Source organism: Pseudomonas sp. UBA6562 (assembly GCF_002434265.1).
Classification (GTDB): domain Bacteria; phylum Pseudomonadota; class Gammaproteobacteria; order Pseudomonadales; family Pseudomonadaceae; genus Aquipseudomonas.
This window is the reverse complement of sequence record NZ_DJJS01000010.1, coordinates 167,943-252,027: the sequence shown is the minus strand read 5'-3', so window position 1 is coordinate 252,027 and position 84,085 is coordinate 167,943. Positions and strand designations below refer to the sequence as shown.

At 66.7% G+C, this 84,085-nt stretch carries 66 protein-coding genes (1 of these 66 running past the window's edge); 46 read left to right on the top strand and 20 right to left on the bottom strand.

Annotation, left to right across the window (positions count from 1 at the left end; genetic code table 11):
- Positions 1 to 176: 176 nt before the first annotated feature.
- Positions 177 to 1,670: a CoA-acylating methylmalonate-semialdehyde dehydrogenase gene (locus B4M43_RS21015; protein ID WP_296269385.1), complete on the bottom strand. Its 1,494-nt coding sequence runs from the start codon at positions 1,668 to 1,670 to the stop codon at positions 177 to 179.
- Positions 1,671 to 1,739: 69 nt separating this feature from the next.
- Complete coding sequence (locus tag B4M43_RS21010; RefSeq protein ID WP_296269384.1) at positions 1,740 to 3,086, bottom strand: aspartate aminotransferase family protein; 1,347 nt, start codon at positions 3,084 to 3,086, stop codon at positions 1,740 to 1,742.
- 118 nt (positions 3,087 to 3,204) lie between these two features.
- On the opposite strand from B4M43_RS21010, the gene B4M43_RS21005 reads away from it, so the two are divergent.
- The 6 genes from B4M43_RS21005 (at position 3,205) to B4M43_RS20980 (ending at position 9,065) form a co-directional block, all read left to right on the top strand.
- Entirely contained in the window at positions 3,205 to 4,122 is a 918-nt protein-coding gene (locus tag B4M43_RS21005) for a LysR family transcriptional regulator (RefSeq protein WP_296269383.1), read from the top strand.
- Positions 4,123 to 4,193: 71 nt separating this feature from the next.
- On the top strand, positions 4,194 to 4,856 hold the full coding sequence (locus tag B4M43_RS21000) for a TetR/AcrR family transcriptional regulator (protein ID WP_296269382.1): 663 nt from the start codon (positions 4,194 to 4,196) through the stop codon (positions 4,854 to 4,856).
- Positions 4,857 to 4,865: 9 nt separating this feature from the next.
- A complete protein-coding gene (locus B4M43_RS20995) occupies positions 4,866 to 5,450 on the top strand; it encodes an IMPACT family protein (RefSeq protein ID WP_296269381.1) in 585 nt (194 codons plus the stop codon).
- A 392-nt stretch (positions 5,451 to 5,842) separates the two neighbouring features.
- The gene (locus B4M43_RS20990) at positions 5,843 to 6,529 is read left to right on the top strand and encodes an SDR family oxidoreductase (protein WP_296269380.1); all 687 of its coding nucleotides are present in this window, start codon (positions 5,843 to 5,845) and stop codon (positions 6,527 to 6,529) included.
- 119 nt (positions 6,530 to 6,648) lie between these two features.
- On the top strand, positions 6,649 to 8,001 hold the full coding sequence (locus tag B4M43_RS20985; RefSeq protein WP_296269379.1) for an 8-oxoguanine deaminase: 1,353 nt from the start codon (positions 6,649 to 6,651) through the stop codon (positions 7,999 to 8,001).
- Positions 8,002 to 8,117: 116 nt separating this feature from the next.
- Positions 8,118 to 9,065: an adenosine deaminase gene (locus B4M43_RS20980; RefSeq protein ID WP_296269378.1), complete on the top strand. Its 948-nt coding sequence runs from the start codon at positions 8,118 to 8,120 to the stop codon at positions 9,063 to 9,065.
- 8 nt (positions 9,066 to 9,073) lie between these two features.
- Here B4M43_RS20980 and B4M43_RS20975 read toward each other — a convergent pair whose 3' ends face one another.
- The 3 genes from B4M43_RS20975 to B4M43_RS20965 all read right to left on the bottom strand — a co-directional run bounded on the left by B4M43_RS20975 (position 9,074) and on the right by B4M43_RS20965 (position 12,026).
- A complete protein-coding gene (locus B4M43_RS20975) occupies positions 9,074 to 9,784 on the bottom strand; it encodes an ArsR/SmtB family transcription factor (RefSeq protein ID WP_296269377.1) in 711 nt (236 codons plus the stop codon).
- Between the two features lie 469 nt (positions 9,785 to 10,253).
- Positions 10,254 to 11,429: a multidrug effflux MFS transporter gene (locus B4M43_RS20970; RefSeq protein WP_296269376.1), complete on the bottom strand. Its 1,176-nt coding sequence runs from the start codon at positions 11,427 to 11,429 to the stop codon at positions 10,254 to 10,256.
- A 399-nt stretch (positions 11,430 to 11,828) separates the two neighbouring features.
- The gene (locus B4M43_RS20965; protein WP_296269375.1) at positions 11,829 to 12,026 is read right to left on the bottom strand and encodes a heavy-metal-associated domain-containing protein; all 198 of its coding nucleotides are present in this window, start codon (positions 12,024 to 12,026) and stop codon (positions 11,829 to 11,831) included.
- Positions 12,027 to 12,174: 148 nt separating this feature from the next.
- Between B4M43_RS20965 and B4M43_RS20960 the strand changes: the two genes are divergently transcribed.
- The 5 genes from B4M43_RS20960 (at position 12,175) to B4M43_RS20940 (ending at position 19,587) form a co-directional block, all read left to right on the top strand.
- The gene (locus B4M43_RS20960; protein ID WP_296269374.1) at positions 12,175 to 12,561 is read left to right on the top strand and encodes a hypothetical protein; all 387 of its coding nucleotides are present in this window, start codon (positions 12,175 to 12,177) and stop codon (positions 12,559 to 12,561) included.
- Between the two features lie 54 nt (positions 12,562 to 12,615).
- Positions 12,616 to 15,015 carry a heavy metal translocating P-type ATPase gene (locus B4M43_RS20955; protein WP_296269373.1) on the top strand — a complete coding sequence of 800 codons (2,400 nt, stop codon included), beginning with the start codon at positions 12,616 to 12,618 and terminating at the stop codon, positions 15,013 to 15,015.
- Positions 15,012 to 15,404 carry a Cu(I)-responsive transcriptional regulator gene (cueR, locus tag B4M43_RS20950; protein WP_296269372.1) on the top strand — a complete coding sequence of 131 codons (393 nt, stop codon included), beginning with the start codon at positions 15,012 to 15,014 and terminating at the stop codon, positions 15,402 to 15,404. The genes B4M43_RS20955 and cueR overlap by 4 nt, the downstream gene beginning before the upstream one ends.
- Before the next feature lie 174 nt (positions 15,405 to 15,578).
- Positions 15,579 to 17,522, top strand: coding sequence for a methyl-accepting chemotaxis protein (locus tag B4M43_RS20945; protein WP_296269371.1), 1,944 nt, complete (start codon positions 15,579 to 15,581; stop codon positions 17,520 to 17,522).
- Positions 17,523 to 17,643: 121 nt separating this feature from the next.
- Positions 17,644 to 19,587: a methyl-accepting chemotaxis protein gene (locus tag B4M43_RS20940; RefSeq protein ID WP_296269370.1), complete on the top strand. Its 1,944-nt coding sequence runs from the start codon at positions 17,644 to 17,646 to the stop codon at positions 19,585 to 19,587.
- Between the two features lie 36 nt (positions 19,588 to 19,623).
- On the opposite strand, the gene B4M43_RS20935 is transcribed toward B4M43_RS20940, so the two are convergent.
- The gene (locus B4M43_RS20935) at positions 19,624 to 20,901 is read right to left on the bottom strand and encodes an acetyl-CoA C-acetyltransferase (RefSeq protein ID WP_296269369.1); all 1,278 of its coding nucleotides are present in this window, start codon (positions 20,899 to 20,901) and stop codon (positions 19,624 to 19,626) included.
- Between the two features lie 255 nt (positions 20,902 to 21,156).
- Here B4M43_RS20935 and B4M43_RS20930 point away from each other — a divergent pair, with 255 nt between their 5' ends.
- The 8 genes from B4M43_RS20930 (at position 21,157) to B4M43_RS20895 (ending at position 27,655) form a co-directional block, all read left to right on the top strand.
- Positions 21,157 to 22,509 carry a 3-oxoacyl-ACP reductase gene (locus B4M43_RS20930; protein ID WP_296269368.1) on the top strand — a complete coding sequence of 451 codons (1,353 nt, stop codon included), beginning with the start codon at positions 21,157 to 21,159 and terminating at the stop codon, positions 22,507 to 22,509.
- A 1-nt stretch (position 22,510) separates the two neighbouring features.
- Positions 22,511 to 23,533, top strand: coding sequence for a MaoC family dehydratase (locus B4M43_RS20925; protein WP_296269367.1), 1,023 nt, complete (start codon positions 22,511 to 22,513; stop codon positions 23,531 to 23,533).
- Positions 23,534 to 23,613: 80 nt separating this feature from the next.
- Positions 23,614 to 23,919 (top strand): nucleotide pyrophosphohydrolase, encoded by a 306-nt coding sequence (locus B4M43_RS20920; RefSeq protein WP_296269366.1) that lies wholly within the window; start codon positions 23,614 to 23,616, stop codon positions 23,917 to 23,919.
- Positions 23,916 to 24,665, top strand: a complete 750-nt coding sequence (locus B4M43_RS20915) for a methyltransferase (RefSeq protein WP_296269365.1) — start codon at positions 23,916 to 23,918, stop codon at positions 24,663 to 24,665. The genes B4M43_RS20920 and B4M43_RS20915 overlap by 4 nt, the downstream gene beginning before the upstream one ends.
- 23 nt (positions 24,666 to 24,688) lie before the next feature.
- Positions 24,689 to 25,321 carry a DUF4136 domain-containing protein gene (locus B4M43_RS20910; RefSeq protein ID WP_296269364.1) on the top strand — a complete coding sequence of 211 codons (633 nt, stop codon included), beginning with the start codon at positions 24,689 to 24,691 and terminating at the stop codon, positions 25,319 to 25,321.
- Between the two features lie 17 nt (positions 25,322 to 25,338).
- On the top strand, positions 25,339 to 25,899 hold the full coding sequence (locus tag B4M43_RS20905; protein ID WP_296269363.1) for a DUF4136 domain-containing protein: 561 nt from the start codon (positions 25,339 to 25,341) through the stop codon (positions 25,897 to 25,899).
- Between the two features lie 397 nt (positions 25,900 to 26,296).
- Positions 26,297 to 26,767, top strand: coding sequence for an A24 family peptidase (locus tag B4M43_RS20900; RefSeq protein WP_296269362.1), 471 nt, complete (start codon positions 26,297 to 26,299; stop codon positions 26,765 to 26,767).
- Positions 26,768 to 26,878: 111 nt separating this feature from the next.
- Positions 26,879 to 27,655 carry a response regulator transcription factor gene (locus tag B4M43_RS20895; protein ID WP_296269361.1) on the top strand — a complete coding sequence of 259 codons (777 nt, stop codon included), beginning with the start codon at positions 26,879 to 26,881 and terminating at the stop codon, positions 27,653 to 27,655.
- Between the two features lie 101 nt (positions 27,656 to 27,756).
- On the opposite strand, the gene pbpC is transcribed toward B4M43_RS20895, so the two are convergent.
- Positions 27,757 to 30,111: a peptidoglycan glycosyltransferase PbpC gene (pbpC, locus tag B4M43_RS20890; protein WP_296269360.1), complete on the bottom strand. Its 2,355-nt coding sequence runs from the start codon at positions 30,109 to 30,111 to the stop codon at positions 27,757 to 27,759.
- 65 nt (positions 30,112 to 30,176) lie between these two features.
- On the opposite strand from pbpC, the gene B4M43_RS20885 reads away from it, so the two are divergent.
- Positions 30,177 to 30,470 (top strand): hypothetical protein, encoded by a 294-nt coding sequence (locus B4M43_RS20885; protein ID WP_296269359.1) that lies wholly within the window; start codon positions 30,177 to 30,179, stop codon positions 30,468 to 30,470.
- A gap of 112 nt (positions 30,471 to 30,582) precedes the next feature.
- Here the strand turns inward: B4M43_RS20885 and B4M43_RS20880 are convergent, their stop codons facing one another.
- The gene (locus tag B4M43_RS20880; RefSeq protein ID WP_296269358.1) at positions 30,583 to 35,490 is read right to left on the bottom strand and encodes an alpha-2-macroglobulin family protein; all 4,908 of its coding nucleotides are present in this window, start codon (positions 35,488 to 35,490) and stop codon (positions 30,583 to 30,585) included.
- Between the two features lie 259 nt (positions 35,491 to 35,749).
- On the opposite strand from B4M43_RS20880, the gene B4M43_RS20875 reads away from it, so the two are divergent.
- Positions 35,750 to 37,084, top strand: a complete 1,335-nt coding sequence (locus B4M43_RS20875) for an MATE family efflux transporter (protein WP_296269357.1) — start codon at positions 35,750 to 35,752, stop codon at positions 37,082 to 37,084.
- 44 nt (positions 37,085 to 37,128) lie between these two features.
- On the opposite strand, the gene speA is transcribed toward B4M43_RS20875, so the two are convergent.
- From speA to B4M43_RS20855, 4 genes are all read right to left on the bottom strand, one after another.
- Complete coding sequence (gene speA / locus B4M43_RS20870) at positions 37,129 to 39,042, bottom strand: arginine decarboxylase (protein ID WP_296269356.1); 1,914 nt, start codon at positions 39,040 to 39,042, stop codon at positions 37,129 to 37,131.
- A 232-nt stretch (positions 39,043 to 39,274) separates the two neighbouring features.
- Positions 39,275 to 39,643, bottom strand: coding sequence for a translation initiation factor Sui1 (locus tag B4M43_RS20865; protein ID WP_296269355.1), 369 nt, complete (start codon positions 39,641 to 39,643; stop codon positions 39,275 to 39,277).
- A 209-nt stretch (positions 39,644 to 39,852) separates the two neighbouring features.
- On the bottom strand, positions 39,853 to 40,392 hold the full coding sequence (locus B4M43_RS20860; protein ID WP_296269354.1) for an NUDIX hydrolase: 540 nt from the start codon (positions 40,390 to 40,392) through the stop codon (positions 39,853 to 39,855).
- Position 40,393: 1 nt separating this feature from the next.
- Positions 40,394 to 41,458, bottom strand: coding sequence for a DUF2333 family protein (locus B4M43_RS20855; protein WP_296269353.1), 1,065 nt, complete (start codon positions 41,456 to 41,458; stop codon positions 40,394 to 40,396).
- Between the two features lie 292 nt (positions 41,459 to 41,750).
- Between B4M43_RS20855 and B4M43_RS20850 the strand changes: the two genes are divergently transcribed.
- The 6 genes from B4M43_RS20850 to accC all read left to right on the top strand — a co-directional run bounded on the left by B4M43_RS20850 (position 41,751) and on the right by accC (position 50,135).
- Entirely contained in the window at positions 41,751 to 43,373 is a 1,623-nt protein-coding gene (locus B4M43_RS20850) for a diguanylate cyclase (RefSeq protein WP_414707892.1), read from the top strand.
- Positions 43,374 to 43,526: 153 nt separating this feature from the next.
- Positions 43,527 to 45,596, top strand: coding sequence for a methyl-accepting chemotaxis protein (locus B4M43_RS20845; RefSeq protein ID WP_414707895.1), 2,070 nt, complete (start codon positions 43,527 to 43,529; stop codon positions 45,594 to 45,596).
- A gap of 209 nt (positions 45,597 to 45,805) precedes the next feature.
- Complete coding sequence (locus B4M43_RS20840; RefSeq protein WP_296269350.1) at positions 45,806 to 47,587, top strand: protein-disulfide reductase DsbD; 1,782 nt, start codon at positions 45,806 to 45,808, stop codon at positions 47,585 to 47,587.
- A gap of 163 nt (positions 47,588 to 47,750) precedes the next feature.
- A complete protein-coding gene (aroQ, locus tag B4M43_RS20835; protein WP_296269349.1) occupies positions 47,751 to 48,203 on the top strand; it encodes a type II 3-dehydroquinate dehydratase in 453 nt (150 codons plus the stop codon).
- 94 nt (positions 48,204 to 48,297) lie between these two features.
- The gene (accB, locus tag B4M43_RS20830; RefSeq protein WP_296269348.1) at positions 48,298 to 48,762 is read left to right on the top strand and encodes an acetyl-CoA carboxylase biotin carboxyl carrier protein; all 465 of its coding nucleotides are present in this window, start codon (positions 48,298 to 48,300) and stop codon (positions 48,760 to 48,762) included.
- A gap of 17 nt (positions 48,763 to 48,779) precedes the next feature.
- Complete coding sequence (gene accC, locus B4M43_RS20825) at positions 48,780 to 50,135, top strand: acetyl-CoA carboxylase biotin carboxylase subunit (protein ID WP_296269347.1); 1,356 nt, start codon at positions 48,780 to 48,782, stop codon at positions 50,133 to 50,135.
- 57 nt (positions 50,136 to 50,192) lie between these two features.
- Here accC and B4M43_RS20820 read toward each other — a convergent pair whose 3' ends face one another.
- Positions 50,193 to 54,101, bottom strand: coding sequence for a type III effector 1 (locus B4M43_RS20820; protein WP_296269346.1), 3,909 nt, complete (start codon positions 54,099 to 54,101; stop codon positions 50,193 to 50,195).
- A gap of 174 nt (positions 54,102 to 54,275) precedes the next feature.
- On the opposite strand from B4M43_RS20820, the gene prmA reads away from it, so the two are divergent.
- The 7 genes from prmA to B4M43_RS20785 all read left to right on the top strand — a co-directional run bounded on the left by prmA (position 54,276) and on the right by B4M43_RS20785 (position 64,271).
- Positions 54,276 to 55,160, top strand: coding sequence for a 50S ribosomal protein L11 methyltransferase (gene prmA / locus B4M43_RS20815; RefSeq protein WP_296269345.1), 885 nt, complete (start codon positions 54,276 to 54,278; stop codon positions 55,158 to 55,160).
- Between the two features lie 169 nt (positions 55,161 to 55,329).
- Positions 55,330 to 56,664: a DUF3426 domain-containing protein gene (locus B4M43_RS20810; protein WP_296269344.1), complete on the top strand. Its 1,335-nt coding sequence runs from the start codon at positions 55,330 to 55,332 to the stop codon at positions 56,662 to 56,664.
- Positions 56,665 to 56,879: 215 nt separating this feature from the next.
- Positions 56,880 to 57,893: a tRNA dihydrouridine synthase DusB gene (dusB, locus tag B4M43_RS20805; protein ID WP_296269343.1), complete on the top strand. Its 1,014-nt coding sequence runs from the start codon at positions 56,880 to 56,882 to the stop codon at positions 57,891 to 57,893.
- A complete protein-coding gene (gene fis, locus B4M43_RS20800; RefSeq protein WP_008093076.1) occupies positions 57,890 to 58,210 on the top strand; it encodes a DNA-binding transcriptional regulator Fis in 321 nt (106 codons plus the stop codon). Before dusB ends, fis begins: the two co-directional genes overlap by 4 nt.
- Positions 58,211 to 58,288: 78 nt before the next feature.
- Entirely contained in the window at positions 58,289 to 59,896 is a 1,608-nt protein-coding gene (gene purH, locus B4M43_RS20795; RefSeq protein ID WP_296269342.1) for a bifunctional phosphoribosylaminoimidazolecarboxamide formyltransferase/IMP cyclohydrolase, read from the top strand.
- Between the two features lie 183 nt (positions 59,897 to 60,079).
- The gene (gene purD, locus B4M43_RS20790; RefSeq protein WP_296269341.1) at positions 60,080 to 61,375 is read left to right on the top strand and encodes a phosphoribosylamine--glycine ligase; all 1,296 of its coding nucleotides are present in this window, start codon (positions 60,080 to 60,082) and stop codon (positions 61,373 to 61,375) included.
- A gap of 136 nt (positions 61,376 to 61,511) precedes the next feature.
- On the top strand, positions 61,512 to 64,271 hold the full coding sequence (locus tag B4M43_RS20785) for a hybrid sensor histidine kinase/response regulator (RefSeq protein WP_296269340.1): 2,760 nt from the start codon (positions 61,512 to 61,514) through the stop codon (positions 64,269 to 64,271).
- 43 nt (positions 64,272 to 64,314) lie between these two features.
- On the opposite strand, the gene B4M43_RS20780 is transcribed toward B4M43_RS20785, so the two are convergent.
- The 6 genes from B4M43_RS20780 to cobG form a co-directional block, all read right to left on the bottom strand.
- Positions 64,315 to 64,950 (bottom strand): hypothetical protein, encoded by a 636-nt coding sequence (locus B4M43_RS20780; protein WP_296269339.1) that lies wholly within the window; start codon positions 64,948 to 64,950, stop codon positions 64,315 to 64,317.
- 105 nt (positions 64,951 to 65,055) lie between these two features.
- A complete protein-coding gene (locus B4M43_RS20775; protein WP_296269338.1) occupies positions 65,056 to 65,748 on the bottom strand; it encodes a hypothetical protein in 693 nt (230 codons plus the stop codon).
- 94 nt (positions 65,749 to 65,842) lie between these two features.
- Positions 65,843 to 67,546: a precorrin-3B C(17)-methyltransferase gene (gene cobJ, locus B4M43_RS20770; protein WP_296269337.1), complete on the bottom strand. Its 1,704-nt coding sequence runs from the start codon at positions 67,544 to 67,546 to the stop codon at positions 65,843 to 65,845.
- Positions 67,534 to 68,265, bottom strand: a complete 732-nt coding sequence (locus tag B4M43_RS20765) for a precorrin-2 C(20)-methyltransferase (RefSeq protein ID WP_296269392.1) — start codon at positions 68,263 to 68,265, stop codon at positions 67,534 to 67,536. Before B4M43_RS20765 ends, cobJ begins: the two co-directional genes overlap by 13 nt.
- Entirely contained in the window at positions 68,265 to 68,891 is a 627-nt protein-coding gene (locus B4M43_RS20760; RefSeq protein ID WP_296269336.1) for a precorrin-8X methylmutase, read from the bottom strand. The genes B4M43_RS20765 and B4M43_RS20760 overlap by 1 nt, the downstream gene beginning before the upstream one ends.
- Complete coding sequence (gene cobG, locus B4M43_RS20755) at positions 68,884 to 70,215, bottom strand: precorrin-3B synthase (RefSeq protein ID WP_296269335.1); 1,332 nt, start codon at positions 70,213 to 70,215, stop codon at positions 68,884 to 68,886. Before cobG ends, B4M43_RS20760 begins: the two co-directional genes overlap by 8 nt.
- Positions 70,216 to 70,347: 132 nt before the next feature.
- On the opposite strand from cobG, the gene cbiE reads away from it, so the two are divergent.
- From cbiE to cycA, 11 genes are all read left to right on the top strand, one after another.
- Entirely contained in the window at positions 70,348 to 71,559 is a 1,212-nt protein-coding gene (gene cbiE / locus B4M43_RS20750) for a precorrin-6y C5,15-methyltransferase (decarboxylating) subunit CbiE (RefSeq protein ID WP_296269334.1), read from the top strand.
- Positions 71,552 to 72,646, top strand: coding sequence for a cobalt-precorrin-5B (C(1))-methyltransferase (locus B4M43_RS20745; protein ID WP_296269333.1), 1,095 nt, complete (start codon positions 71,552 to 71,554; stop codon positions 72,644 to 72,646). The genes cbiE and B4M43_RS20745 overlap by 8 nt, the downstream gene beginning before the upstream one ends.
- On the top strand, positions 72,643 to 73,362 hold the full coding sequence (locus tag B4M43_RS20740; RefSeq protein WP_296269332.1) for a cobalt-precorrin-6A reductase: 720 nt from the start codon (positions 72,643 to 72,645) through the stop codon (positions 73,360 to 73,362). Before B4M43_RS20745 ends, B4M43_RS20740 begins: the two co-directional genes overlap by 4 nt.
- 146 nt (positions 73,363 to 73,508) lie before the next feature.
- Complete coding sequence (locus tag B4M43_RS20735; protein ID WP_296269331.1) at positions 73,509 to 73,946, top strand: NfeD family protein; 438 nt, start codon at positions 73,509 to 73,511, stop codon at positions 73,944 to 73,946.
- Between the two features lie 24 nt (positions 73,947 to 73,970).
- A complete protein-coding gene (locus B4M43_RS20730; protein WP_296269330.1) occupies positions 73,971 to 74,822 on the top strand; it encodes an SPFH domain-containing protein in 852 nt (283 codons plus the stop codon).
- Positions 74,823 to 74,950: 128 nt separating this feature from the next.
- A complete protein-coding gene (locus tag B4M43_RS20725) occupies positions 74,951 to 75,337 on the top strand; it encodes a DUF2946 domain-containing protein (protein ID WP_296269329.1) in 387 nt (128 codons plus the stop codon).
- Positions 75,338 to 75,384: 47 nt separating this feature from the next.
- Positions 75,385 to 75,867, top strand: a complete 483-nt coding sequence (locus B4M43_RS20720) for a copper chaperone PCu(A)C (protein WP_296269328.1) — start codon at positions 75,385 to 75,387, stop codon at positions 75,865 to 75,867.
- Between the two features lie 19 nt (positions 75,868 to 75,886).
- A complete protein-coding gene (locus tag B4M43_RS20715) occupies positions 75,887 to 76,345 on the top strand; it encodes a DUF2946 domain-containing protein (RefSeq protein ID WP_296269327.1) in 459 nt (152 codons plus the stop codon).
- A 61-nt stretch (positions 76,346 to 76,406) separates the two neighbouring features.
- Positions 76,407 to 78,464, top strand: a complete 2,058-nt coding sequence (locus B4M43_RS20710; RefSeq protein ID WP_296269326.1) for a TonB-dependent copper receptor — start codon at positions 76,407 to 76,409, stop codon at positions 78,462 to 78,464.
- Positions 78,465 to 78,622: 158 nt separating this feature from the next.
- On the top strand, positions 78,623 to 79,984 hold the full coding sequence (locus tag B4M43_RS20705; RefSeq protein ID WP_296269325.1) for a PepSY-associated TM helix domain-containing protein: 1,362 nt from the start codon (positions 78,623 to 78,625) through the stop codon (positions 79,982 to 79,984).
- A 348-nt stretch (positions 79,985 to 80,332) separates the two neighbouring features.
- The gene (cycA, locus tag B4M43_RS20700; RefSeq protein WP_296269324.1) at positions 80,333 to 81,724 is read left to right on the top strand and encodes a D-serine/D-alanine/glycine transporter; all 1,392 of its coding nucleotides are present in this window, start codon (positions 80,333 to 80,335) and stop codon (positions 81,722 to 81,724) included.
- Between the two features lie 51 nt (positions 81,725 to 81,775).
- On the opposite strand, the gene B4M43_RS20695 is transcribed toward cycA, so the two are convergent.
- Complete coding sequence (locus B4M43_RS20695) at positions 81,776 to 82,078, bottom strand: hypothetical protein (protein WP_296269323.1); 303 nt, start codon at positions 82,076 to 82,078, stop codon at positions 81,776 to 81,778.
- A gap of 503 nt (positions 82,079 to 82,581) precedes the next feature.
- Between B4M43_RS20695 and B4M43_RS20690 the strand changes: the two genes are divergently transcribed.
- Positions 82,582 to 84,085 carry the 5' portion of a neuraminidase-like domain-containing protein gene (locus tag B4M43_RS20690; RefSeq protein ID WP_296269322.1) on the top strand. 5,465 nt of this gene lie beyond the right edge of the window, so the window shows 1,504 of its 6,969 coding nt (coding positions 1-1,504); its start codon is at positions 82,582 to 82,584; the stop codon falls past the right edge of the window.

Genomic DNA, 84,085 nt, shown 5'->3' with positions numbered 1-84,085 from the left:
TCGAAGCGCTTCCAGTCTTGGTAAAACGTTCAACTCGTTGAATCTCAAGGAGTTTTCCGTTCCGTTTGCCCCGGAAGTGGTGCGCAGTATAAAGAGATCTGAGGAAGCGTCAAGGGCTTATTCGGAAATAGTTCAAAAAGAACAAGGGAGGCCCAAAATTGGCCTCCCCTTCCATATCAAAGGCTTGGGAACGCGAACTGCGACGCCTCATGGCTCTTGCGCTGTGGCCAACGCTGGGTGATGGCCTTGCGACGAGTATAGAAGCGCACACCGTCCGGCCCGTAGGCATGCAGATCGCCGAACAGCGAGCGCTTCCAGCCACCGAAGCTGTGGTAGGCCACCGGCACCGGCAAGGGCACGTTGACGCCTACCATGCCTACTTCGATCTCGTCGCAGAACAGCCGCGCCGCTTCGCCGTCACGGGTGAAGATGCAAGTGCCATTGCCGTATTCGTGGTCGTTGATCAGTTGCATGGCCTGCTCCAGGCTCTGCACACGCACCACGCACAGTACCGGTCCGAAGATCTCTTCTTTATAGATGCGCATGTCCGCAGTCACCCTGTCGAACAAGGTGCCACCCAGGAAGTAGCCATCCTCATGGCCTGGAACGCGCAGGCCACGGCCATCGACCACCAGCTGCGCTCCGGCGCTCACGCCTTCTTCTATATAGCCGACGACCTTGTCGCGTGCGGCGGCGGTCACCAGCGGCCCCATGTCCAACCCACAGGAAGTGCCGGCACCGATCTTCAACGCCTTGATCTGTGGCTCCAGTTTGGCGATCAAGGCATCCGCCACCTGATCGCCGACACAGACGGCCACCGAAATCGCCATGCAGCGCTCACCGCACGAACCATAGGCCGCGCCCATCAAGGCACTGACTGCGTTGTCGAGGTCGGCGTCAGGCATCAGCACCGCATGGTTCTTCGCCCCGCCCAAGGCTTGCACGCGCTTGCCACGCTTGGTGCCCTCGGCATAGATGTATTCGGCGATCGGCGTGGAGCCGACGAAGCTCAACGCCTTGACCTGCGGCGCCTCGATCAGCGCATCGACCGCTTCCTTGTCACCCTGCACGACATTGAGGATGCCCTTGGGCAAGCCGGCCTCGAGCAGCAACTGGGCGATATACAGCGTCGAGCTCGGATCGCGCTCGGACGGCTTGAGGATGAAGGCATTGCCACAGACGATGGCCAGCGGGTACATCCACAGCGGCACCATGGCCGGGAAGTTGAACGGTGTGATGCCGGCGACCACGCCCAATGGCTGGAAGTCGGACCAGGCATCGATGTTCGGCCCCACGTTGCGGCTGTACTCGCCCTTGAGGATTTCCGGCGCGGCGCAGGCGAACTCGACGTTCTCGATGCCGCGCTTGAGCTCACCAGCGGCGTCCTCGAGGGTCTTGCCGTGTTCCTGACTGATCAATTGGGCGATATGCGACTCGTGCTGCTCCAGCAACTGCTTGAAGCGGAACATGACCTGCGCGCGCTTGGCCGGCGGGGTATTGCGCCAGGCGGGATAGGCGGCAGCGGCGGAGTCGATGGCCTGTTGCACAGTGGCTTGGCTGGCCAGTTCGACTTTGCCAGTAGCCTGCCCAGTGGCTGGATTGAAGACATCGGCGGTGCGTCCGCCATTGGACACCAACTGGCCGTCGATCAGATGCTGAACGATGCTCATGCAAAACTCCGTAAACAATGGGGAAGGGACCGGTGCGGGATGCCGCACCGGTCGTCTAAACGATAGCGATCAGTCGATGCGGTTCAGGTGCTCGCCCACCGCATCGAACAGGCGATCCAGTTCATGGGGCTGGGTATTGAAGGTCGGGCCGAACTGCAGGGTGTCGCCGCCGAAGCGCACATAGAAACCGGCCTGCCACAGCTTCATGGCCACTTCATAGGGCCGCACGATGGCATCGCCGTCGCGCGCAGCGATCTGAATGGCGCCGGCCAGACCGTAGTTGCGAATGTCGACCACGTTCTTCGCGCCCTTCAAACCGTGCAGCAGGGTTTCGAAATGTGGCGCCAGTTCGGCGGAGGCCTGCACCAGGTTCTCCTTTTGCAACAGGTCCAATGCTGCGATGCCCGCCGCACAGGCGACCGGATGCGCCGAATAGGTGTAGCCGTGGGGGAATTCCACCGCGTACTCGGGCGTCGGCTGGTTCATGAAGGTCTGGTAGATCTCGCTACTGGCCACTACCGCACCCATGGGGATGGCGCCGTTGGTGACCTGCTTGGCGATGCACATCAGATCCGGGGTGACGCCAAACGCTTCGGCGCCGGTCATGGCGCCCATACGACCGAAGCCGGTGATCACTTCGTCGAAGATCAGCAGGATGTTGTGCTGGGTGCAGATCTCGCGCAGACGCTTGAGGTAGCCCACCGGTGGCGGCAGCACACCCGCCGAGCCGGCCAGTGGCTCGACGATCACGGCGGCGATGTTGGAAGCGTCGTGCAGCTCGATCAGCTTGAGCATTTCCTCGGCCAGCACAACGCCACCCTGCTCAGGCAAGCCCTTGCTGAACACGTTGCCCGGCAGCACGGTATGCGGCAGGTGGTCGACGTCGAGCAGTTGGCCGAACATCTTGCGGTTACCGTTGACGCCGCCCAGGCTGGTGCCGGCGATGTTCACCCCGTGGTAGCCACGCGCGCGACCAACGATCTTGGTCTTGCTGGCCTGCCCCTTCAGGCGCCAGTAGGCACGGACCATCTTCAGCGCAGTGTCGGCGCACTCGGAGCCGGAGTTGGTGAAGAACACATGGTTGAGGTCGCCCGGCGTGAGCTGGGTGATCTTTTCCGCCAACTGGAACGCCAATGGATGACCGAACTGGAAGGCTGGCGCGTAATCGAGAGTCGCCAACTGGCAGCTGACCGCGTCGGCGATTTCCTTGCGGGTATGGCCGGCGCCGCAGGTCCAGAGCCCGGACAGAGCGTCGAAAATTCTTCGGCCTTTGTCGTCCACCAGATGGTTGCCGTCGGCCGCCACGATCAACCGCGGGTCGCGGTGGAAGTTGCGGTTGGCCGTGTAGGGCATCCAGTGGGCGTCCAGCTTGAGTTGGCTGGCGATACCCACGGGCGCGTTTTCAGGCATGTTCATCGGCGGTTCCTCGAAAGACGGTCAGACAACGATGGTTACGTTTGCCGATAAACTGGCACGGCGATAAAGTCTGGAAAACTCAACATTTCTAATCTTCAGTCAGTGGCGCACTAAACTAATGAGTCGACGTCCCGAGGCACTCTCCCAGGTCAGTGATTTCGATATTCGCCTGTTGAAGATTTTCCGCAGCGTGGTGGAGTGTGGAGGGTTCTCGGCCGCCGAGACCATCCTGGGGATCGGCCGTTCGGCCATCAGCCAGCAGATGAAGGACCTGGAACAACGGCTGGGCCTGCGCCTGTGCCAGCGCGGGCGCGCCGGGTTCTCGCTGACCGAGGAAGGCCGCGAGGTGTACCAGTCGGCCTTGCAGTTGCTCGGCGCCCTGGAGTCGTTCCGCACCGAGGTCAATGGCCTGCACCAGCACCTGCGCGGTGAGTTGAACATCGGCCTGACCGACAACCTGGTGACCCTGCCGCACATGCGCATCACCCACGCCTTGGCGGAGCTGAAGGATCGGGGGCCGGAAGTACGCATCCAGATCCGCATGATCGCCCCGAGCCAGGTCGAGCAAGGCGTGCTGGACGGCAGCTTGCACGTTGGCGTGGTGCCGCAGACCAGCCCGTTGTCGGGGCTCGAGTACCAACCGTTGTACAGCGAGCGCTCGCTGCTCTATTGCGCGGTGGGCCATCCGCTGTTCTTCGCCGACGATGCGCACATCGACGATGAGCGCCTCAACATGCAGGACGCCATCGCGCCCACCTTCCGTCTGCCGGCCCAGGTGCAGGCCTGTTACCAGGCGCTGCACTGCACGGCCAGCGCGTCGGACCGCGAAGGCATGGCATTCCTGATTCTGACCGGGCGCTACATCGGCTACCTACCCGACCACTACGCCAGTTTCTGGGTGCAGCAGGGCCGCTTGCGCGCGCTGAAGCCGACGCAGCGCTTCCACGATTTGAGCTTGAGCTGGGTGACGCGCAAGGACCGGCGCCCGAATCTGGTGCTACAGCGCTTTTTGGATAGCCTGGCGGCGACACGCTAAGGTTTGTCTGATGCGCTCAGGCAGGTAATCTGTCCGACAATCCGCACCACCCAGAACTGACGGAATCGTCCATGACCCTCGAAGTCCCCGCGCACCGCCACTCCACCTCGGGCAAGCCCGCCGGCCGCATTCGCCAGAAGAACGAGCGCGCCATCATCCAGGCTGCCGAGGATGAGTTCGCCCGCCACGGGTTCAAGGGCACCAGTATGAACACCATCGCCTTGAAGGCCGACCTGCCCAAGGCCAACCTGCACTACTATTTCACCAACAAATTGGGTCTGTACATCGCGGTGTTGAGCAACATCATCGAACTATGGGACAGCACCTTCAACGCCCTGAGCGTGGAAGACGATCCGGGCGAAGCGTTGAGCCGCTACATCCGCACCAAGATGGAGTTCTCCCGGCGCAATCCGCAGGCCTCGCGCATCTTCGCCATGGAAGTGATCAGCGGCGGGCAGTGCCTGAGCGAATACTTCTCGGCCGACTACCGCGTCTGGTTCCGTGGCCGCGCGGCGGTCTTCGAGGCGTGGATCGCCGCAGGCAAGATGGACCCGGTCGATCCGGTGCACCTGATCTTCCTGCTCTGGGGCAGCACCCAGCACTATGCCGACTTCGCCACGCAGATCTGCCAGGTCACCGGCCGTAGCCGATTGACCAAGCAAGACATCGAAGAGGCCAGCAACAATCTCATCCACATCATTCTCAAAGGCTGCGGCGTGAAATCGCCCGTTTGATCCGGACTTATGCCCTCTACCCTGCTCGAGCCTTGCGAATTTCGTGAAGAAATTCGCAAGAGCCGCTTCATCACCCTGGCCGCGCCCATCGCCACACCTGGCGAAGCCGCGCAGTTCATCGCCCAGCACAGCGACCTGGCCGCTACGCACAATTGCTGGGCCTGGAAGATCGGTGGCCAGTACCGCAGCAGCGACGACGGCGAGCCGGGCGGCACGGCGGGCCGGCCGATCCTGGCGGCCATCGAGGCGCAGGATTGCGATCGGGTCGTGGTGCTGGTGATCCGCTGGTATGGCGGCATTCAGCTGGGTACCGGTGGGCTGGCCCGGGCCTACGGCGGCGGCGCGAACAAATGCCTGCAACAGGCGGCCAAGCGTTTGCTGGTACAGCGCAGCCACTTCACGTGCAGTTGCAGTTTCAGTGAGCTGGCGCTGGTGAAGCTGCGTGTGGCTGACATCGATGGGCTGATGGTGGATGAGCAGTTCACCGCCGAGGGCGTCGATCTGGAGCTGGCGTTTGCCGAGGTCCATCTCGACGCTTTGCAGACCCAACTGGCCGATTTGAGCCGCGGGCGAATTCGCTTGCGACGAATATGATTGAGTTGCGCACAACTACTGTGTGCCTGCCTGTGAATAACCTTGGGGCATAGGGCTACGCGCCAGTCATATCAAGGGCTCCAGCCAATTGATCAATAATTGATCAGGGATGGGGTTCGCGCAGTTGGCACACCGCTTCCGCACAGGTTATGCACAGGCTGTACACTCAGGGGACACTTATCCCGTGATGACGAAATCGCTTCCACGCTTGCACACAATTGCAGTGGAGGAGCTTGTGGACAACCCGTGTGCGACAGGCGCTAAGCCAGGCCAGACGTGGCCTACAAGAAATTGTTCAAAATTTGTACAGCACCCCATGGGGCCGCGTTAACGTTCAAACGCCAAGTGTTGCGGTATGCTCCGGCATTCTTCAACTGTTCGAGGAACGTCGCATGTCCACTACACCCTCCGCTCTGATCATCGGTGCCTCCCGCGGCCTGGGGCTCGGCTTGACCGAGCGTCTGCGCGAAGCAGGCTGGAACGTCACGGCCACCGTGCGCGATCCGAGCAAGGCCGAGGCGTTGCAGGCGGTGCCTGGCGTGCAGGTGGAAACGCTGGAGATGAACGACGATGCCCAACTCAATGCCCTGGTGCAGCGCCTGCAAGGCCAGGTGTTCGACCTGGTGTTCGTCAATGCCGGCGTGATGGGCCCGCAGCCACAGTCGCCGCAGAGCGTGACCTTGGACGATGTCGGCCAACTGTTCATGACCAATGCCGTCGCCCCGATCCGGGTAGCCAGCCGTCTGGTCGAACAGATCGGTCGGGACCGTGGCGTACTGGCCTTCATGAGTTCGGGCCTGGGCAGCGTCACCAGCCCGGACGGCGGCGAAATCTGCTTGTACAAGGCCAGCAAAGCCGCGCTCAATTCGATGATCAACAGCTTCGTGGTGCAACTGCAGCGCCCCGATCTGACCGTGCTGGCCATGCACCCGGGCTGGGTGCAGACCGCCATGGGCGGCGACCACGCGCCGCTCGACGTGCAGACCAGCACCCGTGGGCTGGTCGAACAGATCACTGCCCAGCGCGGCCAACCGGGCCTGCGCTTCATCGACTTCCAGGGCGAAACCCTCACCTGGTGAATTGAACGCTGCGGCGCGAGGCTCTATAGTCGGTGCCTCGCCCCACGGCGGACCTGGATCAGCAGACAGGGCAACACTGAGCTGGCTTACCTGAACCCACTTTCAGAGGAGCCGGCGCCATGCCTGCGACCCGTACCTGGTTGAAAACCCCGCTTGCCATCTTCACCGCCAATGACCACGACGCCCGTGGCGGCCTGGTGATCGAGGGCGGCCGGATCAGCGAACTCGTCCCCTTGGGCCAACGGCCCGCACAACCCTGCGAACAGGTCTTCGATGCCCGCGAGCATGTGGTCCTGCCCGGCCTGATCAACACCCACCACCACTTCTACCAGACCCTCACCCGCGCCTGGGCGCCGGTGGTCAACCAGCCGCTGTTCCCCTGGCTCAAGACCCTGTACCCGGTCTGGGCACGCCTGACCCCGAAATCCCTGGCCCTGGCCAGTGAAGTGGCTTTGGCCGAACTGCTGCTGTCGGGCTGCACCACGGCGGCCGACCACCACTACCTGTTTCCCCAGGGCCTGGAAGAAGCCATCGATGTGCAGATCGAAGCCGTACACACGCTGGGCATGCGCGCCATGCTCACCCGCGGCTCGATGAGCCTGGGCGAAGCCGAAGGCGGTCTGCCGCCGCAGCAGACCGTGCAGCAGGGCGAGGTGATCCTGGAAGACAGCCGGCGCTTGATCCGCAGCTACCACCAGCGAGGCGCCGGCGCGACGATTCAGATCGCCCTGGCACCCTGCTCGCCGTTTTCGGTGACGCCTGAAATCATGCGCGCCAGCGCTGAGATGGCCGGCGAACTGGATGTGCGCCTGCACACGCACCTGGCCGAAACCCTCGACGAAGAAGCCTTCTGCCTGCAACGCTTCGGCCTGCGCACCGTCGACTACCTCGACAGCGTCGGCTGGCTCGGGCCGCGTACCTGGCTTGCCCACGGCATCCATTTCGAGGCCGACGAGATTGCCCGCCTGGGTGCGGCCGGCACCGGGATCTGCCACTGTCCAAGCTCGAACATGCGCCTGGCCTCGGGCATCTGCCCGACGATGGCGCTGGAAGAGGCCGGCGCCCCCATCGGCCTGGGCGTGGACGGTTCGGCCTCCAACGATGCCTCCAACCTGATCCTGGAGGCGCGTCAGGCCCTGTACCTGCAACGCCTGCGCTACGGCGCCGAAGCGATTACCCCGCAGCGGGTGCTGGGCTGGGCGACCCGTGGCTCGGCAAGCCTGCTCGGACGCGACGACATCGGCAGCCTGGCGGTGGGCAAGCAGGCCGACCTGGCCTTGTTCCGTCTCGACGAACTGCGCTTCTCGGGCAGCCACGATCCGCTGTCGGCCCTGCTGCTGTGCGGCGCCGACCGCGCCGACCGGGTCATGGTCGGTGGCCACTGGCGTGTGGTCGACGGCCAGGTGCAGGGGCTGGACCTGCAAGGTCTGATCGCCGACCACCGCCAGGCGGCGCAGCGTCTGGTCGGTTGATCGCCCCGCCCGGCTCGCGCGCTTGATCGACGCCCTGCGCCGAAAGGACGCGGGCCGGGCCATGGGAAAAAATTCCAGTAGAATGTCCACAACCGTTCCTGATCGAGACCCACCCCATGTATGACTGGCTCAATGCCTTGCCCAAGGCCGAATTGCACATGCACCTCGAAGGCTCCCTGGAGCCCGAGTTGCTGTTCGCCCTGGCGGAACGCAACAAGATCGCCCTGCCCTGGAACGATGTCGAAGCGCTGCGCAGCGCTTATGCCTTCAACAACCTGCAGGAATTTCTCGACCTCTATTACCAAGGCGCTGGGGTCTTGCAGACCGAGCAGGACTTCTATGACCTGACCTGGGCCTACCTGCTGCGCTGCAAGGCGCAGAACGTGATCCACACCGAACCGTTCTTCGACCCGCAAACCCACACCGACCGCGGCATCCCGTTCGAAGTGGTGCTCAACGGCATCCGCCACGCCCTGCGTGACGGCCAGCAGCAACTGGGCGTGAGCAGCGGCCTGATCCTGAGCTTCCTGCGCCATCTGAGCGAAGAAGAAGCGCAGAAAACCCTCGACCAGGCCCTGCCCTTCCGCGACGCATTCGTCGCCGTCGGTCTGGACAGTTCCGAGCGAGGCCACCCGCCGAGCAAATTCCAACGCGTATTCGAGCGCGCCCGTGGCGAAGGCCTGGTGGCGGTGGCGCACGCCGGCGAAGAAGGCCCGCCCGAGTACATCTGGGAAGCCCTCGATCTGTTGCAGATCAAGCGCATCGACCACGGCGTGCGCGCCATCGAAGACGAACGCCTGATGCAACGCATCATCGACGAGCAGATTCCGCTGACCGTCTGCCCACTGTCCAACACCAAGCTGTGCGTGTTCGACCACATGAGCCAGCACAACATCCTCGACATGCTCGAGCGCGGCGTGAAGGTGACGGTCAACTCCGACGACCCGGCCTACTTCGGTGGCTATGTGACGGAAAACTTCCATGCCTTGCATCAACACCTCGGCATGACCGAAGACCAGGCCAAGCGCCTGGCACAGAACAGCCTGGACGCGCGCCTGACCTGAGCCCAGGATCAGCCCACTTGCAGATTGTCGACCCGGGCGATGCGGCTGATCTGCTGAATGCCCAAGGGCGTGGTCTGCAAAGCCCGCCCGCCCTCCTGTTCGCGCACCCACCCCGACTGCACGAACAACTTGAACAAGGCCCGCCCCAGCACACCGCCCAGGTGCGGGCCCTGGTCACTCCATTCGCTGCAATGGCACACCACCCCTCCCCGACTGTGCTGGGGCGCCAGGGCATCGATGAAGACGCCGATGCTTTCCAGCTCGACCCTGCCCAAGGGCGTCACCAACAGCTGTTCGCCATGGCGCTCCAGCCAGCCCGCATCCACCAGGCGCTGGTATAGCTCGGCCGCTATTTCACCGCCCAAGTGGTCGGTGCACAGCCGCGCCCGGCGCATGGCCAACGGAATCTGCAAAGGAAAGGTGCCGCGGCGCGACTGCTCGGGGTCGACCACCAGGTTCGCCAATGCTTCGACCGCGGCACCGACCTCGGGCGTGGCCAAGCGGAAGTAGCGTTTGCGCCCGCGCGATTCCGGCCGCAGCAGACCGGCGGTGGACAACAGCGAAAGGTGCGCGCAGGCCGACGAGCAGGTCAGCCCGGTCATCATCGCCAGCTCGGCGGTGGGCCGCGGCGTGCCGTCGATCAAGGCCCAGAGCATGGCGCTGCGCTTGGGATCGGCCATCAGGCTGGCAATACGGCTGATGCTGCTCACTGCTTTCATATCTACGCTGCTCCCTTACGAGATAGTGATTCGCCGACCAGGGCCTGCACGACGCCTGATACACGCTGGCTGAGGGGAATTGAGAGGGCTGTCGAACGTCCCTGGCCACCTGCCGCACTTCGGCACCTGGGAAGGGCCAGGGCGACCGCCTGGGTAGCCTGTCAGAGGCGAGTATAAGCCGGCAGCCGGCAGCGTCTGCGGCCGGGTAAGCACAGCGCAGCGGCTGAAATGCAGAGGGTGACATCACCCATAGAGGAAACGCCTCCACGGCCAGAAGTCGGCGATGAGCCCTAGACCCAAGTGGCAGACGGCATTTCGCAAGCAGGCCATGCGGCCTGGCAATGGACATTGCCGACAGCCCGCTTCCACAGGTATTGCAGGAAAAACAGACACATCTACAGCTGGCAGCGCAGCTGCACTGATAGCCCTGCGTACGCCCGGGGTCGACGCACGCAGAGCCGCCCGATCCTCAGGCCTGGGTCTGCCAGCGCCGGGTCAGGTACGCCGCGGTCACCACCAGGGCGCCGCACAGGCTGATCACCAGCGTCATGGGCACCGCACTGCCGTCGGCCAGCACGCCGACCAATGCGGCGGCGGCCGAGGCCACGCTGAACTGCAGGCAGCCCATCAAGGCCGAAGCGCTGCCGGCGCGCGCGCCTTTACCAACCATGGCGCACGCCGAAGCGTTGGGCACGATGCAGCCCAGGCTGGCGATGCAGACGAACAGCGGTACCAGCAGCGGCCACAACTGCACCGGGTGCAGAACCGCCATCGCCAGCAGCACCAGGCCACTGCCGAGGTAGACCCACACCGCACGCGCCAGCAGCGTCGCCGGCCCCAGCCGCGAGAGCAGGCGCGCGTTGACCTGCGCGGTGAGGATGAAACCTGCCGCGTTGATGCCGAACAACCAGCCGTAATGCTCGGCCGGCACGCCATACAGGGTGATGAACACGAACGGCGAGCCGGCGATGTAGGCGAACATGCCGGCGATGGCGATGCCGCCGGTCAGCGCGTGGCCGACGAAGACACGCTCGCGCAGCAGTCGCAGGTAGGCGCTGCCCGCGCCGGACAGCGGTGCGCGCTTGATGTGCGCCGGCATGCTTTCCGGCAGGCCCAGCGCCACCGCTGCCAGGCAGGCGCCGCTGAACAACGCCAGGATCAGGAAGATCGCCTGCCAGCCGGCATTGTTGACCAGCACACCGCCGAGCATGGGCGCGAGAATCGGCGCCAGGCCCATGACCAGCATCAGTTGCGAAAAGACCTTGGCCGATTGCACGGCATCGCACGTGTCGCTGACGATGGCCCGCGACAGCACCATGCCGGCGCAACCGCCCAGAGCCTGGACGAAACGCGCGGCGATCAGCGTCTCCAGGTTGGGGGCGAAGGCGCACGCCAGCGAGGCCACCACGAACAGGCCGACGCCGAACAGCAACGGCACGCGCCGGCCATAGCGGTCAGCTACCGGGCCGTAGGCCAGTTGGCCCAGGGACAGGCCGAGGAAATACACGGCCAGGGTGGTCTGGATGTGTTCGGCGTCCGTGGCGAAAGCCAGGGCCATGGCCGGGAAGGCCGGCAGGTAGAAGTCGATCGCCAAAGGCCCGAACGCACTGAGGGCGCCCAGGATGAGTACTGTTCGAAGGTTCATCGGGAATCCGTAGCAGGCTAAGCAAACGGCTCAGTCTACTCCTCCTGGCGGGGCCGAGGGGGGAAACCTATCCCTGGGTGGGGTGGGGGAAGCGGGGGGAAAGAGGCGTTGTAGCTGTTGGGCCGGCGATGCCGGCCATCGCGGCTAATCGGAGCGCCGAACCGGCCGCTCCTACAGGAATGCCGGTTGGAGCGGCCATCGCGGCTGATCGGAGCGCAGAATCGGACGCTCCGGCACAGTCGTGATCGTCAGGAGGATTTGGCTGCAACCATAGGATCTCCCAAAGAGTTCGGAATCCCTAGAGCGGCGGGCATGCTGGCCCACCTGTCATGAACCGCTCCGCTAGACCGTCCTGGAGGGTGGCCAGCTCATCGTTCAGGCCGTGCGCGAAATCCAGCCTCAAGCAAGCTCCGCCGCATACCCTTCTTCCCGGATCAGCTCCAGAATCCGCTCATCCGCCAGTTGGCTGTCCACACGCACTTGCTTGCCGGCCAGGTCTACCTCGACCTTGGCTCCCGCATCCTGGGCCTGCACCGCCTGGGTCACGGCCTTCACGCAGTGGCCGCAGGTCATGCCTTGCACGTTGAATACTTGCATCGCTCGTCACCTTGTTGGAATGGGTTGAGGGGCAGTCTCGACCTTGCCACGGCGGCAAGGTCAAGGGGCAACGTTTCACCGGGCTGGCAATCCGCGCGCGGCTCGGCCAAGCTGGGCGCTCGACGAGCGCATCGGCAGGAGACCTTTCATGATCAGGGCAGCATTGGGTGTTTTCGGACTGCTGGGCCTGCTGGCCAGCGCCCTCCCGGCCAGCGCCGAGGACAACGCGCAGTACAGCGTGCTGATCATTTCCCGCAGTCGCCTGGAAGTGGCGACCAACTGCGAGATCGGCATCTACCTGAACGACCAGTTGTCCGGGCGTCTGTTTCAGGAGCAATCGACCGCCTTCAACCTGCCGCCGGGGCCGGTGGACGTGCGTCTGCGCCTGCTGCCAGGGCAAGTCTCGGGGTGCAGCGCGGGGCTGGAGAACCAGCGCAACCAGCGTTTGAACCTCAAAGCCGGACAGATCGACAAGTACCGTATCGCCATCAGCCAGGACGGTCTGCACCTGACCCGCGCCGGCCTGGGCTATTGACCTTACCCGCATGGCAAGGTTGAAGCTGACGGCCTGATACCGGGAGTGAGCGCCATGTCTGCATCCACCACCTTCCAACTGCCCATCGTCGGCATGACCTGCGCCAGTTGCGCCGGCCGCGTCGAGCGCGCCCTGGCCAAGGTCGGCGGCGCCGAGGGCGTGAGCGTCAACCTCGCCACCGAGCAGGCCCGCGTGCAAGCGCCCGCAGGCAGCCTGCCGGCCCTGATCGATGCCGTGCAGACCGCAGGCTACCAAGTGCCGGTCCGCACCTTGGAATTGCAGATCGGCGGCATGACCTGCGCCTCGTGCGCCGGCCGTGTGGAGCGCGCACTGAACAAGGTCCAGGGCGTGCGCCAGGTGAGTGTCAACCTGGCCAACGCGCGTGCGCACATCGAGCTGATCGCCAGTCTGGACGATGCACAGCTGGTCGATGCGGTAAGCAAGGCCGGTTACAGCGCCAGCCTGCCTCATGCCGATAACGACGACGCTGCGCACGCCCAGCGCCGTTTGCGCCACGAGCGTCTCGCGGTGCTCACCGCCGTGCTGCTCGCCTTGCCTCTGGTGTTACCGATGCTGCTGCAGCCGTTCGGCGTGCACTGGATGCTACCGGCCTGGGCGCAATTCGCGCTGGCCACGCCCGTGCAGTTCGTACTGGGCGCATGCTTCTATGTGGCGGCCTGGAAAGCCGTGCGCGCCGGGGCCGGCAACATGGACCTGCTGGTCGCCCTGGGCACCAGCGCCGGCTATGGCCTGAGCCTGCACCAGTGGGCCACGGCCGATGCCGGCATGCAGCCGCACCTGTACTTCGAAGCCAGCGCCGTGGTGATCGCCCTGGTGCTGCTCGGCAAATACCTGGAAAGCCGCGCCAAACGCCAGACCGCCAGCGCCATCCGCGCCTTGGAAGCGCTGCGCCCGGAACGCGCGGTGCGCCTGGTCGAGGGCCGCGAGGAAACGGTCGCCATCGGCCAACTGCGCCTGGACGACCAGGTGCTGGTCAAACCGGGCGAACGTTTCCCGGTCGACGGTGAAGTGCTCGAAGGCCACAGCCACGCCGACGAAGCGCTGATCAGCGGCGAAAGCCTGCCGGTGCCCAAGCAGCCCGGCGACCGCGTGACGGGCGGCGCCATCAACGGCGAAGGCCGGCTGATCGTGCGTACCCAGGCGCTCGGTGCCGAATCCGTGCTGGCGCGGATCATCCGTCTGGTCGAGGACGCCCAAGCCGCCAAGGCGCCGATCCAGAAGCTGGTCGACCGGGTCAGCCAGGTGTTCGTCCCGGCCGTGCTGGTGTTGGCGCTGCTGACCCTGCTCGGCTGGTGGCTGAGCGGCGCAGCCTTGGACGTGGCGCTGATCAACGCCGTGGCCGTGTTGGTGATCGCCTGCCCCTGCGCCTTGGGCCTGGCGACGCCCGCCGCGATCATGGCCGGCACCGGCGTGGCCGCCCGGCACGGCATTCTGATCAAGGATGCCGACGCCCTGGAGCGCGCCCATGCGGTCGACCGGGTGGTGTTCGACAAGACCGGCACCCTCACCTCCGGCAGCCCGCGCATCGTCCACAGCCGAGCTGCCCAGGGCGACCTCGACGACGCCCTGCGCCTGGCCGGTGCCCTGCAACGCGGCAGCGAGCACCCGCTGGCCAAGGCCGTGCTGGAACAGTGCCGCGAGCAAGGACTGGACGTACCGCCCGTGGCCGACAGCCAGTCGCTGACCGGGCGCGGTATCGCCGGGCGCGTAGAAGGCCGCGAGCTGGCCTTGGGCAACCACCGCCTGCTCGACGAAACCGGCTTGAGCGCCGACCCCCTGGCCGGCGACGCCCACACCTGGGAGGCCGAAGGCCGCACCTTGTCCTGGCTGATCGAACGCGGTCCCGCGCCGCGCCTGCTGGCACTGTTCGCCTTCGGCGACAGCCTCAAGCCCGGCGCACGCCAGGCCATCCAGGCGCTGCACGCACGAAGCATCGGCAGCCACCTGCTGACCGGCGACAACCGCGGCAGTGCCCAGGCTGTCGCGCAGGCCCTGGGCATCGACAACGTGCACGCCGAGGTGCTGCCGGCCGACAAGGCCGCCCACGTGGCCCGGCTCAAGGCCGACGGTGTAGTGGCGATGGTCGGCGACGGCATCAACGATGCCCCGGCCCTGGCCGCAGCCGACATCGGCATCGCCATGGGCGGCGGCACCGACGTGGCCATGCAGGCCGCCGGCATCACCCTGATGCGCGGCGACCCACGCCTGGTGCCGGCCGCCTTGGAGATCAGCCGCAAGACCTACGCCAAGATCCGCCAGAACCTGTTCTGGGCGTTCATCTACAACCTGGTGGGCATTCCACTGGCGGCCCTCGGCTACCTCAACCCCGTATTGGCCGGCGCGGCAATGGCGCTGTCGAGCGTCAGCGTGGTGGGCAACGCCCTGTGGCTGAACACCTGGCACCCTGCCGAACTTCCCTCGGAGCACCTATGAACATCGGTCAAGCCGCCCGCCGCAGCGGGCTCAGCGCCAAAATGATCCGCCATTACGAAGCCATCGGCCTGCTCGCTCCGGCTGCCCGCAGCGACAGCGGCTACCGTCTGTACCAGGCCGAAGACCTGCACCGCCTGGCCTTCATCAAGCGCTCCCGCGACCTGGGCTTCTCCCTCGACGAAGTGGCGCGCCTGTTGACCCTCTGGCAGGACGGCCAACGTGCCAGCGCCGACGTCAAGGCCCTGGCCCAGAGCCACATCGAGACCTTGGACCGGCGCATCGCCGAGCTGCACAGCCTGCGCGACACCCTGGGCGAACTGGTCGCCGGCTGCCAGGGCGACGATCGGCCGGATTGCCCCATTCTCAAGGACCTGGCCCAAGGGCACTGACGCTGCACGGGCGTTCGAACCCGAGGCCGGCCCGCCTCTGCTCTGAATACGACACATCCGATTCCAGGAGCGACCGAAGTCAATGAACGGGCGAATTCGCCTTTACAAAAAAGGTCGCCTGCCGATGCCCTGACACGGGCGACGTTCGCTCCGTACTCGATGTCTGGAGCGTGAATGAATATCAAACAAAAACTCACCTTGGCCTTCGCTGTGATCGCAGGCCTACCCGTCGTTTTGGTCGCCGTTTTGGTGATCGTCAACCTGCGCGATGACGCCCGCGACGCTTTCGTCGACGGTAGCACTCGGGAAATCCGTCAGGTCAGCAACGCCATGCAACTGTTCTTCAAGGGCATCGACCAGAACGTCGAGTTCCTGGCCCAGCAGCCGCTGCTGGCGGCCTCGGGCAGCAACCTCAACAAATACCTGACCGCCGACGCCTCCAACGTGCTCGGCGAGCAGGACCAGCGCGTGCTGGCGCTGCTCCAGCAACTGGGCGCCAGCCACCCGCAATACGCTTACATGGCCTACGCCGTGTCCGACGGCGGCTACGTGGGCTACCCGGCCGGCCAGAAGCTGAGCAACTACGACCCGCGTCCAAGGCCCTGGTACCAGTTGGCCATGGCCAACCCCGGCAAGACCTTGCGCACCGACGCCTATTACTGGGCCGCCGACGACGCCGTACTGATCAGCACCGTGCGCACGGTAGCCAACCCGCTGGGCAGTAGCGGCGGCGTGGTCAACATCGACGTGTCGCTCAATGGCCTGACGGACTTGGTGAAGAACATCAAGATCGGCGAAAGCGGCTACCTGATGCTGGTCGAGCGCAACGGCAACGTGCTGGTCGATCCGCACGACGCCGCGCACAACTTCAAGCAGCTCGACAGTCTGGGCGGCGACTACGCGACCCTGGCCAAGGCCGGCAAGGGCCGGCATGAAGTCGAACTCAACGGCGAGCGCTACATGGCCAACGTCTACACCGACGACACCCTGGGCTGGACCTTCATCGGCCTGATCCAGGAAAGCGAAGTGATGCAGGGCAGCACCCGTCTGAGCTGGCTGATCGGCATCATCACCCTAGTGCTGGCCGGCCTCTTCGCCCTGGCGGGCACGGCCTTCGCCAACGTCATCGTGCGCCCGATCAACGGCGTGAGCCGCGGCCTGGAAGACATCGCCCAGGGCGAAGGCGACCTGACCCGCAGCCTGAGCGTGCAGGGCCGCGACGAAACTGCGCGGCTGGCCAGTTGGTTCAACCAGTTCCTCGGGGTGATCCGCAGCCTGATCCAGCACATCGGCGGCTCGGCGAACAAGATCCTCGAAGCTTCCGCCACTGCCACCCGGGTCTCCAACGACATGGCCGACGCCGCCGGGCGCCAGCGCGAAGCGGTGGACATGGTCTCCACCGCCTTCCACGAAATGGTCGCCACCGCCAACGAAGTGGCGCGCTCGTGCAGCCAGGCCGCGCAGTCGGCCGACAGCGGCCAGCAGCAGGCCCGCGAGGGCCAGGCGCAGATCGATGCGGCGGTGTCGAGCGTCGACCGCTTGAGCCAGGAGATCGAGCAGTCGGCGCAGTCGATCCAGCAACTGGAACGCGACAGCAACGCCATCCAGTCGATCCTGGGCACCATCCGCTCGATCGCCGAACAGACCAACCTGCTGGCGCTCAACGCCGCCATCGAAGCGGCGCGGGCCGGCGAGCAGGGCCGCGGATTTGCGGTGGTGGCCGACGAAGTGCGCGCCCTGGCCAAGCGCACCGCCGACTCCACCGCCGAGATCGACGGCCTGCTGGGCAACCTGGCCAGCCGCACCGCGCAAGTCGCCGGGCAGATGCATGCCAGCCTGGAGGTGTCGGTGCAGTCGGTGACGCGCATCGGCATGGCCCGCGACAGCTTTGGCCAGATCCGCGAATCGGTGGACGTGATCCGCGACATGAACACGCAAATCGCCACCGCCGCCGAAGAGCAGCACCAGGTGGCCGAGGACATCAACCGGCACATCGCGCAGATCCACGGCGATGCGCAACGGGTCGCGGAACTGGCCCATTCGGCACGTGAGGATTCGGCGAACCTGGCGGGGTTCTCCAACGAACTGGATACGCTGGTCAAGCGTTTCCGCACCTGAAACCACCCCGGCGCGCGCCCTGACCGGCGTGCGTCAACTGTGCTGCATACGCTCTACACGACAATCGTTGCTTCGCCCACACCACTGCCTTGCCAGACAACAACAAGCCGGAGCGTAGTAGATGAACATCAAGCACAAACTCACCTGGGCCTTCGCGGTCATCGCCGGCTTGCCGATCGCCGTGGTCGCGGCCATCGTCGTGCTCAACCTGCGCGACGAAGCACGCGACGATTTCGTGGAAAACAGCAGCCGGGAAATCCGCCAAGTCGGCAATGCCATGAGCATCTTCTTCAAGGGCATCGACGAAAACGTCCAGTACCTGGCCGCGCAACCGATGCTCGCAGCGGCAGGCGCCGACCTGAACAAGTACATGGCGGCCAAGCCGTCCTACGAGCTGACTCCACCCTCGCAGGAGATGCTGGCGGCGTTCGACCGCATGGCCAAGACCCACCCGGCCTACGCCTACGTTTCTTACGCAGTGTCGGACGGCGGTTACGTCGGCTGGCCGAAGAGCGACAAGCTCGACGGCTACGACCCGCGCGTGCGCCCCTTCTACAAGTCGGCGATGAGCGCACCGGGCAAACCGGTGCGTTCGGCCGCCTACTACTGGGCCCCCGACGACATGACGCTGATCGCCACCGGCATGACCGTGGCCAACACCTTCGGTGCCAATGGTGGGGTGATCAACGTCGATGTCTCGCTCAACGGCCTGACCGACATGGTGAAGAAGATCAAGCTCGGCGAGAGCGGCTTCCTCATGCTGGTGGAGAACAACGGCAACATCCTCGTCGACGCCCACGACGCCAGCCACAACTTCAAGCAGCTCGACAGCCTGGGCGGCGACTACGCGACCCTGGCCAAAGCCGGCAAGGGCATGCAGGAAGTGGAAATCGAAGGCGTGCGCTACATGGCCAACGTCTACCCCGACGAGCAACTGGGCTGGACCTTCATCGGCCTGATCGAACAAGGCGAGGTGATGCAGAGCGCCACCCGCCTGAGCTGGGTCATCGGCACCATCGCCCTGGTGCTGGCGGTGCTGTTCGCCATCGTCGGCGCGACCTTCGCCAAGCTCATCGTGCGGCCGATCAACAGCGTCAGCAGCGGTCTGGAAGACATCGCCCAGGGCGAAGGCGACCTGACCCGCAGCCTGGAGGTGCGCGGGCGCGACGAAACCGCGCAGTTGGCCGGCTGGTTCAACCAGTTCCTCGGTGCCATCCGCAGCCTGATCCAGAACATCGGCGTGTCCGCGAGCAAGATCCTCAGTTCCTCGGCCAACGCCACCCGGGTGTCCGGCGACATGGCCGATGCGGCCGGGCGCCAGCGCGAGGCGGTAGACATGGTTTCCACTGCCTTCCACGAGATGGTCGCCACTGCCAACGAAGTGGCGCGTTCGTGCAGCCAGGCGGCGCAGTCGGCCGACAGCGGCCAGTTGCAGGCCCGCGAGGGCCAGGCGCAGATCGATGCGGCGGTGTCGAGCGTCGACCGTCTGAGCCAGGAGATCGAGCAGTCGGCGCAGTCGATCCAGCAACTGGAGCGCGACAGCAATGCCATCCAGTCGATCCTCGGCACCATCCGCTCGATCGCCGAGCAGACCAACCTGCTGGCGCTCAACGCCGCCATCGAAGCGGCGCGGGCCGGCGAGCAAGGCCGCGGCTTTGCCGTGGTGGCCGACGAAGTGCGCGCCCTGGCCAAGCGCACCGCCGACTCCACCGCCGAGATCGACGGCCTGCTGGGCAACCTGGCCAGCCGCACCGCCGAAGTGGCCGGGCAGATGCATGCCAGCCTGGAGGTGTCGGTGCAGTCGGTGACGCGCATCGGCATGGCGCGTGACAGCTTCGGGCAGATCCGCGATTCGGTGGACGTGATCCGCGACATGAACACGCAGATCGCCACTGCTGCCGAAGAGCAGCATCAGGTGGCCGAGGACATCAACCGGCACATCGCGCAGATCCATGGCGATGCGCAGTTGGTGGCCGAACTGGCGCAGGCGGCGCGACAGGATTCGCAGAGCCTGGCAGGGCTGTCCAACGAGCTGGATGCGTTGGTGCGGCGGTTCCGCACCTGAGGGACGGGCCGGCGGTGCCGGCCCTCCCCGCTCACATCAACGTTCGACGATCACCGTCACGCCTTGCCCACCGGCCGCGCAGATCGAGATCAGCCCGCGGCCTTTGCCGGCCTTGGACAGCAGCTTGGCCAGGTGCGCCAGGATGCGTCCGCCCGTCGCGGCAAACGGATGCCCGGCCGCCAGCGAACTGCCCTTGACGTTCAGCTTGCTGCGGTCGATGGCGCCCAGGGCGCCGTCCAGGCCCAGGCGGGTGCGGCAGAATTCCTCGTCTTCCCAAGCCTTGAGGGTGCACAGCACTTGGGCGGCGAAGGCTTCGTGGATTTCGTAGTAGTCGAAATCCTGCAGGCTCAGGCCGTTGCGCGCCAGCAGGCGCGGCACGGCATACACAGGCGCCATGAGCAGCCCTTCCTTGCCGTCGACGAAATCCACTGCGGCGGTTTCCCCATCCACCAGGTAGGCCTGCACCGGCAGGCCGCGCTCGGCCGCCCAGTCTTCGCTGGCCAACAGCACCAACGAGGCGCCGTCGGTGAGCGGCGTGGAGTTGCCGGCGGTCAGCGTGCCTTTTTCGCTGCGTTCGAAAGCCGGTTTGAGCCGGCCGAGCTGTTGCAGGCTGAGCTCGGAGCGCAGGTTGTTGTCGCGCACCAGCCCCAGGTAGGGCGTGAGCAGGTCGTCGTGCCAGCCTTCGGCGTATGACGCAGCCAGTTGCTGGTGGCTGCGCAGGGCCAATTCGTCCTGGGCGCTGCGCTCGATGTGCCAGGTCTGCGCCATGCGCTCGCAATGCTCCCCCATCGACAGCCCCGTACGCGGTTCGCCGTTGCGCGGCAGCTCGGGCTTGAGCTGGGCCGGACGCAGGCCGAGCAAGGGGCTGAGGCGCTGGCCCAGGCTTTTGCCGCGGCTGGCGGCGAGCAGGATGCGGCGCAGCTTTTCGTTGACCGCGATGGGCGCGTCGGAGGTGGTGTCGACGCCGCCGGCGACGGCGCAGTCGATCTGCCCCAGGGCGATCTTGTTGGCCACCAGCAGGGCCGCTTCCAGGCCGGTGCCGCAGGCCTGCTGCACGTCGTAGGCCGGGGTCTGCGGCGACAGGCGCGAGCCGAGCACGCACTCGCGGGTCAGGTTCATGTCGCGCGAATGCTTGAGTACCGCTCCGGCCACGACTTCGCCCAGGCGCAAGCCGTGCAGCCGATACCGCTCGACCAGCCCTTCGAGCGCGGCGGTGAGCATCGCCTGGTTGCTCGCGGTGGCATAGGCGCCATTGGAGCGGGCGAAGGGAATGCGATTGCCGCCCAGAATGGCGACCCGACGAGTGCTGCGCATGGCTGCGTTCCTCCTGAAACTCAATGGTCGGCCCGGTCATGGGGCCGCTCTGTAAACCGCTACGATAGACGGTGGCGCCGCCGGCGCGCAGGGTCGGTGTCGACGTCCGCGCGCGCCAGGCTGCGCTGCCAGGCCCGGCGCAACACTCTCCGTGCCGTACGCTTGCCGTGGCGATGCGGATTTTTCACCGGTTCGAACGACCCATCGCCCAACTGGGTCCACACTGCATGTTTGCCCTTCCAGGAGACCTTCCCCATGAGCGATCGCTACATCGGCTTTGCCAACTCCGCCCTCGGTCGACGCGTGGTCGACGCCCTCGGCCTGCCCCAACCCGCGTCGCTGGAACGCTGGCAGGCGGGCCGCATGCGCCCGGTCGAGGGCGCCTTGATACTGGGCGGCGGGCCGCTGGCGCAGCAGGTGCTAAGCCTGGGCAAAAGCCTCGGCGACGAGCTCTACGGCTATGAAAGCGCCGACCTGCAGGCGCCGGCCTGGGTCGCCGGTCTGGGCAAGAAAGCCAAAGCCGTGGTGTTCGACGCCAGCCACCTGTCCGACAGCGATCAACTGCGGCAGTTGCGCGAATTCTTCCAGCCGCTGATGCGCAGCCTGGCGCCCAGTGCCCACATAGTGATTCTCGGGCGCCCGCCCGAGGACGTGAGCGAGCTGTCGGCCAGCATCGCGCAACGCGCTCTGGAAGGCTTCAGCCGTTCGCTGGCCAAGGAACTGCGCAATGGCGCCACCGCGCAATTGCTCTACGTCAGCCCAGGCGCCGAGGCGCAGCTCGAAGGCGCCCTGCGCTTCTTCCTCTCGCCCAAGAGCGCGTTCGTCTCCGGTCAGGTCTTGCGCCTGAAGGCCTGCGACGCGCAGGTCGGCGATTGGAGCCGCCCATTGGCCGGGCGCCGTGCCCTGGTGACGGGTGCGGCCCGTGGCATTGGTGCCTCGATTGCCGAAACCCTGGCCCGCGATGGTGCGGAGCTGGTGCTGCTCGATGTGCCCGCTGCGCAGAAAGACCTCGACGCCCTGGCCGCGCGCCTCGGCGCCCGCACTCTGGCCCTGGACATCTGCGCGGACGATGCGGCCGCGCAACTGATCGATGCCCTGCCCGAGGGCGTCGACATCCTGGTGCACAACGCCGGCATCACCCGCGACAAGACCCTGGCCAACATGACCCCCGACTATTGGGATTCGGTGCTGGCGGTCAACCTCAAAGCGCCGCAACGGCTGACCCAGGCCCTGCTCGACGCCGGCCGTCTGGGCAATGCCGCGCGGGTCGTGCTGCTCGCCTCGGTCAGCGGCATCGCCGGCAACCGTGGGCAGACCAACTACGCGGCCAGCAAAGCCGGGCTGATCGGCCTGGCCCAGGCCATGGCGCCCCAGCTCGCGGCAAGTGGCGCAACCATCAACGCCGTGGCCCCTGGCTTCATCGAAACCCACATGACTGCCGCCATGCCCATGGGCCTACGCGAAGCGGGCCGGCGCCTCAGTTCGCTGGGCCAGGGCGGGCGTCCGCAGGATGTCGCCGAGGCGGTGGCCTGGCTTGGCCAGTCCGGCAGCGGCGCGATCACCGGCCAGGCCCTGCGGGTCTGCGGCCAAGCATTGATGGGGGCCTGAGATGACTCGACCCTGGCTCGACCTGCATGCGCCCGATGCGCGTGCCAGCCTTTACCTGCGCGCCGTGGGCAAGCGCAAGATCAGCGGTGCCACCCTGCCTGCCCAAGGCTTGCGCTGTTACTTGCGGGTGCAGCCGCAGAACCTCGCGGCCTATCGCAACCTGTGCCATTTCCCGGACGACGGCCGCTTGCCGGCCACCTATCCCCACGTGATGGCCTTCGACCTGCAACTGCAACTGCTGACCCGTGCCGACTTCCCCTTCCCCTTGCTGGGGCTGGTGCATTTGTACAACGGCATCGAAGTCTACCGGCCGCTGGGCGGTGTGGATGGCCTGCACGTGCAGGTCTGGGCCGAGAACCTGCAGCCCCACGCCAAGGGCGGCACCTTCGATCTGATCAGCGAAGCCCGCGACGGCCTTGGCCTGCTCTGGCGCGAGACCAGCCGCATGCTGGTGCGCGGCCTCAAACTCGATGCCCCGGCCCGGGAGGCGTCTGAACCCGACTCCATGAAATCCACAGAGACGACAGGCCTCGACGCCACGGCCATGCCGCCGGTGACCGAGCCGGCACGGGCCACGCCCACAACCGAACTGGACGCCACCGCCGTTCCGCCGCTCGAAGAGCCGGCCGACATCGCGGCCATGGCAGCGCCCGAGCCAGCCGACACCGACGGTCCGACACGCTTGGTCGAAGCCACGCGTTGGTATGCCGACGGCGACATCGGCCGGCGTTACGCCAAGGTCGCCGGCGACTACAACCCCATCCACCTGAGCGCCTTGAGCGCCCGCCTGTTCGGCTTCCCCAGCGCCATCGCCCATGGCATGTGGAACCAGGCCATGGCCCTGGCGGCGCTGCGCACGCACCTGCCCAAAGCGGGCTACTGCTTCGAGGTCGACTTCCACAAACCCGTACGTCTGCCTGCTGAAGTGGTGCTCAGCGCAAGCCCCGCAGGGCCATCCGGGACGCTGCGCCTGGAAGGCAAGGAGCAGCGCCTGCACATGTCCGGCCGCTGGACCGCGTTGTGAGGTGACCAGGCCTGCCTTGGCATCGGCGCGCTTGCTTTGCGGCGGAGCGCGCCGGAAGCTATGCGGCCAAGGAGACCTTCATGAACCTGCAAGAACTGACCGAACGCATGCACCGCATCCGTGATGCCAACGACTGGCAACGCTTCCACAGCCCGAAGAACCTGGCCATGGCCGCCAGCGTGGAAATGGCCGAGCTGGTGGAAATCTTCCAGTGGCTGGGCGAAGACGAATCGCGTCGCCTACCGCCAGAGCAACTGGCCCACGCCGGCCAGGAAATCGGCGACGTGGTGCTCTATCTGCTGCTGATGTGCAGCGAACTGGGCCTGGACATGGATCAGGTGGTGCGCGCCAAGCTGGCCGACAGCGAACGGCGGTTCGGCAAATGAACGACCGCCATTTCGACGAGCTGGCCACCCGTTTCGCGGAGAAGATCTACGGCGGCGCCAAGGGTGCCATCCGCTTGGCGGTGTTGCAGGCCGACCTGAGCGAAGCGCTGCCGCCGTGCCCCCTGCGGGTGTTGGACATCGGCGCGGGCCTGGGGCACATGGCCTTGTGGCTGGCCCAGAACGGCCATGAGGTGACCCTCGCCGAACCCGCCGCGCCGATGCTCGAGGGCGCCCGCCAGCGATTCGCCGACGCCGGCCAGACGGCCACGTTCGTCCAGGCGCCCTGGCAGACGCTGAGCGAGCACGTGCAGGCGCCCTACGACCTGGTGCTGTGCCATGCCGTGCTGGAGTGGCTCGCCGAGCCGCAGGCCATCTTGCCGACCCTGCACCGCCTGTGCGCCGCCGACGGCCACCTGTCGCTGGCCTTCTACAACCGCGACGCGCTGGTCTACCGCAACCTGGTCAAGGGCCATTTCCGCAAGCTGCGCACCAATCGACTGGCCGGCGAAAAGCAGAGCCTGACCCCGCAACGCCCGCTCGACCCACGTGAACTGCGCACGCAACTTGCCCCCCTGTGGCAGGTCACACAGGAAAGCGGCGTCAGAGTCTTTCACGACTACATGCCCAGGGAATTCCAGGATAAGGCCGCCCTGGCCGACCTGCTGGACATGGAGCTGACCCACCGGCGCCATCCCGCCTTCGCCGGGCTTGGCCGTTACCTGCACTGGATCTGCCGACCGCGCTGAACGGTCGACGCCCAGGAGGACACATGTTCAATCGTCTATTGTGTTTGGCCTTGCTGCCCATCGCCCTGGCCGGTTGCCAGAGCGTCAACCCCTATGTGGCCAGCAGCCGGCCTTTGCCCCCCGCCCCGCCGCAGGCCGCCACCACGTTCGACGCCAGTGCCTATCCGGCTCCGACCCGCGACTACGGGCGCTACCGCAGCTGGGCCTGGCGCGATGGCCGTCTGCCACGCGGCAGCGCCAACAGCGATCCTGGGCAGATGGCGCAGATGGTCGCCGAGTCGCTCGACCAGCAAGGCCTACGCCCGGCCCGCTTGGGCCAGCCCGACCTGCTGGTCAGTGCCGACCTGCGCACCGAGCGCCGCACGCGCCAAGTGCGCGACTACGACAGCTACGATCCCTACTACAATCGCCCCTATGGCGGCGTCGGCTATGGCGGCTACCGCGACGGCTACGGCGCTTATGGCAGCGTGCCGATCGTGCGCACCTATGAGGTGGATGTCAGCGTGGTGCACATCGAACTGTTCGATGCCCGCGACGGCCAGCCCGTCTGGAGCGCCAGCGCCGAAACCGGCGTTGGCGGACAATCCCTCCGTGACCGCGAGAATGCCCTGCGCCAGACCGTGCAGAAGGCGCTCAGCGGTTACCCCCCACGTTGACGTTTGGAGACATCACCATGCTGCGCCCCCTCGCTGTACTGGCCTGCGCACTTCTGCTGGGCGCTTGTGCCAACACCAACGTGCAACAGGATTACGACGCCAGCCGGGACTTCGCCGGTTACCGCAGTTGGGCCTGGCAGGAACCGGCCTTGCAATACCGTCCGGACGACCCGCGCATCAAGAGCGACCTCACCGAGCAGCGCATCCGTCAGGCAGTGGCCGGGCAACTCGACCAGCGCGGTCTGCGCCCGGCCCAGGCCGGCAGCGGTGCCGACGTCAAGGCCCGCGCTTACCTGATCGTGGAAGACCGCCAACGCGAAATCACGACCAACTACGGTGGTGCCTGGGGCGGCTATTGGAATGGCTACTGGGGCGGGCCGATGTTCAACGAGACGCGTAGCGTCGACTACAAGGTGGCGACCATCCAGGTCGATCTGTTCGACGGCCGCGATGGCAAGCTGGTCTGGCGCGGCAGCGCCGAGCAGATGATGAGCGAGTACCCCCCCACCCCTCAGGAACGCAGCGCAGCGATCCAGAAGACCGTCACCCAGTTGATGAGCAACTATCCACCTCGGTGATGACTGTAGAGGCAGCCGTGCGGCGTACGTCCTAAGTTGTAACCGCACCACTGCCTACGCGCCAGCAGGGTAGGTGCAATGAACATTGGCTCGAATGCGACCGCACGCACGGGTGCAGGCCTTCTCTTCGCGTTTGCAGCGCCAGCGTGCAGCGTTTCAAGTGCAAAATCCCGCGATCTAGATACGATCCACAGGAAAACAGCACAGTTGTGGATTAAAACAGCGGAACAAATACAGTTCTCCTATTTTTTTGCCATCGGACTCTGGCGGCCGTCCCGATCGGGTCTACCCTAATGCCTAAGTTGTAGGAAATTTCTTCAGACAATGGCCTGTAATCCGCGATGCCAAGACCGGTGACCTGCGTGGCATCGTTTCAGAACAAGGATGGCAATCGTCGATGCACAGCATGGTTCTCTTGATGTGGCTGGCTCTGTGTAGCGAACAGGATGTACGCGAGCGGCAGATCTCCGAATACCTGACCCTGGGCGTCGGCGCCTGCGCCTTGTTCTGGCTGTTCGCCACGGGCCACAGCTGGCTGGGGGCGGAGGCGAGCGATGCCGGCTGGGGTCTGGCCATCGTCATGCTGCTGACCCTGCCCGGCTATTGGTTGGCCCGGCTCGGCGCCAGCGATGTGAAGCTACTGGCGACGCTGGCCGTGGCCAGTAGCCACGAATACGTGCTCGGTACGTTCATCGGTGCGGGCGTTTGCGTGGTGGTCTGGCTGCTGTTTCGCCGTCGCCTGCTGGGCCTGCTCAACCCCAAGGTCAAGAAACGGCTCCAGGCCGTGGCCGAGCGGATGAACGAAAGGCAGCCGTTCGCCCCCTATGTATTGGTGGGGTTCGTGCTGACCTCGGTGTGGATCCAGTGATACGCACAATGTGTTGCCGGCAGAGCCGCGCCGTGTTCAGCGCGGTTCTGCTTTCGCTTGCCGTAAACGGCTGGCCCGGGACGCCAGCCCTCAAACAACAGGGAGTTGCCCATGAGTAAAGCTGTCAGTGAGATCAAAGTGCTAATCGTCGATAGCCAACCCACCGTGCTCGAAGAATTGACCACGGTGCTGACGCGACAGGGCTACCGCTGCACCACGGCCAACAGCGCCGAACAGGCACTGGTCCACTACCAGGACGACAGCGCCATCGGTCTGGTGCTCTGCGACCTGCACCTGCCGGGCACCGATGGCATCGAGCTGATCCGCCAACTCAAAGCCGTCACTTTCCCACCCAGATTGGTCGAGGCAATTCTGCTGACCAGCCACGCCGACAAGGCCGACCTGATACGCGCCCTTCGCGAAGGCGTCGCCGACTATTACCAGCAACCGGTGGACTTCGACGAACTGTTGCAGGGCGTGCGTCGCCAGGAAACCTCGCTGCTCGAACGTCGACGCCAGGCTCGCGAGCTGGGTAGCCTCAATCAACGCCTACATCACTTGGCCGAGTCCATCGACGAGCTGTATCAGGACTTGGAGCGCGCCCGCGGCAACAACCTGGAGCGGCGGGCCAGCGATCCGGTGGAAGGCGAAACCGAACTGCCGGCGCTGTTCCAGAAGCTGTCGCCGCGCCAGTTGGAAGTGGCGCAACTGGTCAGCCTGGGCAAGACCAACTTCCAGATTGCCTGCGAGCTGGGCATCACCGAGAACACCGTGAAACTGTACGTGTCGCAGGTGCTGCGCCTGACCCATATGCACAACCGCACGCAATTGGCCCTGGCGCTCACACCGCATAATTCGCCTGTGCATCAGCGTTTCACGGCGCATTGACGGTTGGTTGGAGGGCAATACCAGTCGGTTGAGCCGAAACAGTGTTTATTGGGGCCGCTTTGCCGCCCCGATTACTCAACTGACCGGTATCACCCCTCGCCCTACTCGCTGACCTGAAACTCCACCCGCGCCGTCTCGCCACTCTCGTCCAGCGCGCTCAACTCGACCCGCCCGGTCTGCTGGAACGACACCGTCAGCGCCTGTTGGTCGAGGGTCTCGCCCTGCGGCTCGCCGTTGACGAACCACCAGCGCCGCCCGCCACCGCCCAAAGCCGAGACCTGCACCTGCAACGGCTCGCGGCTGCCGACGGGCCGGCGCAGGTGGTCGCCGGCGCGCACACCGACGATAGACAGCGGCGGCGCGCTGACCGGCACCTGCGGCGGGCACTGCGGGTCGACGGCCGGCAAGCGCGCCGCGCGGCGCTCCGAACGCGGCAACCAGGGCTCCAGCGGCGCCGGCCACAAGGCCACCTGCCGTTTCTGCGCACCGGGGCAACTGGCATCCACGCGCAGGCCCTGCGGGTTGACCCACAGCGTTTCGCTCAAGCCCAGGCCTAATGGCTGGTCGCCTGCCTGCAAGGTCGGCGGCGTGGTGCCCTGCAACGTCCAGGCGAAGCGCTGCCGACGGCAGTTGTCGTCGCGACGCGGCAGTGGCTGGCCCAGCGGCCAGCAGATCGCCGCCACGCCGACGCTGTCCGGCACCGGTTCGACCGGCACGGCGATGCCGCGCTGGCTGTCGCGATTGCTCAGCAGGTCGTGCACTTGCAGCATCAGCGGCGCCGCCGAGGCCAGGCCGAACTGCCCGGCCACCGGTGTGCCGTCGGGGCGGCCGATCCACACGCCGATCAGGTAGCGCGGCCCGACACCCACCGACCAGGCATCGCGAAAGCCATAGCTGGTGCCGGTCTTCCAAGCCAGCGCCGGGCGCTGCACCAGCTCGGCGCGGGGGTCGCGGTCGGGGCGCGCCTGGCCGCTGAGGATGCGTCGCACGATCCACGCCGCGCCCGGCGACAGCAGCCGCCGTTCGATCAGCGGGTCTTGCGGTTGCAGCCGAATCCGCGCGCTGTGCCCCTGACGGGCGAACGCGGCATAACCGCCGACCAGGTCTTCAAGACGGCTACCCGCACCGCCGAGGATCAGCGACAGGTTGGGCTCGGCCAGCGGCGGCAGGGCCAGGGGCACGCCGCCTGTGCGCAACTGCGCGGCGAAGCGCTTGGGGCCGTAGGCTTCGAGCAGTTGCACCGCCGGCAGGTTGAGCGACAGGGCCAGGGCCGCGCTGGCCGCGACCGGGCCGCTGAAGCCGCTGGAGAAGTTGCCGGGACGGTAGTCGCCATAGCGCCGCGGCACGTCCTGCAACAGCGACTCGGAGTGGATCAGGCCGTCGTCCAGGGCCATGCCATAGAGAAACGGCTTGAGAGTCGAGCCGGGCGAGCGCAGGGCATGCACCATGTCCACGTGCCCGAAGCGCCGCGCATCGCCGATTTCGATCGAGCCCAGGTAGGCGCGCACCGCCATGGTCTTGGCCTCCACCACCAGGATCGCCGCCGAGGTACGCTCCGGCAGGCGCGCGCGCCAGCCCAGCAGCAGGTCTTCCAGGCGCCGCTGCAAGGCGGCGTCGAGGGTGGTGCGGATCAGCGCCGGGCTGTCGCGGGTGTTCAGCCGCCGCGCCAGCAAGGGCGCCAGGGCCGGTTCCTGGCGCGGCGCGAGCAGCAACGGCTCCTCACGGGCCTCCTGCAACCGCTCGGCAGGCCAGACGTCATAGTCGGCCAGCCGTTGCAGCACCTTGTCGCGCGCGCGTTGGGCGCGTTTCGGGTGGCGGTCGGGGCGCAGGCGGCTGGGCGCCTGGGGCAGCACGGCGAGCAAGGCCGCTTCGGCGTGGGTCAGGTGCAGCGGCGACTTGCCCAGGTACGCCCAACTGGCCGCCGCCACCCCTTGCAAGGTGCCGCCGAAGGGCGCGCGGTCGAGGTAGATCTGCAGGATCTGCGTTTTCGACAGGTGCCATTCGAGCTGCGCCGTGCGCCACAACTGGCGCAGCTTGCCGCCCAGAGTCCGGTCATGCGGGTCGAGCAGGCGCGCCACCTGCATCGACAGGGTGCTGCCGCCCGAGACCACGCGCCCGCCGCGCAGGTTGAGCCAGGCCGCGCGCGCCAGGGCCATCGGGTTGACCCCGGGATGGCGGTAGAACCAGCGGTCTTCGTAGGTCAGCAGCGCTTGCAGGTACAGCGGCGAGACCTGCTCGGGAGTGACCGGGTAGCGCCATACGCCGTCGGCATCGGCGAAGCGCCACAGAGGCGTGCCGTCTTCGGCCAGCACTACCCGGGCCAGGTCGTCGCCGGGCAACGGCAGCGGCCACAGACGGTCGGCCACCCACAGCAGCGCCAGCACCAGCAGGACCGCCAGCACCACGCTGCGGCACAGGCGCCCGGCACGGCTGCGCGGGCGGACTAGACTGGCCATCGGGAACCGACCTGCCCCGGCCATGGCCAAAGCGCTGACACCGATTCATTCATCAGGACGTAATCATGCATGTAGAAGGCTTTTTCGAATGGCTGGGCCAGGCGCTGGGATCGCTGATCCGCATCATCGTCGATGCCTTGAGCGGCCTGTTCAATCTGCTGGCCAACGCCGGCGGCAATTTCATCGACGGCCTGTCCCGCACTTTGGGCATGGACACGTCGCTGGTCAGCATCGCGGCATTGATCGTCGGTTTGATGCTGCTGTTCTCGGCGGTGCGCGCGTTCATGCGCGCCTCGATCGTGCTGGGCATCGTCTGGCTGCTGCTGGGGTTGTGGGTGATGAGTTGGGTGGTGCATTAAGTCGAGTCTGAATCCCGATCCGGCCAGGCCAGGCCCGGCTCGGCCAGACCCGGCCTGCACCCCCTCCGCCCACCGACAGGCCAGCGCTGCTGGCCTGCCGCGCCCCTGCCCCTCAGCGGGCCTTGATCTGCATTTCCCCTTGGCTTTCGCCCACCGCGTTCAGGTTGGGGCGGTACATCGACTCGACCTGCGCCGGCGGAATACGGTAGCTGCCCGGCGTGACCGCGCGAGCCAGGTACAGCAGGTGGGTGGTGCCGTAGTTGTCCAGCTTGAGTGCGGCGACGTAACGGTCGTCGCGGAACTCCTGGTGCACCACGCTGGCGTTCTGCATCGAATCGCGCCATTCCTTCACCGCGCTGCTGGCGTTGTCCAGGCTGGCCGAGCTTTGCGCCAGGTTCTGGTTTTCCAGTTCCAGGCCGGCCGGCAGCAGGTCCACTACCAGAGCGTCCGGCACACGGTCCTTGGCCTTGAGCGCCAGGTGCACCAGCACCAGGTCGCCGCTGCGCAGGTTGCCGAGGTTCAACGGCTGACCGTTGAGGCCCAGGTACTCGCGGCGGATCTCGATGCCGTTGCTTACCGGTGCCGGCGCCTGACGCGGATAGCCCGACAAGGTCAGTTGCTGGTACAGGGTGTCGCCGCTCTGGTTCTGCACGCTCAATGGCGAGGCCAGTAGCGGGCCTTCGAGCTTCAGGCCGGATTCGGTGTTGTCCAGCTCGCGCACTTCACCGGCGCTGTCCAGGCGCGCCTTCCAGGCACCTTCCGGTTTGCCGAGCAGGTTGCGGCCGGCGAGGAACAGCGCGTTGCGTTCCTGAGTCGAGAGGTAGCCGTTGGCGGCGAGTTCGTCGGACAGCGCGAACAGGCGTTGGTCCACCTGGTTGGCCGCCAGCTGGTTCTCCTGCAGCAGCGCCAGGATCAGCGCCTGGTCGCGCAGCGTACTGCCGTAGTCGGCCAGCCAGCCCTTGCCGCGGCCGATGCTCAAGCCGGTCTGCAAGGCCTGCTGGGCGCGCGGTTTGTCGCCCATCTTGTCCAGGGCCACAGCCAGCTGCACCAGCGCCAGGCCCGAGCGTGCATCGGTGCGGCGTTCGAACAGGCTGCGCAGCGCGCCCAGCGGCGCCTGCTGGTTGCGTGCCAGCACCAGGGCGGCGTAGGCCTGTACGGCGAAGCGGGTGTGCTCAGCGTTGTCGCTGTAGTCGACCTCAATCAGGTTGCGCTCCTGCAAGTAGCGCAGCAGGCGCTCGTTGGCCTTCTTCAGGGCGTCGGCCGGTACGCCGTAGCCCTGCTCGCGGGCGCGCTGCAGGAAGTCAGTGACGTAGGCGGTCAGCCAGTATTCCTCTTCGCTGTCGCTGCCCCACAGACCGAAGCTGCCGTTGTAGCGCTGCATGCCCAGCAGGTGCTCGATGCCAGCCTCGATCTTGCGCTTGCGCACCTCGGCCGGCTCGCCCTTGATGCCGAGGCGTTTGAGGCTGTCGGCGTCGGCGTACAGCGAGGGGTACAGGCCGCTGGTGGTCTGCTCAAGGCAGCCGTACGGGTAGGCTTCCAGAGCACGGATCTGCTCGGCGAGGTTCAGCGGTGGTCGGCTCGACAGCGCCAGGCTGGCTTCCAGGCCGGCCGGCTCGAAGGCCGCCAGGTCGTTGTCCGGCAGGCTCCATGGCTGGTCCTTCAAGGCCACACGGTAGTGCTTGAGCATCGCCGGATAGGCCGGGCGCACGCCCAGGGTCCAGTCGCGGGTATAGACGCTGGTGGGTTCGTTGGGCAGTTGCAGGCCGGTGACCTGCACCTGCACCTTGCCCTGCCCCAGACCACCTTCGGCCTGCACCGGGATCATCAGGGTGCTGCGCTGGCCTTCGCTGAGGCTGACCTGCTGCTCGGTCGGGCCGATCAGGCCGATCTGCCCTTCGCTGCGCAATTGCACGGTCAGTTGCTGGGCACGGCCCGACAGGTTGGCCAGGTCCAGAGCCAGGCGCGTACGGTCACCCCCGGCCAGGAAGCGCGGCGCCGACAGCTCGGCGATCAACGGCGCGGCGACCACGGTCTTGCCTTCGGCGACGCCGAAGTGGTCGTCGCTCCAGGCTTGGGCCATCAGCCGCAGCTCGCCGTTGAAGTCGGGAATGTCGACGCTGGCGACGCCCTCGCCCTTCTCGTCCAGGGTCACCGGCACGCTCTGCTGGGCGACGATGGTCACCGTGGTGTTGGGCCGCTTGCCGCCCTTGGCCATGGCCGCGTCGCCACCGAAGGCCAGGCTGGCCAGACGGCCTTGGCCGGCTTCGATCAACTGGCCGTAGATGTCCAGTTGGTCGGCGCCGTAGGCCTTGCGCCCGAACATGCCGGTGAAGGGGTCGGGGGTCTTGAAGTCGGTGATGTTGAGGATGCCGACGTCCACCGCCGAAAGCAGCACGCGCACCTGCTTGGGCACGCTGCCGTCGGCGTTGGTGGCCTTGAACTTGACCTTCAGCGGCTGCTTGGGCCGCATCTTCTCGGGCGCTTGCAGGGTCAGCGCCAGCTTGCGGTCGCCGCGTTGCAGCGGCAGGTGCAGCACGCCCACGGCGCGCTTGGGCGTGGCGTTGACCTTGCGCTCGCCCGGGCGGATCACCAGGGCGCTGACGTACAGGTCGTGGCGCGCCCATTTCGGGTCCAGGCGGATGTCGAAGGTCTTGCCTTCGGCCGGTACGTCGATGGCCTGCCACCACAGCGGGCCATCGGCGGACTCGACCATCAGGTAGCCGCTGCCCGCGGCAGGCGGGGTGACGGTGACCTGGGCGCTGTCGCCGTCGGCATAGGCCGGCTTGTCGAGCGCCAGCTTGACCTGGTCGGGGCGCACGGCGCCGCCTTCGGCGTTGTCCTGGGCACGGTAGCCGGCCCAGAAGCGCTCGCTGGAGACGATGCCGGTTTCGGGATCTTCCACTTCGACGCGGTACGGGCCCCACTCCACCTGGAAGCTCAGGGTGGCGGTGGCGCCGGCCTTGACGCTGACGGTCTCTTCGCTTTCGGTGAGGAATTTCTCGTTGAAGTTGTAGCTCCAGCCGTCGTCCTGGGAGTAGTTCCAGTAATAGTCGCGGCGCTCGCGGACCAAGCGGACCTTGAGGTCGTCGGCGGCCAGCTTGTGGCCGTCGCGGTCGGCGACCAGGACTTCGAACTGCACTGGGGCGTCGCCGTCGGTCTCTTCACCGTCGAACAGGCCGCGCAGGCCCGGCAGGCGTTCGGCTGGCCAGATCGGCTGCTCGAAACGGCGGGTGATGGGCCGGCCGCCGGATTCCTGCAAGCTGGCCTGGACGGTCAGTTGCAGCGGCGAGCGGGCCTCGGCCCAGCGGCTTTCGATGTCCAGGCTGGCCTTGCCGGCCTGGTCGAGGGTGACTTCGTCGAGTTCCAGGTCCTGGCTCAGGTCGCTTTCGCTGACCGAACCGAACTGGTAGCCCGGCAGCGCCGGCACGGCTTCGCGCAGCGGGCGCAAATACGCCTGGCCGCTCAAGCGGTTGCCGGCGGCGGGAGCGCCGTAGAGGTAGCGGCCATTGACCTGGATGTGCGCAGGCTCTTCGGGGCTCAGCGGCGTGGGGCTGCCTTTGAGTTCCAGGGCCAGGCGTTCGGGCAGGAAGTCTTCGACGAGGAATTCGTAGACCTGCTTGCGCCCGCCGCCCAGGTCGAGCAGCAGTTGCCAGCGGCCTGTCGGCGCTTCGCCGGAGAGTTGCAGCTGGTACTGGAACAGTCCGTTGCCGTCGGCCTCCCAGACGAATTTGCGGCTGACCTGCTCGTCGGGGCGGCGCACTTCCACGTTGACTGGCTGGGCCTTGACCGGCTTGCCGTCCTGGTCGCGCAGCAGGCCGTTGAGCAGCACGGTTTCCCCTGGGCGGTACAGGTCGCGCGGGCCGAAGATGAAGAACTGCAAGGGGTTGGCCTGGGGGCCGGTGATGTCGAATTCGGCCAGGTCCAGCGCTGCGGTGTTCAGGCGCAGCAGCGTGGTGTGCACGCCCTGGGTGGCGATCAGGGTGTCGGCCTTGGCGTCGATCGGCATCTGCGCATGGCCGTCGCCGTCGGTGCTGGCCTGGGCGAGCAGCTTGCCCTTGTCGTCGTGCAGTTCGAGCTTGACGCCGTCCATTGCTTTGCCGCCGTCCAGCGCCTGGGCGAAGACGTCGATGCGGTCGCGGTAGCGGTGCGCCGACACGCCGATGTCGCTCAAGGTGAACAGCGTGGCCGGCTGGGAATAGTCGTAGGTGCCCGAGGCGCGCATCACCGCCAGGTACACGCCTGGCTCTTGCAGCGGTTTGATGCCGGCGATGGGCAGCAGTACCGTTTCGCGGGTGTTGCGTGCGGGGTCGAGGTCGAAGCGGCCGCTGTAGACCAAATCGGCCATCTCCAGGGTCTCTTTGGACTGGTAGGCGTACAGGCTGCTGTTGCGCCCCCAGTTGACCAGGAAGTTCGACAGCTGCTCGGGTTTGACGCGGAAGAAGTCGACGTCGACCTTGGCCACGTTCAGGGCGATCACCGGCAGGCCTTCGGCCAAGCGCGTGGGCAGCAGCGAGCCGCGGCTGGCGAAGCCCACGGTGGCCTGCATGTCGCGGGTTTCCAGGCGGCTGACCACTTCGCTGTCGAGCTGCTTGCCATTGACCGCCAGCAGGCCCTTGTCGACGGTGAGCACCAGCTTGCGCTGCGGTTCGAGGTGGCGCAGGCGCAGTTCCATCTGGTTGTTCGACAGCTCCCAGGCGCCGTCGACCTTGCCCTTGACGGTATCGACCAGGTGCAGTTTGCCGGCGAAGTCCTGGTCGGCGTCCAACGGCGCGGAGAAGCTGACCGACAGCGCGCTGGCGCCGTCTATCTGCACTTCCGAAACATCCAGCACGCTCAGCTCGCGGCCTGCGTAGCGCTTGGCGAGCACGGCCGGGTCTTCGCGCTTGCTCGATGCGGTCTGGGCGGGCGCGGCCGCGGTCGGCGTATCGGCCGGGGCGGGCTTGGGCGCCTCGGACGTGGAGGAATCACAGGCACTGAGCAGTGCCAGCGCACAGGCCAGCAACAATCCTTTGTTGAACATGAGGAAGGGACTCTTCGGCAGCGTGGTCGTAAGGGCGGCAACTATAGCCCACCGGGAAACAATTCACTCGGATGGGTGCGTGAGCTGAGACTTCGTTCGCAGGGATTGGTTGCTTGCTGACACAGGAGATTTTACAAAATATGTCCACTTGCCCGGAGCCCGGTAGAATGCGCGGTTTTCCTGCGATGATCGGATGCCCCGGCCCCATTGTGGGCCATCCGCCGGACACCCCTGTCATGCCCGAACCATCTGGAGCCGCATGCCTTCACTGCTGACCGACTGGCGCCACCGCGCCACCCACCGCAAGGTCTGGGCACTGGCCGCGCCGATGGTCCTGTCCAACGTCAGCGTGCCGCTGGTGGCCCTGGTCGACAGCACGGTGGTCGGCCACTTGCCCCATGCCCATCAGTTGGGCGCGGTGGCGGTGGGCGCGGTGCTGTTCACCTTCATGATGGGCCTGATGGGCTTCCTGCGCATGGGCGCCACCGGCTTCGCCGCCCAGGCGGCCGGGCGCGGCGACGGCGCGGGGTTGCGCCAGGTGCTGGCCCAGGGCCTGCTGCTGGCGGTGGGCCTGGCGCTGCTGCTGGGCCTGCTCGCCCTGCCCTTCAGCCAGTTGGCACTGCACGTCATGCAGCCCAGCGCGGCCCTGCAACAGGCCACCCAGGACTTCTTCCATACCCGCCTGTTCGGCCTGCCGGCGGCGCTGGCCAGTTATGCGCTGGTAGGCTGGTTCCTCGGCACGCAGAACGCCCGCGCGCCGCTGGCGATCCTCTTGGCCACCAACCTGCTGAACATCGCCTTGAACCTGTGGTTCGTGCTGGGGCTGGACTGGGGCGTGGTCGGTTCGGCGCGCGCCTCGGTGATCGCCGAGTGGAGCGCCGCCCTGCTGGGCCTGGCCCTGACCCGCCCGGCGCTGCGCGCCCATCCGGGGCGCATGGCATGGCCGGCCCTGCGTCGCTGGCAGGCCTGGCGCCCGTTGCTGGCGGTCAACCGCGACATCTTCCTGCGCAGCCTGGCGTTGCAGGGTGTGTTCCTGCTGCTGACCGTGCAGGGTGCGCGGCTGGGCGAGGCGACGGTGGCGGCCAACGCGCTGCTGCTCAATGGCCTGCTGCTCACCGCCTACGCGCTGGACGGCCTGGCCCATGCGGTGGAGGCGCTGTGCGGCCATGCCATCGGCGCCCGCCAGCGCGAGGTGTTGCGCCGTTCGCTGGTGGTGGCCGGGGGCTGGTCGTTGCTGGTGAGTCTGGGCTTCGCGGCGCTGTTCCTGGGTGCCGGGCACCTGTTCGTCGACACTCAGACCGACATCGCGAGCGTGCGCCAAGCGGCGTATCCGTATCTGCCGTACCTGGCGCTGCTGCCATTGGTGGCGGTATGGAGCTATCTGCTCGACGGGCTGTTCATCGGCGCCACGCGGGCACGGGAGATGCGCAACGCCATGCTGCTGTCGGTGTTGCTCGCTTTGCCGCTGGCCCTGGCCTTGCGCGGGCTGGGCAACCATGGATTGTGGTTGGCGTTTCTGGCGTTCATGGCGCTGCGGGCGATCACCCTGGGTGGGATCGCCTGGCGCTTGCAGCGCAGAGACGGCTGGATGTAGACCGCAACGTGCGGAAGCGGGCGAACCCACTCCCGCACGGCAGATCAGGACGACAGGTACGACGAGCGGGTCAGCCCCAGGCGCAGCGCGTCGAGGTACTGGGTACGCTCGCGCGGGCTGATCTTGGCGCTGGCGACCTTGTCGCGGTAGTGGGTCATCAGCTCTTCGGGCGACAGGTGCACGTAGCGCAGCATGTCCTCGATGGTGTCGTGGGTCTCGATGCCGGCGTGGTACACGCTGCCGTCGGCGTTCTGGTAGATGTTCACCGAGTCGGTGTCGCCGAACAGGTTGTGCATGTCGCCGAGGATTTCCTGGTAGGCGCCAACCAGGAAGATGCCCAGCAGGTAGTCTTCGCCTTCGTTGATGCCATGCACCGGCAGGCTGGTCTCGATGCTCTGCTCGTCGACGTACTGGTTGATCTTGCCGTCCGAGTCGCAGGTCAGGTCTTGCAGCACGGCGCGGCGCAGCGGCTCTTCGTCCAGGCGGTGCAGCGGCAGGATCGGCAGCACCTGGCCGATGGCCCAGGTGTCGGGCAAGCTCTGGAACACCGAGAAGTTGCAGATGTACTTGTCGGCCAGCTTGTCGTTGAGCTCGTCGAGCACCTGGCGGTGCGAGCGCTGGCGGGCCTTGAGCGAATTGTGCAGGCGCCGGCACACAGCGAAGTAGCACTGCTCGGCCAGGGCCTTTTCGGACAGGCTGAGCTTGCCGTCGGCGTACTGCGCGGCCACATCGCTCATGTAGTGGGTGGCGCGCCAGTAGGTTTCGGTGACCATCTCGATGTCGGTCGGGCCGAGCAGGTCGACCAGCCACTGCACGGTCTCCGGCAGGCTGGCCTTGTCTTCAATGGTCGGCACCTGGTCGTTGTGCTTCTCGACGTCGGTGACCTGCACCACCAGCATGGCATGGTGCGCGGTCAGCGCCCGGCCGCTCTCGGAGAAGATGTGCGGGTGTGGCAAGCCCTGGGCGTCGCAGAACTCCTTGAGCATGCCCACCACCACGGCGGCGTAGTCGTCGATGTCGTAGTTGATCGAGCTGGCGTTGCGCGAGTGGGTACCGTCGTAGTCGACGCCCAGACCGCCGCCGACGTCGATGTGGTCGACCGGCAGGCCCAGCGCGCGCAGCTCGCCGTAATAGCGGATGGCTTCCTTGAAACCGTGCTGGTAGTCGGCCAGGTTGGCGATCTGCGAGCCCATATGGAAGTGCAGCAGGCGGATGCCCTGGTCGAGGCCGGCGTCCTTGAAGCGTTGCACCACCGACAGCAACTGCGCGGCCGAGAGCCCGAACTTGGACTTCTCGCCACCGGTGTCGGCCCATTTGCTCGACGCCAGCGACGACAGGCGCACGCGCAGGCCGACCTGGGGCTTGACCTTGAGCTCGGCGGCTTCGTCGATCACCAGGGCCACTTCCGACTCTTTCTCGATGACGATGAACACGTTGTGGCCCAGCTTCTGGCCCATCAGCGCCAGGCGGATGAACTCGCGGTCCTTGTAGCCGTTGCAGACGATGGTGCCACCCTTGGGCGCCAGGGCCAGCACGGCCAGCAGCTCCGGCTTGGAGCCGGCTTCCAGGCCGATGGAGACGTTCTGCGTGGCGATGATGTTCTCGACCACCGCCTCCTGCTGGTTGACCTTGATCGGGTACAGGGCGGTGTACTGGCTCTGGTACTCCATGCGCGCGATGTTGGCGTCGAAGGCGCCGGTGAGCTGGCGCACGCGGTCTTGCAGGATGTCGGGGAAACGCACCAGCAGCGGCAGGCTCAGGCCGCTCTGACGCAGCTCGTCGACCTGTTCGAAGAGGTCGATGGGCGAGCTGTCGGGGCCGTTGGGGCGCACTTCCACGCGCCCGGCTTCATTGATGGCGAAATAGCCTGCGCCCCAATGGCGAATGCCATAAACACTGCGGCTGTCGGCCACGGTCCACTGGCTGCCATCGTCTTTGCGTGTGCGTCGTACGGACATTCAAGTCCCCTATTAGAGAAGTCAGAACACGGCCCAATGCGCGGTGGCAGGCAGTGTAGAAGCTGAAAATGACGGTTCGTCCATGCTGGGGATAGACCCCGGTTGCACAAGCGAGTTTAGAAACGCAGGGGTAAAAACCTTGGCCGCTGCGGCAAGGGCCTGGCGCCTTAGGTCATGCAGGGTGGGGTCGGACGGCGCTCGAAGTCGCCGGCAACGCACCCGCGCGCAGCCTTCAGCCACCCGACTTCTTGGCGGTGAAGCCACGCTTGGTCAGTTCGGCGAGCAGCAGTTCGACATGCTCGCCCTGGATCTCGATGACGCCGTCCTTGAGCGCGCCACCGGTGCCGCAGCGGCGTTTGAGCTCGGTGGCCAGCGCCTTCAACGGCTCGGCCGCCAGGGTCAGGCCGGTGATGGTGGTGACGGTCTTGCCGCCGCGGCCCTTGCTCTCGCGCCGCACACGGGCGATGCCGTCGCCTTGCGGCACGTGCTGCTGGCAGATGCAGGCATCGACCGGCTGGCTGCAGTCGGGGCAATGGCGACCGGCGTCGGTGGAATAGACCAGACCGCCGAGGGCGGCGAAGGAGGAGGATTTCTTGGCCACGTTCGTGCCTCTTGTTGAGGGCAGAAACTGATCGAGCCTGGTGGCGGGCCGACCGCGAAGCCCCACTCTGGCAGGGGCGGCGCTGATTGCCGCGGTACACGCGGCAACCCATAAAGGGCGCGCAGTTTAACGAGAAAAAGCCTACGGCCCAAGTAGCGGAATGCGCCATTTTTCGCCTGTTTTGCGACCTTGGCGGAGGCGTCGCCAGGTCAACGGCCGAGCGCGTGCCGGTAACGTTGCAACGCGGCCAGGGAATCGGGGCAGTAGGGCTTGCTCAGGCTGTCGGCTTGCGCTTGGTCGAGGCTGACGAAACGCGCTTCCAACACCTCTTCGGGTTGCAGGCGCAAAGGACCGTCCCATACCGCAGAGAACACCGCGCACCACAGGTGGTTGTCGGGTTGGTCGAAGAAGAACTTTTCATGGAACTGCAACGCCACGCCGCTCACGCCCAGCTCTTCCTCCAGTTCACGGGCGGCCGATTGCGCATAGGTTTCCTCAGGCCCGACCATGCCGCCGGCGGCCACGTCCCAGTAACCGGGGTACAGCGCCTTGCTCAAGGTGCGGCGGTGCACGCACAGCTCGCCTTGGCCATTGAACAGGAGAATGAACGTGCCACGGCCGATCAGCGCACGCTCGCGCAGTTCGGCCCGTTGCAGGGCACCGAGCAGGCGGTCCTGGGCATCCACCCAGGCGACCCGCTCAACGTCGGAGGCCGCGCGGTGCGCGGCCTCCACAGGGTCGATCGGCATATCAGCCCTGGGACAGCAGCTGGCGCAGGTCGATCACTGCGGCATTGGCACGGGAGATGTAGTTGGCCATCACCAGCGAGTGGTTGGCCCACATGCCGAAGCCGCTGCCGTTGAGCACCATCGGGCTCCACAGCGGTTCCTGCGAGGCTTCCAGTTCGCGGATGATCTGCCGCACGCTGACGGTGGCATTCTTCTTCGCCAGCACGTCGGCGAAGTCGACTTCGATGGCGCGCAGCAGGTGCGACAGCGCCCATGCCTGGCCACGGGCCTCGTAGAACACGTTGTCGATCTGCAGCCAAGGCGTTTCCACCAGCTCCTCGTCCACTTGCGGCGCTTGGCCAGGCACGATGGCCTCGGTCTTCAGGTTGCTGTTGAGCTTGACCCGGCCGACGCTCGCCGACAGGCGCTGCGACAGCGAGCCCAGACGGGTGGCGACGTCGCCCAACCAGTTGTTGAGGTTGTCGGCACGGGTGTAGAAGATCGCGCCCTTGTCGCCGGCGGCCAGGCGCGCCTGGTAACGCGACAGCGACTTGATGCCTTCCTCGAACTCCGATTCGCTCGACGGCAGGATCCAGCTCTTGTGGTCGAAGTTGAAGCGTGGCTCGGCCTTGGCCAAGTCCGCGTCTTCGGTGGACTGCGACTGGGAACGGGCGAAGTCCTTGCGCAATGCGCGGGACAGGTCACGCACCTGGACCAGCACGCCGTACTCCCAGCTCGGCATGTTGTCCATCCACAGGCCTGGCGGGAAACGGTCGTTGGCGATGTAGCCACCCGGCTTGTTCAGCAGGGTGCCGGACACGTTCTTCAGGGTTTCGACGGTGGTGTAGCCCACGACCATCTTCTGGCCGGACTGCTGCGCGGCGGTCTGCGCGGTCTGCTGCACCGGGAACAGGTCGGGCTCCTGGCTCCAGTACCAGCTCAGGCCGATGCACACCAGCAGGTACACACCGATCACCGCAGCCAAGGTACGGCCCCAGATGCCGCCACGGCGGCGGGGGGTGGCTTTGCGGGATTCGGCCCGCTCGCTCGGCGCTTCAGCGGCCTCGCGTTTTTTCCAGTCCAGCATGGCTTTTGTCCTTAATTCAGTCACGTCGAGTGCGAAACGTTGTACGGAAACCGCCTGCCCTGGGCAGACGCTTTCGCTACAGGGCCTGGGGCTTGGACCACAGGGTAACGCTAGGGTGCCACGGCAGATCCCTGGCTCGGCACTATAAAGCAGACGCTTTCATGCGCATACGCGACCCACCGCTCGGCGGGCCGTACACAAAGATGCTGCTTTTTATCGCATGGCAGCGGGCCGTTGGCCCCCGAGCAGTGCTAGCATGGAGCCACTATCGGACTGCGACCGCAGTGAGCCCATGAACCCACCCCTTACCCCCTCTTCCACCCCCTCAAGGTCTTCGCGCATGCACCAAGTGCTGCAACAAACCCGCGATGTCCTGCTGCTCTGGCAACGCCTGCACCACACCGACCCGACCCGCACCGGCCTGCGCTATCTGCACAAGGCGAGCCTGCGCCTGTGGCGGACCGCCGAGCAGTGCGAGCACGCGCAACAAGTGGCTGCGGCCCAGGCCCTGTGTGCGCAGCTCGAACCGCTGCTCGAAGGCCAGCCGTCGTTGCCGGCCGGCGCGCTGGACGCGCTTGCGCCCTTGATCCAGCAACTGGCCCGCAGCAGCCTGCGCCGCGACGACCAGTTCGACGACGTGCTCCTGCCGGCCTTGCGCCGGCCGCTGTACCTGTTGCTGGAAGATGCGCAAGCGACCGAGCGGCTGGTCCAGCAACTGGCGTTCTTCGGCCTGGCGGCGCAAGCCCTGGACAGCGCCGAAGCCTTGCGCAGCGCGCTGGCCGAAGCGCCGCCGGGCATCGTGGTGCTGGATGTGGATTTCGCAGGCCCCGGTCGCGGCCTGCAATTGGCCCAAGCCCTGCAAGCCGACGCCGAACCGCCATTGGCGCTGTTGTTCTTCAGCCAGGACGACAACGACACGTGTGCGCGATTGAGCGCGGCGCGCATCGGCGGCAAGGCGTTTCTCACCGGCACCCTGGAGGCCTCCGCGCTGCTGGAAAAGATCGAACGCTTGAACGATTCCGCCGACGTGGACCCGTTCCGCGTGCTGATCATCGACGACTCGCGCGCCCAGGCGCTGTACACCGAGCGCATGCTCAGGCACGCGGGGATCTCCACGCGGGTGCTCATCGAGCCGCTGCGCACCATGGACATCCTCGCCGACTTCCAGCCCGACCTGATCATCCTCGACATGTACATGCCGGGCTGTACGGGCTCGGAGCTGGCACGGGCCATTCGCCATAACGATCGCTACGTGAGCGTGCCGATCATCTACCTGTCGGCCGAAGCCGACCTGGACAAGCAGCTCGAAGCCATGAGCGAAGGCGGCGACGACTTCCTCACCAAGCCGGTGCAGGCCCGGCAACTGGTCACCACGGTGCACAACCGCGCCGCCCGTGCCCGCCACTTGAACGCGCGCCTGGTGCGCGACAGCCTGACCGGTCTGTACAACCACACGCACATCCTGCAACTGCTCGAAGATTGCAGCCACCGCGCACGCCGCGAGGGCCAGCCATTGAGCTTCGCCATGCTCGACATCGATCACTTCAAGCGCATCAACGACGTGCACGGCCATCCCACCGGCGATCGCGTGCTCAAGAGCCTGGCGCTGTTCCTGCGCCAGCGCCTGCGGCGCACCGACTTCATCGGGCGCTACGGCGGCGAAGAGTTCGCCATCGTCATGCCCGACACGCCGCTGGACGCGGCCTACCGCCTGCTCGACGACCTGCGCCAACGCTTCGCCGAGCTGCACTACCCGGCCCACCCGCAGCCGTTGAACTGCACCTTCAGCGCCGGCGTGGCGAACCTGGGCGACGGCATGGACGCCTCCCAGCTGGGCAACATCGCCGACGAAGCGCTGTACGCCGCCAAGCACAGCGGGCGCAACTGCGTTCTGAAAGCCGAGCCGGCCCCGTAGCGGCCGGTTCGGCGCTTCCGCTCGGTAGCGGTGGCCGGCACAGCCGGCCCACTCCAAGCGACGCGGTCGGCCCACTGCTCGCATCGCCATGCGCCAGGCATCGACATACCGCCCGGATCGGCGCTTCGCTGCGACCGTCGCGTGCAAACCGCCATGCCGTCCCACCGCGCCTGCAAAGGACACAGGCCTCTGCCGTCATCAACCGGTCATCAATGGGCAATACCGTCAGCGCGGTCATCCCCCTGCCGGAAGTGCGCGCGCATGCGTCTGAAGCTGCTGACCAACCTCAACACCCTGCTGCTGGTAACGGTGTGCATCGCCTTGGGCGCGACCCTGTGGTGGTCGCAGCAGGCGCTTCAACGTCCGTACCAGATGATGGAACGCTACCTGACCCTGGCCCAGCGCTTCCAGAACGAGGGCGCGGCCAACGTCCAGGCGTACCTGGGCAGTGGCGATGCGCTGCGCCATGCCGCCGCCATCCAAGCCATCGAGCAGTTGCAAGAAAGCCTGAACGCCTGGCCTAGCGCCTTGGCCGACAGCCTGCACCCGAGCCTGGACGACTTGCAGCGTTTCGCCGCAGCCGACCTGCTGGCCGCCGGCAAGCTGGCCGCCGATCCCCAGGCCCTGCTGTTGCAGGCCGAGCGCGAGCTAGGCGCGACCCTCCAGCAACTGGCGCGCTATGCGGCCGATGGCGGCGGCGCCACAGCCGACGGTTACCGTGCGCCGCTGCTGGACGCCGCCGTGCACCTGGCGCGGCTGTCCCTGGCGCGCGACAAGCTGGTCAGCAGCGGTCGCGCCGAACTGGCCGACGAGGTGCAACGCGAGCTGCAGTTGATCGACGCCCAGGCCGCGCAGCTCGACGCCTTGCCCCTGCTCGGCGTGACCGTTGCGGCAACCACGGGCGGCGACGACTTCGCCGCGCTCATGGGTTTGCAGAGCGAAGCCCAGCAGGCCCCGCAAGACCTGGGCGTCGACCTCAAACGCCAACTGCGCAGCCTCATCAATCGCTACCCGACCGAGTTGCAGCGCACCCGCGCCCAGATCGAGCAACGCGCCGCCCTGGCCGCCAGCACCGAACGGCGCGTTGGTGCGGTACGCAGCGCGATCGCCGCCGTGGAGCCCCAGGTGCGCGCCCTGCACGGCCAGATCCAGAGCGAAGTGCGTACCTTGCAAGGTCTGATGATCGCGCTGATCCTGCTCATCGCCGTGCTCATCGACACCCTTCAGCGCCGCCTCGCGCGCACCCTGGGCAACCTGGCCCCGGCCCTGTCGCGCTGGGCCGAGGGCAATTTCGCCCAGCCCATCGCACTAGGCCGCACCAACCGCGAACTGCACGACATCCAGGCCTCGCTCAACCGCCTGCGCCACTACCTGGTGGAGCTGATCGGCACGCTGCGCCACCACGCCGAGCAGGTAGGCGGCAGCAGCCATGCGCTGGCCGACATGAGCAGCGCCCTGCACGACGGCGCCGAACGCCAGGCCGGCGACACCGCGCTGATCCGCGACGCCTTGGGCGAACTGGAAGCCACCATCGTCCAGGTCGCCAGCGACGCGAGCGCCGCCGCCGGTGCCAGCCAGGACGCCGGCAGCGCGGTCGCACAAGGTCAGCAGGTGATCGGCGGCAGTCTGGCGGGCCTGCGCACCCTGGTCGAGGAGGTGCAGGGCAATGCCCGCAGCATCGAGCAACTGGCCGAGGAGTCGGCCACCATCGGCAGCGTGCTGACGGTGATCTGCTCGATCGCCGAACAGACCAACCTGCTGGCCCTCAACGCGGCCATAGAGGCCGCCCGCGCCGGAGAGATGGGCCGCGGCTTCGCCGTGGTCGCCGACGAAGTACGCTCGCTGGCACAGCGCACCACCGGCGCCACCGGCGAAATCCAGAGCCTGATCGACCGCCTGCAGCACGCCGCGCGCCAGTCGGTGGACGGCATGCGCGCGCAGCTCGAGCACGCCCGCCATACCGCCAGCCAGGCGCAGGCCGCCGACGGCGCCCTGGACGACATCGTGCGCGCCATCGCCACCATCGCCGACACGGCCGTACGCATCGCCGATGCCACCGCCCAGCAGCGCGGCGCGGTGGGCGAGATCCGCGACCACAGCGAACGCATCCACGCCTTGGGCAACGACAACCTGCAGCGCATCGGCGAGGGGCGCGCGCAAGGCGGCCAGTTGCTGAGGCTGGGGGGCGAATTGAATACGGCGGTGCGGGCGTTTCGGGTGTGAGGCCGGCGCCCGGACGGCCAAAGGTCGCGTTCGAACGCCGCGTGGACGTGGAGCGGCGCGGTCTTCTGCCCTGCCTGCATGGCAGGCCCGACGCCAAGGGCCTGATTCTCGCGCCTGCCGAGCACGGCGGGTGGAGCACCCTGTGGCGTTCATGACCCCTGCCGGCAACTCCGCTATCATGCGCGCACGTTCCACCTAGCGAGTCCGCCATGCGCCGCCTGTTTTTCCTGTTGATCCTGCTGCTGGCCAGCCCCGCATTCGCCGCCGGGCTGCTCGACGACCGCCCCAGCGCCACCCTGGGCGCAGCGCCCGGCAGCAACCAGGCCGACTTCCTGCCGGTCGAGAAAGCCTTCCAGCTGAGCCTGGTCAAGAGCGACGCGCAAAGCGTCACCCTGCGCTTCGTCGCCACCGATGGCTACTACCTGTACAAACACCGCTTCCAGTTCCACAGCGAACCGGCGGGCCTGGCCCTGGGCACGGCGCAGATTCCGCCAGGCCAGCCCAAGCACGACGAGTTCTTCGGCGACGTCGAGGTATACCACGACGTGGTCGACATCCGCGTGCCGCGCCAGGACGTGCCGCAAGCCTTCACCCTGCTGGTGGGCTATCAGGGCTGCGCCGACAAGGGCCTGTGCTACCCGCCACAGACCCAGCGCCTGAGCATTCCCGGCGACGGCCCCGCCACAGGCGCCACAGGCCTGGCGCCCGAAGAGGGCTGGAGCTGGAAATCGCTGCTGCTGTTCTTCCTCGCTGGTGTCGGCCTGACCTTCACCCCCTGCGTGCTGCCGATGCTGCCGATCCTGTCGGGCGTGGTGCTGCGCGGGCAAGTGGGCGGCGGCCGTGGGCTGGCGCTGTCGCTGGCCTACGTGGTGCCCATGGCGGCGAGTTTCGCCGTGCTGGGCGCGCTGATGGGGCTGTTCGGCGCGGGGCTGAACCTGCAGGCGCAACTGCAATCGCCCTGGGTGCTGGTGCCCTTCGCGCTGTTCTTCGTGCTCTTCGCCTTGGCCATGTTCGGCTTGTTCGAGATCAAGCTGCCGCAACGGTTGAGCGACCGTCTGGACGGCATGGCCCAGCGCACCCGCGGCGGCTCGCTGCTGGGCGCGGCGGTGCTGGGGGTGCTGTCGAGCCTGCTGGTCTCGCCCTGCGTCTCCGCGCCGCTGGCCGGCGCCCTCTTGTACATCAGCGCCAGCGGCGATGCCTTGGGCGGCGCGCTGAAGCTGTTCGCCCTGGGGCTGGGCATGGGCGCGCCGCTGGTGCTGGTCGGCGTGGGCGGCGCAGCCTGGCTGCCCAAGAGCGGCGCCTGGATGAACACCGTGAAGAACGCTGTCGGCGTGCTGCTGCTGGGGCTGGCCATCGGCCTGCTCAGCCGCGTGCTGCCGGGGCCGGCGACGCTGCTGCTGGTGGGCTTGCTGGCGGTGGGCGTGGCGCTGTTCCTCGGCGCCCTGGAGTGGGCGCAGGTGAAGAGCCCGCGCCAGCGCCTGGCGCAACTGCTGGGCCTGCTGCTGCTCAGCTACGGCCTGGCCTGCTGGTACGGCGCACTGAGCGGTCAAGGCGACCCATTGCGCCCCTTGCCCCAGGCCACGGCGCCCGGCGCGGCCCAAACCGTCGCCAGCGCCGGACGCTGGCAGACCCTGAGCACTCCCGCCGCGCTCGACACTGCGCTGGCCGAGGCCAAGGCCGCCGGCCGCCCAGTGCTGCTCGATTGGTACGCCGACTGGTGCATCAGCTGCAAGGTCATCGAACACGAAGTGCTCAACGCGCCGGCCGTGCAGCAACCCTTGGACGATTTCACCCTGCTGCGCCTGGACATCACCCAGAGCAACGCCGAACAGCGCGCCCTGCTCGACCGCTACGGCCTGTTCGGCCCGCCCGCGCTGCTGTTCTTTGCGGCGAACGGCGACGAACTGCGTACAGACCGTGTGGTAGGCGAAGTGAACGTCGACGACTTCGTCGCCACCCTGAGCCGAGTGCGCAGCAAACTCCAGCCCTGACGCGCCGTCGTCATCTAAATGACCCATTTCTGGCTTTTAGTCACGTACTTTGGTCGAACCTCGGTCATCGTGCTGACTATTGCCGGGAACTGGACACTCAAAGCGGTTTGCGGCATAGTCGCCGCGCTGTGTCGAATTGCCCTACAAAACCAAGGAATCGCAGATGGCAACCCTACTGGTGCTGCATGGCCCCAACCTGAACCTGCTGGGCACCCGCGAGCCAGGCCACTATGGCGCCGCTACGCTGCCGCAGATCAATCAGGACCTGGAGCAACGCGCCCAGGCTCAGGGCCACCGCCTGCACACCTTGCAGAGCAATGCCGAGCACGTGCTGATCGAACGCATCCACGCCGCACGCGACGAAGGCGTCGATTTCATCCTGATCAATCCGGCGGCGTTCACCCATACCAGCGTCGCGCTACGTGACGCATTGCTGGCGGTGAGCATCCCATTCATCGAAGTGCACCTGTCCAACGTGCACAAGCGCGAACCGTTCCGTCACCACTCTTACTTTTCCGACGTGGCGGTTGGCGTGATTTGCGGTCTGGGCGCCACCGGCTATCGCCTGGCCCTGGAGTCCGCGTTCGAACACCTGGCTGCGCCCGCACAGCCCTGATGACACACAGCCGTGGCCTCGGGCCGCGGCTTCGACTGAACGTTGCTGATACGTTTTCAATTTACACCCCCGACCGAATCCTGGGAGTCGCTTAATGGATATCCGTAAAGTCAAGAAACTGATCGAGCTGCTGGAAGAGTCTGGCATCGACGAGCTGGAGATCAAGGAAGGCGAAGAGTCCGTCCGCATCAGCCGTCACAGCAAGACCCCGGCCGGCCAGCAGTTCTACGCACCCGCCCCGATGGCCGCGCCGTTCGCCGCTCCTGCCGCCGCTGCCCCTGCCGCGCCGGTCGCTGCCGCCGAAGCCGCCGCGCCTGCGCTCAAAGGCACCGTGATCCGTTCTCCGATGGTCGGTACCTTCTACCGCAAGCCGTCGCCGACCTCGCCGAACTTCGCCGAAGTCGGTCAGTCGGTGAAGAAGGGCGACACCCTGTGCATCGTCGAAGCCATGAAGATGATGAACCACATCGAAGCCGACATCGGCGGCGTCATCGATGCCATCCTGGTCGAAGACGGTCAGCCGGTTGAGTTCGACCAGCCGCTGTTCACCGTCGTTTGAAGCGCGGAGAGCCAACGATGTCTGGGAAGCTCGAAAAAGTCCTGATCGCCAACCGGGGTGAAATCGCCCTGCGCATCCTGCGTGCCTGCAAAGAGCTGGGCATCAAGACCGTCGCCGTGCATTCCACGGCCGACCGCGAACTGATGCACCTGGGCCTGGCGGACGAATCGGTGTGCATCGGCCCGGCGCCGTCCAACAAGTCGTACCTGCACATTCCGGCGATCATCGCGGCGGCCGAAGTCACCGGCGCCACGGCGATCCACCCCGGCTACGGCTTCCTGGCCGAAAACGCCGACTTCGCCGAGCAGGTCGAGAAATCCGGCTTCGCCTTCATCGGCCCGAAAGCCGACACCATCCGCCTGATGGGCGACAAGGTGTCGGCCAAGCACGCCATGATCAAGTCGGGCGTGCCGACCGTACCGGGCTCCGACGGCCCGCTGCCCGAAGACGAAGACGCCGCGCTGGAGATCGCCCGCAAGGTCGGCTACCCGGTGATCATCAAGGCCGCCGGCGGCGGCGGCGGTCGCGGCATGCGCGTGGTGCACAAGGAAGAGGATCTGATCGCCTCGGCCAAACTGACCCGTACCGAAGCCGGTGCGGCGTTCGGCAACCCGATGGTGTATCTGGAGAAATTCCTCACCAACCCACGCCACGTGGAAGTGCAGGTGCTCTCCGACGGCCAGGGCAACGCCATCCACCTGGGTGATCGCGACTGCTCGCTGCAACGCCGCCACCAGAAGGTGCTGGAAGAAGCGCCGGCCCCCGGCATCGACGAAACCGCGCGCCAGGAAGTGTTCAAGCGCTGCGTGGACGCGTGCATCGAGATCGGCTACCGCGGTGCGGGCACTTTCGAGTTCCTGTACGAGAATGGCAGCTTCTACTTCATCGAGATGAACACCCGCGTCCAGGTCGAGCACCCGGTCTCGGAGATGGTCACCGGTATCGACATCGTCAAGGAGATGCTCAGCATCGCCGCCGGCAACAAGCTGTCGTACCGCCAGGAAGACGTGGTCATCCGTGGCCACTCGCTGGAATGCCGGATCAACGCCGAGGACCCGAAGAAATTCATCCCCTCCCCCGGCACCGTCAAGCACTTCCACGCCCCGGGCGGCAACGGCGTGCGGGTCGATTCGCACCTGTACAGCGGCTATTCGGTGCCGCCGAACTACGATTCGCTGATCGGCAAGCTGATCGTCTACGGCAAGGACCGCGAAGAAGCCCTGGCACGCATGCGCAATGCCCTGGACGAGATCGTCGTCGACGGCATCAAGACCAACATCCCGCTGCACCGCGACCTGGTGCGCGATGAAGGTTTCTGCAAAGGCGGCATCAACATCCACTACCTCGAGCACAAACTGGCCAACCAGGATTGATCGAGCGGTAGTGCGATGACCCAAGACAGCCCCGGCCTTGCGCCGAGGCTGTCGTTTTTACAGGCCGCCGACGTCCACCAGACTGATGGCGTGGGTCTGGTAATCGGCACTGCCCAGCGCGACGCCTGCACGGTTGCGCACGACGCCATCGCTGCCCTGCACCAGCGGCTCGGACCGCACCCGGGCCATGAACTGCCGCGCGCGCAGCGCCAGCGGACCCGGCGCGCCCTGCTGCGCCGAGCGCATCAGCGGGGTGAGCACGCGGTCGACCAGATCGCCATTCAGGGTATAGACCCGGGTCAGGCCGGTGCGCAGGTCCAAGGTCATGCCGTAGGTGTTGCCGAAACAGCTGGACCAGGACCAGTGCTCCCAGTTCGGCCGCAGACCGTTCTGGCGCAACACGGCGCGCACCGGCTCGCCGATGCTTTCACCGCCCAGCCAATCGCCGCCCGCCATCACCGCGCTGACCCTGTCCGACGCCTGACTGCGGATGCGTGCCAGCACGCCGCGTACCGACTGCTCGATCAGGGGCTTGATGTTGTGGTCGAAGTGGATCACCGCACCGGCCTGGGTGCTGGGGTTGTACAGCGACACGGCCACGCAGGTCTGGGCGTTGAGGGTGAACAGATAATTGTCGTCGGTTTCTTGGCTCAAGCGCCCCACCACCGCCTCGCCTTGCAGCGCGCCGCGGCGGTTGTCCGGCTGGCCGACGCCGGCGGTGATCTGCCGAGGCTGGGTGATACGCCCGCCATCGCGCACCGGCGCGCCGCCACGCAAGCCACTACTGTGGGGCAGCCAGCGCCCTTGTGGCCCCAGGACCACGGCTTGGCGGTGATAGCTGCCGGGATTGTTGCCCTTGACCACGCGCAGGGTGGCATGGGCGCTGTCGTATTCGACCTTGAACAAGCGACCCTGCTGGCGGATGAAATACTCGGCATCGGCCGCCTCGGCCGTGGCCGTGGAACGCCAGGTGCCGGCCCAGATGCCCTCTTCGCCCACTTCGTGCAAGGCCTGCGGCGCACGCTGCACCGCCCAATGCCGATCGAGTTGCACACCGGGCTGGCGCATCGACTGGCTCAGCACCGGACGTGGCCGCAGCCAGCGCTGGCCCAGGTCGCGCAACACCGGCTTGACCGCCTTGAGGCTCGCGCCGGGCAAGTGCGCCAACAGCCCGAGCGCGCCCCACGACACCTCCAGCCAGGCTTGCAGCGCGCGCGCCGTGTCGCCCTTGCTGTGGGCGATCACCGCCTCGCGCAACGGCGCCACCACGAACCAGGCCCCGATGAAGGCGGCGAAGGGTGGATAGACCATGCTCAGCGGCGCGGCGAACAGCAGACCCTTGACCACCTGATCGCGGATCACCTCGGCGCGGCTGGCGGTGGCGTCCTCGACATCAGCCAGCGCGTGCTCGATGTACAGGTCGTACTCGTTCGCCAAGCCCGCCACCTGGTTGAGCCGACGCAGCGCATCGCGATGGCCGCTGCCGCTGGCCAGTGCCTGCAAACGCGCCAGTACGGCCGCATGCTGGCTGAGGCGCGTGCGTGTCAGCAGGTAACCGCGCAGCGACCCGCCCGCCGCCCGGTCGAGCTCGGCGTAGGGGCGCAGCTGGAAACCGTCAGGGGCGCCAGGGGTGTACAGCCAGTCCTGGGCCTCGCTGCCCTGCATCCAGCGGAACACGTACGCGCCCAGGATCGGCGCGTCGTCCAGGGTGAGCCGAACCAGGCCGGAGCTATCCAGCACGGTTTCGGCCGTGTCCTGGGGCAAGTCCAGGGTAGCGGTCGCGGCCAAGGCGTTGAGCCGTGCCATCAGCCCCTCATAGGTGGCGCGGTCGATGTGGCCCTGGGCCAACGCCTCGCGCACGTCCCGGTCCATGCCGGTGGCCAGGGCGCGGGCGAAGGTCTGACGCTTGGGGCCATAGTCGGCGGCGTGCAGGTGCTGGGCGCGCATCGCCGCCGCGTACCGCTCGCCCAGGTAGGCGCGCCGCGCGTAGTGCGCCAGATCGGCACTGCGCAGGGCGGTCAGGTCTTGGCCGACACTGGAGCGCACGCCATGCTCGGGGTGGTCGATGCCGCTGTTGTCGTCGTAGCCGAAGCTCACCAGATCGACCAGATTGATCGTGGCCGCACGGCCATCGGCCAGGCCCGGCTGGTAGTCGATGAGAATCGACTCGGGATCGACCGCCTCGTCCACCCCCTGGCTGCGCAGATAGGGCTCGATGGCCTGGGCGATGGCGCCGCGCGCGTAGTGCTGGAAGCTCTGCCAGCCGCCCAGGGCATCGGCGAAGTCCTGTTCGGCATGGCTCGCCTGCTGGCGCAGCAGGTTGATCGCTCGCTGTTCTTCCAGCGCCAAGGCGCTGTACCAGGCCGGAACCTGGCTGCCCGACACCTCGTCGAGCTGGGCCTGGAGACGCGCCCGTACGCCGTGCTCGAGCGCTTGGCGATAATCGCCGAAGGGGCTCAGGTGCGCTTGTTCGGTAGACCAGTCGCTGGGCCTTTCCACCACCGCTTCGATCGCCTGGGCCACCCGCTCGCGCTCGGCCAGGGCTACCTGCGCCTGCACATAGGCGCGCCCCGGCGCCTCGCGCAGCCAGCCGCCCAACTCTTCGGACAATTGCAAGGGCGAACGCAGCTCCACCCACTCCTGCCCGTCGGGTTTACCGGGCGCGTAGAGCAATAAGGTCTGCGGCACGCCTTCGTCACCGCTCAGGGCGAACACGCGCAGGTCGGCGCACAGCGCCTCGAACACCCGCACCCCGTTGACCGCGACCCCGGTGCCGGTGCCGGCCGCCGCCTCCAGCACGCGCGCGTACTGGGCGTCGGTCATGTGCCCGGCGAAAGCCCCGACCAGCGCGCTGTACTTGAGCGCCAAGTCGGCCGCATCGAGCAGCGCGCTGTGTACCTCGGAGTGGGCGGCGTGTTGGCGCAGCGCCTCGGGGTAGCCGGCCAGGTAGTCGGCGCCCGACAGCAACTGTTGCACCTGCTCGGCCGTCGGCACCACGCCCAGGCGCACGGCGCTGCCGATGTCGTCGACCTGATAGAGCTGGCCGAGGTCCCGCGCGCCGCGACTGGCCAGCTCGCTCAGCGTGAGTTCGACAGGTGGGCGGTCGGCGGTATCGCGGCGCGACAGGCGCAGGCGGATCAAATCGGGAGACAGTTCGTTGTCGTACTGCTCGCGCAGCGCTTCACCGAGCCGTTGACGTACATGGGCTTGCAGGTCGATCACGGGTGAAAATAACACCATGGCGTGCTGTTCGGCGGCGCGCCACAGTTCCAGCGCTTCGGTGAGGCGCGCGCTCTGCGCGTCGTCGAGCTGTTTGCGCCAGTCCGGCAGTTGCGTCCGGCCCAGGCGATCGATGGCCTCGCGCTCCTCGCCGGTGGCCAGGGCCGGCAGCACCGCCTGCTCGTGCCAGGCCTGTTGCAACGCTCCGATCAGCAGGCGCGCCCCTGGCGCATCCATGCCGGCCAGGGCCTGCGGCTGCAAGGCGTCGCCCATGGCCTGGAGGTGGGCGTCCAGCCAGGCGTCGATGCGCAGCCGGTAGTCCTCGGCCGCGTCGATGCCCGCCGGCGTGGGGCTCCAGTAGCGGCGTACGGCATCCTCGTAGTGCTCCAGCAGACGGCTACCGACGCTCTCGACCAGCTGTACGGTGGCTTCGCGGCGTTCTTCGGGAATTTCCTGGACGCTCAGATCCTCCCAGCGCCAAGGCGCGTGCAGGGCCTGGTCGTAGACCACCGGCGCCTGGTCGATGTGCCGCAGCAGGGCGGCGTCGATCATGTCCTGCACGAAGCGCGGGTCGATCGGCCCTGGGAAGTAGGTGCGCAACTCGACGCCGACCTGCTCCTCCAGCACTTCGAGAAAACGCGGCTGGGCGCGCAGGCGTGGTTCGACGTACGCGGCCCACGCGACCAGGCGGTCGAGCGTCGTGGCGATGGAGGAAGGCACCAGCGGGGTATCGGTCGATGTGCTCACAGGGGAAGGCTCCAGGCAGACAAAAGGGCCGTCACCCTGCGCCGCGTGCTGCCTGGGCAAGGGCTATTTATTGCTCGCCCGGCGCGGGAGTTCCCCATTTCCCGGTGCCTGGCGTAGACTGCGCGCTTTGCGCAGCCCTGCCGCTGCCCCGTCGATTTTTCTAAGGTACCCGCCATGCCCTGGCTGCAAGTACGCCTGGCCATCAGCCCGGAACAAGCCGAAACCTACGAAGATGCGCTGCTCGAAGTCGGCGCCGTGTCGGTCACGTTCATGGACGCCGAAGACCAGCCGATCTTCGAACCCGATCTCAATACCACGCCGCTGTGGTCCAACACCCACCTGCTGGCGCTGTTCGAAGCCGACGCCGAGCCGCAGGCGGTGTTCGCCCACCTGCAATTGCTCACCGGCGCCGCGCTGCCCGAGCATCAGGCCGAGGTGATCGAAGACCAGGACTGGGAGCGCAGCTGGATGGACAACTTCCAGCCCATGCGTTTCGGCCGGCGCCTATGGATCGTGCCGAGCTGGCACGACGCGCCCGAGCCCGAGGCCGTCAACCTGCTGCTCGACCCGGGCCTGGCCTTCGGCACCGGCACCCACCCCACCACCGCGCTGTGCCTGGAGTGGCTCGACGGCCAACAACTGCAAGGCACGCAGGTCCTGGATTTTGGCTGCGGTTCGGGCATTCTGGCCATCGCCGCGCTGCTGCTGGGCGCGCGCGAGGCGGTCGGCACCGACATCGACGTGCAGGCGCTGGAGGCCTCGCGCGACAATGCCGGGCGCAACGGCATCGCCGAGCAGCGTCTGGCTCTGTATCTGCCCGAGCACATGCCGGCCCTGCAGGCCGACGTGCTGGTCGCCAACATCCTGGCCGGGCCGCTGGTGTCGCTGGCCCCGCAACTGGCCGGGCTGGTGCGCGAGGGCGGGTTGCTGGCGCTGTCGGGCGTTCTCGCCGAACAGGGCGAAGAAGTGGCCGCCGCCTATGCGGACGCGTTCGACCTCGATCCGATCGCCGAGCGCGACGGCTGGGTGCGCATCAGTGGCCGCCGCCGCGGGGCGTGAAACCCGCTTCGTGCGGGGTCTTGCGCCGTGCCTGCGCACGGCGCGGGCCGTGCATGCCGAGCGCCCAGGGTGCTGGCACGGTAGGCCTGGGCCCGCATGGCCGCCCGGCGCCGCTTCGGTGTTGCGCAACGTCTAAAATCACTTTCCGCCCACCTCCACGGATCGCCGCATGACCGACAGTTTCGTCACCCAGTGCCCGCAATGCCAAACGCGCTTTCGCGTGACGCATCACCAGTTGAGCGTGGCCCGTGGCGTGGTCCGCTGCGGTCAATGCCTGCAAGTGTTCAGTGCGGCCAAGCAGTTGCTGGAGCAGAGCCAGGCGGCCACTGGCCAGGCGCTGGCGGCCGCAGCCGAGGGCCTGCCGCCTGCGGTGCCGACGGCGAATACCCCCGAGCCGAGTCTCCCGCCCGTGGCGGTGGCCCCCGTCGCGTCGACCCAGGCCGACTGGGACGCCACCCATTCGGCGCTCGACGCCCTGGACCTCGACCAGGCGCTGGCCAATCTGGAACGCCGGCACGTCGCCGCACCTTCCAACGATGCGGCGCAGCGTACGCCCTTGCAGGCACGGCGCGACGATGCTGGGCTCGACGAACACCTGCACGAACCCTTCGGCACCGCCGAGCGCGGCCAGGCCGACGAGCCTGCTGTGCCCTTCGCCCCTGTGCCCACCCTGGTGGAAACCCCGCAAGCCGACGAACACCACGACGAGCCGCGCACCGAACCGACCTTGCGCCTGGACGCCGTTGCGCCGGAGCCGCTCGCCGACGAGCAGCCGCGTCTAGGCCGGCCGCTGTCCGAAGAACGTTTGACGTCTCTGGGTAGCCTCAGTGCTCTGGATGACGAACCCCATGGCGAACGCCTGTCGGCCCATGAGGAGGCCGACGAGCCGAGCCCCGAACAAGACCCCGAAGAGCGCCTGGAACCGAGCCTCGGCCCACGCCCATCGCGCGGCCTTCGCAGCGAACCGTTGATCGACGTGGTCGACGACCCGCTGCAACTGGGCTGGGAAGCGCCGCCACCACGCTGGGGCCGGCGCCTGTTGTGGGGCCTGGCATGCGTGCTGGCCCTTGGTTTGCTGGCCTACCAATACGTGGCCTACCACTTCGACGAACTGGCCCGACAGGACAGCTACCGCCCCCTGTTCCAGCAGGTCTGCCCGCTGGTGGGCTGCACCGTGCCGACCCGCGTGGACGTGCAGCGCATCAAGAGCAGCAACCTGGTGGTGCGCAGCCACCCCGACTTCAAAGGCGCGCTGATCGTCGACGCGATCATCTACAACCGCGCGCCGTTCAGCCAGCCGTTCCCGCAGCTCGAACTGCGCTTCGCCGACCTCAACGGCCAACTGATCGCCAGCCGACGTTTCAAGCCCAGCGAATACCTTTCCGGAGAACTGGCCGGGCGCGGCGACATGCCGAGCCAGACACCGATCCACATCGCCCTGGACATCCTCGATCCGGGGCCGAAGGCGGTGAACTACAGTTTGAGCTTCCGCTCGCCGGAGTGAGGCGAGCAGCCCGAAGCCGGCCCCATTGGGCCGATGCCGGCCAGTCGAACAATCGGGGGCGCATAGAGGCCCATCGCTGATCGCTGGAAACGGGTCGCCGCCCTCCCAATTGCTCAGATTTTATCCAATTCCGTCTTTATCCAGTCACCCAGAGCGGGTATCATGCCCACCCTTTTTCGAACTCCCATGATCCGGCCCCACAACAGGGAACACCTATGTCGGCGGTACGCATCGGCCCTTACACACTGAACAACAACCTGATCCTCGCCCCCATGGCCGGGGTCACCGACCAGCCTTTCCGTACGCTTTGCCAGCGCCTGGGCGCGGGCATGGTGGTGTCGGAGATGGTCACCAGCGACATGAGCCTGTGGAACAGCCGCAAGTCGCGTCTGCGCCGTATCCATGAAGGCGATCCCGAGCCGCGCTCGGTACAGATCGCCGGTGGCGACGCGCAGATGCTGGCCGCGGCGGCCCGCGCCAATGTCGAAGCAGGCGCGCAGATCATCGACATCAACATGGGCTGCCCGGCGAAAAAAGTCTGCAACAAAGCCGCAGGCTCTGCTTTATTGAGAGATGAAGCGCTGGTCAGGGACATCCTCCACGCCGTGGTCGGCGCGGTGGACGTGCCGGTCACACTGAAAATCCGCACGGGTTGGGACCGCGCGAACAAGAACGGCCTGAACGTGGCGAAGATCGCGGAGCAGGCAGGCATCCAGGCCCTGGCGGTGCATGGCCGTACCCGGGCCGACCTGTACACCGGCGAAGCCGAATACGACACCATCGCGGCCATCGCCCAGGCGGTGTCGATCCCGGTCTTCGCCAACGGCGACATCACCTCGCCCGAAAAAGCCCGCGATGTCCTGCAGGCCACTGGCGCCAGCGGGCTGTTGATCGGCCGTGCCGCCCAGGGGCGGCCGTGGATATTTCGCGAAATCGCGCACTACCTGGAAACCGGCGAACACCTGCCGGCCCCGGCGCTGGACGAGGTGGAACGCATCCTGCTGGAGCACCTGGCCGCGCTGCACGCCTTCTATGGCGAGGTGATGGGCGTACGCATCGCCCGCAAGCACGTTGGCTGGTACCTGGCGACACGACCCGGCGGCAAGGAGTTTCGCGCCCGGTTCAACGCGCTGCAAGACACGCAGGCCCAACGCGACGACGTTGCCGCGTACTTCCAGGCGCGTCGAGAGCACCTTGAGACAGAGGACGGACGAGGGGTGGCCGCATGACGATGATGACCGAGACATTAGTGAGTGGAACAACGCCCGTGAGCGACAACGCCAACCTGAAACAGCACCTCAACACGCCGAGCGAAGAAGGCCAGACCCTTCGCGACAGCGTCGAAAAGGCGCTGCACAACTACTTCGCCCACCTCGAAGGCGCCACTGTCACGGACGTGTACAACCTGGTGCTCTCGGAGGTCGAGGCGCCGTTGCTGGAAAGTGTGATGAATTACGTCAAGGGCAACCAGACCAAGGCCAGCGAGATGCTCGGCCTCAACCGTGGCACCCTGCGCAAGAAGCTCAAGCAGTACGACCTGCTCTAGGCCAGAATCCAACCCGAAAAGGCGGCTCCTGATAAGAGACGCCTTTTTTGCTGACTCCACCGCGTTATGGAATCCGAAATGACCGACCAGACTACCCGCCTGCCGATTCGCCGCGCCCTGATCAGTGTCTCCGACAAGACCGGGATCCTCGAATTTGCCCGTGAGCTGCAACAGCTCGGGGTCGAGATCCTGTCCACCGGCGGCACCTACAAGCTGCTCAAGGACAACGGCGTGAACGCGGTGGAAGTGGCCGACTACACCGGCTTCGCCGAAATGATGGACGGCCGGGTCAAGACCCTGCATCCCAAGATCCACGGCGGCATCCTGGGCCGTCGCGGCACCGACGACGCCATCATGGCCGAGCACGGCATTCAGCCGATCGACCTGGTCGCGGTGAACCTGTATCCGTTCGAAGCCACCATCGCCAAGCCCGGCTGCGACCTGCCGACCGCCATCGAGAACATCGACATCGGCGGTCCGACCATGGTGCGTTCGGCGGCGAAAAACCATAAAGACGTCGCCATCGTGGTCAACGCCAGCGATTACGCCAGCGTCCTCGACAGCCTCAAGGCCGGTGGCCTGACCTACGCCCAGCGCTTCGACCTGATGCTCAAGGCGTTCGAGCACACCGCCGCCTACGACGGCATGATCGCCAACTACCTGGGCACCATCGACCAGTCCCGCGACACCCTCGGCACCGAAGAGCGCAGCGCCTTCCCGCGCACCTTCAACAGCCAGTTCGTCAAAGCCCAGGAGATGCGCTACGGCGAGAACCCGCACCAGAGCGCGGCGTTCTATGTCGAAGTCAACAAAGGCGAGGCGAGCATCTCCACCGCCGTCCAGCTGCAAGGCAAGGAACTGTCGTTCAACAATGTGGCCGACACCGACGCCGCGCTGGAATGCGTGAAGAGCTTCGTCAAGCCGGCCTGCGTCATCGTCAAGCACGCCAACCCGTGCGGCGTGGCCGTGGTGCCCGACGAAGACGGCGGCATCCGCCAGGCCTACGAGCTGGCCTACGCCACCGACAGCGAGTCGGCCTTCGGCGGCATCATCGCCTTCAACCGCGAGCTGGACGGCGCCACTGCCCAAGCCATCGTCGAGCGCCAGTTCGTCGAAGTGATCATCGCGCCGAAAATCTCCCAGGCCGCCCGTGACGTCGTGGCCGCCAAGCAGAACGTGCGCCTGCTCGAGTGCGGCGAGTGGCCGGCCGAGCGCGCCGCCGGTTGGGACTTCAAGCGGGTCAACGGTGGCCTGCTGGTGCAGAGCCGCGACAACGGCATGATCAGCGCCGACGACCTGAAGATCGTCACTAAGCGCGCCCCGACCGAACAGGAAATCCACGACCTGGTGTTCGCCTGGAAAGTGGCCAAGTTCGTCAAGTCCAACGCCATCGTCTACGCCAAGCAGCGCCAGACCATCGGTGTCGGCGCCGGCCAGATGAGCCGCGTCAACTCTGCGCGCATCGCCGCCATCAAGGCCGAGCACGCCGGTTTGCAGGTGCAGGGTGCGGTCATGGCGTCCGACGCCTTCTTCCCGTTCCGCGACGGCATCGACAATGCCGCCAAGGTGGGCATCAGCGCGGTGATCCAGCCGGGCGGCTCGATGCGCGATGCCGAAGTGATCGCGGCGGCCGACGAAGCCGGCATAGCCATGGTCTTCACCAGCATGCGCCACTTCCGCCACTGATTTTTTGCGATCGGCCGCGCTGAGGCAGGCATCTGCTGCGTTGGGGCCGGTTTCGCTGATGCTCATTGCCAGGAGGCAACTCCGCTCAGCGAAACCGGCCCCGCCTTGCATCTACCTGCCTCATCGCGACCTTGTACAGCGTGAGGCCTGGACCCACGCCCGACAGCATTCGAGGTTTTTGACATGAACGTTTTGATCATTGGCAGCGGTGGGCGCGAGCATGCCCTGGCCTGGAAAGTCGCGCAGGACCCGCGTGTCGAGAAAGTCTTCGTCGCGCCCGGCAACGCAGGCACCGCCACCGAGGCCAAGTGCGAGAACGTCGCCATCGACGTCACCGCCATCGAACAACTGGCAGACTTCGCCGAACAGAACGTGCAACTGACCATCGTCGGCCCGGAAGCGCCGCTGGTCAAAGGCGTGGTCGACCTGTTCCGCAGCCGTAAACTGGACTGCTTCGGTCCCACCCAGGCCGCCGCGCAGCTGGAAGGCTCGAAGGCCTTCGCCAAGGACTTCCTGGCTCGGCACAAGATCCCCACCGCCGAATACCAGAACTTCACCGAAATCGAGCCGGCGCTGGCCTATCTGCGGGAGAAAGGCGCGCCCATCGTCATCAAGGCCGACGGCCTGGCGGCGGGCAAAGGCGTGATCGTCGCCATGACCCTGCAGGAAGCCGAGGAGGCGGTGCGTGACATGCTCGCCGGCAACGCGTTCGGCGAGGCCGGTTCGCGGGTGGTCATCGAAGAGTTCCTCGACGGCGAAGAAGCCAGCTTCATCGTCATGGTCGACGGCCACAACGTGCTGCCCATGGCCACCAGCCAGGACCACAAACGCGTCGGCGACAAGGACACCGGGCCGAACACCGGTGGCATGGGTGCCTACTCCCCTGCCCCGGTGGTCACCGCCGAAGTGCACCAGCGGGTGATGGACCAGGTAATCTGGCCCACCGTGCGCGGCATGGCCGAGGAAGGCAACGTCTACACCGGTTTCCTCTATGCGGGGCTGATGATCGACAAGGCCGGCAACCCCAAGGTCATCGAATTCAACTGCCGCTTCGGCGACCCGGAAACCCAGCCGATCATGCTGCGCCTGGAGTCGAGCCTGGTGCTGCTGGTGGAAGCGGCGTTCGCCAAGGCCCTGGACAAGGTCGAAGCGCAGTGGAACCCGCGGCCGAGCCTGGGTGTGGTACTGGCGGCCGGCGGCTATCCGGGCGACTACGCCAAGGGTCAGGTCATCGAGGGCCTGCTGGCGGCGGCCAAGCTCGACGGCAAGGTGTTCCATGCCGGCACCGCCTTGAAAGACGGCAACGTCGTGGCCAACGGCGGTCGCGTGCTGTGCGCCACGGCCCTGGGCGAGAGCGTTGCGCTGGCGCAGGAACAGGCCTATCGTCTGGCCGGGCTGGTGCACTGGGAGCAAAGCTTCTACCGTACCGACATCGGCTATCGCGCCATCGCCCGCGAACGTGGCGAGCACCACGACTGAGCCTGTGTATCGCGTCGCGCGGCCCTTGGGCCCGCGCGGCGTTCGACCGGCCGAGCCTGCGCGGTCGGCCTTGTGTTCGTGCAGACGCGCCGCGCATAGTGGCCAATCGGCTATTGAGCTAAGAAGGGATTTCGTCTTGCGTCGGCTTCGGATTGCCATTGCCCTGATCGTCAGCCTGCTGACCGCACTGAGCCTGCTTCCGGCCCTGGCCGAGGAACGCGAAGGCTGGTCGATGCTGCTCGACGAGCAGGCCAACCTGCAACTGAGCGACGTGCGCTCGGCGCGCTACCTCAACCAATTCAGCCCGCAAGCGCTCGACCAGCTCGATGCCGCCAGCTCCGACCAGGCGTTGTGGCTGCACTACCGCCTCGAGCCCGGCGACCCGCAGCGCCTGCTGCGCCTGTTCGCCCCCGACCTTTCCCGTCTCGACCTGTATGCCCTGGATGGCGGCAAGATCGTGCGCCAGTGGCATCACGGCGTGCAGATCGATGGCGGCAGCCCGACCCTGCGCGGCAGCGAACACGTGCTGCCGTTGCCCAGCAGCGAGCGCCCGCTGGAGGTGTACCTGCGACTGGTATCCGAGCATCAGCTGCGCCCCGCGATCAGCCTGGAATCGGCTGCCGAGGCGGCTTCCGACCAGCGCCTGCCGCTGCTCTTCGGCCTGTTGATCGGCGGCATGCTGATGCTGATCCTCGACAACCTGGCGCGTTTCGGCAAGACCCGCTCGATCACCGCGCTGGTGCTGGGCCTGTACCACGCGCTGATGCTGCTCAGCGCACTGATCCTGCTCAACCTCAGCGGCCCCTGGTGGCAGATCTGGCACAACGCCCAGACGCCCGCGGCTTATCTCACCCTGGTCCTGGCCGGCATGGCCGGTCTGTACTTCACCCTGCAGTACTTCGCCGCCTGTGGCGCCCCGCGGCTGCGCCGCGTGTTGCAGATCGAGATCGTGGTCACCGGCCTTGGCGGGTTGCTGCTGCTGTTCGTCGACACCTTGCCGCTAAGCTTGATCACCTATGGGCTGTCGATCCTCAGCAGCGCCACCATGCTGCTGGTCGGTCTCTGCCATTGGCACCGCGGCTATGCGCCGGCACGTCCGTTCAGCCTGGCCATGCTGATCTTCAACGCCGGGGGCCTGGTGCTGCTGCCGGCCCTGCTCGGCCTGACCCGCACACCTACCCCCTGGCTGCTGTGCATGCTCATGGGCCTGGCGGTACTCAGCGGCCTGCTGCTCAACTTCGCCGTCAGCGAGCGCCTGTGGCGGATCAGCGAGGAGCGCTTCCGCGCCAGCCGCGCCTTGGCCGCCAGCGACGCCGAGATCAACGCCAAGGCCGAGTTTCTGGCCAAGATCAGCCACGAAATCCGCACGCCCATGAATGGCGTGCTGGGCATGACCGAGCTGCTGCTCGGCACGCCCTTGTCGGTCAAACAGCGCGATTACGTGCAGACCATCCACAGTGCCGGCAACGAGCTGCTGACCCTGATCAACGAGATTCTCGACCTGTCCCGGCTCGAGTCGCGGCAGATCGAACTGGACGATGTGCAGTTCGACCTCAACGCCTTGGTCGAAGACTGCCTGAACATCTTCCGCGGCAAGGCCGAGCAGCAGAACATCGAGCTGATCAGTTTCGTCCAGCCGCAAGTGCCGCAGGTGATCAGCGGCGATCCGACCCGCCTGCGCCAGGCCTTGTCGAGCCTGCTGGAAAATGCCGTGAGGAACACCGCTCAGGGCGAGGTGTTGCTGGTCGTCGCGCTCGATCAGCGCAGCGAGCCGCCGCGTTTGCGCATCACCGTGCAGGACAGCGGCGAACCGATGCCGAGCGCCGAGCGCGAAGCCTTGCTGCAGGCCGAGTTGCACAGCCATCAGTTCCTGTCGGACAACAAGCTCGGCGGCCACCTGGGCCTGGTCATCGCCAAACAGTTGATCGGCCTGATGGACGGTGAGTTCGGCATCAAGACCAGCACCGGCGTGGGCAACAACCTGTGGCTGACCCTGCCGCTGGACCCGGCGCGCCTGGAGCAGCCCGCCACCGACCTCGACGGTCCGCTGCGCGATGCCCGTGTGCTGGTGGTGGACGATAACGACACCTGCCGCAAAGTGCTGGTGCAGCAGTGCACCGCCTGGGGCATGAACGTCAGCGCAGTGCCTTCGGGCAAGGAAGCGCTGGCGTTGCTGCGCACCAAGGCGCACTTGCGCGACTACTTCGACGCGGTCCTGCTCGACCAGAACATGCCCGGCATGACCGGCATGCAGCTGGCCACCAAGATCAAGGAAGACCCGAGCCTGAACCACGACATCCTGGTGGTGATGCTGACCGGTATCAGCAACGCGCCGAGCAAGGTCATCGCGCGCAATGCCGGGATCAAACGCATCCTCGCCAAACCGGTGGCCGGCTACACGCTAAAGACCACCCTGGCCGAAGAACTGGCCCAGCGCGGCCGCGAGCAGTCCGGGCCGTCACCGGCGCTCGGCTCTGGGACGGCGCTGGTGCTGCCAGGCGACTTCCGCATTCTGGTCGCCGAAGACAACAGCATCTCCACCAAAGTGATCCGCGGCATGCTGGGCAAGCTCAACCTGGAGCCGGACACCGCCAGCAACGGCGACGAGGCGCTACAGGCGATGAAGTCGCAGCGCTACGACCTGGTCTTGATGGATTGCGAAATGCCGGTGCTCGACGGCTTTTCCGCCACCGAACAGCTGCGCGCCTGGGAGACTGCGAACCTGCGCGCCCGCACACCGGTGGTGGCGCTGACCGCGCACATCCTCAGCGAGCACAAGGAACGCGCGAAAGCGGCGGGCATGGATGGGCACATGGCCAAGCCTGTGGAGCTCTCGCAGTTGCGCGAGTTGATCCAGCGCTGGGCCGGACAAAGGCCGCCCGCCGACGGTGCCTGAGTCTTCGTACTGGTCGGGCACCGCCGCCGAAAAAGGGCTGGGATTACGTTGAAGGCTCGAGCCGAAACTCGCGGATCTGTCGACTTTGCTGAGCGGCCAAAGCCTTGGCGACCTTCGCCCGATGCTGTTGTTCGAACAAGCGTACGTTGAACCTGACCAACTCGGCCCTGACGCGGGTTTTACGCTGCTCGTCGAAGAGGAAGCCGAGCGTGCTGGACTGTGCCGTCAGCGTCTCATGGCATAGCACCATGTCGACCCGACTGCCGCCGCTCGGCGCGCAGGGCAGCAGGCGGAAGCTGCCGCACTCGATGGCGCTGTGTTCGAACTGCAATAGCGTCGGCGGCGCGCCACGCAACCCCGCATAGGCCAGGCGCATGGCGTCGACGTGCCGCTCGCCGGCCACCTGGCCGATAGCCGCCAGCGCCTTGTCGCGTACGTTCTTGCGCTGCTCGTCCGGCCAATGCACCTGCTCAGCGCTCAGCGCGTCCCACCCGTAGAACTGCAACTGCCTGCGGTAATAGTCGAACCAATCGGTCACCGAACCCTCTTTGTACGCCTGCGCAGTGCTCTGCTCGGCCATCAACAGCGCCAGCATGACCGACTCGCGCCGACGCTGATCGATGTGTGGCATGAACGAAACGATGCTGCTGCCCACTACGGCAGCCCCTGGTGTATCCATATGCACCTCCGGCGCAGCACAGGGCGTGCTGCGTCGTCTATTCAGTGGAGCGCGAATGCCTGGCAGGCGCCTACGCCCGCAGACCCGAAAAAGCGTGGCTCAGCACTAAGGCAGCTTGATGGCCAGGACACCTTGGGTGGCATGGGCGCCCAGTTTGCCCAGGATGTCTTCGCGCACGTTGGCGTATACCGCGCCGTTGAACGTCAGCACCGCCGTACCTTTGTAGAACTCGTTGCCTTCGATGTGGACGTTGATGCCGAGCACGTCGAGGTCGTTGTCCGGGGTCTTGACGTCCACGGCACTGACCACCATGTACAGCGAACCCTCGGACTCGACGCAGCCGACGATGCCGGTCAGGCCGTGCAGCGTGTTTTTTCTCTTGGACAAGAACACTTCGACGTCCTTGGTCATGGCTTCCAAGCCACTGAAGGCTTGCTCGGCCAACGCACCCAAGGCTTGGCCGATAGGGCCGCCCAATGCCGCACGGCCTACTGCACCAAAGACATTCAAGGCTACCGAGCCTACGGTGATGCTGGTACTGGAAGCGGTCTGCTTGTCATAGGCGCGCTCCTGCACGCTCCAACCGCACGTGCGCATCACTTCCAGCATGCGGTCGAACCACTCCTCGCGCTGCTCCTTGCGGCTGAACTCGGCGCTGGCGGCCAGGGCGGCGAACTGGAAGCTGTTCTGCGCATCCAGGCGATTCTGGGTCGACATGCCGGCGCGGTAGGTGGTGACGACGGTGTCGACCAGCGCGGCCGAATCTTCGGTGGTGGGGGTTTTGGACGTATCGCTCATGGCTGCTTTCCTCAAGTAAGCCCGTCCGTTCTGGACGGGGGGCCCACTCTAGAAAGACCGGCGCGAAGATGGCGGCTCGAAACGTTTCCCTGGCTCAGGGCGGCGTAGGGTACCAGCGCGGGGTATAGACCCATTGGCTGCCGTCGGCGCGCGGGAAAGTGCAGGTGGTCGAAGAGCCGACCAAGACCATGGTGCGCATGTCGACCATGTCGGGCGTCAATTCCCCCAGGCTCACCACCTTGAGGGTCGCGCCAGGCCGACCGACGTCACGCCCCAGCACCACGGGCGTCTCGCTCGCGCGGTGCCGGCGCACCACCTCCAGCGCCCGCCCCAGTTGATGCGGGCGCGACTTGGAGATCGGGTTGTAGAAGGCCAGCACCAGGTCGGCCTGGGCGGCGAGGTCGAGGCGGGTCTCGATGATCGACCAGGGCTTGAGGTTGTCCGACAGCGACATCACGCAGAAGTCGTGGCCCAACGGCGCACCGGCCCAGGCAGCCGTGGCCAGCGACGCCGACACGCCAGGCAGGATTTCCAGCTCGACCTGGTGCCAGCTCGGTTCGCTCGAAGCATGCAGCGCTTCGAGCACCGCAGCGGCCATGGCAAATACGCCAGGATCGCCCGAAGACACCACCACCACCGAACGACCCTGTGCGGCCAGCTCGAAGGCATGTCCGGCACGTTGCAGCTCTTCGCGGTTGTCGGTGCAGTGCAGGCGCTGGTCGTCGCGAAACGGGCCGGCCATGCGCACGTAGGTTTCGTAGCCGAGCACGTCTTGGGCGGCGGCCAGGGCCTGCTTCGCCGCCGGCACCATCAACTGCGCAGCACCGGGGCCCAGACCCACCACCGACAGACGACCCCGACGCATGCCGATCCGCTCGACCGCAAGCGGCGCCGGGGCTACGGCCACTTGTAACGATCCGATCTGCCGGCAGGCGGCTTCGGGCAGCGCGCTGGCCAGCCATTGCTCCAGGCCGTCGGCGCCTGCGGCAAAGCGCAGCGGTACCTGCAAAGCGTCGGCGGCGGCGTGCAGGGCCGGGTCGGCCATCTGCGCGTCTGCCGCCAGCAGACACGCCAGGGCAGGCTCTGCAACGCCTGCCATGTGCAAGGCATTGCGGACCTGCTCGACCAAATCGGCCGTATCCGCACCGACCGCCACCAGCACGCAGCGGCTGTGGATGGACAGTTCGTCGCGGCTGGCCGGCCGCGCCTGCCAACCGACGTGCAAGGTGCGCTGTCCTTGCTCGCTGCACGGAAGTTGCGCGGCATCGAGCCAGGGCGCCTGGCCCTCGATGCGCAGCTGTTCACCGGCGAGCAGATCGGAGACGAAGCGCTTGCCCTGCTCCAGGTCGGCCAGCACGTAGCCCGCCGGTGGGTTGAGCAGGCAGGTGCCGAAACGCAGCTCGCCGCTGGTGGTGATCGCCGCCTGCACCTGCAAGTGTGCGGCCAGCTCGCGGGCCATGCGGTTGACGCCGCTCAGGCCGCCGAGCAAGGGCACCACCGCGCTGCCGTCTTCGGCCAAGGCCAACACCGGCGGCTCGGCCTCCTTTTCGCCGAGCACACTGGCCAGGCTGCGGATGACGATGCCGGCGGCGCACAGAGCCAGGATCGGCGTGCCCTGCCGGTACAGCGCGCGCAGGTGCTCGCCGAACGATTCGAACAGTTGCTCGACACCGTCCACCCGCCCCTGCAAGCCGTGGATCGACGCCTGTGGATAACAGGTCTGCACGCGGCGCGCGGTCGCCAGGCTGCCTGGCCCGAGTACGACGATGGCCGGTGCCGTGAGGTTCAACCCTGCCATTTTTCCCCCGGCACGATGATCAGCGAGAAATACGGCGAGGACTGCGGGTCGACCTCGGCCAGCGGCACGATGCGCTGGTTGGCCATGGTCGCCCGCTCGACATACAGCGCACGGCCGTCCAGACCCAGCTCCACCAACACCTCGCGCACTTTCGGCAAGTTGCGGCCCAGCTTCATGATCACCGCCGCATCGGCGTCGGCCAGGCGTCGCTTCAGGGCCTCGGCCGGCAGCACGCCGGAGAGCACCGACAGGCTCTGGTTGCGGTACACCAGCGGCGCACCGAGCACCGACGCACCGCCGAGCATCGAGCACACGCCCGGAATCACCTGCGCCTCGTAGCGCTCGGCCAGGCGGTCGTGCAGGTACATGTAGGAGCCGTAGAAGAACGGGTCGCCTTCGCAGATCACCGCCACGTCGCGGCCGGCATCCAGGTGCGCGGCGACGTGCAGGCTGGCTTCGTCGTAGAAGTCGCTGATGATCCGCTCATAGGACAACGGCGCCGGCAGCGCTTCCGTCGTCACTGGGTACACCAGCGGCAGCAAGGTCTGCTGCGCCTGCAAGTGCCCTTCGATGATGCCGAAGGCGTTGCCGCGCTTGCCCTTGGCCACGAAGTACGCCACCACGGGCGCTTCGCGCAGCAGGCGCAGGGCCTTGACGGTGATCAGTTCCGGATCGCCGGGGCCGACGCCCAGGCCCAGCAAGCGTCCACGCGGCTGCATCATTCCACCTCCGTGGCCAGGGCGTTGACCGCCGCCGCCGCCATGGCGCTGCCGCCCAACCGCCCTTGCATGATCACGAACGGCACGCCGCGGCTGTCGGCGGCGAGCATGGCCTTGGACTCCGCCGCGCCGACGAAGCCGACCGGGAAGCCCAGGATCAGCGCGGGCTTGGGCGCGCCGGCGTCGAGCATCTCCAGCAGGTAGAACAACGCGGTGGGGGCGTTGCCGATCACCACCACGGCGCCCTCCAGGTGCGGCCGCCACAGCTCCAGCGCCACCGCCGAGCGGGTGTTGCCGGCAGTCTTGGCCAGGTCCGGCACGCTGGGGTCGCGCAGGGTACAGATGACCGGGTTGTTGGCCGGCAGGCGCGCACGGGTGATGCCTTCGGCGACCATGTGCGCGTCGCACAGGATCGGCGCCCCGCCCAGCAGCGCCTCGCGCCCGGCGCGGCCGGCACCCTCGGAGAATTGCAGGCCGTCGATGGCCTCGACCATGCCGCACGCGTGGATGACCCGCACGGCGAGCTTTTCCAGGTCGGCGGGGATGCGCTCCAGGCGGGCTTCCTCACGGATGATGCGGAAGGAATTGCGATAGATCTCCTGACCGTCGCGGATGTAGTCAATCATCAAGGTGCTCCGTCTGCAGGGCGAGCAAGGCGCCTGCGTCTTTCAAGGTAAGGTCGGACCCGCGCAGCAGGCCGAAGCCCGGCACATGCGGGTCGCGCAAGTAGAGGTCGTAGCGGCCCGGTGCGCGGGCCAGCAAGGTGGCCGGCGCCACGTGGGCGGCGGCGCAGGAGCGTGGGCAGCCGCTCAGGTGCACGCTGGCCGGTGCGCCGGGGCCGAGCAGGGCCGCCAGCGCGCGGGCGTCAGCCTTGGTGTCGGCCAGGGCCTTGGCGCAGCCGCTGTCGCCGGTACAGGCAATCAGCCGCGCCAGCGGTTGGTCGTCGGCGCAGAGCAGGCCTAGCGCGGCCAGTTCGGCCACGGCGGCGGGCTGCCACGCTTCGTCGAGATGGGGCAACACCAGGCTCTGCCAGGGGGTCAGGCGCAGGCTGCCGTCACCCCACTCACGGGCGATGCGGGCAACGCCGCGCAGCATCGCCGGGGTCAGCCGGCCCAGTGGCGGAGCGACGCCCAGGGCGCGGCCGCTCGACTGCGCCAGCCTGCCTAGCCAACTCACGGGCGTACGCGCGCGGCGCCAGCCCAGCACGGCGGGATCGCGGCGCAGGTCGAGGGCGAGGCTCTGCACGAAAGTGTCTGCCGGCATGCTTTCGAGCACCTGGCGCATACGCGATTGGTCGGCGCGGGCGTGCGCCAGGAAACCTTCGAGCACCGCGCGCACCAAGTCCAGACCCCGTTCCTGGCGAACGGCGCCGAGTACGGGACCGGCCGCGGGCGAGCTGGCCAAACCGAAGCCCAGCCAGGGCTCGCCGTCGAGCGTCAACGCCGACAGCCACAGGTCATGGGGATGGTCGAGCATCGCCAGTGCCTCGCCGCCGTCCAGTTGCACGGCGAACTTGGCCGACAGCTGATGGAACGCCGGGGTGTTTTCCAGCAGCGCCAGGATCTGCGCGGCCAGGGGCCGGGTGTCCAGCACACGCTGCGGATCGAGACCGGCCAGCGGGCTGAGCATCAGGTTGCGCACGTCGTCGCCGGCCGCCTCGCGGGGGCCGAGGCCGGCGTCGAGCAGATACCGGACCAGGGCCGCGTGTTCGTTACCGATGCCGCGAATCTGCAGATTGGCGCGGTTGGTCGCCTCGATCACGCCGCCCGCATAGCGCTCGGCAGCGTCGGCCACCGCTTCGGCCTGGGCAGCCGACAGCGCGCCGCCGGGCAGCTTGACGCGGCAGATGCCGCCGTCACGGGCGGCAACGATGCGCCACAACCCAGGGCAAGCCGAGGGGCGAGGCGAAATGTCGAGGGGCTGGGCCTGCTTCAAGGGGGTATCCGGCAATCGTCAAAGGGCGCTTCGGGGGAGAAGGCGCGGTATTATGCCTGCTTTGTCCGGCGGCATGAAAAGCCGGTGGTCGAGGGCCGTCGTCGGCGCGCCCGGCAACGACGGCGCACAGAGACTTCAGAGGACCCCATGACACCCTGGCTGACAGTAGTAGGCATTGGCGAAGACGGCTTCGGCGGCCTGGGCAAACAGGCCCGCCGCGCGCTGCTTGGTGCCCGGCAGATTTTCGGCGGCCCGCGGCAACTGGCGCTGCTGCCGCGCTGTGTGACCGGCCGGCAGGTGCCGTGGGGCAGCCCGTTTTCCCTGGCGCCAGTGCTGGCGCAGCGCGGCGAGCCGGTGTGCGTGCTGGCCAGCGGCGACCCGATGTTCTATGGCGTCGGCGCGAGCCTGGCGCGCCAGGTGCCTGCCGACGAGCTGCACGTGCTGTCGATGCCCTCTTCCTGCGCCCTGGCCGCGGCGCGCCTGGGCTGGCCCTTGCAGGAGGTGCAGGTGCTGTCGGTGGTGGCGCGGCCCCTGAGCGCGCTCAACGCCCATCTGTATAGCGGCGTGCGCCTGCTGGTGCTGAGCAACGACGGCGACAGCCCGGCGGCACTGGCCGCTCTGCTGACCGAACGCGGCTTCGGCCCGAGCCGCTTGCAGGTCTTCGAACACCTGGGCGGCCCCGACGAGCGCTGCCTGCGCGGTCGGGCCGACGCCTGGCCCCACGGCCCGCTGGCGCCGCTCAACCTGGTGGCCATCGAGTGCCTGGCCGGGCCGCAGGCTGTGCCCCTGTCACCCCTCGCCGGCCTGCCCGACCATGCCTTCCGCCACGACGGCCAACTGACCAAACGCGATGTGCGCGCCATGACCCTGGCACGTCTGGCGCCGCGCCCTGGCGAGCTGCTGTGGGACGTCGGCGCCGGCTGCGGCTCGATCGGCATCGAGTGGATGCGTGCCCATCCCAGCTGCCGCGCCCTGGCGATCGAGGCCGACGAAGGGCGCCAGGCATTCATCGAATTCAACCGCGAAGCGCTCGGCGTACCCGGCCTGCACCTGATACGCGGCAAAGCGCCCGACGCCCTGCACGGCCTGGAATCCCCCGACGCCGTGTTCATCGGCGGCGGCGTCACCCGCGAAGGGGTGCTGGAGCGCTGCTGGGCGGCGCTGCGCCCAGGCGGACGGCTGGTGGCCAATGCCGTGACCCTGCAAAGCGAACTGACCCTGGCGCACTTCCGTGAGCGCCATGGCGGCGACCTGACCCGCCTGCATGTGGCCCAGGCGCAACCCCTGGGCAGCTTCGACACCTGGCGCCAGGCGCTGCCGATCACCCTGCTCGAGGTGGTCAAGCCCGTCGATGCGTGAAGAAACCCGCGAAACCCCTGCCCCCCTGCGCAGCGGCCTGACCACCGGCAGTTGCGCCACCGCCACCAGCCTTGCCGCCGCGCGCCTGCTGCTCAGTGGCCAGGGCTGCGATGCCGTGCACATCACCCTGCCCAAGGGCAAGGTGGTGCAGATGCGCCTGGAGTTCTGCCGTGTCCAGGACGAGATGGCTGAAGCCGGGACCTTGAAGGATGCCGGCGACGACCCTGACGTGACCCACGGCGCCCTGCTCTATAGCCAGGTGCGCCTGCTCGACGCGCCCGGCGTGCGCTTCATTGCCGGCGAAGGCGTGGGCACGGTGACTCGCCCCGGCCTGGTGCTGGCGGTCGGGGAACCTGCGATCAACCCGGTGCCGCGGCGCATGATCAGCGAGCACCTGACGCAACTGGCGTGCGAACTGGGCTTTGCCGGCGGCTTCGAAGTCACGGTGAACGTGCGCAACGGCGCGCAGCTGGCGCTCAAGACCATGAACCCGCGGCTGGGCATTCTCGGCGGCCTGTCGATCCTGGGCACCAGCGGTATCGTCCGGCCGTTTTCCTGCGCCGCCTACATCGCGTCCATCCAGCAGGGCATCGACGTCGCCCACAGCAACGGTTATACGCACATCGCCGCCTGCACCGGCAACGCCAGCGAAGACACCATGCGCCGGGTCTACGACCTGCCCGACATCGCCCTGATCGAGATGGGCGACTTCGTCGGCGCGGTGCTCAAGCACCTGCGCCGGGTGCCCATGACGCGCCTGACCCTATGCGGCGGCTTCGGCAAGATCAGCAAGCTGGCCGCCGGGCACATGGACCTGCACAGCCGCCACTCCAGCATCGACCTGCCGCAACTGGCCGGCTGGGCCGCCGACCTCGGCGCCGACGCCGCGCTGCAACAGGCCATCCTTGGCGCCAACACCAGCCAGCAGGCTTTGGCCTTGAGCCATGCGGCCGGCATCGGCTTGGGCGATGCGGTGTGCGCCCACGCCCTGGCCTTCGCCCGCAGCGTGGTGCCGGCCCACGTGCAGGTGGAGGTGTTCGCCATCGACCGCCAAGGCGGCATCGTCGGCACGGCGGGGCGCCCATGAACCCGCGCATCCTGTTGTTGGGCGGCGTCACCGAGGCGCTGGCCATCGCCCGCCGCCTGGGGCCCGAACATGTCTACAGCCTGGCCGGCATCGGCCGGGTGCCGCACGACCTGGACTGCCAGGTGCGCGTGGGCGGCTATGGCGGTGCCGAGGGGTTGGCGCGCTACCTGCGCGAGGCGGGCATCACGCTGCTGATCGACGCCACCCATCCCTACGCCGCACAGATCAGCGCCAACGCCGCGCAGGCTGCGCGCAGCGCCGGCGTGGCCTGCTGGGCGCTACGTCGGCCCGCCTGGCAGGCCCAGCCTGGCGACGACTGGCGCGAGGTCGCCGACTGGCCTGAACTGATCGCCGCACTCGAACCCTTCGCACGGCCCTTGTTCACCCTGGGCCGCGAACCGCTGGCGCACCTGGACGAAATCCCTGCGCGGCAATTCTGGACCTTGCGCGCCCTGGAGGCGTACCCGGGCAACGATCGTTGTGAAGTGATCGGCGCGCGCGGCCCGTTCTTGCTGGACGACGAGCGCGCGCTGTTCGCCCGGCGCCGGATCGATGTGCTGGTGAGCAAGAACAGCGGCAGCGTTGCCACCGAACCCAAGCTGGAAGTGGCGCGCGAGCGGGGCATCCCGGTGCTGGTGCTCAAGCGCCCACCGCTGCCGGCAGCGGACCGCGAATTCTTCGACGTGGCGTCGCTGTTGGCGGCATTGGCGCGCTGATCGCCTGACTGGGATAGGGTTGATGTCCTACAGCGACGTCCTACAGTGGCGACGACGTTTCCTGCATCGTTTCAGCCATCGAGCCAATGGCGGCTGGTCCTGCCACTGCCGTAAACTGCGCACTCCCTTTCTGGAAGGCCACCCATATGGACATGCAATGGTGGATCTGGCTCGTTTTCGGCGTGGCCCTGATCCTGCTCGAACTGCTCCTGCCCACCTTCTTCATTCTCTGGTTCGGCATCGGCGCCGTGCTGGTCGCCCTGGCCGCCCTCGTCGTCCCCAGCCTGCACCTGGATATGCAGGTGCTGTTGTGGGTGCTGTTCTCGTCGGTCACCACCCTGCTCTGGTTCAAGATATTCCGCCGCAAGAAACCCGACGTGCGTTGGACCGCCGACAGCGTGATCGGCGAAGTCGGCCTGCTGACCGTCGCCGTCTCGGAGTTCCAGAAAGGCCGCGTGCGCTTTCAGAAGCCGATCCTGGGCAGCGAAGAATGGATCTGCGTCGCCGACAGCGAAATCGCCGTCGGCGAGCGCGTACGCCTGACCGCCATCGAAGGCAATACCGCCCGCATCAGCCGGGCCTGAATCCGTAGCAAAAGGACGCCACCAATGACTAGTCTGATTGTCGCCATCACGTTCGCTCTGTTCGTTCTGATCACCGTGTTCAAGGGGGTGCGCATCGTGCCCCAGGGCGAGGAGTGGATCGTCGAGCGCCTGGGTCGCTACCACAGCACCCTCAAACCCGGCCTGAACATCCTCATTCCCTACATGGACGTGGTCGCCTACCGCCTGCCGACCAAAGACATCATCCTCGATGTGCAGCAACAGGAAATCATCACCCGCGACAACGCGGTGATCGTCGCCAACGCGCTGTGCTTCGCTAAGGTCGTCGACCCGCAGAAAGCCTCCTACGGCGTGCAGGACTTCTCCTTCGCCGTCACCAGCCTGACCATGACCTCCCTGCGCGCCATCATCGGCGCCATGGACCTGGACGAAGCGCTGTCCAGCCGCGAGCAGATCAAGGCACGCCTGCGCGAGGCGATGTCGGAGCAGACCGAAGACTGGGGCGTGACCGTGCGCTCGGTGGAAATCCAGGACATCAAGCCGTCACAGAACATGCAGCTGGCCATGGAGCGCCAGGCCGCCGCCGAGCGTGAACGTAAAGCCGACGTGACCCGCGCCGAAGGCGCCAAGCAGGCGGCGATCCTCGAAGCCCAGGCGCGCCAGCAGTCGGCCAAGCTGGACGCCGAAGCGCAGATCAACCTGGCCGAAGCCTCGGCGCGGGCCATCACCCTGGTGCGCGACGCCGTAGGTAACGAAACCACGCCGGCCATGTACCTGCTGGGCGAGCGCTACATCGGCGCGATGGAAACTCTGGCCGCCAGCAGCAACGCCAAGATCGTCGTACTGCCGGCCGACCTGCAGGAGACCGTACGCGGCCTGATGGGGCGCAAGGCCTGAGGCCACTCACACTCGGTCAGGTATCCATGCGCCAGGTAAGGGCGCCGCTGCGGCACATCACCGCACCCGGCGATATTTCCCTATACTGCGCCGTACAATACGCCACTGATTCCTGACCGGATCTCTCCATGCCCCCACGTCGCCACATCGCCTGGATCGCCTGCCTGGCAGTGCTGTTCAATATGCTGGCCATGCCACTGTCCGCCGCCACGCCCAAAAGCTCGGCGGACCGGCTGCTGTGGGGTGCGTTCTGTTCCAGCGCCGGCAAGGCGCTGGTCGAAGTGCAAGGGCTGGCCAAGATCGACCTTGGCCAGCCCCACGACGAACACTCCAACATGCAGCACTGCTGGTGCTGTTCGGGCGCGGCGCCACTGCTGGCCCTGGGCGGCCAGCCGCTGCACGTGCGCCACCCGCCGCAGCGCCTCCTCGGCGCGCTCGAAGAACACCCCACCTATCGACCCACACCGCGCCAGCTCTGGCCCGGCATCAATCCCCGCGCCTCCCCTGTCGCTTGAGTGCTCCAGCGCCACCTGCCCGAACCTCAATCGATCGGAGCTCCACCATGCTCAAGCAAGCCCTCGTCGTGGCCGCCCTGCTGCTGCCCGGCGTCTTCGCCAGTGCCCATGAATACACCATTGGCGACCTGCACATCGCCCATCCTTGGTCCCTGGCCCTGCCGCCCAACGCGCCGAACGTGGCGGCCTATTTCGTGGTGCACAACAACGGCAAGCGCGACGACCGGCTGCTGTCGGTGGACACACCCATCAGCGGCCAAGCGCAGTTGCACGAGCACGTGCAATCGGGCAGCGGCGCGATGCGCATGCAGCAGGTCGCAAGCGTCGCCGTGCCGGCCGGCCAGGACTTGGTCTTCGCCCCCAGCGCCTACCACGTGATGATCCTGCAACCCAGCGAGCGCAGCCTGCTCGTCGCCGGCCAGCGCTTCCCGCTGACGCTGCACTTCGAGCGTGCCGGTGACGTCACCGTACAAGTCGCCGTGCAGCAGCAGGCGCCGGCCACGCAACAAGGCCACGACCACGCCCACTGATCGCTAGCTCGCGCCCTCCATGAGCCTTTTGCGCCACAGGCCCCGCCGTACCACCCGCCCTGCCCGCAGGCGCGTCGGTGGCAGTTGGCTGAGCCTGTTCGCCATGTGGATGATCTTCATCGGCCCGCTGGTTTCCCAGTCGATGCCGATGAACCATCGCGCCGGCATGGCCATGCCGATGCCGGCACACATGGCCATGGACATGCCTGTGGCCGAGCAAGCCGCCGGGGCCGACCATGGCGCCCATGCCAGCCACGGCACGGGCAACGACGGCCACCTGCACGTGCTGTGGGAGCAGTGCGGCTATTGCAGCCTGCTGTTCAACTGCCCGGCCCTGCCGCAGACCCTCAGCCCCCTCACCTTCAGCCACGTACCCGCACCCCTGCACGTGGCGGCGCCCGTGCGCAGCGGGCATGGCCGCCAGGCCGTGTTCCCCGGCGCACGCAGCCGCGCGCCGCCCAGCCTGTCGATCGTCTGACGCCTCTACCGCCGAAGCCCTGTGCTTCGCGCCCACTGCTGACTGATCGACTGGAATCCTTATGTCTGGCTGTATCCCCGTTTCCGCCTTGTCCCTGCGCGGCAGCATCGCCCTGCTCTGCGGCTCGCTCATCGCGCCCATGGCCCTGGCCGCCGACCTTGCGCCCGCTCCCTCCGCCGTCGACGGCGAACTGAGCCCCACGGTCATCACCGCCGTGGCGCCCAGCTCGCCGCTGACCGTCACCACCAACCCCAAGGACCCTCGCCAACCGGTGCCGGCCAGCGACGGCGCCGACTACCTGAAAACCATCCCCGGCTTTTCCGCCATCCGCGCCGGCGGTACCAACGGCGACCCGGTGCTGCGTGGCATGTTCGGTTCGCGCCTGAACATCCTCACCAACGGCGGCCTGATGCTCGGCGCCTGCCCCAACCGGATGGACGCGCCCACCTCCTACATCGCCCCGGAAACCTACGACCGTTTGACCGTCATCAAAGGCCCGCAGAGCGTGATCTGGGGCCCGGGCGGCTCGGCCGGCACGGTGCTGTTCGAGCGTGAACCGGAACACTTCGGTACGCTCGGCAGCCGCGTCAATGCCAGCCTGCTGGCCGGCTCCAACGGCCGTTTCGACAAAGTGCTGGATGCCGCCGCCGGCAATGGCGAGGGCTACGCGCGCTTCGTCGGCAACCAATCGCGCGCCGGCGATTACGACGACGGTCATGGCGACCGCGTGCCGTCGCGCTGGGACAAGTGGAACGGCGATGTCGCCCTGGGCTGGACGCCCGACGCCGACACCCTGCTGGAGCTGACTGCCGGCAAGGGCGACGGCGAGTCGCGCTATGCCGGACGCGGCATGGACGGTTCGCAATTCAAGCGCGAGAGCCTGGGCCTGCGCTTCGAGAAATCCAACCTCGGCGGCGTACTCGACAAGCTCGAAGCCCAGGCCTACTACAACTACGCAGACCACGTGATGGACAACTACAGCCTGCGCCGCCCCTCGGGCAGCGGCATGATGGGCATGCCCATGGTCAGCAACGTCGACCGCCGCACCTTGGGCGGGCGGGTAAAGGCCACCTGGCGCTGGGAGGATGTGCAGCTGATCGGCGGCCTGGACGCGCAGACCAACGAGCACCGCAAGCGGGGCGGCATGGGCATCGATGCGCACAAGGCCCAGCCCTGGACCAAGGACGCCGACTTCCATAACTACGGCGCTTTCGGCGAAATGACCTGGTACGCCAGCGGCGACGACCGGTTGATCGGCGGCGCACGCCTGGACCGCGCCTCGGCCAAGGACTACCGCCAAGGCCTGGCCACCCGCGGCGACACCCGCGCCGACACCCTGCCCAGCGGCTTCGTGCGCTACGAACACGACCTGGCCGCGCTGAACGCCACCACCTACATCGGCCTGGGCCATGCCCAGCGTTTCCCGGACTATTGGGAGCTGTTCTCGCCGAAGATGGGCCCGCAGGGCTCGGTCAACGCCTTCGACGCCATCAAACCGGAAAAGACCACCCAGCTCGACGCCGGCATCCAGTACCGCGGCGAGCGCCTGGAAGCCTGGGCATCGGCCTATGCGGGCCAGGTGCGCGACTACATCCTGTTCGACTACGCCGGTGCCATGATGGGTGCCAGCCAGGCGCGCAATGTCGACGCCCGCATCATGGGCGGCGAGCTGGGCGCGGCCTACGCCCTGACCGAACGCTGGAAAGCCGACGCCACCCTGGCCTACGCCTGGGGCAAGAACAGCAGCGACGGTCGCGCCCTGCCGCAGATGCCGCCCCTGGAAAGCCGCCTGGGCCTGACCTACAGCCACGACCGCTGGAGCGTCGGCAGCCTCTGGCGCCTGGCCTCGGCGCAGCACCGCGTGGCCCTGAACCAGGGCAACGTGGTCGGCAAGGACTACGACCAAAGCGCCGGTTTCGGTGTGTTCTCGGTCAACGGTGCCTACAAGGTCAACGCCAACCTCAAGCTCAGCGCCGGGGTGGACAACCTGTTCGACAAGGCCTATTCCGAGCACCTGAACCTGGCCGGCAACGCCGGCTTCGGCTACCCGGCGCTGGACCCGCAAGCGGTGAACGAGCCGGGACGAACGCTGTGGACCAAGGTCGATATCAGCTTCTGACGGTGATTGCTTCGGTAGATCAAAACAACAAGGGCGCGGCTCGAACCGCGTCCCTTATCTGACCTATGCGTTGGGATGCGCATGGAGCGCGTTGGCGCAAAGGCCCGGACATCCCGGGCCCCGCGCCAACGCCCACATGCCCATCTTTGGAGGTTCTCTTGCGTGCACCCCGTACATCCTTCTATTCCCTGGCCTGGCGCTGGCATTTCTACGCCGGGCTGTTCGTCGCGCCCTTCATGATCCTGCTGGCGCTGACCGGCATCGTCTACCTGTTCAAACCCCAGCTCGACCCATTGATGTACCGCTCGTTGCTGGTGGTGCAGGCCGAGCCTCACCGCCAGGACGCCGACCAGCTGCTGGCCGCCGTGCACCAGGCCTACCCCAAGGCCCACGTCGCCCAATACCTGCCGCCGCCTGCCGCCGACCGCAGCGCGCAGTTCGTGGTGCACGACGCCGGCCGCGAGCTGAACGTGTTCGTCGACCCCTACCGCGCCGCAGTGCTGGGCGAGCAGGACGGCAAGCGCAACCTGCAGGCCATCGCTCGGGCGCTGCACAGCGAACTGATGATCGGCACCCTGGGTGACCGTCTGATCGAAATGGCCGCCGGTTGGGGCATCGTGCTGGTGGTCTCGGGCCTGTACCTGTGGTGGCCGCGCGGGCGGCGTGGCGGCGTGCTGTGGCTGCGCAAGGCCGCCACGGGGCGCCTGTGGTGGCGCGATCTGCATGCGGTCAGCGGCTTCTGGGGCGCCGGCCTGCTGCTGGTGATGCTGCTCAGCGGCATGACCTGGACCGGGTTCTGGGGCAAGCAGTACGCCGAGCTGTGGAACCGCTTTCCGGCCGCCATGTGGACCGACGTGCCGCAGTCCACCCGCCAGGCCGGCGAGCTGAACCAGGCCCATCGCCAGACCGTGCCCTGGGCGGTGGAAAACACCCCCATGCCGCAGTCGGGTGCCCACGCCGAACATGCCGGCCACCACATGATGTCCAGCGGCCCTGCCGCGCCGCAGGTCAGCCTGCAGCAGGTCGAGGACATCGCCACGGCCAAGCGTGTGGCACCCGGCTACAGCATCACCCTGCCCACCGGTGCCGAAGGCGTGTTCACCGTGGCGGTGTTCGCCGACGATCCGCGCAACGACGCGACCCTGCACATCGACCAATACGACGGCCGCGTCCTGGCCGACGTCGGCTGGCGCGACTACAACACCGCCGCCCGCGCCACCGAACTGGGCGTGAAGCTGCACGAAGGCATGATGTTCGGCGCGGCCAACCAGATCGTCGTGCTGCTGGTGTGCCTGATGATCCTGCTGGGCTCGATCAGCGGCCTGGTGATGTGGTGGAAGCGCCGTCCGAGCCGGGGCCTGGGCGTGCCGCCGCTGCGCCACGACCTGCCGCGGTGGAAGGTCGCGGTGGCGGTGATGCTGGTGCTGGGCGTGGTGTTTCCGTTGGTGGGGGTGTCGATGCTGGTGTTGTGGGTGGTCGACAGCCTGGTGGTACGGCGGCAGCGGGCCGTCGGCGCTTAAGCTGACTGTGGGATACGCCTGCGCCTGGGCGGACAACGTCACTGGCGCAGGCTGTGACGCACCATCAGCCTGCGGCACACCGTCGAGAACTGGGCACCGTGGGCGGTCGACAGCCTGGTATTGCGTCGTCGGCACGCAATCGGCGCCCTGCCCCTGCCGATGCGGGCAATGCTACCGGCGCAAGCTGTGGCGCTCAGGCCGGTGGCGTTGACCGTCGTCAATAGGACGGTTCGGCAAACCCCTGCTGCGCATTCCTCGTGTCGATCTGTCGCGCTACGCCGGGTGGAGGCCGTGGTAGCCTACGCGGCTACGTCTCCTCAGAGGACGGCCCCTAATGGAATGCAGACCATGACCCGGACCACCCAAGCTCCGCCCGATGACCAGCACCTGCAACGCAACCTGAACAACCGCCACATCCAGCTCATCGCCATTGGCGGTGCCATCGGCACCGGCCTGTTCATGGGCTCGGGCAAGACCATCAGCCTTGCCGGCCCGTCGATCATCTTCGTCTACATGATCATCGGCTTCATGCTGTTCTTCGTCATGCGGGCGATGGGCGAGCTGCTGCTGTCGAACCTCAACTACAAGTCCTTCATCGACTTTTCCGCCGACCTGCTCGGCCCCTGGGCCGGCTACTTCACCGGCTGGACCTACTGGTTCTGCTGGGTGATCACCGGCATCGCCGACGTCATCGCCATCGCTGCCTATTCGCAGTTCTGGTTCCCCGACCTGCCGCAGTGGATACCGGCGCTGACCTGCGTGGCGGTGCTGCTGTCGCTGAACCTGGTGACGGTGAAGATGTTCGGCGAAACCGAGTTCTGGTTCGCCATGATCAAGATCGTCGCCATTCTCGGTCTGGTCGCCACCGGCCTGTACATGGTGGTCACCGGCTTCGAGTCGCCCAGCGGGCGCACCGCGCAACTGGCCAACCTGTGGAACGACGAGGGCATGTTCCCCCATGGCCTGATGGGCTTCTTCGCCGGTTTCCAGATCGCCGTGTTCGCCTTCGTCGGCATCGAACTGGTGGGCACCACCGCCGCCGAAGCGAAGAACCCCGAGCGCACCCTGCCGCGGGCGATCAACTCGATTCCGATCCGCATCATCGTGTTCTACGTGCTGGCGCTGATCGCCATCATGGCCGTGACGCCATGGCGCGACGTGGTGCCGGGCAAGAGCCCGTTCGTCGAGCTGTTCGTGCTGGCCGGCCTGCCGGCGGCGGCGAGCATCATCAACTTCGTGGTGCTGACCTCGGCGGCCTCCTCGGCCAACAGCGGCGTGTTCTCCACCAGCCGCATGCTCTACGGCCTGGCCCAGGAAGGCGACGCGCCAAAAGCCTTCGAAAAACTCTCGCGCCGCGCCGTGCCCGCCAACGGTCTGCTGTTCTCGTGCATCTGCCTGATGCTGGGCGCGGTGATGATCTATCTGGTGCCGGACGTGGTCGAGGCCTTCACTCTGGTCACCACCGTGTCGGCGGTGCTGTTCATGTTCGTCTGGACGCTGATCCTGCTGTCGTACCTGACCTACCGCAAACGCCGCGCGGCCTTGCACCAGGCGTCGAAGTACAAGATGCCGGGGGGCCGGGCGATGTGCTATGTGTGCCTGGCGTTCTTCGCCTTCATCCTGGTGCTGCTGAGCCTGGAGGCCGACACCCGTTCGGCGCTGGTAGTGACGCCGATCTGGTTCGTGGTGTTGGCGGTGACGTATCGGTTCGTGCGCAGCAAGCGGCAATTGCGCCGCTGAGCGCAGGGCGATGAGGGCGCACTTCAGACATGAAGGGCGCCCTTTTTCATTTCAGCGCTCGGCCTCGATGCCCTGTAAAACGGCCTCGGTTAAGGCCAGACCTTTTTCCAGCGAGTTTTCCGTTGCCGCCAGCAGGCTGCGCATTGGCTCGACCGCTTTTTCCAACGCGATGGCGTTGGTTTCGTAGGCCGCTTTCAGCGCCGCGACTGCGCATACCAGCGCGTCTTCACTGTCGATTCCTTGGCGAACCGTAAACGTAGGCTCGTGGGCGTGATTGCAGGTGCCGAAAGAGGTGCAGGCGGTGACTGGACGGGATGCGTCCGGATCATGAGGGGTACACGAGGGGAGGTTCATGGGCGTACCTCTCGAGCATCGGAGAGGCGTTTGAACGACAAGCGAGGTGGATCTGGGATGGCTTTCTCAAGCATGGGCTACTCCTTGCAACGCTCTGTGATGTCGCTCCGTACCCATACGCCAATATAGGTGGGCGGAGCCGTGCGGGTTGGCGTGCCGGACAGAGAACCGGTGAGCCCGAGGGCTCCCACACACGGCGCCGCCCATAGAGGGTGCAGCCATGCAGAACACACTGCCGTTGGCAGCCATGCTCAAACTCTGTCTTGTCTGGGACGCCAATCCCGTGCCGCAGAATCTACTGCGGTGCCGCACGGTACTCAAGTGCTGCTTAGGTGTCAAAAGTGTCCGGCCGAGCCGTACCGCTTGTCACAATCGCTTCCAAGCATCCGTCCAGTGCTCACTGACATTTTTGCCAGTTGTGGAAACCTCGTATCAAGCCTGAAATGCCCTCTGATCTCGATGTATGGCGACCACCATTCTCATCCCTCAGGGAGCATGCCCGCATGGCAGAACAATCCGCTACCGCTTACACTTACGCCAAACTATTCCCCGAACAGTTGTCCAACCCGTGCAGCCCGGACGCTCCCGAATCGAACACCGGGCCCATCGCTTATCTGCATGCGCTCTACCAGAAAGCCATTGAAATTGAGAAGACCAGCACCAAGACCGACCGCCTGACGCTTGCGCAACGGCGCCCGGACATCGGCGCCCTGCTGCTCGACCCCAGCAAGCTGGAGCAACCCGTCAGCGCACTGGCCCTGGCCATTCGTGTCCTCACTCATCACGCCCAGGAACGCTCCGGGCCAACGGCTAACTTGCCCGAGACCCTGGCAAGCGCGGGCCAGCATGCCCAACTGCCGTTCAACTATGCCCACGAGCAGGCCAAGGCCGTGCTCTGGCACAAAAAAATCCCGCTGCTCGAACTGCTGCTGCAGACGCAGCACAGCTACCCCAGCTTCTGCTACGAAGGGTTACGCAGCGATGAGCTGCGCCAGGTCATGCGTAACGCCAGCGGCTTCAGTCCCGCCCTGCAAGCGTTGCTACTGGAGGAAAAGCCCTTGCGCGCGGTCGGCCACGCATGGCGTCAGTGGTACGGCATGGCCGATATCGACCCCAAAGAGGCCAATGCTTCGTTGCGCGATGTCGAAACATTCGGCCGCCGAACCGGGCTGAGTTTCGAGCAAATACTGGAAATGCTGGCCGTGGCCGGGATCGATGACAATGCTGCGGCCAGCTACAGCCTGGTGCACAGATCCAACGCCTACCGCCCCACCGGCAAGCCTGTACTGAAAAACTTCCATCACGGCGCGGCCTACATCAATACGCGTCGAACGACGTCACTCACGATCAAGGATGTCTTGGCCGGGGCGGGTATCAAACCGCAGTTTAACTGGATGGATTACGACTGCCTGTCGCGTATGTACCAGATGATCCACCTGCAACAGGCGCTGGCGTTACCCTTCAAGGACGCGGACCTGCTGTTGATGTCGATCCTGCGTGCCGAAGGTCAGTTCGACAACTGGCACCTGACGCCATCCACTCTCCGTGCCATGGGCGTTTTCCGCTACCTGAACGAGGTTTATGGCATCAGCGCCGAACAGTTCGCCGCCCTGGTGTGCGAGATCAACCCATTTGCGGTTGGCGAGCAAGCACCGATGCTGGACCGGGTGCTCGATGGCCCAGGTGCAGGCCAGCTCGACACACCCAACCCACTGATCCTCGACGATCGCGTATTCGACCCGGCCGATGGCGAGGATGGCCAGTTCAAGGTCGTACCAGCGCTGGCCAAGGCATTGGGCGTGGATGAGCAGGCTACACAGGTGTACCTGGCGCAGGTCAAACAGGCGCAAGGGCTAAAGACACTCACCGTCTCGCTGTCGCTGCTCAGTGCGCTCTATCGCCTTGGCCGTTTGCATCGCCTGTTCAAGCGTTCCGCCCGGGAAGCAAGCGCCCTGGTCGAGCTGTTGGCGACGACAGGCACCGATGTGGTTGCCCAGTTGGCAGGCA

Coding starts and splice junctions, on each gene's coding strand:
- cbiE (WP_296269334.1), top strand. CDS start 70,348: ATGACACCCTGGCTGACAGTAGTAGGCATTGGCGAAGACGGCTTCGGC.
- B4M43_RS20715 (WP_296269327.1), top strand. CDS start 75,887: ATGAGCCTTTTGCGCCACAGGCCCCGCCGTACCACCCGCCCTGCCCGC.
- B4M43_RS20985 (WP_296269379.1), top strand. CDS start 6,649: ATGCCTGCGACCCGTACCTGGTTGAAAACCCCGCTTGCCATCTTCACC.
- B4M43_RS20895 (WP_296269361.1), top strand. CDS start 26,879: ATGAGTAAAGCTGTCAGTGAGATCAAAGTGCTAATCGTCGATAGCCAA.
- prmA (WP_296269345.1), top strand. CDS start 54,276: ATGCCCTGGCTGCAAGTACGCCTGGCCATCAGCCCGGAACAAGCCGAA.
- B4M43_RS20760 (WP_296269336.1), bottom strand. CDS start 68,891: ATGATTGACTACATCCGCGACGGTCAGGAGATCTATCGCAATTCCTTC.
- accC (WP_296269347.1), top strand. CDS start 48,780: ATGTCTGGGAAGCTCGAAAAAGTCCTGATCGCCAACCGGGGTGAAATC.
- B4M43_RS21000 (WP_296269382.1), top strand. CDS start 4,194: ATGACCCTCGAAGTCCCCGCGCACCGCCACTCCACCTCGGGCAAGCCC.
- cycA (WP_296269324.1), top strand. CDS start 80,333: ATGACCCGGACCACCCAAGCTCCGCCCGATGACCAGCACCTGCAACGC.
- B4M43_RS20860 (WP_296269354.1), bottom strand. CDS start 40,392: ATGCCGATCGACCCTGTGGAGGCCGCGCACCGCGCGGCCTCCGACGTT.
- B4M43_RS20930 (WP_296269368.1), top strand. CDS start 21,157: ATGAGCGATCGCTACATCGGCTTTGCCAACTCCGCCCTCGGTCGACGC.
- B4M43_RS20935 (WP_296269369.1), bottom strand. CDS start 20,901: ATGCGCAGCACTCGTCGGGTCGCCATTCTGGGCGGCAATCGCATTCCC.
- B4M43_RS20925 (WP_296269367.1), top strand. CDS start 22,511: ATGACTCGACCCTGGCTCGACCTGCATGCGCCCGATGCGCGTGCCAGC.
- B4M43_RS20875 (WP_296269357.1), top strand. CDS start 35,750: ATGCCTTCACTGCTGACCGACTGGCGCCACCGCGCCACCCACCGCAAG.
- B4M43_RS21010 (WP_296269384.1), bottom strand. CDS start 3,086: ATGAACATGCCTGAAAACGCGCCCGTGGGTATCGCCAGCCAACTCAAG.
- speA (WP_296269356.1), bottom strand. CDS start 39,042: ATGTCCGTACGACGCACACGCAAAGACGATGGCAGCCAGTGGACCGTG.
- B4M43_RS20730 (WP_296269330.1), top strand. CDS start 73,971: ATGACTAGTCTGATTGTCGCCATCACGTTCGCTCTGTTCGTTCTGATC.
- B4M43_RS20745 (WP_296269333.1), top strand. CDS start 71,552: ATGCGTGAAGAAACCCGCGAAACCCCTGCCCCCCTGCGCAGCGGCCTG.
- B4M43_RS20955 (WP_296269373.1), top strand. CDS start 12,616: ATGTCTGCATCCACCACCTTCCAACTGCCCATCGTCGGCATGACCTGC.
- B4M43_RS20740 (WP_296269332.1), top strand. CDS start 72,643: ATGAACCCGCGCATCCTGTTGTTGGGCGGCGTCACCGAGGCGCTGGCC.
- B4M43_RS20945 (WP_296269371.1), top strand. CDS start 15,579: ATGAATATCAAACAAAAACTCACCTTGGCCTTCGCTGTGATCGCAGGC.
- B4M43_RS21005 (WP_296269383.1), top strand. CDS start 3,205: ATGAGTCGACGTCCCGAGGCACTCTCCCAGGTCAGTGATTTCGATATT.
- B4M43_RS20965 (WP_296269375.1), bottom strand. CDS start 12,026: ATGCAAGTATTCAACGTGCAAGGCATGACCTGCGGCCACTGCGTGAAG.
- B4M43_RS20920 (WP_296269366.1), top strand. CDS start 23,614: ATGAACCTGCAAGAACTGACCGAACGCATGCACCGCATCCGTGATGCC.
- B4M43_RS20840 (WP_296269350.1), top strand. CDS start 45,806: ATGCGCCGCCTGTTTTTCCTGTTGATCCTGCTGCTGGCCAGCCCCGCA.
- B4M43_RS20810 (WP_296269344.1), top strand. CDS start 55,330: ATGACCGACAGTTTCGTCACCCAGTGCCCGCAATGCCAAACGCGCTTT.
- B4M43_RS20695 (WP_296269323.1), bottom strand. CDS start 82,078: ATGAACCTCCCCTCGTGTACCCCTCATGATCCGGACGCATCCCGTCCA.
- purH (WP_296269342.1), top strand. CDS start 58,289: ATGACCGACCAGACTACCCGCCTGCCGATTCGCCGCGCCCTGATCAGT.
- B4M43_RS20780 (WP_296269339.1), bottom strand. CDS start 64,950: ATGGATACACCAGGGGCTGCCGTAGTGGGCAGCAGCATCGTTTCGTTC.
- B4M43_RS21015 (WP_296269385.1), bottom strand. CDS start 1,670: ATGAGCATCGTTCAGCATCTGATCGACGGCCAGTTGGTGTCCAATGGC.
- B4M43_RS20990 (WP_296269380.1), top strand. CDS start 5,843: ATGTCCACTACACCCTCCGCTCTGATCATCGGTGCCTCCCGCGGCCTG.
- B4M43_RS20735 (WP_296269331.1), top strand. CDS start 73,509: ATGGACATGCAATGGTGGATCTGGCTCGTTTTCGGCGTGGCCCTGATC.
- B4M43_RS20885 (WP_296269359.1), top strand. CDS start 30,177: ATGCATGTAGAAGGCTTTTTCGAATGGCTGGGCCAGGCGCTGGGATCG.
- B4M43_RS20960 (WP_296269374.1), top strand. CDS start 12,175: ATGATCAGGGCAGCATTGGGTGTTTTCGGACTGCTGGGCCTGCTGGCC.
- B4M43_RS20915 (WP_296269365.1), top strand. CDS start 23,916: ATGAACGACCGCCATTTCGACGAGCTGGCCACCCGTTTCGCGGAGAAG.
- B4M43_RS20880 (WP_296269358.1), bottom strand. CDS start 35,490: ATGTTCAACAAAGGATTGTTGCTGGCCTGTGCGCTGGCACTGCTCAGT.
- B4M43_RS20775 (WP_296269338.1), bottom strand. CDS start 65,748: ATGAGCGATACGTCCAAAACCCCCACCACCGAAGATTCGGCCGCGCTG.
- B4M43_RS20910 (WP_296269364.1), top strand. CDS start 24,689: ATGTTCAATCGTCTATTGTGTTTGGCCTTGCTGCCCATCGCCCTGGCC.
- pbpC (WP_296269360.1), bottom strand. CDS start 30,111: ATGGCCAGTCTAGTCCGCCCGCGCAGCCGTGCCGGGCGCCTGTGCCGC.
- dusB (WP_296269343.1), top strand. CDS start 56,880: ATGTCGGCGGTACGCATCGGCCCTTACACACTGAACAACAACCTGATC.
- B4M43_RS20970 (WP_296269376.1), bottom strand. CDS start 11,429: ATGAACCTTCGAACAGTACTCATCCTGGGCGCCCTCAGTGCGTTCGGG.
- B4M43_RS20975 (WP_296269377.1), bottom strand. CDS start 9,784: ATGAAAGCAGTGAGCAGCATCAGCCGTATTGCCAGCCTGATGGCCGAT.
- purD (WP_296269341.1), top strand. CDS start 60,080: ATGAACGTTTTGATCATTGGCAGCGGTGGGCGCGAGCATGCCCTGGCC.
- B4M43_RS20845 (WP_414707895.1), top strand. CDS start 43,527: ATGCCGTCCCACCGCGCCTGCAAAGGACACAGGCCTCTGCCGTCATCA.
- B4M43_RS20710 (WP_296269326.1), top strand. CDS start 76,407: ATGTCTGGCTGTATCCCCGTTTCCGCCTTGTCCCTGCGCGGCAGCATC.
- cueR (WP_296269372.1), top strand. CDS start 15,012: ATGAACATCGGTCAAGCCGCCCGCCGCAGCGGGCTCAGCGCCAAAATG.
- B4M43_RS20765 (WP_296269392.1), bottom strand. CDS start 68,265: ATGCAGCCGCGTGGACGCTTGCTGGGCCTGGGCGTCGGCCCCGGCGAT.
- B4M43_RS20720 (WP_296269328.1), top strand. CDS start 75,385: ATGCTCAAGCAAGCCCTCGTCGTGGCCGCCCTGCTGCTGCCCGGCGTC.
- cobJ (WP_296269337.1), bottom strand. CDS start 67,546: ATGGCAGGGTTGAACCTCACGGCACCGGCCATCGTCGTACTCGGGCCA.
- B4M43_RS20995 (WP_296269381.1), top strand. CDS start 4,866: ATGCCCTCTACCCTGCTCGAGCCTTGCGAATTTCGTGAAGAAATTCGC.
- B4M43_RS20940 (WP_296269370.1), top strand. CDS start 17,644: ATGAACATCAAGCACAAACTCACCTGGGCCTTCGCGGTCATCGCCGGC.
- aroQ (WP_296269349.1), top strand. CDS start 47,751: ATGGCAACCCTACTGGTGCTGCATGGCCCCAACCTGAACCTGCTGGGC.
- accB (WP_296269348.1), top strand. CDS start 48,298: ATGGATATCCGTAAAGTCAAGAAACTGATCGAGCTGCTGGAAGAGTCT.
- B4M43_RS20900 (WP_296269362.1), top strand. CDS start 26,297: ATGCACAGCATGGTTCTCTTGATGTGGCTGGCTCTGTGTAGCGAACAG.
- B4M43_RS20905 (WP_296269363.1), top strand. CDS start 25,339: ATGCTGCGCCCCCTCGCTGTACTGGCCTGCGCACTTCTGCTGGGCGCT.
- B4M43_RS20725 (WP_296269329.1), top strand. CDS start 74,951: ATGCCCCCACGTCGCCACATCGCCTGGATCGCCTGCCTGGCAGTGCTG.
- B4M43_RS20980 (WP_296269378.1), top strand. CDS start 8,118: ATGTATGACTGGCTCAATGCCTTGCCCAAGGCCGAATTGCACATGCAC.
- fis (WP_008093076.1), top strand. CDS start 57,890: ATGACGATGATGACCGAGACATTAGTGAGTGGAACAACGCCCGTGAGC.
- B4M43_RS20855 (WP_296269353.1), bottom strand. CDS start 41,458: ATGCTGGACTGGAAAAAACGCGAGGCCGCTGAAGCGCCGAGCGAGCGG.
- B4M43_RS20850 (WP_414707892.1), top strand. CDS start 41,751: ATGAACCCACCCCTTACCCCCTCTTCCACCCCCTCAAGGTCTTCGCGC.